Below are 114,265 nucleotides of genomic sequence, written 5' to 3' on the forward strand. Positions count from 1 at the left end.
GCTGCTGCGCGGGGACATCCCACTTGTTCCGGCCGGTGTGCCGGCGCAGTGCTGGGACGAGCGCGCGTCGGCGGCGATGCTGCACTGGGCACTGAACGGATGCCGAGTGGTGCCGTTGACGGAGTCGGGTGCGAAGGCTGCGGCCGTGCTCTGTCAGAGGAACAAGACGTCCGACATCATCGACGCCAGTGTCGTCCTTGTCTCCGCCGCCTACGACGACGCCCCCGTTCTCACCGACGACCTGGGGGACATCCGCGCTCTGGCCGCCTGCGCCGGACGGGAGGGCATCGTCGTGAAGCGGCCGTGAGGGTGTGACGCAGGTCGCTTTTCCGAGTGGTCGGCTTCGGGCTGGGCATGAGCCCTCCTGCACGGGTGCCCGGGAATCTCACGATGCGGTATCGACGAGGCGTTTTTCGGGTGCCCGATAGAATGAGCCGACCACGGTGTGCACACATGTGCGCAAAACGTGGGACAACGACGGAATGAGCGAGGAGCGCACGTGGGCCTTGTCGTGCAGAAGTACGGAGGCTCCTCCGTAGCCGATGCCGAAGGCATCAAGCGCGTCGCCAAGAGGGTCGTGGAAGCCAAGCAGAACGGCCACCAGGTGGTCGTCGTGGTTTCCGCGATGGGCGACACGACGGACGAGTTGATCGATCTCGCCGAGCAGGTTTCCCCGATGCCTGCCGGGCGCGAGCTCGACATGCTGCTGACCGCGGGAGAGCGGATCTCCATGGCCCTGCTGGCCATGGCGATCAAAAACCTGGGCCACAACGCCCAGAGCTTCACCGGCAGCCAGGCAGGCGTCATCACCGACTCGGTCCACAACAAAGCCCGCATCATCGACGTCACACCCGGCCGGATCCGTGCCTCGGTGGACGAGGGCAACATCGCCATCGTCGCCGGTTTCCAGGGCGTCAGCCAGCAGGGCAAGAACATCACCACGCTCGGCCGCGGTGGCTCCGACACCACCGCGGTGGCCCTGGCGGCCGCCCTCGACGCCGAGGTGTGCGAGATCTACACCGACGTCGACGGCGTGTTCACCGCCGACCCGCGCGTGGTGCCGAAGGCCCGGAAGATCGACTGGATCTCGACCGGCGACATGCTCGAACTGTCGGCCTCCGGGTCGAAGGTGCTGCTCCACCGCTGTGTGGAGTACGCCCGCCGGTACAACATCCCGATCCACGTCCGCTCGTCCTTCAGTGGACTGCCGGGCACGTGGGTCAGCAGCGAGCCGATTCAGCGAGGGGACAAGAAGGTGGAGCAGGCGCTCATCTCCGGTGTCGCGCACGACACCTCCGAGGCCAAGGTCACGGTCGTCGGTGTGCCGGACAAGCCGGGCGAGGCGGCCTCGATCTTCCGTACGATCGCCGACGCCGAGATCAACATCGACATGGTCGTGCAGAACGTGTCGGCGGCCTCCACGGGCCTGACGGACATCTCGTTCACGCTGCCGAAGACCGAGGGCCGCAAGGCCATCGACGCCCTGGAGAAGAACAAGGGCGCCATCGGCTTCGAGTCCCTGCGCTACGACGACCAGATCGGCAAGATCTCACTGGTCGGCGCCGGTATGAAGACCAACCCCGGGGTCACCGCCGACTTCTTCACCGCCCTGTCCGACGCGGGCGTGAACATCGAGCTGATCTCGACCTCCGAGATCCGCATCTCGGTCGTCACCCGCAAGGACGACGTGGACGGTGCCGTCCGCGCCGTGCACACCGCCTTCGGGCTGGACTCCGACAGCGACGAGGCCGTCGTCTACGGGGGCACCGGCCGCTGATGAGTGGGTCCGGACGGCCGGCGCTCGCCGTCGTGGGAGCGACCGGGGCCGTCGGCACGGTCATGCTCCAGATCCTGTCCCAGCGGGCCGACATCTGGGGCGAGATCCGACTGGTCGCCTCCCCGCGCTCGGCCGGCCGCAAGCTGGCCGTGCGCGGTGAGCAGGTCGAGGTCGTGGCGCTCACCGAGGAGGCCTTCGACGGGATCGACGTCGCGCTGTTCGACGTCCCCGACGAGGTCGCCGAGCGGTGGGCGCCCGTCGCCGTCGCACGGGGTGCGGTGGTGGTCGACAACTCCGGCGCCTTCCGGATGGACCCGGAGGTGCCGCTCGTCGTCCCCGAGGTCAACTCGCACGCCGCGCGGATGCGCCCGCGCGGGATCGTCGCCAACCCGAACTGCACCACCCTGTCGATGATCGTCGCGGTGGGCGCGCTGCACGCCGAGTTCGGGCTGCGCGAGCTGGTCGTCTCCTCCTACCAGGCGGTCAGCGGCGCCGGACACGAGGGCGTGCGCACCCTGCGGGAGCAGCTGTCCCTGGTCGCGGGTACGGAGCTGGGGACCGGCCCCGGTGACGTACGGCGGGCGGTGGGGGACAACACGGGCCCCTTCGCGGAGCCGGTCGCGCTGAACGTCGTGCCGTGGGCCGGGACGCTGCGCGAGGACGGCTGGTCCTCGGAGGAGATGAAGGTCCGCGACGAGTCCCGCAAGATCCTCGGCCTGGCGCGGCTCCCGGTCGCCGTGACCTGTGTGCGGGTGCCGGTGATCACCACGCACTCGCTCACCGTGCACGCCCGCTTCGAGGACGAGGTCACCGTCGACACGGCCCGCGAGATCCTCGCCACGGCACCCGGCGTCGTGCTGTACGACAACCCCGCCGCGGGCGAGTTCCCCACACCCGCCGACGTCGTCGGCACCGATCCGACGTGGGTGGGACGGGTACGGCGGGCGCTGGACGACCCGACGGCGCTCGAACTCTTCGTCTGCGGTGACAACTTGCGCAAGGGCGCCGCGCTCAACAGCGCGCAGATCGCCGAACTGGTGGTGGCCGAGGCGTAAATAATCCTTGGTCACGGGGATGAGTTTGTAGGATCTTCGTGGGCCATGCGATCCGGCCAGGATGGCTCAGATCTCTTGATCCTGTCCGGTCGGCAGTCGAGGATTTACTTTCCCGCCCCACGCAACCGAGCGTGGGGCGAGAAGCGTCTTTGCGGGCACCCCTGTTGTTGGGCACGTGGGGACGCGGTGGTCTTTTCGGGCGTGGGGACGTCTGAAATCGGACGTGGGGACGTCCGTTCATATGAGACATAGGGGAAGAGCGGACACATGAGGGCATTCGGTGTGCTGTCGAGAGTGCTGCCCGGCACGGACGACGGTCGGCCGGCGCCGGGCGCGGCAAACGTGACGCGCGGCACGTACAACCCTCATGGGGGGAAGCGTGTCCAACTGGCGTGGCTGAGGTACTCGACTTCGCAACGCCGCGCGGCACGGCTCTACGCCCGCCCCGCCAGGCTCTCCGACCCCGCAAGGCCGGTGCGTCCGGTGGCATGCCGGTGATCGCGCCGATGCCAGCAGCGCGGCCCGCCCGCATACCGAGTCAGCGTGACGGCGGTGCCGACGACATCGTGGCAGCCGGCACGACCGTCGACCATCTCACCGAGACCTACCGGGCGCACTACCGCTCGCTGCTGGGTCTCGCGGCGCTGCTCCTCGACGACACCGCCTCCTGCGAGGACGTCGTCCAGGAGGCGTTCATCCGCGTCCACTCCGCCCGTAAACGGGTCCGGGACCCGGAGAAGACCCTGGCGTATCTGCGTCAGACGGTCGTCAACCTCTCCCGTTCCGCGCTGCGCCGCCGCATCCTCGGCCTGAAGCTGCTCTCCAAGCCCATGCCCGACATGGCGAGCGCGGAGGAAGGCGCCTACGACCTGCTGGAGCGCGACTCCCTCATCAAGGCGATGAAAGGGCTGCAGCGCCGTCAGCGCGAGGTGCTGGTGCTGCGGTACTTCGCGGACATGACCGAGGCGCAGGTGGCGGCGACGCTCGGCATCTCGCTGGGCTCGGTGAAGGCGTACGGCTCGCGCGGGATCGCGGCGCTGCGGGTGGCCATGGAGGCGCCGGTATGAGCGGCGACAGGGACACGCGCGGTGAGGAGCGCGGGCCGGAGGAGGATGGGCCCGAGAAGCGCGCGGCTGAGGAGCACGCGGCCGAGAAGAGCGCGGCCGAGGCTGAGGAACGTGAGCCCGACGAACGTGTGTCCGGGGCCGACGGCCCGGGGCCGTCCGACGGTGACGACCTGCGCGTACCGCGTGGGTCGGTGTCCCCGACCGGGCAGCAGTCGAAGCAATCGCACGCTGGGAACGGAACTGTGAACGACGGCCTGGACGACGAGGGACCCGACCAGGGCACGGAGCGGCTCGACTCCGATGAGCCGACCGGCTCGGACCGGCTGACGGACTCGGACGGACCGGCGGATTCGGTCGAGCTCGCCGAGTCGGACCAGTCGGACCAGTCGGCCGAGACTGCCAAGTCGGTCGGGCCGGTCGAGTCGGTCGAGCCCACCGAGCCGGTCGGGCCTGCTGAGTCGGTCGGGCCGGTCGAGCCCGTCAAGTCGGTCGGGCCGGTCGAGTTCGACCAGTCGGCCGAGCCCGTCAAGTCGGTCGGGTCGACCGAGCTGGACGAACTGGACGTGCGGAGCCTGCTGCACCGCTCGGTGGGCGAGATGGAGCCGCGCGAGGGCTCGCTGGAGTACCTGCAGCGCGCGGTCCCCGCCCGCCGGGCGCGCAAGCGGCAGCTCCTCGTCGGCGCGGCGGCCGCGGCCCTCTTCCTCGGCACGGCCGTCCCGGCCCTCGTGCACGTCTCGAACGTCACCGGTTCGGACGCCAACCCGTTCGCCATCGGCCACGCCTCGGAGACGGAGGGCAGCACCGACGAGGAAAAGAAGACCGGCGGCGGCGAGACCACCGCGGGCGGTGCCTCGGACCGGGTCGAGGGGACCGACAAGGACGGCAAGGGCAAGAAGGTCAAGGAGAAGGGCGTGGGGCCCGGCTCGAGCACGGGCGAGCCCGAGAAGGCGGGCCCCTCGTCGAGCGCGACGGCCGGGGTGACCGCCTGCACGGCCGCACAACTCGGACCGGCCGTCGCGAGCAGCGTCGCCCCCGACTCGACCGGCGCGGTCTACGGCTCCTTCCGGGTCGGCAACGTGTCCAAGGTGACCTGTACCGTCGGCGGGCCCGGAAACGTGAGCGTGACTCCGCTGGGTGCGGCCGACCCCGCCAAGGTGGGCTCGGCCCGGCATGTGGCGGGGGACGCGGCGGCCGGCCTGCCCGACCCGTCCCTGGAGTCCGCGCCGCTGGTGCTCAAGCCGGGTGAGGCGTACGACGTGAAGTTCGCCTGGGTGCCTTCCGAGACCTGTCCCACGGACGGCGGGACCGGTGGCGACACGGGGGGCGGCACCGAGGAGCCCACGCCCGACCCGAGCCCCTCGCAGGAAGAGCCCATGGCCAACAGCGGCACGTCCACGGGCGGCGACACCGGAACGGCGGCCCAGCTCCTCAAGGCGGACGGCCCGGCCGAGGGAAGTGTGACCGTGACGTACACCGCGGCGACGGGGGGCACGGCGACCGTCACGGTGGCCAACGCCTGCGCGGGCACCGTCTACTGGACGGGACTGCTGCCGACGCTGACGAGCTGACGCCGACGGGCCGATGCCGACGGGCCGACCGGGACGGAGGTCCCGGTCCCGGTCACACCCCTGACGGGCTGGACTGCCTCTCGTCCGGTTCCGGCTCGCGCTCCTGCCGCTCCTCCGGGACCAGGCCCAGTTCCGCGTCCCGGACGAGCTCCACCTCGCGACGCAGCAGGCGGAACCACATGAAGACGACGAAGCCGACGAAGGCGAACCACTCGGCGGTGTAGCCGAGGTTCTGGAACGCCTTGAGGTCCAGCCCGGTACCGCCCGGCGCGACCGCGGGCACCGCCCGCATCCCCGAGTCGCCCTCGTTGAGGGTGATCCACGCCTCGTACACGTCGTGGGGCACCAGGTTCACCAGCGACGCCGCGCTGATCGCGGCGGTCTGCCCCTCCGGCAGGCCGCTGCGGGCGCTGACGCCGTGGCTGCCGGGGGTCTCGGACGCCTGGAGCGCCCCGGTGACGGTGACCTCGCCGTCCGGCGGCGCGGGCGCCCCGGACGGGTCGGGCTCGCCGGGCAGCCAGCCGCGGACGACGGGCAGCACCTTGCCGTTGTCGGTGTGCAGCAGGGTCAGGACGTAGTGGCCGGGTTCGCCGTCGAGGTTCCGGTCGGGCACGAGGAGCTGTTCCTCGTAGCGGCCGCTCGTGGTGGCCTGCTTGCCGGAGGTCGCCTTGGTCACCGGCAGCAGTGTGTCCAGCGGCCGGGCCTTCTCCTGCTGGGAGGAGGCGGCCTGTTCCTCGGCGCCGCGGTGGTTGTCGACGCGGTCCTCGAAGCGGCTCAGCTGCCAGGAACCCATGAAGACGCAGAAGGGGATGGCGAGCAGCACGAAGACGTTGATCCCCCACCATCGGGGCGTCAGCAGAAACCGGTACACGCTCCCACGGTACGGGGCCGAGTGGAAAGACCGGTTCGCGGGGCGGCCCGCGCGGCCCCCGTGGCCCCGTGGTTGCTGGGACGGGGGAGGCAGGGGTGACCCGTGGCGGTAGCGGTGGTGTCGGCCCCGGTGGGAGATCCGGTGCGGGTTGTCCACAGGCTGGGGACCTCGGCGGCGCGACACCCCCCAAGGCAGGCAGTATGGGGCCATGACTGAGAGCAACGAGTCCGGCGCACCGGCGCGGCGGACGGACCGGACCGAGCGAGTACAACAGGGCGAGCGGATGCCCGACTGGGAGAAGCGCTTCCGGGCGCCCCGGGTCTCCCTGCCCGACTGGGCGGAGGACGCCCCCGACCGTTCCCTGTTCGTGTCGAACGCGACGGGGACGTACGAGCTGTATGCCTGGGACCGGTCGACGGGCGAGCAGCGCCAGGTGACGGACCGGCCCAACGGCACCACGGACGGCGTGCTCTCGCCGGACGGCGAGTGGATCTGGTGGTTCGACGACAAGGACGGCGACGAGTTCGGCGTCTGGCGCCGGCAGCGGTTCGCGGGCGGCGCCGACGAACTCGCCGCCGAGGGCCTGAACGCCTCGTACCCGGCCGGTCTCGCCCTCGCCCGGGACGGGCGCACGGCGGTCGTGGGCCGTTCCACGGACGAGGACGGTACGACGATCCACCTCGTGCGCACCGGCGAGGAGCCCGTGGAGATCTACCGGCACCGCGAGTCGGCGGGCGTCGGAGACCTCTCCCACGACGGCTCGCTCATCGCCGTCGAGCACACGGAGCACGGCGACGCGATGCACTCCGCGCTGCGTGTGCTGCGCCCCGACGGCACGCCGGTCGCCGAGCTGGACGACACCAGGGGCGGCACCGAGGAGCTGGGCCTGGAGGTGCTGGGCTTCGCCCCGCTCGACGGTGACACGCGTCTGCTCATCGGTCACCAGCGGCGCGGTCGCTGGGAGCCCATGGTGTGGGACGTGGCGACGGGCGAGGAGACGGACCTCGCCCTGGAGCTGCCGGGTGACGTGAGCGCCGAGTGGTTCCCGGACGGCACGGGCCTGCTGATCGCGCACAGCTTCGAGGCCCGCAGCGAACTGTTCCGCTACGACCTGGCGGGCCCCGAACTGCTGGAGATCGACACCCCGCCCGGCACGGTCTCGGGCGCGACGGCCCGTCCGGACGGCAGCGTGGAGTACCTGTGGTCGTCGTCGGCGGAGCCGTCGGCGGTCCGCTCCACGGCCGGCGGGGTCGTCCTGGACCCGCCGGGCATGAAGTCGCCCGGTTCGGTGCCGGTGGAGGACGTGTGGGTGGAGGGCCCCGGCGGCCGGATCCACGCCCTGGTCCAGAAGCCCGCGGGCGCGAGCGGCCCGCTGCCCACGGTCTTCGACATCCACGGCGGCCCCACCTGGCACGACAGCGACTCCTTCGCCGCGGGCCCGGCCGCCTGGGTCGACCACGGCTACGCGGTGGTCCGCGTCAACTACCGCGGTTCCACGGGTTACGGCCGCGCCTGGACCGACGCGCTGAAGCACCGGGTCGGTCTGATCGAGCTGGAGGACATCGCCGCGGTCCGCGAGTGGGCGATCACCTCGGGCCTCGCGGACCCGGACCGTCTCATCCTCACCGGCGGTTCCTGGGGCGGCTACCTCACCCTCCTGGGCCTGGGCACCCAGCCCGACGCGTGGACCCTGGGCATCGCGGTGGTCCCGGTCGCCGACTACGTCACGGCGTACCACGACGAGATGGAGGCGCTGAAGGCCATGGACCGTACGCTCCTCGGCGGCACCCCCGAGGAGGTTCCCGAGCGGTTCGAGGCGTCCTCCCCGATCACCTACGTCGACCGGGTGAAGGCACCGGTCTACATCTCGGCCGGGGTGAACGACCCGCGCTGCCCGATCCGCCAGATCGAGAACTACGTCCACCGCCTCCAGTCCCGCGACGCCCCCCACGAGGTCTACCGCTACGACGCGGGCCACGGCTCCCTGGTGGTCGACGAGCGGATCAAGCAGGTACGCCTGGAGCTGGACTTCGCGGAACGGTACCTGGGGAAGCAGGTCTGAGCAGGTAGGGAGAGGGCTGGGGAGGGCCGGGGCGGCCGAGGGGGGAGAGGCGCTTCCCGGGCCGCGGCCCGGGAAGCACCGGCCCCCCCGTTCACGTCACGCCCCGGTCCGCTCCCTCCCCCTGCGCCGGAGCAGTTCCGCCAGCCCCCGCCGGGTGGCGCCCAGCACCACCCGGTCCTCGCTGCGCAGGACGTACGTGTCGGGCAGGTCCCAGATCAGCCCCGACGGTCCCGCCTCCGCCGGACCGACGCCGCCGTTCGCGCCCCTGCCCCTGTTTCCGGGGGGCCCGGGGGCCCCCGGAATTCCGAATCCGTTTCCGTCGCGGTTCCCGTCCCCGCCCGTGCCCGGCGGGCGTACCGCCGTGGCCGCCGTGTCCAGGGCCAGCACCCGCCACGCCCCGGCCCGGAACGCCTCACCGACCGTCCTGCCCTCCAACTGCGGATGCCCGCCCACGGTCAGTGCCGCGAACACCAGCACCCGCCGCTCGACCGGGATCGCCCCCAGGATCTGCCGGCCCATCATCGCCCCCGCGAACGCGGGCGCGGCCAGGTGGGAGACGCTGCGGCTCCTGGTCAGCGCATCGGGGTGCGCGGCCCGCAGGGTGCGGTACACGGCCGTCGCGAACTCGTCGTGGTACAGCCGCAGGACGACCCGCAGATCGGACCGCACGGACCGCGCGTACAGCACGGCCTCCAGATTCGTGGTGTCGGCGCTGGTCAGCGCGAGCAGCGCGTCGGCGCGCTGGATCTTCGCGGCCTCCAGCACGCCCTCCTGCGTGACGTCCCCGAGCACCACCGGCACGCCCAGCCGTCGCGCCGTGGCCATGCCCCGCGCCTCCGGGTCGGCCTCGACGCACACCACGGGGATGTGCAGCTCGTGCAGCCGGGTCAGCACCCGGGTACCGATCTTGCCGAGCCCCAGCAGCACCAGATGCCCGCTCAGCCCGCGTGGCGGCTTCCGCAGCGTCGAGGCGGTACGGAACGTCCCCAGCGCCTCCAGCACCGCCGCCACCATCACCGGCAGCAGCAGCAACCCGACTATTCCGGACAGCAGTTGAAGTATCTGCTGGCTCCTGGACGCGTTGTGCGCGGGATCGTTGATCGAGAAGAGGTCGAGCAGGGTGACGTAGGTGGCGTGCAGCGGACTGTCCTTCGTGACCAGGGTCAGGGTCACCGCCAGCGCCACCACGGCCGCCGCCAGCCCCGCCAGCGACCACCGCAGCCGCTGCGAGAACAGGGAGGCGAGGGGCGGCACCTGGGCCCGCACCACCGGCAACGGCGGCCCGGAGTACGACACCTGCTCCAGCACCATCGTGCCGCGTCCGGTCGCCGCCGCGACGGCGTCCGCGTCGGGCAGCATCTGCGGCCCCTGGTCACCGCTGTCCTCCGAACCCTCCGACCCGCCCGGGTCGTGGCTCGTCGCGGACAGCAACGCCAGGGTGCACAGCCCGGGATCGGCCACCTCGCCGGGGCGCGGCGGACGCCGTTCCACCGCGCGCAGCATCAGCCCGTCGGTGTTGACGATCTTGCTGGTGCCGACGAGCGCGGTGGCGACCAGGGCGGGCGCGGCCGTGTCGGCGTCGGACAGCACGGTGGTGGACGTGTCGACGACGGGGTCCCCGCGCCCGTGCGGGTCGCTTCCGGCCAACCCGGCTGCCTGGTCGAGGAGTTCCTCTATGTGCCGGCCCAGGCGGCGGTTGTAGAGGCGCAGCACGAGGCGCAGCCGGGGGTTGATCCGGCGGGCGGTGAGGGCGGCGCGGATGTTGGTCTCGTCGTCGTCGTACACCAGGGCCAGTGCGGCGGCCCGCGCCACGCCCACCTCGGCGAGTACGGCGTCGGTCGGCTCGGCGGCCTCCACCAGCCGCTGGTCGGACGCGCCGTCGGAACCGCCGTTGCCGTTGCCGTTGCCGCGGTTGACGGTGGCGTTCACGAACCGGTCGAGCAGGGCGGCGGAGGCCGCGCGGGCCCGCCCGACCACGGGTTCCCGCACCCGGAGTCCGGACGGCGGCACGACGAGGGTGACCTGTTCGCCGTACACGCCCCGCAGTTCGGCGGCGAGCCGATGCGCGAGCCCGTCGTCCCCGCACACCACCATGTGTGCGGGGGGATCGTCCGGCGGGGTCTGATTCGGAAGGCTCACCACGAGAGGAAAGACTGCCTTATACACGCAGGCGGTTCCAGGAGTACCCGGCGAACGGCGTTGAACGGGGCCGTACTTCGCTTCGTACCAAGGAGGCAGGAAGGCGGGGCGGGGCGGGAGCGGCCCCGCCCCGCCCTCGCGTGCGATGTGGGAGGTACCCGGTCCGTGGCCGTCACCAAGTTGCCCGCCGCCGGGGAGTCCGGGCCGCCGGGGGAGTCCGGGCCGTCAGGGGAGTCCAGGCCCTCGGGGGAGGCCAGCCATGTCAACTCCCCTCTCCTCCTCGTCCTGTTCCTGCTTCTCGCCGTGATGTTCCAGGACTCCGTCCGTCGCGCCCTGGCCGCACCCGTGATGCAGAGCTGGATGACGGTGTTCGTCGCGGTGCTGATCCAGGCCCTGCCCTTCCTGGTGCTCGGTGTCCTGCTCTCCGCGGCGATCGCCGTGTTCGTCCCGCCGTCCTTCTTCGCCCGCGCCCTGCCGAAACGCACGTCCCTGGCGGTCCCGGTCGCGGGCGCGGCGGGCGCGGTGCTCCCCGGCTGCGAGTGCGCGTCCGTGCCGGTGGCGGGGGCGCTGGTGCGCAGGGGAGTGGCACCGGCGGCGGCGCTGGCGTTCCTGCTGTCCGCTCCCGCGATCAACCCGATCGTGCTGACGGCGACGGCGGTCGCCTTTCCGAACGACCCCATGATGGTCCTCGCCCGTTTCACGGCGAGCCTGCTGGTGGCGTGTGCGACGGGCTGGCTGTGGCAGCGCCACGGCCGCGCGGACTGGCTGCGCCCGCCGTCCCGTTCGTCCTACGAGGGGCAGAGCCGGGGCGCCGCGTTCTGGGGGTCGGTCCGGCACGACGTGATGCACGCCGGTGGCTTCCTGGTGGTCGGCGCGATGGCCGCGGCGACGCTGAAGGCGGTGGTCCCGGCCGGCTGGCTGCGGTCGGCGGCCGACCACCCCGTGCTGTCGGTGCTGGTGCTGGCGGCGCTGGCCGTCCTCCTGTCGATCTGCTCGGAGGCGGACGCGTTCGTGGCGGCCTCCCTGACCCAGTTCTCGCTGACGGCCCGGCTCGCCTTCCTCGTGGTGGGTCCCGTGATCGACCTCAAGCTCTTCGCCATGCAGGCGGGCACGTTCGGCCGCGGCTTCGCCCTGCGCTTCGCCCCCGCGACCCTCGTCCTGGCGGTGGCGGCCTCGGCCCTGACCGGAGCGGTCCTGCTGTGAACCCGAACCCGAACCCGAAATTGAACCCGAACCCGAACCCGAAACCGAACCTGAACCGCCAGGCCCAGGCGGCTCTCCTCTTCCTCCTGGGCGCGACCGTGCTGCACGCGGGCCTGACCGACCTCCATCTGCGCTACGTCAAGGCGGGCCTGCGCCCGCTGCTCCTGCTGTCCGGCGCGGTACTCGTCGTGACGGCGGCGGCGACGGTCTGGTACGAGTGGCGCGGCACCCACCGAAGGCACGACCGGGACCGGGAGCGGGACCGGGAGCAGGACCGGAATCAGGGCCAGGGCCCGGTCCGGGACCAGGACCGGGAAGACGGTCACGGCCACGGTCACGGCCATCGGGAGCCCCGTGTCGCCTGGCTCCTGGCCCTCCCCGTCCTCGCCCTGATCCTGGTGGCACCGCCGGCCCTCGGCTCGTACAGCGCCACCCACACGGGCACGGCGCTGCAGAAACCGTTCGGGTTCCCGGACCTTCCCGCCGGGGACACGCTTCGCCTCGGGGTCGGCGAGTACGCGGCACGCGCGGTCCACGACGACGGCCGTCACCTCCGCGACCGCACCATCAGGATCACCGGTTTCGTCGCACTGGACCGGGCCGGTACTCCCCAGCTGGTCCGGATGTCCCTCAGCTGCTGCGCCGCGGACGCCCAGCCGGTCAAGATCGCCCTGACCGGCGAGGTCCCCCCGGTCCTGCGACCGGACGCCTGGCTGGAGGTCAGCGGCACCTACACCCCGCGCCGGACGAAGGACCCGGTCAACGACGGTCCCGTCCCCTACTTCGAGGTCACGGCCGCGAAGCCGGTCCCGGCCCCGCGCGACCCGTACGACGAGGTCTGGAACGGCTGAGGGGGCTCAGGGGCGGTGCTGCCGGGTGTGGCCGTCGGCGGCAGTGTCCCGGGTGACGGTCTCACCCTGGATGACGCGAGGGGCGTCCGGCTGCCGGCCCTGCTCCCGCGCCTGCTCCTCCCGCTCGTCCTCCTTGGCCGCACGGGCCTCGGCCTTGAGGATGCGGGCGGACTTGCCCGCCGAGCGGGCCAGCTCGGGCAGCTTCTTCGCACCGAGAACGGCGATGACGACGATGAGGATGATCGCGAGTTCGCTCAACCCGAACATGGGGGTCCGTCCTTCTCGTGAGCCGTTGCCGGATGCCGCCCGTAGAATCTACAGCAATGTAGAGAATTTGACGGCGTGCACGTGTCTATACGATGACCGCCCGGGAACGGGATGGCGGCGGAAGGGAGACGGGCCGTGGTCGAGGGCGATCAGGGGCGCGGTCAGCGCCACCGGCGGCGGGGACAGGGCGAGTTGGAGGCACTCGTGCTGTCGGCGCTCCGGGAGGCGGACGGCCCGGCGACGGCCGGCTGGGTGCAGGAGCGTCTGGGCCAGGACCTCGCCTACACGACGGTCGTCACGATCCTGACCAGGCTGCTGGCCAAGGGCGCGGTCACCCGTGAACGCGCGGGCCGCTCCTTCGCCTGGACGCCCGCCTCCGACCACGCCGGCCTCGCGGCGCACCGGATGCGCAGGGTGCTGGACGCCGAGAGCGACCGGGAGGCGGTCCTGGCCAGCTTCGTCACCGGTCTCGGCCCGGACGACGAACGGCTGCTGCGGGAACTGCTGGGTCAGCCCCGGGGCGATGGGGAAGACTGAAACCTCATGGGGGTGTTCGTCTTCCTTCCGCTCGTTCTGCCGCTGACGGCATGGCCGATCGCCCGGCTCGCCGAACAGCATCTGCACCCGCGGACCGCGACCCGGATGCTGACCTGGGTCGCGGCGGTGATGGCGGTGTGCAGCACGGTGTGCCTGTGCCTGGTGATGGTGGTCGGCACCGCCACCCTGCCCGGCAATCCGCTGCCCGACGGCTGGTCGGACCCGGAGGTGCGGGCGGCGGTCCCCTACGACGAGGTCGTGGGCAAGGCGGCCATCCCGGCCCTGTGCGCGGTCCTGCTGGTCTGTGCGCGCACGCTGTGGCGGCACGGCCGCGCCCGCCGACGAGCCCACCGCGCCCTGGCCGGCCTGCCGGACACGGAGGTGGCGGTCCTGCCCGACGGCACCCCGTACGCGTACGCGCTCCCGGGCGGCGGTCCGAGCCGGGACCGGGTCGTGGTCACCACCGCTCTCCTCGACCGTCTGGACCCCGGCGAACGCCGTGCCCTGTTCGCCCATGAGCGCGCCCACCTGACCGCGCGCCATCACCGCTTCCTGCTGGCCGTCCGGCTGGCCGCGCACGCCAACCCGTTCCTGCGCCCGCTGCGTACGGCGGTGTCGTACGCGGCGGAACGCTGGGCGGACGAGGAGGCGGCCCGTACGGTCGGTGACCGCCGTACCGTCGCCACCGCCATCGGCAAGGCGGCGCTCGCCTCCCGGTCCGGCCCGCCCCCGCCGGCGTTCGTGGCGTCCGGAGCGCCGTTCGCGGCGCCGGGACCGGTTCCCCGCCGGGTGGCCGCGCTGCTCGCCCCGGCTCCGGCGACGGGGCCCTGGCCGACGGTGTTCACCTCGGTGGGCCTGGCCGTCTGGGGAGCGGCCGCCGGTACGGCCGTGTCGGCGATGTCCTCGGCCAACGCGGCCGTGACCCTGTTCTGGATCCTCCGCACGGCGACACCGCTGTGAGTGCGGCGGCCCTGGCCTTCGCGTTCTCCGGCTCCCTCACGGCTGCTGGTGCTGCTGGGGCGGCTGCCCGTACGGCTGCCCGCCGCCGGGACCGCCCGCGTCCTGCGCCTGCAACTGCTCGGCCTGCTCCTGGGAGAGCTTCGACTCCGCGCCGCAGAAGGTGCACTGGGTCGAGTACTTCGTCGAGACCGGGAACAGCGGCACGAAGAACAGGGTGAACTTCGTGACCCGCTTCCTGAGCGCGTGCGCGGAGGGATTCCCGCACTGGGTACACACCAGGGTCAGTATCGCGAGCTGGTACAGATACCCCTTGGTACCGAAGATGATCATGTGGTGCCCTTCCGTGAACGATGTTCGCCGCTGCCGCCGTCGCTGCCTCTGCTGCCACCATGTCACCGGCTGCCCCGGTGAGCTATCGGCAATGTGTCCTGAGCGAATCCGGCGGGTGCGGCGCGGAGCGTCGCCGGAGCGTTTCGCGGCGAAGCCGATCCCGCCGGGACGTCTCACCCCCGAGAAGGTCCGCCTCGCCCGGGGCAGTGACGGCGAGCTGGTCCCCGGAACCTGGCACGTCGCCGAGCTCGACGACGCCGACACCCTGGCCCACCTCGCCGCCTCTCCCACCGGCCTGCCCCGGATCCTCCGCCACCTGGTCCCGGCTCAGCCCTGGCCGGGAGCACGGCCGAACCCGTCGATTCAGCCGATTCAGCCGATTCAGGTGCGACAGGCGCAACAGGCGCGCTGGACCGTGCCGGAAGCCTGTAAGCCAGTTGGTGCCGGCCCTCCTCCTGGCCGGCGTGACGCCGTGGCGGGCGGCTTCCGGCGGAGCAGCCATGCCGGACCATCCGGTCAGGGGCCGGATTCGGCCCGCTGACCAGCAGTCGGGAGCGGAGGGTGTCGTACGCCCATCGCTCCCACTCGTCCGTCGGCCACGCGCGGTCGCGGGTCAGGACGAGGAAGAGCTCCGGACTGAGCAGGGCGTAGGGGGCGTCCGCCGTTTCTGCCGTCTTCATCCCGGACCGCCACCTCCTCGCCGTGGGCCCGGTGCGCCACAACCTGCGCGAGGTCGAGCCGGGGACCGCCGCTCGCATCCGCTCCGAAACGCGCGACGCCCTTGTGGAGTTCGAAACCACCGAAGGGGTCCGCACCCCCGGGCACGTGTGGATCGTCACCGCGTCCGCCGCAGGTCAGTGATGGGCGTGGACGACGGCGTGGCCCTTGCCGCGGCCGATCATCCACTTGTTGACCGGCGTGGTGATCACGAACGCCACGGCGAAGCCGCCGAGCAGCGCGTACCAGAACAGCCCGTCCGACAGTTGCGCCTCCATCGCTCCCGGCGTCAGCGCGACGATGGCGTTGTCGACCAGTTCCATGATGGCGATGGAGACGGTGTCGGCGGCCAGCGCCACCTTGACCGCGGCCTTCAGGGACAGCCCGGCGCGCATCACCGCGAAGAGGGTGAGGGAGTAGCCGAAGACGAAGGCCAGGGCGATGGCGAGGATCATGGTCGGTACGTTGCCCCACAGCAGGGCGGTGCCGATGACCATGCCGAGGATCTCGCCGATGGCGCACCCGGTGAGGCAGTGCAGCGTCGCCCTCACCGCCATCGCCCAGGACGCGGCGCTCGCGTGGCCGCCGTGGCCCATGAACTTCACCCCCTTCGCGTCCCACGAGGACCCTGGTGGCTCCAACGGTCCACCGTGTACCCCTCAGGGGTACCGGCAGTCGGCCGCCCGACCGCCCGCTCGACGGCTCGCCCGACGGGCTAGTCGCCCCCGCCGCCTCCACCGTCGCCGCCGCCCCCACCACCGCCGTCCCCGCCGTCCCCGCCGTCGGAACCCCAGCCGTCACCGCCGCCGCCACCGGGCTCGTTGTCGTCGCCGCCCCTGCCGAGATTGGTGAACCAGGGGCGGTCCCATCCCTCGTCGGCGGCGATCGGCTCACCCCCGTCCGCCGGGCGCCGCTCCGACCGGAACCGCGCCGACCCCGTCGTGTCCCCGAGCCCGAAGGCGACGGCGAAGGCGTGTGCCATGACGGCATCCAGCGGGTCGGGGCTCTCGTACCGCACGGGGCTCAGCGGCAGCAGGACCGTGTCCGGCGCGGGTGCCTGCCGGCGCGGGGGACGCGTCAGCAGGGCGACGCGGCGTTCGTCGCGCAGGAGCCACGAACTCGCCGAGTCCTCCCTCCGCAGCACCCAGTGCTGTCCGGGCAGCCGTGCCTCCACACAACTCTTGGACTTGCGCAGCCTCTTCCGGAGGCCGAGCTCCGCCGTCACCTCGCCGACCGTCAGGCGCAGTCCCTTGGACGGCTCGGGGGCGTCGCGGTCGAAGCCGTACGGCGCCCGGATCCGTACCGCGGGCGCGTGTGGCCCCCACACGTCCACGCGTATCAGACGCCGGTCCACAGCGACCGCGACCGGTCCGGCGGGCCCCGGCGCGAAGCGCCGCGCGATCCACAGCGGTACGCCCTCGGACCTGGCCCGGTCCGCGAGGGCGGCCACCGGGCCGGGCCCACCGCACTGCCGGACCGCGAGTTCCCCCAGCCGGTGGGCGAATTCGGCGGCCTGGCGCACTTTCACCGGCGTGGCGGTGCCGGTGACGCGGATCACCGGGACGACTCCGGGTCCCTGCGCAAGCCGCGCCAGCGAGCGCTCCGCCCCGCCGCCCCCGAGCCAGCACCCGCGCCGGAACGCCTCAGCCATGGCGCCGAGGTTCAGCTCGCTCAACGGAGTGACGCTCCCGCCCCTCCGCAGCCGGTCCTCGGTCAACCGCACGGTCCGCGCCAGCGGATTCCGCGACCGTTCGTCATAGAGCAGCGGCTGGCTCACACCATCTCCCCCTACCGAATGCCTGAATATCTGAACGCCTGCATGCCCCTGCTGCCTGCGGTGAGACCTCAGGACACCCCGATGGACGGACGGGCCACTCCGCCCGGGGTCGCCGGGCCGTCTTTCCCCGTGAGCACGAACATGTGTGGGCCGTCCTCCGTCAAAAGGGAATACAACCACGCAGAGTGTGCCCGACCCCCGGACGGTTCCCTGCGGACGGCCCGGTACGGGGTGAGCATCGCAGTGCCGGGGCCGTCGACCTTCTCGTGGCCGCAGCCGCGGAAGAAGCAGGACTCACGCTGCTGGGCGAACATCAGGCGGCGTTCCGGTGAGGCCGGCAGCCGGAAGTTCAGCTTCGACGTGTCTCCGGGCGACGTTCCCGGTGACTTGGGCCGGACCCGGCCTCCGCGCCGGACGGGGTTCCTGTGCGATGACCGCGCCGGTGGTGATGCCCGGCACCACGGCGACCGTCAGCACGTCGCCACCGGCCCCGGTCACCGGCGACCCCTCGCCTGCCGCCAGGGCCGCACCCACCAGTACCGGGGCGTTCCGGCTTCCTGTGCCGTTGCCCGGGATGCGAGGTGGTCACCTGCTGTTGGATGGTGGAGTCATGAACCATCACCAGCCCCTGCACTCGATCGACATCGACACCCGGCTCGTCACGACCGGTGCCGTGCTCACCGCGGCCGGTGCCGTGGTGGCGTGCACCGGCATGGGCATCATGGCCGTCGCCGTGTTCGCCGCAGGTCGGCGCATGGTCCGCGCCATGGACATGCCTCCGGCCCAGCAGGCGGCCATGAAATGGCGGCAGGCCAAGGAGGCGTCCCGAGCGGGCATGCAGGCCTGGCAGTCCGCTTCCGGCGACCAGAACGGTTCGCTCGCCCCCTAGCCCAGGCCCAGCCCCAGCCCATGGCTGTGTGAGGTGCGGAAGGAGAGCTACCGCAACCGCCGACGCCTGCGGAAGCACTCGGAGCGGAGCTGTCCAGCACAACCTGGGGTTCGCCATCGGCGAGCTCGAACGCCACGGGTGGCACCGTCGCCGTGTTCGTCAAGGGCTGTGGGGGCCTCGTATGCCGGGGCGTTGTCGGCGCTGAGCGCGTTCTCCCGCAGGCCCGGTTCGGTACGGAGCGTCCTGGTGAACCAGTCGCCGTAGCGGTTTCCCAGAAACGGGGCCGTGGCGCCGTGGAGGAGAACGCTCAGGCCCACGGTCACGGCGATGACGCCGTTCAGCAGCGTCATCCCGGGCAGGTGCTCCTCGAAGGCCAGCAGGCCGAAGACCAGGGAGGCGAGCCCGCGCGGACCGAACCACCCGATGTAGGCGACGGACGCGGCCCGCAGACCGGTGCCGGCCATGGCCAGAGCGACTGGCAGCATCCGGACCGCGGTCAGGCTGATCAGCGCGTAGACCACCATCCGCCACGTCAGGTGCTGAAGGGCCGGCCCCAGGATGGCCGCGCCGAAGACCAGGAAGCTCACCGAGGCGAGCAGGAGCCCGAGCCGCTCGCTGAACTTCGCGCTCTGCGCGGGACCAGGGCCTTCGGCGCGAGCGACATGTCCTGACGGCGCGCCACGCAGCCGGCTTCCGAAGGCCAGACCGGCGACCCAGGCACCGATGAAGCCGCTGCCTTCGGCCGCGGCGCACAACGCGTAGGTGATCACGGGAACGGCGAACGTCAGGAACTGCCGCCACGCAGGAGTGCTCCAGTCCCGAGCGACCGACCGACGCAACACGTCCGCCCCGGCCCAACCGGCAACGAGTCCGATCGCACCGCTCAGCAGCAGCGCACGCAGGAACGTCACGACGACGCCCGGATGCCCCTCCCCCTCGCCCGCCGCCGCCAGCGCCAGCACGAAGAACGGGAGCACCAGACCGTCGTTCAGACCCGATTCGACGCCCAGGCCGCCTCGGACCAGCGCCGGGACCCGCTCGTTGGAGAAAGCCTGCTGCCCGAGCGCGGCATCCGTCGGAGCCAGGATGACGCCGACCAACGCCAGCTCCCACACCCCCAGACCGGGCAGGAGGGGCCAGGCCACCAACCACCCCAGCGCCATCGTGACGGGCAGCCCGACCACGAGCAGCCGCAACGGCAGGAACCCCTCCCTGCGCAGGTCCTCGATCCTGATCGCCGCCGCGTCCGTGAACAGCACAAGGACGAGCGCGCTCTCCAACAGCGTCCGGATGACCTCCGGATCCCGGTCCGCGTTCAGCAGGTCCAGGCCCACAGGCCCGATCACCAGCCCGCACAAGACGAACACCAGGGGTCCGGACAGCACCGTCGTCGACAGCCGCCGCGAGAGCGCCCCGTAGCCGACGACCAGGCCACCGGCCACCACCACACCCCACTGGCTCATCCGCACTCCTCACCCGGGACCAGGGTGACCACCCGGGCAGCCGTGCCGGGGCGACGCGCCCCGTGCCCGACCACGCCACCCACCACGGTCACCCAGTGGCACGACCACTCACTCTACGTGTCGATCCGGTCGGGCTGGGGACTCTCGGTCCTGGCACGCAGAGCCGGAAAGGGGAACTTCAGTCACCGACTGCAACCTTTTTCCGACCACCAGACCGTGTTTGGCGTCGGCCTGTTCCGCACCGACCTGGACGGCGGGACCGGTGAATGGTGCGAGCGCTGTCCGAAGCCGGCCCTGGCCGCAGTTCCGTGAACGCGGCGGTCACGTTCTGGGCGGTGTCATGCTGGGTGCACCGGAGCAGAGGGAGGGGCAGATGGCGGGGAGCAGTGGTGGTGGGGCGGGGCTTGATGCACGGCCCTGGTATGCCGCGAATGAAGCCCTGGCGTTTCTGTTGGAGCTTGCCGCGTTGGGCTGCCTGGGCTGGTGGGGATTCCACACGGGCCCCGAGGGCGTCTTCCGAATCCTGCTCGGCGTGGGAACACCTCTGCTGGCCGTCGTGGTCTGGGCGCTGTTCGCCGCACCCCGGGCGCGGTGGCGGCCGCGGCTTCCGCTCGTCCTGGTGGTGAAGGCCCTGGTGCTCGGCGGTGGCGCCGCTGCTCTGTACGGAGTGGGACACCCCGTCGCGGCAGGCGCCATGGCGGTCGTGACGATCGCCAACACCACGGTGGCCGAGACCTCCCGCGCCCTCCCCGTCGACCGTGGCGCCGAACCGGGTGCGGCAGGGTGACGGGAGCCCTTCGGGTGCCGGGATGTGAAGCCGGCTCCCGAACGGCTCCCAAAACGTCCCCCGGTACCACTCAGGGGCCCGACCCGCGCTGCGGGTCGGGCCCCTGAGTGGTACTTCACTGTCGGGGTGGCGGGATTTGAACCCACGACCTCTTCGTCCCGAACGCGATTCGGGCCCGGGAGCCAGATCACCCAATCGCAGCCTGACCTGCGCCCGGCAGCGCGAGATCTCCATTAGCGTCCGGGACCGTCCACTGCCGGTCGCCCGGGTTGGCCCCACGTTTGGCCCCCATGCTTCCCCTCCGAGCCAGGGTGGGCTCGGTGCTGGCCGCTAGCCCGTGAACGGACGGGCGCGTCAGCGACGCGCCACGACCCGCGACCTCAGACCGGTCATCCGATTAGCCCGTTGTGGGAGGGCCGTATGGGGTGATTGATCAAGATGTCCGAACGGATCAGTGAAGGGAGCATCGTGGGTGGTGTCGGCCCCGTGCGTTTGGCAGTGGTGCTGTTTCTGATCGCCGTAGGCGTTGTGCTCGCGGCCTACGGGTGGCGCATGGCAAAGAAGGGTCCAGAAGGAACGACCGCACGCGTAGAAGTTCTTTCCGGTATCGGCGGCGGTCTGATTACGGGCTTCGCGGTCGGTCTGAGCGTGCTGTTCTTGGAGAAGGGGTTCGTCGCCGCGCAGGAGCGAGCAGTCTGGCGCGCCAATGTGGAGATCGCCGAGAGTATCCCTGGGTTCACCCCCGGGAAGCGGTCACTGGACGGTATGCACTTCACCGGCAAGAAGCTGAAGGGCGCCGACTTCAGCGACCTCGACCTGCAGGGTGTGATCTTCCGTGACGCTGAGCTTCTGGGTGCAGACTTTGACGGCGCTGATCTGCGCCGCGCTGACTTCACCGGCGCCAATCTGGAGACCGCTACCTTCCGAAGGGCCGACCTCTCCGAGGCTCTGCTACTCAGTGCCAATCTCGGCCGTGCGGACATGAGAGGGGTCAAGTCCGTGCGTGCAGCGCAGGTGAACGCGAAAACATGCTGGCCGACCGAGCGCTTCCAGGGATTCAAAGACCTCAGAGCAGATGCCAGACCGATGAATTGGTACAACGACGAGGGTAAAAACATTAAAGGCAGTGGAACCATTGGGCCATGCCCCGGTTGGACACCTTAGTGACCCGCCACGCCCCCCCCGACGCCGTCCGCCAGTCCCGGGCTGAGGAGGCCTCTTTCTGGTTCGTTTGCGTCATGACTTCTCCCTCGTGCGTGTTTGGGAAGAACCCTTGAGGCGGTGCCCAGGCGGCGCGAGCCGGAGCAGCCGACTGGGCTAGGTACAGGACGGTCCGGGCTTTACTTCTAGACCGCTTGCTCCCGAACGCGACCAGGGCCCGTGTGACCTGGATTCGGAGCGCTGACCTGTGTGCTCGTCGTCTGCCACTGTCCATGTCAGTCCGAGGTGGTCTTGGTTCGGCTGCTTCGTTTGGCCCCGCCCGTCCGCACCCGGCAACAGCGGCGCTATCCGCTTCCACGCCGCACCCGTCAACTCCCCGTGACCCACCACAAGATCAATTATTGGGCGGGGAGTCAATGCCGCGGATAGGTGGTGTAGATGGTGGCCGGCTCGGATGGCAACGGCCGATCCGGGGACAACCGCGGCAGATCGTAGGCAGGTATCAGGAAACTGCTGTAACTGGCCGGGGCAGAGCTCTCCGCCCAGAACACCCCGCCAGCAATCACGTGGCCGTTGCTGCCGGGGCCGGCCTCCAGAATGAATGCGCGCCAGTCGCGCCAAGGGCGAGGATCCGCAGCCCTTAGCTGTTCCTCTTCCGGTCCAGAAGGCAGGCGTACGGTCAGCGACTGGTAGTGGTCGCGGATCGAGAGTGCGCCGACATCTGTGAACAGAACCTCCAACGTAGTCGGCAGCCCAGCGTCGGTGTCCCGCTCACCGCGAAACAGCACCTGGCTGTGCCCGACGATGTACGTGAAGAGGCGCAAGGGCCGCTCGAAGGAAACAGGCAGGTCCACCAACTCGGTCCGTTGCCCCGACACAAGAGCCCTCCACCTCTGCACCCAATGACGCCTCGCCCTCTGGGTTTCTGTCACAGGGCGCCGAAGCGGCGCCACTCTACCCACTGGTCGGTCGGGCAGTCGCTGCCCAGTTCGGCATCCGCGTCGCGATCTCGTCGAAGTAGCCCACCTGCTCGATCCCGTGCGACGCGAGATACCGGGTGGTCCCCTCAGGGCGCCATCGGCAAGAACCGCTCGGTGGCGAACAAGCACCTGATCCCATTCATCGGCAAAGCCAAACTGAAAGACCTCAAAGCGGACGACGTCGACGACTGGCTGGACGGGAGAACCGAATTTCTGGCAACGCACAGTCTCCGCGACCTGCTTGCCATCCTGCGTCGATCCATCGAGCACGCGCAGCGCAGGGACAAGGCCGCGCGGAACGTCGCCCTGCTCGTCACGGTTCCGGAAGGGCGGCTGGGGCGTCTCAGCAAAGCCTTGAACCTGAAGCAGGCGGAAGCGGTGCTCGCCGCGGCTCGCCCGTCACGGCTGTACGCCTACCTCGTGCTCTCACTTCTCAGTGGCGTACGCATGGAGGAGGCGCGGCCCCTCACCCGGGATCGCGTCTTCCTGGAGACGGAGGACAACACCCCGCCTCACGTCGCCGTGTGGCGATCGGTGCGCAAGCACGGCGAGACCAAGACCTGGAAGAGCCGACGGACCATCGCTCTGCCGAAGCAGGTGGTCGACGTCCTCGAAGAACACAAGCGGTGGCAGAAGCAGGAGAGGGCGTCCCGAGGGATGGAGCGGAGTCCGGCCGGCCGCGTCTTCACGACGCGGTCCGGTGAGCCGCTCGACGCTGCCAACGTGCGGCGGGACTTCAAGGCCATCGTGAAGAAGGTGAGGCTGGCGGGCTGAGTGGACGCCGCGCGAGCTGCGGCACAGCTTCGTCTCGCTGCTCTCGGACCGTGGCATCCCGTTGGAGCGCATCGCGCAGCTTGTCGGGCACACCGGCCAGGCGACGACGGAGGCCGTCTACCGCAAGCAGCTCCGGCCGGTCATCACGGAGGGCGCGGAGGTCATGGACGTGATCTTCGCCCAACGACGCGCGGCGACCGCCCGCGAGGCTTGATCAGAAACCTTTGGCCCCCTGTTCGGCCCCCCGAGCACGACAGAGGCCCATTCACGATCACGTGAATGGGCCTCTGACCTGTGTCGGGGTGGCGGGATTTGAACCCACGACCTCTTCGTCCCGAACGAAGCGCGCTGCCAAGCTGCGCCACACCCCGATTGTCGCTGCTCTCGCGGCGACGACGTTTACTTTAGCCCACTGGTGGCTGGAGGCGAAATCCGGTTTAGGTGCCGCGGCTGGACACGCGGGGGGCCGACGGCGCCGGTCGGTGCCGTCGGCCCCCCGCGGGACGCACGTGCTCCGCTACTTCCGGCTCACCAGGGTCATCAGCGTCGCCTCCGGGGGGCAGGCGAAGCGGACCGGGGTGTAGCGGTTGGTGCCGCAGCCCGCGGAGACGTGGAGGTAGGACGTGCGGCCCTCGGACGTGTGGGTGGACAGGCCCTTCACCCGGTCGGTGTCCAGGTCGCAGTTGGTGACCAGGGCGCCGTAGAAGGGGATGCAGAGCTGGCCGCCGTGGGTGTGACCGGCCAGGACCAGGGGGTAGCCGTCGGACGTGAAGGAGTCCAGGACGCGCAGGTAGGGGGCGTGGACGACGCCCATCGAGAAGTCCGCCGCGTTCGACGGGCCGCCCGCCACCTCCGTGTAGCGGTCCCGCTTGATGTGCGGGTCGTCCAGGCCGGTCAGCTCGACCGTGACGCCCTCGACCTTCAGGGTGCCCCTGGTGTTCGTGAGGTTCAGCCAGCCCGCGCCGTCGAAGCCGTCCCGCAGGTCCTCCCACGGGTTGTGGATCACGCCGACGGCCGGGGCGTTGCCGTTCAGGCCGTGCCGGCCCGTGGCCTTCTCGATCAGGTAGCGGGCGGGGTTGCGCAGCTTGGGGCCGTAGTAGTCGTTGGAGCCGAAGACGTACGCGCCCGGGAACTCCATCAGCGGGCCCAGTGCGTCCAGGACCTCCGGTACGCCCTCGGGGTCGGACAGGTTGTCGCCCGTGTTGATCACGAAGTCGGGACGCAGTCCCGCCAGCGAGCGCAGCCAGCGCTGCTTCTTGCGCTGGCCGCTCACCAGGTGGATGTCGGAGACCTGCAGCACACGCAGGGGGCGCATCCCGGCGGGCAGGACGGGGATCGTCACCCGTCGCAGCCGGAAGGAGCGGGCCTCGAAGCCCGCCGCGTACACCAGCCCGGCGGCGCCGGCCGCCGTGATTCCCAGGGGGATTCCGTATCGCGCGCGCATGCGCCCATCGTGTCAGACCCGGGGCGGGGTGTGTCCCGCGGTCCCTTCTTCCCGGTGATGCGGCGGGGCTTGAGGGTTCGTCCGAACGTCCCCTGGAACGGCGGGCGTTAAATGTACGGGCGTCTTTCCGCCTGTTCCTGCGACAATCAAGGCATGACCACGCTCAAGTCGAAGCTGCAGGACGACCTCAACGCTGCGATCAGGGAGCGCGACGAGCTCAGCTCCTCGACGCTCCGGCTGACGCTCACCGCGATCACCAAGGAGGAGGTCGCGGGGAAGGAGAAGCGTCAGCTCTCCGACGACGAGGTGCTCAAGGTGATCACCCGTGAGGCGAAGAAGCGCCGTGAGGCGGCGGACGCCTTCGCGCAGGGTGGGCGTCCCGAGCAGGCCGAGCGGGAGAAGGCGGAGGGCGAGTTCCTGGCGCGGTATCTGCCCCAGCAGATGTCCGAGGAGGAGTTGAACGCGATCGTCGCCCAGGCCGTCGAGGAGGCGAAGGCGGCAGGCGCCGAGGGCCCGCGGGCCATGGGGGCGGTCATGAAGATCGTCAACCCCAAGGTGGCCGGGCAGGCCGAGGGCGGCCGGGTGGCCGCCGCGGTGAAGAAGCTGCTCGCCGGCTGATCTGCCGGTCCGGTCAGTCAGCCGGTCAGCCGCCCGGCCCGTCGGATACGGCGGATGACAGCGGAGGGCCCCTCGTTCCCGTGATGGGAAGGAGGGGCCCTCCGCTGTCGTCGGACCAGGGGCGCAGGCCGTCAGCGCCGTCCTCCGGGACCGTTGCCCGGGCCCTGGAAGAAGCCCTCCGGGAGGGAGAAGGTCGGGTCCGGTTCGGCGCCGCCGCCGTTCTGGCCACCGCCGCCGGTCTGGCCACCGTTGCCGCCGGTCAGGCCGCCGATGAAACCGTCGTTGCCGCCGTTGCCGCCGCCACGGCCGTCGTTGCCGCGGTTGCCGTCGCCGCGGTCGTCGCCGTCCTCGTCGTCACGATCACGGTCCTTGTCGCGCTTTTCGGGGTCCGGGATGTGGATGAGGTTGAACTCGGGGGCGTCCTTGCCGTTCAGCGCGCCGCTCATCATGTCGCGCCAGATCGGGCCGGGCACCTGACCACCGAACACCTTGGCGTGCCAGGTTCCGCCGATCGAGATGTCGACCATCTTCCGCTTGTGCGCGGGGTCGCCGACCCACACCGCACCGGCCATGTTCGGCGTGTGGCCCACGAACCAGGCGGCGTAGCGGAAGTCCGTCGTACCGGTCTTGCCCGCGCTCGGGCGGCTGCCGAGACCGGCCTCCGTACCCGTACCGTCCTCGACCACGCCCCTGAGGAGCGTGTTGATGGTGTCGGCGGTCTTCTCCGACATCGCACGCGAGCACGTCGACTTCGGGACCGGGAGCGACTTCGACTTGTCGCCGACGCGCTGGCTGATGGACTCGATGGCGATCGGCGTGCAGTACATGCCGCGTGAGGCGAAGGCGGCGTAGCCGTTCGCCATGGTCAGCGGGGACACCTCCTGGGTGCCGAGCGCGATGGACGGCGCCTGGGCCAGCTTTCCGCCGTCGGCCCGCTCGACGCCCATCTTCTTGGACATCTCCGTCACCGGGCAGATGCCGATCTCGCTGATCATCTCGATGTAGTAGGTGTTGACCGACTTCGCGGTCGCCTCCTTCATGGCGTAGGGGCCGACCTCCGCCTCGTTCTCGTTCTCGACCGGAACGCCCTTCTCGTTCCACGTCTTGCCGTCGCAGGCCGCGACCGGACTCGGGTAGTCCATCTGGTACGGCGAGGCGTACGACTTGGTCGGGGGCATCCCGCCCTCGAGAGCCGCCGCCGCGACGATCGGCTTGAACGTCGAACCGGGCTGGAAGCCGGCGCCGCCGCCCATGCCCAGGTCCACGGAGAGGTTGATCTGCGTCTCGTTCTTGCCGAAGCCGTACGGCCGGGACTGGCCCATCGCGAGGATCTTGCCGGTGCCCGGCTCCACGATGGTGGCGGCGGTCGCGACCTCGTCGGTCTTGTTGACGTGCTGCTTGACCGAGCTCTGGGTGGCTTCCTGCGCCTGCGGGTCCAGGGTCGTACGGATCGTCAGGCCGCCCCGGTTCCAGATCTTGGCCCGCGACTCCTTGGTCTTGCCGAAGACCGGGTCGCTCAGGAACACCTCACGCACGTAGTCGCAGAAGAAGCCCGCGCCCTTGACCGCCGTGATGCAGCCGTTGTTCGGCTTGCTGACCTTCAGTCCCAGCGGCGCCTTCGACGCCTTGGCGGCCTCCTCCTGGGAGATGTCGCCGACCTGGGCCATCCGCGCCAGGACGACATTGCGCCGCTTGGTGGCCTCCGTCTCGTCGTTGACCGGGTCGTACCGGCTCGGCGACTGGACGAGGCCCGCGAGGAGGGCGGACTCCTGGAGGTTGAGGTCCTTGGCGGACTTGGAGAAGTAGCGCTGGGCGGCGGCCTCGACACCGTAGGCCTGCTGACCGAAGAACGTGATGTTCAGGTAGTTCTCGAGGATCTTCTTCTTGCCCAGCTCCTCCTCGACCTGGATCGCGAACTTCAGCTCGCGGATCTTGCGGCCGATCGTCTGCTGGGTGGCCTGCGCGACCTTCGTCGGGTCGTCGCCGGCCTCCTCCACGAAGACGTTCTTCACGTACTGCTGCGTCAGGGTGGACGCGCCCTCGGAGACGCCGCCGCTCTGCGCGTTGCGGTTCATTGCGCGCAGTACGCCCTTCAGGTCGACCGCGCCGTGCTCGTAGAAGCGCGAGTCCTCGATCGCGACGATCGCCTTCTGGAGGTGCGGCGAGATGTCCTTGAGGTCGACCACCGTGCGGTCGCGCGAGTAGACGGTGGCGATCTGACCGCCCTTCGCGTCCAGGATGGTGGTGCGCTGGCTCAGCGGGGGCGTTTTGAGGTTGGCGGGGAGCTCGTCGAAACTCTCCACCGAACCCTTGGCGGCCAGGCCCAGCGCACCCACGGCGGGCAGTGCGATACCGGCCAGGACGGCACCCGCGAGGACACTGACACCGAGGAACTTGGTGGCCTGCTGCGTTGGCGACAGACCACCGCCCGAGCGCTTCTTTGGCATGGGAGCAGCCTACGTTCTCATTTGCCGGACAGGCGTACAGGCCTTGGCCTAAGCTGCTCACAACTGTCACAGCAGCGAGGTCACGTATCAATACGTCCGGCAACCCCGAATCGTTCCGGATCTTCTCGACTTTCTTTGTCGGGGTGTGGTGGGTGCGTGTCCGAATCCGCCTCGTGTGTCACTTGGTGTCCGTTGTGGCGTAATGGAATTGACCCGAAACGCCGGGGTTGTCGCGCATGTCGTCAGGTCACTCCCCCGGGTGATCTGCCGCTTACCCATAGTCCGTTCGGGCCATTCAAGATTGGGCCCGCTGGGGGTGTTGCGCTGTGCCCACCTTCCGTAACGTCCTCAACTGGCGGCGGTGAATATGCCGCTGCCGCCGTGGGGGAGCCTCGATTCGGGAGAGGACGGCGCCGGTATGGGCTGGGTTACCGACTGGAGTGCGCAGGCTGCCTGCCGCACTACTGATCCGGATGAACTGTTCGTTCAAGGAGCAGCGCAGAACAGGGCCAAGGCGGTGTGCACCGGATGCCCGGTGCGTACGGAGTGCCTGGCCGACGCGCTCGACAACCGCGTCGAGTTCGGCGTGTGGGGAGGCATGACGGAACGTGAGCGCCGCGCACTGCTGCGCCGGCGGCCCACCGTGACGTCCTGGCGCCGGCTGCTGGAGACCGCGCGCACGGAGTACGAGCGGGGGACGGACGTCGTGCCCCTCGACGACGACGAGGCGTACGCGAACTACGCGGCGGTGAGCTGAGGGCTCTCGGGGGGTCCTCGGCGGGGCGTCTCGGGCTGTGTCGGGGCGCCTTGGGCCGTCTCGGCGTGGGGTGGTTCGGCGTGCGTCAGGCGGTCGCCTCGGGTGAGGGGGGCGCCTCGGGTGTCTCGGGCAGCTCCGGCCTGTTGGTCGCGAGCCGGTCGCCGATCTCCCGCAGGCCCGTGAGGTCGTGCACGTCGCCGGGCAGCGCGGCCACTTCCGTCACCGCCACCTCGGGATGGAGCGCGGTGAAGCGGTCACGTGTGCGCTGCTCGCGTGAGAGCAGCCGCATCCGCTCGGCGTGCAGTCTCAGCAGGCCCGCGGTGAGCTGGCCGACGGACCGCTCCGCGTCCACCCCGTCGGTGTCTGTGTCGGTGGTGCCGGTGCTGCTGCCGGTGTGTGTGTCCGTGTCGTCCGCGGTGGCGGGGGAGCCTCCGTCGAGGACGTCTGAACTGGCTTGTGTGTCGGGGGAGTTACGAACTCCAGCTTTCCCGTCCTCCTGATCCACAATGCGGGAGTCCTCAAGATTTTCCGCGGCGGCGAGTGCCCGCTCGGCCGACAGCCGGTCGGCGCCGCTGCCATGGACCCGGTTGAGCACCAGACCGGCCAGCGGCATGTCCTCCGCGGCCAGCCGTTCCACGAAGTACGCGGCCTCGCGCAGCGCGTCCCGCTCCGGGGCCGCGACCACCAGGAACGCCGTCCCGGGCGCCTGGAGCAGTTTGAACGTGGCGTCCGCGCGCGTACGGAACCCGCCGAACATGGAGTCCATCGCCGCCACGAACGTCTGTACGTCCCGCAGCAGTTGCCCCCCGAGCACCTTCCCCAGGACGCCGGTCATCATGGACATCCCGACGTTCAGGAACTTCATCCCCGCACGGCCGCCGACCTTCGCCGGGGTCAGCAGGACGCGGATGAGCTTGCCGTCGAGGAAGGACCCGAGCCGCTTGGGCGCGTCCAGGAAGTCCAGCGCGGAGCGGGAGGGCGGTGTGTCGACGACGATGAGGTCCCACTCGTCGCGGGCCCGCAGCTGCCCCAGCTTCTCCATCGCCATGTACTCCTGCGTGCCCGCGAAGCCCGCCGAGAGGGACTGGTAGAAGGGGTTGCCGAGGATCGCGGAGGCGCGCTCCGGGTCCGCGTGCGCCTCGACGATCTCGTCGAAGGTGCGCTTCATGTCGAGCATCATGGCGTGCAGTTCGCCGCCGGCGGAGTCGTCGATGCCCTTCACCCGGCGGGGGATGTTGTCGAGCGAGTCGATGCCCATGGACTGGGCGAGCCTGCGGGCGGGGTCGATGGTGAGGACGACCACCTTGCGTCCCCGTTCGGCCGCGCGCAGTCCCAGGGCCGCGGCGGTGGTCGTCTTGCCGACCCCGCCCGAGCCGCAGCACACCACGATCCGGGTGGTCCGGTCCTCGATCAGCGGGTCGATGTCGAGCGTGCGCACGGGGGAGAGGTGGTGGCGGGCCGGGTGGGCCGGATCGTGCGCGCGCGGGTGCGCCGGTTCCGGATGACGACTCATGACATCCCCTGCTTCCGATACTTCCGACTCGTGACGGGCATGGCGGGCATGACGGGCGTGACGGACCTGACGGGGGCGGCGGGCGTGACGGGCGTGACGGGAACGCCGGGGGCGGTGGGCCCGGCGGGAGGGTTCCCGCCGGGTACGGACGCGGGCAGGTTTCCGCCGGTCATGACACACCCTGTGCGCGGAGTTCCTCGGCCAGTTCGTACAGGCCCGCCAGGTCCATGCCCTCCGCGAGCAGCGGCAGCTCGTGCAGGGGCAGGTCCACCTCGGCCAGCGCGGCGCGCTGTTCGGCCTCCAGTGTGTACCGCTCGGCGTACTCCTCCGCCTGCGCGAGCAACGGGTCCACCAGCCGCTCGGCGTGCCCACCGCGCCGCGCGCCGCCGAGACCGGCGGACGACAAAGCCCGCGCGACAGAGGAACGCTCGACCGTCCCCACGAGTTCCAGGTCGGTCGCCTCCAGCACCTCGGGCCGCACCATGTTCACGATGATCCGCCCCACCGGCAGCCGGGCCCCCCGCAGCTCGGCGATGCCGTCCACGGTCTCCTGGACCGGCATCTCCTCCAGCAGGGTGACCAGGTGCACCGCCGTCTCCGGCGATTTCAGCACCCGCATCACGGCCTGGGCCTGATTGTGTATCGGGCCGATCTTCGCGAGCCCGGCGACCTCGTCGTTGACGTTGAGGAAACGGGTGATGCGCCCGGTCGGCGGGGCGTCCATCACGACGTAGTCGTAGACGAACCGCCCGCTCCTGTCCTTGCGCCGCACCGCCTCGCACGCCTTGCCGGTCAGCAGGACGTCCCGCACGCCGGGCGCGATGGTGGTCGCGAAGTCGATCGCGCCGAGCTTCTTCAACGCCCGCCCGGCGCTGCCCAGCTTGTAGAACATCTGGAGGTAGTCCAGAAGGGCCCGCTCGGCGTCTATGGCGAGGGCGTGCACCTCCCCGCCCCCGGGAGCGACGGCGATCTTCCGCTCCTCGTACGGCAGCGCCTCCGTCTCGAAGACCTGCGCGATGCCCTGGCGGCCCTCGACCTCGACGAGAAGCGTCCGCTTCCCCTCCGTGGCCAGGGCCAGCGCGAGGGCCGCGGCCACCGTGGTCTTGCCGGTTCCGCCCTTGCCACTGACCACCTGAAGCCTGCTCACGCCTTTGAGCCTAATTCCTCCCCGTGCGCCCCGGCGGCTCCGGGGGCGAGTTGCCGGGCTTCCCGCACTCCTGGGCTTCCCGGGCTTCCCGTGCGGGCGACGACAGCGGTTAGAGTCGCCGCATGACGAAATGGGAGTACTCCACGGTTCCGCTGCTGGTCCACGCCACGAAGCAGATTCTGGACACCTGGGGCGAGGACGGCTGGGAGCTCGTGCAGGTCGTGCCGGGCCCGAACAACCCCGAGCAGCTGGTCGCCTACCTGAAGCGGGAGAAGCAGGCGTGAGCGCGGTCGAGGCCAAACTGGCCGAACTCGGACTGAGCCTGCCGGAGGTCGTCCCGCCGCTGGCCGCGTACCGTCCGGCCGTGCTGTCGGGGCGGTACGTCTACACCTCCGGCCAGCTTCCCATGGTGGACGGCGAGCTTCCGCTGACCGGGAAGGTCGGTGCCGAGGTCACGGCCGAGGAGGCGAAGGAGCTGGCGCGCACCTGTGCGCTGAACGCCCTCGCCGCCGTGAAGTCCGTCGCCGGTGATCTGGACCGCGTCGCGCGCGTGGTGAAGGTCGTCGGGTTCGTGGCCTCGGCCACGGACTTCACGGGTCAGCCGGGCGTCCTCAACGGTGCGAGCGAGCTGCTGGTCGAGGTCCTCGGCGACAAGGGCGTCCACGCCCGCAGCGCGGTGGGCGTCGCGGTACTGCCCCTCGACGCACCGGTGGAGGTCGAGATCCTGGTGGAGCTGGCGGACGCCGGCTGACGGACGCGCGCTGACGGAGGCGGGCAGGCAGAGGCGGCCGGCGTCCGACGGAGGTGGAGGCGGGCCGGTGCTCGGCGGAGGGCCGCGTGGCCCGTGCGGGCCGCCGGGTCCGCCACCTCTCCTCGCCGCGTCCCCCTGCCGCCTCCCGGTGCCGCCTCCCGGTGCCGCGCGTCCCCTCATCCCCTTCTTCTCCCGCCGGCCACTCGAACATCCGCCCGTCCCGGGATAGCCTCCGGCCATGGTGAATGCGCAGGCTGGTGGGCAGTGGTACCCACCCGAGTGGCCGGTCCGCATCCGCGCGCTCGCGGAGGGAACCCTCACCCCGGTCCCGGCCAAGCGGGCGGCCACCGTGATGCTCCTGAGGGACGCCGGTGACGGCTGCGCCGTCCACATGCTGCGCCGAAGCGCCTCCATGGCCTTCGCCGGAGGCGCCTACGCCTACCCCGGCGGTGGCGTCGACCCGCGGGACGACGATCACCACGTCCGCTGGGCGGGCCCCACGCGCGCGTGGTGGGCGGACCGGCTCGGCGTCGACGAGACCGCCGCCCAGGCGATCGTCTGCGCCGCCGTACGCGAGACGTACGAGGAAGCCGGTGTGCTGCTCGCCGGTCCGACGCCCGACTCCGTGGTCGGTGACACGACGGGCGCGGACTGGGAGGCGGACCGCGCGGCACTCGTCGCGCGAAAGACGTCCTTCGCGGAGTTCCTCGACCGCCGAGGACTGGTCCTGCGCTCGGACCTGCTCGGCGCGTGGACCCGGTGGATCACCCCGGAGTTCGAGCCCCGCCGCTACGACACCTGGTTCTTCGTCGCCGCGCTCCCCGAGGGACAGCGCACCCGCAACGCCTCCACGGAGGCCGACCGCACGGTGTGGATCGCCCCGCGCGAGGCGGCCGCCGCGTACGACCGGGGTGAGCTGCTGATGATGCCGCCGACGATCGCGACCCTGCGCCAGCTGACGGCGTACCCGGCGGCGGCGCAGGCGCTCGACGCGGCATCCGCGCGGGACCTCACGCCGGTACTGGCCACCGCGCGCCTGGACGACGAGAAGATCGTGCTGTCCTGGCCGGGGTACGAGGAGTTCACCAAGCACATCCCGACCGGTGGAGCACCCGCATGACGGACGGAGCACCCGCATGACGGAAGCGGCAGCCCTTCCCGGCCGACCGCGCGGTGGGGTCCTCTCCGGACCCGCCACCGCGCGTGCGGTCAACGTCCTGGCCCCGAACGCCTCGGCCATGACCCTGGACGGCACCAACACCTGGATCCTCTCGGAACCCGACTCCGCGCGGGCGATCGTGGTCGACCCCGGCCCGCTGGACGAGGGGCATCTGCGGAATGTCGTCGACACGGCCGAGCGGGCCGGCAAGCGCGTCGCCCTCACCCTGCTGACGCACGGTCACCCCGACCACGCCGAGAGCGCCACCCGCTTCGCCGAGCTGACCGGCACGAAGGTACGGGCGCTGGACCCGGAGCTGCGGCTGGGGGACGAGGGCCTGTCCGGCGGGGACGTCATCGAGGTGGACGGTCTGGAACTGCGGGTCGTCCCCACCCCCGGCCACACCGCCGACTCCCTGTCCTTCCACCTGCCGGCCGACGGGGCCGTCCTCACCGGCGACACCGTCCTGGGACGCGGCACGACCGTCGTGTCCCACCCCGACGGCCGCCTCGGCGACTACCTGGACACCCTGCGACGCCTGCGCTCGCTCACGGTCGACGACGGCGTCCACACGGTCCTGCCCGGTCACGGCCCCGTACTGGAGGACGCCCAGGGCGCCGTCGAGTACTACCTGGCGCACCGGGCCCACCGCCTCGCCCAGGTGGAGACGGCCGTCGAGAACGGCCGTCTCACCCCGTCCGAAGTCGTCGCCCACGTCTACGCCGACGTGGACCGCTCCCTGTGGCCGGCCGCGGAACTGTCGGTCCGCGCGCAACTGGAATACCTGCGGGAGCACGGGCTCATCTAGCGGGGGCACGGACTTGGCCCGACAGGGGCACGGCCCCCCAGCGGGGTGCGGCTCCTCCGGCGGGGTGCGGCTCCTCCGGCGGGGGTACGGGATCACCCGAAAGCCCCGGGGCCCGGCAGGCGCTGAGGCCTGCGAGGCACCGGGGCTTTCGGTACGCGTGCCGGGAATCCCGTCAGCGGGAGCGCTTCGCGAGGCGCTCGACGTCCAGGAGGATCACCGCGCGGGCCTCCAGACGGAGCCAGCCGCGCTGCGCGAAGTCCGCCAGGGCCTTGTTGACCGTCTCGCGGGACGCGCCGACCAGCTGGGCCAGCTCTTCCTGCGTGAGGTCGTGGACGACGTGGATGCCCTCCTCGGACTGCACTCCGAAGCGGCGGGAGAGGTCCAGCAGGGCGCGGGCGACCCGGCCCGGGACGTCGGAGAAGACCAGGTCCGACATGGCGTCGTTGGTCTTGCGCAGCCGGCGCGCGACGGCCCGCAGCAGCGCCGTGGCCACCTCGGGGCGGGCGTTCAGCCAGGGCTGGAGGTCGCTGTGGCCCAGGGCGAGCAGCTTGACCTCGGTCAGCGCCGTGGCGGTCGCGGTGCGCGGGCCCGGGTCGAAGAGCGACAGCTCACCGATGAGCTCGCCGGGGCCGACGACGGCCAGCATGTTCTCGCGGCCGTCGGGGGAGGTCCGGTGGAGCTTGACCTTGCCCTCGGTGACCACGTAGAGCCGGTCTCCGGGGTCGCCCTCGTGGAACAGGGAGTCGCCCCGTGCGAGGGTCACCTCGCTCAGCGAGGCGCGAAGCTCCGCGGCCTGCTCGTCATCGAGCGCCGCGAAGAGCGGGTTCCGCCGCAGAACGTCGTCCACGTGTTCTCTCCTTGTCGACCTGCTCAGGGGATCTTGTTCCCCGCGTACCAGGGGACCGAGGTGCCCATTTTGCCGGACAGTCCAAACAGTGTGATCTGTCACAAGGATGCCGCACAGGCGTGCCCGGGTAAGCGGCAGGGGTCCAATTGGGCGCCGATCTTCAGGGGTCGGGGCGGATGTCGGTGCCGAGCCGTAGGCTGGTCGGGTGTCCAAATCGCCGGTGAGAGCACGCGCTCAGGGGGCTGCACGGGTGGCGGTACATCATGATTCCGCTGTGGGCGAACAGGGGTCCGGCGACGGCAGGGAAACGGCGAAACCGACAAAGAAGGCACCGGTGAAGAAGGATTCGACCGCGAGTGCGAGCGAAGCGGCGGCCGAGGTGAGGCCCGCGTCCGCGAAGGGCTCCGCGCCTGCGAAGAAGGCGGCGTCCGCGAAGGGCTCCGCGCCCGGGAAGGAGGCGGCGTCCGCGAAGAAGGCCGCCGCCGGGCAGTCCAAGGCCGAGTCGCGCACCGCGCTGGTCCGCCGGGCCCGGCGGATCAACCGGGAGCTCGCCGAGGTGTACCCGTACGCCCACCCCGAGCTGGACTTCAAGAACCCCTTCCAACTGGTGGTCGCCACGGTCCTGTCCGCCCAGACCACCGACCTGCGCGTCAACCAGACGACCCCCGCTCTCTTCGCGAAGTACCCCACCCCCGAGGACCTGGCCGCCGCCGACCCGGAGGAGGTGGAGGAGATCCTCCGCCCCACCGGGTTCTTCCGGGCCAAGACCAAGTCGGTGACAGGGCTTTCGAAGGTGCTGGCGGAGGAGTTCGGCGGCGAGGTGCCGGGTCGGCTGGAAGATCTCGTCAAGCTGCCCGGCGTGGGCCGCAAGACGGCCTTCGTCGTCCTCGGCAACGCCTTCGGCCGTCCCGGCATCACCGTGGACACGCACTTCCAGCGCCTGGTGCGCCGCTGGAAGTGGACGGAGGAGACCGACCCCGACAAGATCGAGGCGGCCGTCGGCGCGCTCTTCCCGAAGAGCGACTGGACCGACCTCTCGCACCATGTGATCTGGCACGGCCGCCGCATCTGTCACGCCCGCAAGCCCGCCTGCGGAGCCTGCCCCATCGCCCCGCTCTGCCCGGCGTACGGCGAGGGGGAGACGGACCCGGAGAAGGCGCGGAAGCTGCTGAAGTACGAGAAGGGCGGCTTCCCGGGCCAGCGTCTGAACCCCCCGCAGGCCTACCTCGACGCGGGCGGCCGGCCGGCCCCGCCGCTGGGCGCCGGATGACAGGGCATACCCGGCGGCCGCAGGTGGAACGATCTCTGGTGGAACGTTCCAGGAGCCGCCGGGCGTTGGACCTGTCGCCGGGAAGGGACGGGCAGGGGGCAGGACGACGGGGGTGGCGATGATGCGGGCGGGCGATATCCGGGGCGGCCGGGCGACGCTCAGTCAGGAGGGCCTGCCCACCTGGCTGGACCCGGTGGTGCGGGCCGTGGAGACGGTCGCGCCGGGACAGCTGAGCCGCTTCCTGCCGCCGGCGAACGGCTCGGGGCGCCAGTCCGCGGTCCTGATCCTGTTCGGCGAAGGCGCGTACGGCCCGGAACTGCTGCTCATGGAGCGGTCGACGGCGCTGCGCGCGCATGCCGGGCAGCCGGCCTTCCCCGGTGGCGCCCTCGACCCCGAGGACGGCGACCCGCTGGCCGACGGGCCGCTGTGGGCCGCGCTGCGCGAGGCCGAGGAGGAGACCGGGCTCGATCCGGCCGGTGTCCAGCTCTTCGGCGTCCTGCCCAAGCTCTACATCCCCGTCAGCGGCTTCGTCGTCACCCCGGTGCTGGGCTGGTGGCAGGTCCCCAGCCCGGTCGGCGTCGTGGACCCCGACGAGACCGCCCGGGTCTTCACGGTCCCGGTGGCGGATCTCACCGATCCGGACAACCGGGCGACCGCGGTCCATCCCAGCGGCCACCAGGGTCCGGCGTTCCTGGTCGAATCGACTCTTGTCTGGGGTTTCACGGCCGGGATCATCGACCGGCTGCTCCACTACGCGGGGTGGGAGCGCCCCTGGGACCGGGACAAGCGGGTCCCGCTGGACCAGAGGTCATGACAGGGTGGGCGCCGTGCCGTGCGGTACGGGGGGCCGGTGACGACGGTGGTTCGTGCCGTACGCCCCCGGACTCCGGCCGAGTGGGAGCGACCGGAATGACGAGGCGAGGCTGGAAGCAGTGAACGTGCTGGACATCCTGTTGCTGGTCGCCGCCGTCTGGTTCGCGATCGTCGGCTACCGCCAGGGGTTCGTCGTCGGCGTCCTGTCGGTGGTCGGGTTCCTGGGCGGCGGTCTCGTCGCCGTCTACGCGCTCCCCGTCATCTGGGACGTCCTGACGGACAACGCCGAGGTCGGCACGGGCGCGGCCGTCGTCGCGGTCGTCGTCGTCATAGTCTGCGCCTCCGTCGGCCAGGCGCTGACCACCCACCTCGGCAACAAGCTGCGCCGCTACATCACCTGGTCCCCGGCCCGAGCGCTCGACGCGACCGGCGGTGTCCTGGTCAACGTCGTCGCCATGCTCCTGGTCGCCTGGCTGATCGGCTCCGCCCTCGCCGGTACGACGCTGCCGACGCTCGGCAAGGAGGTCCGCGGTTCCAAGGTCCTGCTCGGTGTCTCCCGCGCGCTGCCCGACCAGGCCGACACCTGGTTCGCCGACTTCTCCTCCGTCCTCGCGCAGAACGGCTTCCCACAGGTCTTCAGCCCGTTCGCGAACGAGCCGATCACCGATGTCCAGCCCCCCGACCCCGCCCTGGTCGGCAGCCCCGTGGCCGCCCGGGCCCAGCGGTCCATCGTCAAGGTCATGGGCACCGCACCGCAGTGCGGCAAGGTTCTGGAGGGCACCGGCTTCGTGTTCTCCGAACGCCGCGTCATGACCAACGCGCATGTCGTGGGCGGCGTCGACGAACCGACCGTGCAGATAGGCGGCGAGGGCAGGAAGTACGACGCGACGGTCGTCCTCTACGACTGGAAGCGCGACATCGCGGTCCTCGACGTCCCGGACCTGAAGGCGCCGGCGCTGCGGTTCACGACCGAGGACGCGGGCAGCGGCGACAGCGCGATCGTCGCCGGCTTCCCGGAGAACGGCGCGTACGACGTCAGGTCCGCGCGGGTCCGCGGGCGGATCACGGCCAACGGCCCGGACATCTATCACCGGGGCACGGTCCGCCGTGACGTCTACTCCCTGTACGCGACGGTCCGTCAGGGCAATTCCGGCGGCCCGCTGCTCACACCCGAGGGCCTGGTCTACGGCGTGGTGTTCGCCAAGTCCCTCGACGACGCCGAGACGGGGTACGCGCTCACCGTGGACGAGATCCAGGACGACATCACCAAGGGCCGTGCCGCGAACCAGCAGGTGGACAGCGACAGCTGCGCGCTCTGAGCGGCGCTGGGTCCACGGTGGCGGCGAGAGCCGCCTACGACGTGACGCGCGGCGCGTGAACTCGGCGTGGGGAAGCGGCGCGCGGGGTGTGGCCGGCGCGCCGCTGTCCGGTCACCCGCGTGGGTGAAGCAGCCGTACCGAGACCCAGCGGGCCCGGCGGCGGAGGATGTGTGGAATCCCCATCCTGAGGTCCGTACCCGCCATGTGCGGTGCACCGCCTCGCTGGTGGGGTCCCCTGCCGCCCGCCGAGTGGCGGTCGCGGCCTGCGTCACTGTAGTCGTGCGTCCAGCCCATATCCCGACCGTGCCCCCACCCCATGGTCGATAATCGCCTCAGGCGCAGCCAATTGGCCTATGCGCGAGGCAAATGGCCGTTCTTGGAACAGGTGTTCACTTCCGCTGTGCGGGCGTCTCCGCTCAGCGGTCGGGCTCCGGGTCCTTCAGCCAGTTGATCAGCTCGGTGGAGAACGTGACCGGGTCCTCCTCGTGCGGGAAGTGCCCTAGCCCGTCGAACAGTCGCCAGCGGTACGGCGCTTCGACGTACTGTCCGGACCCGGCGGCGCTCCGGGTGCGCACCACGGGGTCCAGCGATCCGTGCAGATGCAGCGTCGGTACCCGCACCGGCCGCTTCATCCGGCGGTTGAACTGGATGCCGTCGGGCCGGGCCATGGAGCGCACCATCCAGCGGTACGGCTCGATCGAGCAGTGCGCCGTGGACGGGATGCACATGGCGCGCCGGTAGTTCTCCAGCGCCTTCTCCTCGGGCGGGCGCGGCCCGGACCAGGCCTGGATGAGTTCGGCCACCAGCGCCCCGTCGTCGGCGGTGAGCTGCCGCTCCGGGACCCAGGGCCGCTGGAACCCCCAGATGTGGGACATGGCGGACGACTGCCTGACGTCCGCGAGCATGGCCGACCGCCAGCGTCGCGGATGCGGCATGGATGCGACCGCGAGCCGTCGTACGAGCTTGGGACGCATCGCCGCCGCCGTCCAGGCCAGGTAGCCGCCCAGGTCGTGCCCCACCAGCGCGGCGTCCGGCTCGCCGAGGGAACGGATCACTCCGGTGATGTCCAGCGCGAGGTTGGCCGGGTCGTAACCGCGCGGTGTGCGGTCGCTGCCCCCGACACCCCGCAGGTCCATGGCGACGGCGCGGAACCCGGCGTCGGCGAGTGCCGTCAGCTGGTGCCGCCAGGTCCACCAGAACTGCGGAAAGCCGTGCAGCAGCAGCACCAGCGGTCCGTCGCCGAGCTCCGCGATGTGGAAGCGCGCGCCGTTGGCGGCCACGTCCCGGTGGGTCACCTCGGCGCCGCCCGGGATGTCGAGGCGTACGGCCGAGAGGGGGTGCGCCGAGGGAGGTTGTCCCGAGGGGATGGAGGAGCCCGTCATGAGGACGAGCGTCCCACAGCTTCGATCGCCGCGGGGGCCCGGTCCCTGGGCAGGTCGAGTTCGGGACGCGGGTGCGGCTTGGCCCTCTGCAGCACGCCCGCGGTCTCCTTCATGGAGGCGGCGACCTTCTGCGGGCCCCGGCTCTTCTTCGCCTTCTTCGCGAAGACGACGCCGATCAGCAGGAGGACGAGCGCGATCAGCACGTTCGCCGCGAAGGACAGCAGGAAGCAGAGGGCGAGGTTCCAGTCGCTCCAGGTGTGGATGCCGTAGGCCAGGGCGAAGTTCAGCATCGGCAGGGAGAACAGGAGCAGCACACCGGCCGCGGTGAACGCCCCGCCGCTCGTCGCGCCCCGCTTCACGTCCTGCTTGAGCTGCGCCTTCGCCAGCGCGATCTCGTCGTGCACCAGCGCCGACATGTTCTCCGTCGCCGAGGCGAACAGCTCGCCGATGCTGCGTTCGGCGCCGACCGGGCTGCCGTCGGGTGCGCTCATCGCGGTCTCCCTCTTCTGCGTACGTATCGCGTGCCGCTGTGTGCCGCTGCGTACGGTTCAGTCTGCCGTCTGACGGTCCCTGCCCGGTCGGCCGCCACGTCCGGCCGCGTGTGTCCGACCACGTGGGTCGGGTGTGGCGCGGCCGGACGTGTGTGTCCGCGGGCCTCCGTGTGTGTCCGCGTGCGTCCGACTGTCCTGACTTTTGTACCGTCTCGTCAGATCATGCCGGACCGTCGTGGTCCTCGCCTGCCCCGCCCGGTACTTCGGCAAGCCCGCGCCGCTGCTCGGCCTTCTCCCGGGCGAGCCGTCGGTGCTCGGCGGCCTTGCGGTCGTGGATCTCCGCCATGCGCAGGTGGTGGGCCGGGTCGTCCTCCTCGTACACGTCGGGGATGCCGCTGAGGTCGTCGTCGCGCTCCTCCTCCTGGGTCAGCCTGCGGTACTTGGCGTTCCGTATCTTCAGCAGCACGGCCGCCGCGACGGTCGCGATCAGCGAACCGGTCAGCACGGCGGCCTTGACGCTGTCCGTCATCGCCGCGTCGCCCTCGAAGGCGAGTTCACCGATGAGCAGGGAGACGGTGAACCCGATCCCGGCCAGCGTCGACACCGCGAACACGTCCGCCCAGGCGAGGTCCTCGCTGAGCGAGGCCCTGGTGAAGCGTGTGGTCAGCCACGTACCGCCGAAGATGCCGACCGTCTTGCCGACGACGAGGCCGAGGACGACGCCGAGCGTCTCGGGCGTGGTGAACACGTCCGCGAGCGCGCCGCCGGAGATTGCCACACCCGCGCTGAACAGGGCGAACAGCGGGACGGCGAGGCCCGAGGAGAGAGGCCGGACGAGATGCTCGACGCGCTCACCGGGGGACTGCTCCTCACCCTCGTGGCGGTGGCAGCGCACCATCAGGCCCATGGCGACACCGGCGATGGTGGCGTGGATGCCGCTGTTGTACATCAGGCCCCAGACGACGAGGGCGAGCGGCACATACACGTACCAGCCGCGCACGCCCTTGCGGAGCAGCAGCCAGAAGACGGCCAGGCCCACCACGGCACCGCCGAGCGCGACGAAGTTCAGGTCGGCGGTGAAGAAGACCGCGATGATCAGAATCGCGAAGAGGTCGTCGACGACGGCGAGGGTGAGCAGGAAGGCGCGCAGCGCGCTCGGCAGGGAGGTGCCGATGACGGCGAGCACGGCGAGCGCGAAGGCGATGTCGGTGGCGGTCGGCACGGCCCAGCCGGCCAGTGAGCCGCCGCCGATGCCGCTGGTGAGCGTGTAGACGAGCGCCGGTACGGCCATGCCGCACAGGGCGGCGGCGACGGGGAGCGCGGCGGCCCGGGGGTCGCGCAGATCACCGGCGACGAGTTCGCGCTTGAGTTCCGTTCCGGCGACGAAGAAGAAGACCGCGAGCAGTCCGTCGGCGGCCCAGTGCGCGACGGACAGGTTCAGGCCGAGCGACTCGGGGCCGAAGCGGAAGTGGCTGACGCTCTCGTAGCTGTCGTGCAGGGCGGGCACGTTCGCCCAGATCAGCGCGGTGATCGCGGCGACGAGCAGCAGCATGCCGCCGACGGTCTCGGTGCGCAGCGCGTCCGCGACGAAGTTCCGCTCGGGCAGGGAGAGGCGGCCGAGGGCCTTGCGGGGGCTGGGGGTGCGGGGCGCGGTCACGGGGTGGTCCTCTGGTCGTCGGGCAGCACGAATCGTGTGCCGACCAGACTTCCCGGCGCTCCATGAGACAGCTTGTGTGCGGGTGGCCTGCTGCGGCCACCTTCATGCCACTCTAACCAACGTGCTTCCGGGCCGCATCGAGGGCTTTCGGTGACGGATGTCACGGGGCGCCCGGCGCGTGTGCGGCGCCGGGCGCCCCCGTGTTCCCGCGGCCGGCCGTCCCCCCGTGTTCCAGTGGCCGGCCGTCCCGTGCTCAGCCCTCGCCGGGCGCCTGGGGCAGCTTCGCCTGGATCAGGTCCATCACGGTGGAGTCGGTCAGCGTGGTCACGTCACCGAGCTGGCGGTTCTCCGCGACGTCCCGCAGCAGCCGGCGCATGATCTTGCCGGAGCGGGTCTTCGGCAGCTCGTTGACCGGCAGGATCCGCTTGGGCTTGGCGATCGGGCCGAGTGTGGCGCCCACGTGGTCGCGCAGCTCGGCGACCAGCTGCTCGGTCTCCGCCGCCGTACCGCGCAAAATCACGAAGGCGACGATGGCCTGCCCGGTCGTCTCGTCCGCCGCGCCGACCACGGCCGCCTCGGCGACCGACGGGTGGGAGACGAGCGCCGACTCCACCTCGGTGGTGGAGATGTTGTGCCCGGAGACCAGCATCACGTCGTCGACCCGGCCGAGCAGCCAGATGTCGCCGTCATCGTCCTTCTTGGCGCCGTCGCCGGCGAAGTACTTGCCCTCGAACCGTGACCAGTAGGTGTCGATGTACCGCTGGTCGTCGCCCCAGATGGTGCGCAGCATCGACGGCCACGGCTCGGTGAGGACCAGGTAGCCACCACCGCCGTTGGGCACCTCGCGCGCCTCGTCGTCGACGACGGTCGCGGCGATGCCGGGCAGCGGGGTCTGGGCGGAGCCCGGCTTGGCGCCGGTCACGCCGGGCAGCGGCGAGACCATGATGCCGCCGGTCTCGGTCTGCCACCAGGTGTCCACCACGGGGGTGCGGTCCGCGCCGATGTTCTTGCGGTACCAGATCCACGCCTCGGGGTTGATCGGCTCCCCGACGGAGCCGAGGACCCGCAGCGAGGACAGGTCGAACTTCGCGGGGATGTCGTCGCCCCACTTCATGAACGTCCGGATCGCGGTGGGCGCCGTGTAGAGGATCGTCACGCCGTACTTCTGCACGATCTCCCAGAAGCGGCCCTGGTGCGGGGTGTCGGGCGTGCCCTCGTACATGACCTGGGTCGCGCCGTTGGCGAGCGGCCCGTAGACGATGTACGAGTGTCCGGTGACCCAGCCGACGTCGGCCGTGCACCAGAACACGTCCGTCTCCGGCTTGAGGTCGAAGACCGCCCAGTGCGTGTAGGCGGTCTGGGTGAGGAAGCCACCGGAGGTGTGCAGGATGCCCTTCGGCTTACCCGTGGTGCCGGAGGTGTAGAGGATGAACAGCGGCTGCTCGGCCTCGAACGCCTCCGGCGTGTGCTCGGTGCTCTGGCGTCCCACCACCTCGTGCCACCACAGGTCGCGGCCCTCGGCCCAGGCGACGTCCTGGCCGGTGCGGCGGACGACGAGGACGTGCCGCACATTGTCGACGCGGTCGACCGCCTCGTCCACGGCGGGCTTGAGCGCGGACGGCTTGCCGCGCCGGTAGCCGCCGTCGGCGGTGATGACGACCTTGGCGTCGGCATCCTGGATACGGGTCGCGAGCGCGTCCGCCGAGAAACCGCCGAAGACGACGGAGTGCGCGGCGCCGATACGGGCGCAGGCCAGCATGGCGACCGCCGTCTCGGGGATCATCGGCATGTAGATCGCCACCCGGTCGCCCTTTCGGACGCCCAGTTCGAGCAGGGCGTTGGCGGCCTGGGAGACCTCGTCCTTGAGCTGGGCGTAGGTGATCGTGCGGCTGTCGCCGGGCTCGCCCTCGAAGTGGATGGCGACCCGGTCGCCGTGCCCGGCCTCCACATGCCGGTCCACGCAGTTGTAGGCGACGTTGAGCTCGCCGTCCTTGAACCACTTGGCGAACGGCGGGTTCGACCAGTCGAGCGTTTCGGTGGGCTCCTTGGCCCAGGTCAGTCGGCGGGCCTGCTCGGCCCAGAAGCCGAGCCTGTCAGCCTTGGCCTGTTCGTACGCCTCCGCGGTGACGTTGGCGTTGGCGGCCAGGTCGGCGGGGGGTGCGAACCTGCGTTCTTCCTTGAGCAGGTTGGCCAGGCTTTCGTTGCTCACGGCATCTGCCTTTCCCGGAGTGTCCGTTGTGTCCCGGGCCACAGCTCATCAGACCCGGGGGCGGGCTGACAAGGGCCGACGGCAAAGTGGTTTAGACCTTTTGGGGTCAACTCTCTGAGGTCAACCGATCGCTTCCGTGGCCCGGGGTCACCCGTACCCACGGACGCCGAGGGCACGCGGTTCAGCCCTTGTCACACCACTCATACCCGCGACGGTCCCTCACCGCGCCAGGTCCGCCGCCCTCACCCGGTCGAACCTGCCCTCTCCCGCGGTCTCGGTGAGGAGATACGCCTGCGCCTCACCCACATGGAAGTACATGCCGTGGAGCGTCAGGTTCCCGTCCTTCAGAGCACGGGCCACCGACTCGTGGGCGCGCAGATGGTCGAGCTGCTGGACGACGTTGGCCAGGCAGAGCCGCTCGGCCGGGTCGGCCGACGCCCGTCCGCCGAGGCGTGCCCGGGGCCCGTGCCCGTCGCGGAACCGCTCCAGGCTCGGCAGCCCGTGCCGCAGCCACCGTCTCAGCGGAGTGCCGGCACCGTCCGGCTTCGGGTCGAGCAGGGCCTGCACGGCACCGCATCCCGAGTGCCCGCAGACCGTGATGGACCGCACCGCGAGCACCTCCACGGCGTACTCGAGGGCGGCCGCCACCGAGTCGTCACCGCTTTCCTCGCCGGGCGGCGGCACGAGGTTGCCGACATTGCGGACCACGAGGAGGTCTCCCGGACCGCTGGAGGTGATCATCGATGTGACCAGCCGTGAGTCGGCACAGGTGAGGAACAGCTGGGTCGGCCGCTGCCCCTCGGGCGCCGGCCGCGTCGGCTCACCGTGCACCAGGGGAGCGGCGCTCCGCTGGAACGTGCTGAGACCACGTACCGGTTCCTGGCCGACCCCGGCGCGGGACGACTCCGGCCCGCCCGCACCGGACGCGCCGGCCGCACGGGACGCGTCGCCCTCACCGGGCGGGCCTCCTGTGCCGGAGCGGATCGCCCGTCCGTCCAGGCCGCTGTGGATCCCCGGGCTGCCGGGAGCCCCGGGAGCCCCGGGAACCTCAGAGACGTCGTGGACGCTGCGGTCGTCGTTCGGTACGGAGTCGCCTGCGGGTACGGATCGTGGGGGCTCGCACTGGTGGTTGCGCCAGGCGGTCCAGGGCCGGCAACGACACCCGGCACCGGTGGCCGGGTCCGCCGCGCCGGTGCCGTTCGAAGCGGGTGCGGCGGCGAGGACCTGGGGCTCGGCGGTCCGGACTCCGGCTCCGGGCCGGCGGCCGGTGATCTCGACCGCACCGCCCCGGGCGGTGTGCGTGTTCTGCCAGTCCTGCAAGGCCTCGTACGCCGCGTGGTCCATGAACGACCCGTCCAGCGCCACGACGGTGGTGGCCCCCTGGGGCACGAGATGCAGGGACCGGCTGAGCCGGGGTACGGCGAGGAACGTCAACTGCCCTCGGACATGTACGTGATGGACTCCTTTCTTCTCCTCATGCGTGATCCGGGTGCGGGTGAGGCGGTGCAGGGCCACGCCGACGGCCGCGGCGATGCCGAGGGCGACGCCCTCCAGGACGCCCACGGACACCACGCCGAGGGTGGTCACGGCGTAGACGAGGACTTCACGGTGTCGGGTCACCGTGCGGATGTGGTGCAGGGACACCATCTGGATGCCGACGGCCATCACCAGGGCGGCGAGTGAGGCGAGCGGGATGAACTCCAGGATCGGGACCAGCAGCAACGCGGCGACCACCACGAGAGCGCCGTGCAGCATCGTGGAGTTCCGGCTCACGGCACCCGCGTTCACATTCGCGGAACTGCGCACCGCCACCCCGGCCACGGGCAGTCCGCCGAGGCAGCCGGAGGCGATGTTCGCGGTGCCCTGACCGAGCAGTTCGCGGTCCAGGTCGGAGCGTGGGCCGTGGCCCGGACCGGGGCGGCGGGAGGCCAGTTTGTCCACGGCGACCGCGCCCAGCAGCGACTGCACGCTGCACACCAGCGTGGTGGTGAGCACAGCGGCGACGAGACCGAGTACGGGCCCCTCGGGCAGTCCGGCCAGCGCGTGGCTGCGCCAGGACGGCAGGTCGACCTCGGCCAGGACGAGACCGGCCGCGGCCGCGACCGCGGTGGCCCCGGTGACGGCGACGAGCGCGGCCGGGACCCTGCGCAGAAGGCGCCCCGCTCCACCGGGGATCCGGGGCCACAGCAGGAGCAGGGTCAGGGTGAGCACGCTCACCGCGACGGCGGCGGGGTCCAGGTTCGCCAACTGGGCGGGAAGCGCCCGGAGGTTGTCGGGAACGGAGCTCTGCGGGGTGCCGCCGAGGACGATGTGCACCTGGGCGACGGCGATGGTGACGCCGATACCGGCGAGCATCCCGTGCACGATGGCGGGGCTGACGGCGAGTGCGCCGCGCGCCACCCGCAGGCAGCCCAGGCCGAGTTGGGAGAGTCCGGCGAGAACGGTGATGGCGCAGGTCGTCCGCCAGCCGTACTGCTGGATGATGTCGGCGGTGACGACGGTGAGTCCGGCGGCCGGACCGCTGACCTGGAGCGGGGAGCCGCCGACCCGGCCGGCGACGAGGCCGCCCACGGCGGCGGCGACCAGGCCGGCCTGAAGCGGCGCGCCGGTGGCGAGAGCGATGCCGAGGGACAGGGGCAGAGCGATCAGGAAGACCGCGACGGCGGCCGACAGATCGGCGCCCGCGATGCGGAGCCGGCGGGGCCCGGCCGACGGCGGGCTGTGGGGTGGGTGGGCACGCCCGGTCCGGTTCGGGTCGCTGGCGTGGGTGGTGGGAACACAGGTTGGCATGCTTCCCGTCTCCTCCGGGGCTGCGCGGTCGCGGAAGTGGGGGGCGACTCGCTCGACGGCGGGGCGGTCGCGGCCGTGGGTCACGGCGTCAGAACGGCGGGATCGGCCAACGGCGGCGAGGAGCCTCGGCGGCAAGAACCTCAACCATCAGTAAACGAATCGTAATTCAGAGTAAAGGGCGAGTCTTTACTTTTCGGGCAAACGGTCTAATCAATACTTCTCGCGAGTGAAGTAAGCGTTTTATCGGCTTGTCGTATTAATTCCTTCTCAGTCCCATGCGACTTTGGCGGCGCTGTCGGCGCGGACCGGCAGGCACCCGACATCGCCGCCCACAGGGCCGGCCCGAGAGAAGGAAGAAGGTGGGCGGGCATGGCCGCCACCCGAAGGATCGCCGTGGGCACCGTGATCGCCGCGGTCTGTGTCCTCCCGCTCGCCGGCTGCGGGGCCGGCACCGACGGTTTCGGCAAGGGATCTCAGGATCCGAAGAAGGCGGCGCCGGCACCGAAGAACGTGGTCCGGCTGATCGGCGACGGCTCCACCGCGTACACCGGGGCCCAGCCGTACCTGCCCGAGCCCGAGCGGCTGGAGCCGGGCGAGAAGCCCCCGCAGTTCGTCGTCTTCTCGTGGGACGGCGCGGGTGAGGACAGCCAGAAGCTCTTCTCCCACTTCCGCAAGGTCGCCAAGGAGAACGACGCGACCATGACGTACTTCCTGAGCGGCGTGTACATGCTCCCGGAGGAGAAGCGTGACCTGTACCGTCCGCCGCAGCACTCGCCGGGCCGGTCCGACATCGGCTTCAACGACGCCGAGGGCATCGCCGCCACCGTGAGGCAGCTGCGCCTGGCGTGGCTCGAGGGCAACGAGATCGGCACCCACTTCAACGGTCACTTCTGCGGCCCCGACGGCGGGGTCGGCGAATGGTCGGTGGCGGAGTGGAAGGACGAGATCGCCCAGGCCAAATCGTTCGTGAAGGCATGGAAGACCCACACCGGGATGAGGAACGAGGCCCCCCTCCCCTTCGACTACGACAAGGAGCTCATCGGTGCCCGCACCCCCTGTCTGGAGGGTCGGGAGAACTTCACGAAGGCGGCGAGAGAGCTGGGCTTCCGCTACGACACCAGTGGTGTCAACAACCAGGTGTGGCCGGAGAGGAAGCAGGGGCTGTGGGACCTGTCGCTGCAGCTCGTCCCGTTCCCCGGGCACTCCTTCGAGCAGCTCGCCATGGACTACAACTTCATGGTCAACCAGTCCGGCACCGAAACCCAGGGCGACCCCGCCAAGCACGAACAGTGGGGTGACGAGATGCGGGACGGCCTGCTCGCGGGCTTCGAGCGGGCCTATGACGGCAACCGGGCACCTCTGATCATCGGCAACCACTTCGAGTCCTGGAACGGAGGCACCTACATGCGGGCCGTCGAGGAGGTCGTCAAGGAGGTGTGCACCAAGTCCGACGTGCGCTGTGTCTCCTTCCGGCAGCTCGTGGACTGGCTGGACGTCCAGGATTCGAAGACCTTGGCGAAACTGCGCACCCTGACCGTGGGCGAGGCCCCGAGGCAGGGCTGGAAGTCCTTCCTGTCCGGCACCCCCGCCCCGGCTCCCAAGGGTGTGCCCGGGGCGCCCGCGGCGAAGGGGTGAGCGGCGGCCTTCGCCGCGGCTCCGGCGGGCGGTCCGGCGTGAGGAAGGCCACTCCTGCACAGGGCGGGCGCCCAGGGTGCGTAATGTCGTACTCATGAGTACGACAGGCGCGACTGCCGATCCTCCCCCGGGCTCTCGGAAGAGTTCGAGCAGCGGGGACCCCCTCGCGGCCCTGGGCTCGCTGCCCGGTGTGTCCGAGTCCGTGGAATCCGTCCGCAAGGCCGTGGACCGGGTCTACAAGCACCGGGTCATGCGGCGGCGCAGCAACGAGATCACCTCTGAGGCGGCCCTGCGCGGCGCCCGTGGCTCGGCGGCGCTGTCCGGGGCGGACTGGGCCCTGGAGGAGGTGCGCCGGCGCAGCGACTTCGGCAGCGGCGACGAGGCGCGCACGATGGGTGCGGCCCTGCGGCTGTCCGCCGAGGCGGGGCAACTGCTGTCCATCTGGCGCCAGTCGCCGCTGAGGGTGCTCGCCCGGCTGCATCTGGTCGCGGCGGCCGACCAGGCCGACCAGGTCGACCAGGTCGGGCGGCCGCGGAAGGAGGGCGAGCCGGTCGACGAGCCCTTGATCGGGCTTCCGCTGCCCGCCGCGGCGGAGGCACACGGCCGGCTGGAGGGCCTGGCGGAACTGATCATCGCGGGCAGTTCCGCCCCGGCGCTGGTGACGGCCGCCGTCGTGCACGGTGAACTGCTCGCACTGCGCCCCTTCACCTCCCACAACGGCCTTCTCGCGCGTACGGCCGAACGCATCGTGCTGGTCGGCAGCGGGCTGGACCCGAAGTCGGTCTGCCCGGCCGAGGTCGGCCATGCCGAACTGGGTCAGGAGGCCTATCTGGCCGCTCTGGAGGGCTATGTATCGGGCACCCCCGAGGGCGTGGCCTCCTGGATCGCCCACTGCGGACGCGCGGTCGAACTGGGGGCGCGTGAGTCCACGGCGGTGTGCGAGGCGCTGCAGCGCGGGGCGGCGTAGCCGCGGTCGCGCAGATATGCGGCGGTACGAGAACTCGTACCGCCGCTGGCATGCCCACCTGGTTACCAAGCGTCCTCGATATATGCCCATCAGGTCGGGAACATTTGCCCGTCCCTGGTGCAGCTGGCCCGTAATCGACGGGTCGACGTCGCGTGGGTGTCCTGTGGCCATGCTCGGTCCGTGGGGCCAAATGCGTTCTAAAGGGGATCCTCTCGGATGTCCTTGGTCTCGCGGGCCGTTGAGTCCTTTGTACTCCAGGTTCGAAGCAAGCGGAAGTGCTGGACCCGCTTCTTTACTTTTAGGTTCAAATATGTGTCAATCGGGCAATCGTTCGGCGGGGAGGAACCGGCCTGTCGACGCGCCGTGCGCGGTGGCCGGTCAGGCCACCGTCGCCCGGCGTCGGCTCGTGTACCAGACCAGACCCGCGGTGGCCGCGGCGGCGCCTATGGCGGCAGCCGCCATGAGGGCCGGGCGAGGAGGTACGGAGAGTGCGGGCAGGCGCTGCTTGAGCCGTACGGGCCGGTGGAAGTCCAGGACCGGCCACTCGCGCGCGACCGCCTCGCGGCGCAGTGTCCGGTCCGGGTTCACGGCGTGCGGATGGCCCACGGACTCCAGCATCGGCAGATCGGTCGCCGAGTCGCTGTAGGCGTAGCAACGGGCGAGGTCGTAGCCCTCGGATTCGGCCAGCTCCCTGATCGCCTCGGCCTTGGTCGGGCCGTACGCGTAGTACTCCACCTCCCCGGTGAAGCATCCGTCGTCGCCCACGACCATGCGGGTGGCCACGACCCGGTCCGCGCCGAGCAGCTCGCCGATCGGTTCGACCACCTCGGCGCCCGAGGTGGACACGATCACCACGTCGCGGCCGGCGGTGTGGTGCTGCTCGATGAGGGTGGCGGCCTCGTCGTAGATGATCGGGTCGATCAGGTCGTGCAGGGTCTCTGCGACGATCTCCTTGACCTGTTGGACGTTCCAGCCGCGGCACAGCGCGGACAGGTACTTGCGCATCCGTTCCATCTGGTCGTGGTCCGCGCCGCCGGCCAGGAAGACGAACTGGGTATATGCGGTGCGCAAGGCTGCCCTGCGGTTGATCAGGCCGCCTTGGTAGAACGACTTGCTGAACGTGAGCGTGCTCGACTTCGCGATGACCGTCTTGTCCAGATCGAAGAAGGCTGCTGTGCGGGGCAGTGAGTGGTTTTCCACGCCTTGAGCATAGGCGCAGCCCATTCGGCGTAAGGTGTGGCGCGTGGGTTTGCCTGAGAGGCCTCTCGGGTACACCATGGAAGTCACGGATCGTTCGCGACCGTGCTAACCCGGTCCGGCTCCTCCCCCCCCGAGTCGGCCGTGGGGACGACCCCCGCTCTCCCCCCCGGCGGGGGTCGTCGCATGTCCGGGTGGGTTTTCCCCTTTTTTTCCATGACCAAGGCGTGATCGGGCGACCGGGACCGATCGAGATTTGGCATGGGCATGACTCTCAACTCTGTGTAGTCGCGGGATTGCTCTGCGGAGGCCGCGCGGGGGTGTGCCGGGTTCGCCGGTATGGGTGACGGCGATATTCACAACCGCTGGCCCGTCCACAGTTTTTGACCAAGATCCACATGATTTCCCGGATCGCTGCACCGTGATTCCAGCGCGTCCCGCTCGCGGCGAGTTCATCGCCGGTTCCGTTTTGCCGAGTCGCGTATGGCCGGTTTCTGGCGGCCGTTCATATGGAGACCGCTTGCCGGTTCTTCACACGTTTGGGAATCGCGGGGCCGCAGGAGCGCCGCGAGATGCAGCGAAGGGGGACGAAAATGGCAGGAACTGTCACACACGATCCGCCGCCCGCCGCCGGAGGAGGCAGGCAGGGCGGACCGCTGATCGTCACCGAAGACCCCGGACTTCTCGACGATCTGCTGCGTCTGTGCGCCGCGGCCGGCGCCACCCCGGAGGTCCACCACGGAGTTCCGGAGCCGAGAGGCAGCTGGGAGGCCGCGCCGCTCGTCCTCGTCGGCGACGACGCCGCTCGGCGCGTACGCGGTGCCGCGCGTCGGCGAGGCGTGGTGCTGGTCGGCCGCGACCAGGACGACTCCGGGGTCTGGCGCAGGGCCGTGGAGATCGGCGCCGACCATGTGCTGATGCTGCCCGACGGCGAGCAGTGGCTGGTCGACCGTATCGCCGACGTGGCCGAGGGCGTCGGACGGCCGGCCCTGACCGTCGGCGTCCTCGGCGGCCGGGGCGGGGCGGGAGCCTCCACCCTGGCATGCGCGCTCGCCGTCACCTCGGCGCGGGAGGGGCTGCGCACCCTCCTGGTGGACGCGGATCCGCTGGGCGGCGGACTCGACGTGGTGCTCGGGGGCGAAACGGCGGAAGGGCTGCGCTGGCCCGCGTTCGCCGCCTCCCGGGGGCGGGTCGGCGGGGGAGCCCTGGAGGAATCGCTGCCCGAACTGCACTCGCTGCGGGTGCTCAGCTGGGACCGGGGCGACTGCGTCGCCGTACCGCCCCAGGCGGTACGGGCGGTGCTCGCCGCGGCCCGGCGCGGGGGCGGCACGGTCGTGGTCGACCTGCCCCGCCGCGTCGACAGCGGGGTGGCCGAGGCTCTTGCGCAACTCGACCTCGGGCTCCTGGTCGTCCCCGCCGAGCTGCGCGCCGTCGCGGCAGCCGGACGGGTCGCCTCCGCCGTCGGCATGGTCCTGCGCGACCTGCGAGTGGCGGTGCGCGGCCCGTACATGCCCGGCCTCGACGACCGGGAGGTCGCCCGGCTGCTCGGACTGCCCCTCGCCGGCGACGTACCCGTCGAGCCCGCCCTGCAGCGTCCGTCCGGGGCGGGACAACCACCCGCGGCATCCGGCCGGGGCCCGCTGGCCCGCTTCTGCAAGGAGTTCTGGGAGCGGGCGCTGGTGGAGGCGAGGGCGGCATGAGCATCAGGAGCAGCATCAGGAGGGCGGAAAGGCCGGGTCGCACGCCGGTGGGCGGCCCGGAGAGCGCGGCGCTCGACAGGACACACGGTGTGCCGCCGACGGGCCTGCGGGGCGCGGCCTCGGTCGGGGCACCGATGAGGGGAGAGACGTCCGGCACACCGGTGGGCGGGCCGGGGACGCCTCCAGGCCTGCTCGACGGGGTACGGCGGTGGCTCGCGGAGAGCGGGTCCGAGCCGACGCCCGCGCGGGTGGCGCAGGCACTGCGGGAGCAGGGGCGAGTCCTGGGCGACGCCGAAGTGCTGAGGGCCGCCGAACACCTGCGGTCCGAGCTGATCGGCAGCGGCCCGCTGGATCCGCTCCTCGCCGACCGGTCGGTGACCGATGTGCTCGTGTCGGCACCGGACCGGGTCTGGGTGGACCGCGGCGGCGGACTGGAGCTCACCCGCGTCTCCTTCCCGGACGCGGTCGCCGTACGGCGGCTCGCCCAGCGGCTCGCCGCCGTGGCCGGCCGGCGCCTGGACGACGCCCGGCCGTGGGTGGACGCGCGGCTGCCCGACGGGACACGGCTCCACGCGGTGCTCCCCCCGGTGGCCGTCGGCTGCACCTGCCTGTCGCTGCGGGTCGTACGGCCCCGCGCCTTCACCCTGGACGAACTCACGGCGGCGGGAACGGTGCCACCGGGCGGCGACCGGATCCTGCGCGCACTGCTCGACGCGCGACTGTCCTTCCTGGTCAGCGGCGGCACCGGGACCGGGAAAACCAGCCTGCTCAGCGCTCTGCTGGGGCTGGTCGGACCGGACGAGCGGATCGTCCTCGCCGAGGACTCGGCCGAACTGCGGCCCGACCATCCACACGTCGTACGCCTGGAAAGCAGGCCCGCGAACCAGGAGGGCGCCGGACTCGTCACGCTCGAGGACCTGGTGCGCCAGGCACTGCGGATGCGGCCGGACCGGCTGGTCGTGGGGGAGGTGCGCGGCCCCGAGGTGGTCCACCTCCTGGCCGCCCTCAACACGGGACACGAAGGCTCGGGGACCGTCCACGCCAATGCCGCCGCGGACGTGCCCGCCCGGCTGGAGGCGCTCGGCACGGCGGCCGGGCTCGAGCGGTTCGCGCTGCACAGTCAACTGGCGGCCGCCCTGTCCGTGGTGCTGCACCTCGTACGTGACCGGGGCGGCCGGAGGCGGATCGCGGAGGTGCACGTGCTGGAACGGGACCCGTCGGGGCTGGTGCGGACGGTGCCCGCGCTGCGGTGGGCTCCGGACGCCTTCGCCCACGAGCCGGGGTGGGAGCGGCTGCGGGAGCTGCTCCGGAACGGGAGTGGGGGCGGCGGACGGTGAGCGGGTCGAGGTGGTGGCAGGTGAGCGGGTGGGAGCGGTCGAGGGCGAGAGGGGAGCGAGGGTGAGCGGGACTGCCGGGATGTCGATCGGGGCGGCCACGGCGTGCCTCGGGGGCGCCGCGTGGCTGCTGGGCGGCAGACGGGCCGGAGTCAGGCGGGTGCGACTGCTGCTGACCGACGGGGGAGCCGTCGGGAACGGGCCGCCGGGGTGGCCCCGGGTGGTTCGCGAGTGGGGGCGGATCCGTGGACGGCTGCGGGCCGAATGGTGGGCGCCGGCTGCCGGAGCGGTGCTGGCGCTGCTGGGTTCGTCGGTGTTGCCGGTCGTCGCGGGGGTGGCCGGGGTGCCGTTGCTGCGGCGGGTGCGGCTGGCCGCTCGGGAGCGCCGGATCCGAGAGAACCGGGCCGACGCGGTGATCGCGCTGTGCGGGGCGCTCGCCGGTGAGGTGCGTGCCGGGCGGCAGCCGGGTGAGGCGCTGCCGCCGGCCGCGCGTGATTCCGGCGGGCTCGGCGAAGCGCAGGCGGCGGTGCTGGCGGCGGCGCGGTTCGGCGGGGACGTCCCGGACGGGCTCGCGGCGGCGGCACGGCAGCCGGGCGCCGAGGGGCTTCGAGGACTCGCCGCGTGCTGGCGGGTCGCCGTCGACCAGGGGGCAGGGCTCGCGGCCGGACTCGACCGGCTGGAAGCGGCGTTGCGTGCCGAACGGGACCAGCGCGGTGATCTGCGCGCCCAGCTGGCCGGTGCCCGTGCCACCGCGGTGATGCTCGCCGGGCTCCCGGCTCTGGGGCTCGGGCTCGGCGCGGCCCTCGGGGCCGACCCGCTGCACATCCTGCTGCACACCGCGTCGGGGTTCGGCTGCCTCGTGGCCGGCGGGGTTCTGGAGGGCCTGGGGCTGTGGTGGGTGCTGCGGATCATGCGGGGAGCCGAGGAGACATCGCCATGAGCGGCGAGGTCGTCCACAGGCTGGGGGTGTTCGTGGGGGCGGCGCTGGTGATCGGCTGTTCGGCCTGGTGGCTGCGCCGGACGCGGTGCGAGCGCCGGGTGCGGCGACGGCTGGCCGGGATGTCGGCCGTGGAGCCGCCGGCCTCCCGGCCGCGCCTCGCCGTGCCGGGAACCGCGCGGCGTTGGCTGCCCCCGGTGGGTGTGGCGTGCGCGGGATGGGCGCTGGTGGGCGGCCTCACCGGAGTGCTGGTGGGGCTGGCCTGCGCCGTCGGACTGTGGCGGTGGCGACTGCGGCAGACGGCTGCCGAAGCGCACGTGCGGGAGCGCGAGGCGGCCGGTGCGGCACGGCAGCTGCCCCTCGCCGCCGATCTGCTGGCCGCCTGTATCGCGGCGGGCGCCGGTCCGGTACCGGCCGCGCAGGCTGTCGGTGAGGCCCTGGGCGGGCCGGTCGGGGATGCGCTGGCGCGGGGCGCGGCAGAGGTCCGGCTCGGCGGTGAACCGGGTGCGGCCTGGCGGCGGCTGGCCTCCGTGCCGGGAGCCGCTGCCCTGGCCCGGCTGCTGGAACGGGCCGACGTGTCCGGGCTTCCCATGGCCGCGCCCGTCGCGCGGCTCGCCGCGGAGTCCCGTGCGCAGCGGGCACGCGCGGCGACGGCACGGGCGCGGCGGGCGGCCGTCATGGTCACCGCACCCGTGGGGCTGTGCTTTCTGCCCGCCTTCATCGCGGTCGGCGTGCTGCCCGTGGTGATCGGGCTCGCCGGCGGGGTGCTGGGAGGGGGTGAGCCGCTGGGGCGGTGAGCAGGACGAACAGCCGAGTGGTTTCGACAGAGCTTTTCTGTAGGGGATTTTTAGGGGAGTTGAGATGTATCAGGTGGTACGGGCGCGGCTGCGTGCCCTGGTGTGCAGGATGCGGGCGGCGCGGAGGGACACCGGAATGGTCACTTCCGAGTACGCGATGGGCATCGTGGCGGCGGTGGCGTTCGCCGTGGTGCTCTACAAGGTGGTGACGAGCGGCCCGGTCGACGCGGCGCTGACGAGGATCGTGGAGCAGGCGCTCGATGGCCGGATGTGAGCGTCGGGCGGACGAGGGGCCCTGTGCGTGGCGTGCGCGTCGTGCGGACCGGGGGTTCGTGACGGCGGAGGCGGCGATGGTGCTGCCTGTGCTGGTGATGTTCGCGATGGCGCTGGTGTGGGGGCTGCTGGTGGTGGCGGTGCGGATCCAGTGCGTGGACGCGGCCCGCACGGGTGCCCGTGCGGCGGCCCGGCAGGATCCCCCCGGCGCGGTCGTCGAGGTGGCCCGCCGGGCGGCGCCGTCCGGGGCGGAGGTCACCGTGAGCCGGGAGGCGGCGCGGGTCCGTGTGGTCGTCGTGGCCAAGCCCCCGGTGCTGCGCGGGCTGCCCTTCGACGTACGGGAGGAGGCGGTGGCCGCCGTGGAGGAGACGGTGGGGGCGGGCACATGAAGAGTGAAGGGTTCCGTAACCGGCGCCGGTGGCTGAACGGCCGGCTCCCCGGCGGGGGCCGCGGACGTGACCGCGGGTCCGCGGCCGTCTGGAGTGTCGGGATGATCGCTGTGCTGTGCGTCGTCTTCGGTGTCGTCCTGGCTCTCGGCCAGGCCGCCGTGGTCCGGCATCGGGCGGCCGGGGGTGCGGACCTCGCCGCGCTGGCGGCGGCGGACCGGTGGATGGACGGCGAGGCGGCGGCCTGCGCACGGGCCGACCGGGTGGCGCGGGCGCAGCACACCCGCCTCGTGCGGTGCGCGGTCGACGGCGAGGTCTCGGACGTGTCGGTGGCCTCGGGACGAGAGCCGTTCGCGGCGGAGGTCAGGGCACGGGCGGGGCCTGCCGGCCCTCCGCCGCCGACGGTTCCTCCGTCGGCACCGGGGCCCCCTCCAGCAACACCGTGAGCAGCCGTACCGCACCCCGCTTGTGCAGAGGGTCGTTGCCGTTGCCGCACTTGGGGGACTGGATGCAGGAGGGGCACCCGGCCTCGCACTCGCAGGACGCGATGGCCCGCCGGGTGGCGGTGAGCCAGTCGCCGGCGGTGCGGAAGGCACGCTCCGCGAAACCCGCCCCGCCCGGATGCCCGTCGTAGACGAAGACGGTGGGCAGCAGGGTGTCGGGGTGCAGGGGGACGGAGACGCCGCCGATGTCCCAGCGGTCGCAGGTCGCGAAGAGGGGCAGCATGCCGATCGACGCGTGCTCGGCGGCGTGCAGGGCACCGCCGAGGATCTCGGGGTTGATCCTGGCCCGGTCCAGTTGGTCCTCGGTGACCGTCCACCACACCGCGCGGGTGCGCAGCGTACGAGGAGGCAGGTCGAGTTTCGTCTCGCCCAGTACCTCGCCGGTGACGACCCGTCGACGCAGGAAGGAGACCACTTGGTTGGTGACCTCGACGGAGCCGAAGCACAGGCGGCCGTCGCCCCACGGGATCTCGGTGTCCGTCTCCAGCACGGAGATGGACGTCGTGTCACGGGCGACCGTCGTGTAGGACGGGGAGGCCTGCTCGACCAGGGCGACGGAATCGTCCAGGTCGAGGGAGCGGACGAGATACGTGCGGCCCTGGTGGAGGTGGACCGCGCCCTCGTGGACGGCCGTGTGCGCGGCGCTCGCGTCCACCGTGCCGAGCAGTTGTCCGGTGGCGGACTCGACGACCTGGACCGGTCGGCCGCCCTCCCCGCGGATGTCGGTCAGGTCGGCGGCCCGCTCCCGGCGGGTCCAGTGCCAGGCCTTCGTCCGGCGGCGGAGCAGCTTCGCGGCCTCCAGTTGCCGCAGGAGGTCCTCGGTGGCCGGACCGAACAGTTCCAGGTCCTCGTCCGTCAGGGGCAGTTCCTCGGCCGCCGCGCACAGGTGCGGGGCGAGTACGTAGGGGTTGTCGGGGTCGAGGACGGTGGATTCCACGGGCCGGTCGAACAGGGCTTCGGGGTGGTGGACGAGGAAGGTGTCCAGGGGGTCGTCGCGGGCGACCAGGACGGCGAGGGCACCCTGTCCGGAGCGTCCCGCACGGCCCGCCTGCTGCCACAGGGAAGCACGGGTGCCCGGGTAGCCGGCGATCACCACGGCGTCCAGGCCGGAGATGTCCACGCCGAGTTCCAGGGCGTTCGTCGCGGCGAGTCCGAGGAGTTCGCCGGAGTGCAGGGCGCGTTCGAGGGCACGGCGCTCCTCGGGGAGATAGCCGCCCCGGTAGGCCGCCACGCGCCGGGCCAGTGAGCGGTCGCCCGCGGCGCCGGCGGCTGATGTCACTTCGGCGAGGCGTTCCTGTGCGATCACCGAGATGAGCTCGGCGCCGCGCCGGGAGCGTACGAAGGTGACCGAGCGGACGCCCTGGACGGTGAGGTCGGTCAGCAGGTCGGCGGCCTCGGCGGTGGCCGTACGGCGGACGGGGGCGCCCTTCTCGCCGTGCAGCTCGGTCAGCGGGGGCTCCCAGAGGGCGAACACCAGTTCACCGCGCGGTGAGGCGTCGTCGGCGACCTCGACCACCGGCAGCCCGGTGAGCCGGCGGGCGGCGACCGCGGGCTCGGCGGCGGTCGCGGAGGCCAGCAGGAAGACGGGCGAGGAACCGTAGCGCGCACAGAGGCGGCGCAGCCGGCGCAGCACCTGGGCGACGTGCGAGCCGAAGACACCCCGGTAGGTGTGGCACTCGTCGATGACGACGTACTTCAGCGACTTCAGGAAGGAGGACCAGCGGGGGTGGGAGGGGAGCATGGCCCGGTGCAGCATGTCCGGGTTGGTCAGGACGTAGTTGGCGTACTGGCGGATCCACTCGCGTTCCTCGAACGGGGTGTCGCCGTCGTGGACCGCCGCGCGCACCGAATGGCCCAGAGGTTGTGAAAGTTCCTTCACGGCGCGGCACTGGTCGGCCGCGAGGGCCTTGGTGGGGGCGAGGTAGAGGGCGGTCGCGCCCCGGCCGTTCGGGGCCTCGGAGCCGTCCAGGAGCGCCGACAGGACGGGCGTGAGGTACGCCAGGGACTTGCCGGAGGCGGTACCGGTGGCGACCACGACCGACTCGCCGTCCAGGGCGTGCTCGGCGGCCCGTGCCTGGTGGGCCCAGGGACGGTCGATGCCCGTCGCCCGCACGGCGGCGAGCACCTCCGGGCGAATCCGGTCCGGCCAGAGGGCATGGCGACCCGCTCGCGGGGGCAAGTGCTCCGTATGTGTGATGCGCGAAGCCCGGCTCGGCCCGGCGGCGAGCCGGGACAGGAGCGCCCCCGGCGCGGGCTGGGAAGCGCTGTCCGTCAGGGGCCGATCGGGTCGGAGATTCTTGGCCATCGGCACCGAGTGTGTCACCGGCATGACGGACAATGGGACCAAGGCGTCGTGCACGCCTGCCGGTAAGTGATTGAATGCCATCGCGGCTGGCGAACCGTCCCGGGGGCTGAGCCGAGATGCCCCAAGGGCGACCGCTCGATAGCTAGGTGCTGGAGGATCCGTGGACCTGTCCCTGTCGACCGAGACCATGGGCGATCGCACGATCGTCAGGGTCGGTGGCGAAATCGACGTATATACCGCGCCCAAGCTGCGCGAGCAGCTGGTCGAGCTGGTGAATGACGGCAGTTTCCACCTTGTCGTCGACATGGAGGGTGTGGACTTCCTGGATTCAACCGGACTCGGCGTGCTGGTCGGCGGCCTGAAGCGGGTGCGTGCCCATGAGGGCTCGCTCCGCCTGGTCTGCAACCAGGAGCGCATTCTCAAGATCTTCCGTATCACCGGCCTCACCAAGGTGTTCCCGATTCACACCTCGGTCGAGGAAGCGGTGGCGGCCACCGACTGATCATCGGGTCCGGGCGTCCGCGTCCGGGCAGAGCAGTGAAGCACGAGGAGGACCGGGCTCTGCGACAGCCCGGCCTCTCCACCGCACGCCCGAAGTCTGCGAGGGGGATGCATGGCCACCGTTGAGCTCCGCTTCAGCGCGCTGCCCGAGCATGTCAGGACCGCCCGACTGGTGGCGGCGGCGGTGGCGCGCAGGGCCGGAGTGGACGAGACGGTCCTCGACGAGGTCCGGCTCGCCGTCGGTGAGGCGTGCAGCCGGGCCGTCGGACTCCACCAGAACGGTGGAATCCCGGCCCCCGTGAAGGTGCTGCTGACCGAGGAGGAGAAGCAGTTCTCCATCGAGGTCGGTGACGAGGCACCCCATCCGGCTCCCGGCGGGCGGACGCCCGGCGGCGGGCCGGGAGGAGCCGAGGCCGAGATCGAGGAGGACGAGATGGGCCTCGCGGTCATCAGCGGACTCGTCGACGACGTCGAGGTCAGTTCCGGGGAGCACGGCGGAACGATCCGTATGAGGTGGTCCACCATGCCGCCGGCCACCTTCCACGGCTGACCCGCCCGACCGCTTGCCCTGGCCGACCACCCGGCCACCCGACCCGAGTCACCCGAACAGCGACTTCTTTTCCGAAGGGCCCCACCCGTGGGGCCCTTCGGCATGTGCGGGTGTCACCACTCACGCTTACTGTGGTTTCTGTTCCGCCGTTCCCGTGCGGTTCACCGCGTGAATTCATTCACGATCCATCGGGCGATCGGTGAATGCTCCAGAGGCATTACAGGTGATCATGGCGTGAAGAGTATGTGCGGCGATTTACATTTAACGCGCTCTGTTTCGATCAGGTTCCGGGTACCTAGAATCCCGTCCACATCTTGAGCTCAGCCCAAGCGTCAAGGAGGACGAATGGCGGGGCTTTCCGTCTCACATCAGCCGGGCCAACCCATCTCTCTCGCAGCAGCCGTGCTGACCGACGACAACCGTGTGCTCGTGGTGGTCATCGGGGTCGTGGCACTGGCGGCACTGGTGGTCGCGGGCGTCCTGGTGCGCCAGGTACTCGCGGCCGGCGAGGGCACCGACAGCATGAAGGAGATCGCCGCAGCGGTCCAAGAGGGCGCGAACGCCTATCTGGCCCGCCAGCTGCGCACACTCGGCGTTTTCGCCGTCGTCGTGTTCTTCCTGCTCATGCTGCTGCCCGCGGACGACTGGAATCAGCGTGCCGGACGATCGGTGTTCTTCTTGATCGGAGCGGCGTTCTCGGCGGCCACCGGATATATCGGTATGTGGCTCGCCGTACGCACCAACGTGCGAGTCGCCGCGGCGGCCCGCGAGGCCACACCGGCTCAGGGCGAGCCGGAAAAGGATCTCACCGCCGTCTCGCACAAAGCGATGAAGATCGCTTTTCGTACGGGCGGCGTGGTCGGCATGTTCACCGTCGGGCTCGGCCTGCTGGGTGCCACCTGCGTGGTGCTCGTCTACGCGGCCGACGCGCCGAAGGTGCTCGAGGGCTTCGGGCTCGGGGCCGCGCTGATCGCGATGTTCATGCGTGTCGGCGGCGGCATCTTCACCAAGGCCGCCGACGTCGGTGCCGACCTGGTCGGCAAGGTCGAGAAGGGCATTCCGGAGGACGATCCGCGCAATGCCGCGACCATCGCCGACAACGTGGGCGACAACGTCGGCGACTGCGCGGGCATGGCGGCCGACCTGTTCGAGTCGTACGCCGTGACGCTGGTGGCCGCGCTGATCCTGGGCTCGGCCGCCTTCGGCGACGCCGGACTGGCCTTCCCGCTGCTGGTGCCCGCGATCGGCGTCCTCACCGCGATGGTCGGCATCTTCGCGGTGGCTCCGAGACGCTCCGACCGCAGCGGCATGAGCGCGATCAACCGCGGGTTCTTCATCTCCGCGACGATCTCCCTCGTCCTTGTCGCGATCGCCGTGTTCACCTATCTGCCGTCGTCGTACGCCGACCTCGACGGCGTCACCGACGAGGCGATCCAGGGAATGGACGGCGACCCGCGGATCCTCGCACTCGTCGCGGTGGCCATCGGCATCGTGCTCGCCGCCCTGATCCAGCAACTCACCGGTTACTTCACCGAGACCACCCGGCGTCCCGTCAAGGACATCGGCAAGACCTCGCTCACCGGCCCGGCCACCGTCATCCTCGCCGGTATCTCCCTCGGGCTCGAATCGGCCGTCTACACCGCCCTGTTGATCGGCCTCGGCGTGTACGGGGCCTTCCTGCTCGGCGGCACGTCGATCATGCTGGCGCTGTTCGCGGTGGCGCTGGCCGGCACCGGCCTGCTCACCACGGTCGGTGTGATCGTCGCGATGGACACCTTCGGACCGGTCTCCGACAACGCGCAGGGCATCGCCGAGATGTCCGGCGACGTCGAGGGCGCGGGCGCCCAGGTGCTCACCGACCTGGACGCCGTCGGCAACACCACCAAGGCCATCACCAAGGGCATCGCCATCGCCACGGCCGTGCTCGCGGCGGCGGCGCTGTTCGGCTCGTACCGTGACGCCATCACCACCGGCGCGAGAGACGTGGGCGAACGGCTCAGCGGCGAGGGCGCGCCGATGAGCCTGATGATGGACATCTCGCAGCCCAACAACCTCGTCGGGCTCATCGCGGGCGCGGCGGTCGTCTTCCTCTTCTCGGGGTTGGCGATCAACGCGGTCTCGCGGTCGGCGGGTTCGGTGGTCTTCGAGGTGCGGCGGCAGTTCCGCGAGAAGCCCGGGATCATGGATTACAGCGAGAAACCGGAGTACGGCAAGGTCGTCGACATCTGCACCAGGGACGCCCTGCGCGAACTCGCCACACCCGGTCTGCTGGCCGTGATGGCACCCATCTTCATCGGGTTCACGCTCGGCGTCGGGGCGCTCGGCGCCTTCCTCGCGGGCGCGATCGGCGCGGGCACGCTGATGGCGGTGTTCCTCGCCAACTCCGGTGGCGCGTGGGACAACGCGAAGAAGCTCGTCGAGGACGGCCACCACGGCGGCAAGGGCAGCGAGGCCCACGAGGCCACCGTCATCGGTGACACCGTCGGCGACCCCTTCAAGGACACCGCGGGGCCGGCCATCAACCCCCTGCTGAAGGTGATGAACCTGGTGGCGCTGCTCATCGCGCCCGCGGTCATCCAGTTCTCCTACGGCGCGGACAGGAGCGTCGCCGTACGGGTACTGATCGCGGTCCTGGCGCTGGCCGTGATCGCCGGTTCGGTGTACGTGTCCAAACGACGCGGTATCGCCATGGGTGACGAAGGCAACTCCGAACCTGATCACAAGTCGGTCGACCCGGCGGTGGTTTCGTAGGTCAAGTCACCGAAGGCATGCTCAAGGAGCGGGCGGGCGGCGCGAGTTGACGCGTCGCCCGCCCCGCGCCGTGCGGTGCGCGCCCCCCTGCCGTGAGCCTTCTCTCGCTTGGTGCAAATGGCTTCAAAAATTGCCTTGGCGGACGTTCGGCGGGGGGATGTCGCCCATCTGGCGTGTATGTTCCGGGGCCGGGAGCCAAGGAAGGGGCCAATCCGGTGAACAAGAAGCTCGCGGCCGCACTGTCCGGCGGTGCGGTACTGGTACTGGCGCTGACGGGATGCGGCGGCGACGACGGCAACGAGAAGCTGGATTCCTGGGCGAACCAGGTCTGTGACGCGGTGCAGCCGCAGGCGAAGAAGATCGCGGCCGCCAACGCCGCGATCCAGAAGGAGACCTCGGACAACAGCACGCCGGAGGATGTCCAGAAGACCGACTCGAAGGCCTTCCAGGACATGTCCGACGCCTACAAGGCGATCGGCGCGGCCGTGAACAAGGCGGGGGCGCCGGACGTCGAGAACGGCGAGAAGAAGCAGACGGACGCGGTCAAGGAACTCAACGGCATCTCCGCGTCGTACGCCTCCCTGAAGAAGCAGGTCGACGATCTCGACACGGACGACCAGGCGAAGTTCGCCGACGGCCTGAAGGACATCGCCACCGAGCTGGACAAGCTAAGCAAGAGCGGCAACAACGCCCTCAAGACACTGGAGGAGGGCGAGGTCGGCCAGGCGATGGCCCGCCAGCCCAGCTGCAAGGCGGCCACCGCTCCGGGGCAGGCCACGCAGAGCTGACGACTCGGCAGCCGAGGCCGTCACGGCGGTCGTGGGGGTGTGGCCGTCGTGGGGGCGTGGGGGTCACGGCACGCGTGGGGCGAGGGCGGCGGACACAATGGAGGGTGTGAGTAACACCGGCCTGCCGCCCTTGCCCCTGTCCCCCTCGGTCCCCTCGGCTCCTCCGGCTCCTTCGCCCGGCCGCTCCGACACCGCCGCCCGTCTCCGCGACGCGCTGCTCGGAGCCTCCTTCACCGCCGACGGACTGCTCGAACTGCTCGGCGCTCCCGCGTACGCGGCGCTGGCCCGCAGCGAGACCGTGCCCGCGTTCCGGGCGACGCGCGGGGACACACCGCTGGAGACACTCGTACGACTGTTCCTGTTGCAGCAACCCGTGCCCCACGCGCGCGTGGCGGACGTTCTGCCGGTCGACGCCTGCCTGGCGGACGGGTGGCTGGCGCGCGTCGGCGCGGACGAGCTCACCGCGACCGTGGACGTACGGCCGTACGGCGGGCCCGCGGGCGAGGACTGGTTCATCGTGTCCGACCTGGGGTGCGCGGTCGGCGGCGCCGGCGGCGTCGGCAGCCGGGAGGAGGGAGTCGTCCTCGGCGTCGGCGGGGCGTCCATGACCCTGGCCGGGATCACCGTCCGCACGCCCGCCGCCTCCGCGCTCGACCTCGGCACCGGCTCCGGCATCCAGGCGCTGCACGCCACCCGGCACGCCACGCGCGTGACGGCGACGGACGTCAACCCGCGCGCGCTGCACATCACCGCGCTCACCCTGGCCCTCTCCGGGGCCCCGGCCGCCGAGCTGCGCGAGGGGTCGCTGTTCGCACCGGTCGGAGAGGACGAGACGTACGACCTGATCGTGTCCAACCCGCCCTTCGTGATCTCGCCGGGCGCGCGGCTCACCTACCGCGACGGCGGGATGGGCGGGGACGATCTGTGCCGCACGCTCGTTCAGGAGGCGGGGGAACGGCTGCGTGAAGGCGGGTTCGCGCAGTTCCTCGCCAACTGGCAGCACGTCGAAGGGGAGGACTGGCAGGACAGGCTCAGGTCGTGGGTGCCTCGCGGGTGCGATGCCTGGATCGTGCAGCGCGAGGTGCAGGACGTGACTCAGTACGCCGAGCTGTGGCTGCGGGACGCCGGCGACCACCGCGGCGACGCGGCCGACTACCAGGCACGCTACGACGCCTGGCTGGACGAGTTCGAGGCGCGCGACGTGAAGGCCGTCGGCTTCGGCTGGATCACCCTGCGCAAGTCGGGCGCCGCCCTGCCGTCGGTCACGGTGGAGGAGTGGCCGCATCCGGTCGAGCAGCCGCTCGGGGACACGGTGCGGGCCCACTTCGAGCGGCTCGACTACCTCCGTGCGCACGACGACGCGGCGCTGCTCGAGGCGAGCTTCCGGTTGGCCGACGAGGTCGTTCAGGAGCAGGTCGGGCTGCCCGGCGCGGAGGACCCGGAGCACGTGGTGCTGCGCCAGAACCGCGGAATGCGCCGGGCCACCAGGGTGGACACGATCGGCGCGGGCTTCGCGGGCGTGTGCGACGGCACGATGAGCGCGGGCCGCATCCTCGACGCCATCGCCCAGCTCCTCGGCGAGGACCCGGTGCTGCTGCGCGACCGTACGCCCGCCCAGATCCGGCTGCTGGTGGAACAGGGGTTCCTGGAACCGGTGGGGTGACGGGGCGCGGCCGCGAGGGCGGCGGGTGACCGGTGGCGCGGTAGCGAGGGCGGCGGGTGCCCGGTGGCGCGGCGCGCGCGGTGCGGGGAACGTGCCCGGTGGGTGCTCGGAAGAGTGTTCGGTTCGCCAACTTTCGAGTCGTTCCGGACACCCTCACCGGGAGCCGGGCCGCGCCCGGCCGCCGTCCCACCCGCCCCCGTCGTCCCTGCGTTCACCTTCGGTTCGCCTGCGCGCCGCTCGTGCGTGTCAGCCTCATCCCCGGGCCGGCGTCAGCGGCCGCGGGAAGGGGCTCAGGGAACGATGGAGAGCGGACCGGCGATCTTCGCGGGGCTGGTGTTCTGCCTGTTCGGGGGCGGGCTGCTGGCCTGGACCGTGACGTGCGTCCGCCGACGTCGCCCCGTGGCCCAGGGTGTGAGCCCCGTCGCATCGGCCGGCGTCGCGAGCCTCGTCTCGTTGATCTCTCTCGTCCTCGGCGCATGGTGTCTCACCCGCCTCTGAGGACCGTCGGCGAACTGGGGATTCGAGTAATCGAGAGGTCGCGCTCCGCAGGGGAGCGGGCCGGGTCTGGACAGTCCGGGCGGCAGGAACGGTGCAAGTCGGGTTACCGTTCGAGTGGCCGTTGCGGGCTTTTCCCGTTTGACACGGGGGCGGGAGGTACCGTCACACTCCGCAGCGTCACGAGCCGTGAATGCAGACCCGACCCCGGGAGGAAAGCCCGGGGAGGCCCCAGTGTCGACCGGAGAGAAGAGCGAAGTTGTCCCCGACCAGCGAGACCGCGAAGGGCGGCCGCCGACTCGTCATCGTCGAGTCGCCTGCCAAGGCGAAGACGATCAAGGGCTATCTCGGCCCTGGCTACATCGTCGAGGCGAGCGTCGGGCATATTCGCGACCTTCCCAACGGCGCCGCGGAGGTGCCCGAGAAGTACACCGGTGAGGTCCGCCGTCTCGGTGTGGACGTCGAACACGACTTCCAGCCGATCTATGTGGTCAACGCCGATAAAAGGGCCCAGGTCAAGAAGCTCAAGGACCTGTTGAAGGAGTCCGACGAGCTCTTCCTCGCCACCGATGAGGACCGCGAGGGCGAGGCCATCGCCTGGCATCTCCAGGAAGTCCTCAAACCGAAGATCCCGGTCAAGCGGATGGTCTTCCACGAGATCACCAAGGACGCGATCCGCGAGGCCGTGGCCAACCCGCGCCAGCTCAACCAGAAGCTGGTCGACGCCCAGGAGACCCGCCGCATCCTCGACCGTCTCTACGGCTACGAGGTCTCGCCGGTCCTGTGGAAGAAGGTCATGCCCCGGCTGTCCGCCGGCCGTGTCCAGTCCGTCGCCACCCGGCTCGTGGTCGAGCGGGAACGCGAGCGCATCGCGTTCCGTTCCGCCGAGTACTGGGACCTGACAGGCACCTTCTCCACCGGTCGCGCGGGGGATGTCTCCGACCCGTCGTCGGTGGTCGCCCGCCTCCAGAGCGTCGACGGCAGGCGTGTCGCGCAGGGCCGCGACTTCGATTCCCTGGGACAGCTCAAGAGCGCGAACACCCTCCACCTCGACGAGGCGAACGCCCGCGCCCTGGCCGCCGCCCTGGAGAACACGCGGTTCGCGGTCCGCTCCGTCGAGTCCAAGCCGTACCGCCGCTCGCCGTACGCCCCGTTCCGTACGACGACGCTGCAGCAGGAGGCGAGCCGCAAGCTCGGCTACGGCGCGAAGGCCACCATGCAGATCGCGCAGAAGCTGTACGAGAACGGCTACATCACCTACATGCGTACGGACTCGACGACGCTGAGCGAGACGGCGATCGCCGCCGCCCGCGCCCAGGTCACGCAGCTGTACGGCGCCGACTACCTGCCGCCGCAGCCGCGCACCTACGCCGGGAAGGTGAAGAACGCCCAGGAGGCGCACGAGGCGATCCGGCCTTCGGGCGACCGTTTCCGCACCCCTGCCGAGACCGGTCTGACCGGCGACCAGTTCCGGCTCTACGAGCTGATCTGGAAGCGGACCGTCGCCTCCCAGATGAAGGACGCCACCGGCAACTCCGTCACCGTGAAGATCGGTGGCACCGCGTCCGACGGCCGGGACGTCGAGTTCACCGCGTCCGGCAAGACCATCACCTTCCACGGCTTCCTGAAGGCGTACGTCGAGGGCGCGGACGATCCGAACGCCGAGCTCGACGACCGCGAGCGCCGGCTGCCGCAGGTCGCCGAGGGCGACGCCCTCACCGCCGAGGAGATCTCGGTCGACGGCCACGCCACCAAGCCGCCGGCCCGCTACACCGAGGCGTCGCTGGTCAAGGAGCTGGAAGAGCGGGAGATCGGCCGCCCGTCGACGTACGCGTCGATCATCGGCACGATCCTCGACCGCGGCTATGTGTTCAAGAAGGGCACGGCCCTCGTGCCGTCCTTCCTCTCCTTCGCCGTGGTCAACCTGCTGGAGAAGCACTTCGGCCGGCTCGTCGACTACGACTTCACCGCCAAGATGGAGGACGACCTCGACCGCATCGCGCGCGGTGAGGCGCAGTCCGTGCCGTGGCTGAAGCGGTTCTACTTCGGCGAAGGCACCGGCACCGGCAACGGCGGCGCGGCCGAGGCGGGCAACGGCGACGGGGACCACCTCGGCGGCCTCAAGGAGCTGGTGACCGACCTGGGCGCGATCGACGCGCGCGAGGTGTCGTCGTTCCCGGTGGGCGACGGCATCGTGCTGCGGGTCGGGCGCTACGGCCCGTACGTCGAGCGCGGTGAGAAGGACGCGGAGGGCCACCAGCGGGCCGACGTCCCCGAGGACCTGGCGCCCGACGAGCTGAGTGTGGAGTTCGCCGAGGAACTGCTCGCCAAGCCGAGCGGCGACTTCGAGCTGGGCACCGACCCGGCGACCGGTCGCCCGATCGTCGCCAAGGACGGCCGCTACGGCCCGTACGTCACGGAGATCCTTCCCGAGGGCACGCCGAAGACCGGCAAGAACGCGGTCAAGCCGCGCACGGCCTCCCTCTTCAAGTCGATGTCCCTGGACACGGTGACGCTCGACGACGCGCTGAAGCTGATGTCGCTGCCGCGCGTGGTCGGCGCCGACGCCGAGGGCGTGGAGATCACCGCACAGAACGGCCGCTACGGGCCGTATCTGAAGAAGGGCACCGACTCGCGGTCGCTGCAGTCCGAGGAACAGCTCTTCACGATCACGCTGGAGGAGGCGCTGGCGATCTACGCCCAGCCCAAGCAGCGTGGCCGGGCCGCGGCCAAGCCGCCGCTGAAGGAGCTGGGTGAGGACCCGGTCAGCGGGAAGCCGGTCGTGGTGAAGGACGGCCGCTTCGGTCCGTACGTCACCGACGGCGAGACCAACGCGACCCTGCGCTCCGGTGACAGCGTCGAGACGATCACCCAGGAGCGCGGGTTCGAGCTGCTGGCCGAGAAGCGCGCCAAGGGGCCCGCCAAGAAGACGGCCGCCAAGAAGGCCCCGGCCAAGAAGACGGCCGCCAAGAAGGCCCCGGCGAAGAAGACGGCGGCGGCCAAGAAGACCGCAGCGAAGACCACGACGGCGAAGAAGGCGACGGCGGCCAAGACCGCCGCGAAGAAGGCGGCGGCCGCGAACGGCGCCGAGGACTGAGGCACCTTCAGGACCCCGTGCGGCACGGCGGTCCGTCGTCCGCTCCCAGGTGTGGATCTTCGCCAAGGGTTCGGAATGCGAACGCCCCGGCAACACTTCGGTGCCGGGGCGTGCGCATGTCAGGGCGGAGCGCCGTGGTGTCGGCGCGGGCCGATAGGCTGAACGCATGATGCGAGCCGAACCGCCAGCGGCCCCTCAACCGGCCCCCGACGACGCACTGGTCGCGGACTCCCGCGAGCGCGCCGTCCGCGCCCTGCTGCGCCGTCCGCAGCTGAAGCGGCTGTGGAGCGCGCAGTTCGTGGGCGGCGTCGGTGACATCCTCGCCCTCCTCGTGCTGGTCCTCCTCGCCCTCCAGGCGGCGATCGCCGAAGGTTCGTTCGGCGGCGGCTACCTGGGCGTCGCATTCGCAGTGGCGACCGTTTTCGGGGTGCGGATTCTCGCGACGCTGCTGTTCGGCGCCGTGCTCCTCGGCCCGCTCACGTCGCTCACCTCGCCGGACGGACCGCTGGACCGCCGCTGGACCATGGTCGGCGCGGACGGGCTGCGGGCGGCCCTGCTCATCGTCGCCCCGCTGTGGATCGACTGGACGCCCGACAACACCCTGGCCGTCCTCCTCGTCACCGTCTTCGTGACATCGGTCGCCGAGCGGTTCTGGACGGTGTGCCGGGAGAGTGCGGCGCCCGCGCTGCTGCCCGCCCCGCCCCCGGAGGGCGCGACGGTGCGGCCGTTGCCGGACCACATGGAGGCGCTGCGCCGCCTGTCGCTGCGTACGTCCTTCGTGGTGGTGCCGGTCGCGGCCCTCGTGCTCGTCGTCGCCGGGCTGTTCAACAACCTGCTGGGTGCGGGCATCGCCTGGTTCGCCCAGCACCAGGCGGCCCTCGCCTCGTATGTCGCGGCCGGACTGTTCGCCGCGTCGCTGTCGATACTGACCTTCCTCGAGCTGCCCGCCGTGCGCACTCCGCGCCCGCGCTCGCCGCTGGAGGGGCTGCGCCGCCCGAAGAGCACCGCCGGCGCCGGCCCCGACAAGGGCCGCACCGGTGTGATGCCGCTGCTGGTGCTGGCGTCCGCCCTGGTGGCCGCCGCGGTGTCGGCCGCCGTCGCGGTGTTCGTGCTGCACGCCACGGACCTGGGCGGCGGGCCCGTGCTCTACGGCCTGCTGGTGGGCGCGCTGACCGGCGGTGTCGTCGTCGGCATACGGACGGCGCCCGCCCTGCTGCCGTCGCTGTCGCGCCGCCGCCTGCTCGCACTGGCGCTCGCCTTCACCGGCGTCGCGCTGCTGGCCGCCGGTCTGGTGCCGGACGTCACCAGCGTGCTGCTGATCGTCGCGCTGGCCGGCGTGGGCGCGGGCATCGCGGCCAACACCGGGCACACGCTGCTCGACCAGGAGACCGAGGACCAGCGGCGGGCCCGTACGACGGAGCACCTGCACGCGGTCGTCCGCGTCTTCGTGGCACTCGGCGCGGTGATCGCCCCGCTGGTGGCCGCGGCCATCGGGACGCACCGGCTGGAGAGCGGCCGGTTCGTCTTCGCGCACGGCGGTGCCGCGTTCACGCTGATGCTGGTGGGCGCGCTGCTGCTGCCGGTGGCCGCGCTCGTGCTGGCCAAGGTCGACGACCGTTCCGGGGTGCCGCTGCGGCAGGACCTGCGGGACGCGCTGCTCGGCGGCGACGACCCGGTGCCGGTCGCGGCGGGCGCCGGTTTCTTCATCGCCCTGGAGGGCGGCGACGGGGCCGGGAAGTCCACGCAGGCCGAGGCGCTCGCCGAGTGGATCCGGGCCAAGGGCCACGAGGTCGTCCTCACGCGCGAGCCGGGGGCGACCCCCGTCGGCAAGCGGCTGCGGTCGATCCTGCTGGACGTCTCCAGCGCCGGACTGTCCCACCGCGCGGAGACGCTGCTGTACGCGGCGGACCGGGCCGAGCACATCGACACGGTCGTACGGCCCGCACTGGAGCGCGGCGCCGTCGTCATCTCCGACCGCTACATCGACTCCTCGGTGGCCTACCAGGGCGCCGGACGCGACCTGTCCCCGACCGAGATCGCCCGTATCAACCGATGGGCGACCAACGGCCTCGTGCCGCACCTCACCGTGCTGCTGGACGTGGCGCCGGAGACCGCGCGCGAGAGGTTCACCGAGGCACCGGACCGGCTGGAGTCGGAACCCGCCGAGTTCCACGCGCGCGTGCGGGCCGGTTTCCTCACCCTGGCCGCGGCCGACCCCGGCCGGTACCTGGTGGTCGACGCCGGTCAGGAGCCGGACGCGGTCGGCACCGTGATCCGGCACCGGCTCGACCAGGTGCTGCCGCTCTCCGAGGCCGAGATCCAGGCTCGTGAGGAGGCCCGGCGCAAGGCCGAGGAGGAGGCCCGCCGCAAGGCGGAGGAGGAAGCGGCGCGCAAGGCCGAGGAGGAGCGCCTGGAGCGCGAGCGCCAGGAGCTGATGGCGCGGCTGCGTGCCGAGGAGGAGGAGCGCAAGCGGCGCGAGCTGGAGGAGGCGCAGCGGCGCGAGGCCGAACGGCAGGCGGAGGAGGCCCGGCAGCGCGCCGAGGAGGCCGCCCGCCGAGCCGAGGAGGAGCGCCGGCGGCTCCTCGCCGAGGAGAAGGCGCGGGCGGAGGAGGAGGTCCGGCGCAGGGCGGAGGAGGAACGCCGCCGCAAGCAGGCCGAGGAGGAGGAGCGGCTGCGCGCCGAGGCCGAGGCGCTGCGCCTGGAGAAGCAGCGCAAGGCCGAGGACGCGCTGCGGCGGGCCGAGGAGGCCCGACGCAGCGCGGAACGGGCCGCGGCCGCGGCGGAGACGGGTCCCAAGGCGACGGACGGGGCCGGTTTCTCCGGGGCGGCGCCGGGCGCCACGGACGAGACGGCGGTGCTGCCGCGGGTGCCGGGCAAGGGTCGGCGTGACGCAGGGCCCGCCGGTTCCTCCGGGGCGACGGCGCCGTCGATGCCGCCGACGCCGTCAGCGTCGTCAGCCTCGTTCGGGCCTTCCGAGGCCGAGGTGACGACCGAGCTGCCGCAGGTGTCGGTTCCGCCCCGGGCGGCCGACGAGACCGAGGTGCTGCCCGCTGTGCCGCCGCGGGGTGACGTGGAGGAGACGGCGGTGCTGCCCGCGGTCACGCGGGATGACAATGAGGCGAGCACACGCGAGTTGCCCCAGGTCGACCTCGAGAACATGCCGGGCCGGAACAGGCAGCGTCCGGACTGGGCCGAAAAGACCCCGCTGGACGACCTGCCGACGCTGGCGGACGAGCTGCTGGGCCCGCGCGACGACGAACGCGGCGAGGGGCGCGGCGACGGGCACGGCGAGCGCGGCGACGAGGGCGGCCGGGGCCGCCGCCGCTGACATGAGTGGCGGTGCCTCGTACGCGGTGAACATGATGGAGGCGCGGCGGATGGAAGGACGGCGGATGGAAGGACGGCGTGACCCATGACCGTGTGGGACGACCTCATCGGGCAGCAGCGGGTGAGTGAACAGCTCACCGCCGCCGCCCGGGACGCCGACGCCCTCGTCACCGCCGCGGCGGCCGGCGCCCCCGCGCCGACGGCGTCGAAGATGACCCACGCCTGGCTGTTCACGGGCCCGCCCGGCGCCGGACGCCACCAGACGGCGCGTGCCTTCGCCGCCGCGTTGCAGTGCGTCAGCCCCGACCGCGCCCTCGGCGGAACCCCGGGCTGCGGATTCTGCGACGGCTGCCACACCGCCCTGATCGGCACCCACGCCGACGTGAGCACGATCACCGCCGTCGGCGCGATGATCCTGGTGCGCGACATGCGCGACACCGTCCGCAAGTCGTTCACCGCCCCGGCGAACGGCCGCTGGCAGGTGATCCTCGTCGAGGACGCCGAGCGGCTGAACGAGAGCTCCGCCAACGCCGTCCTCAAGGCCGTGGAGGAGCCCGCCCCCCGCACGGTCTGGCTGCTCTGCGCCCCGTCCGTCGAGGACGTCCTGCCGACGATCCGCTCCCGCTGCCGCCACCTCAACCTGAGCACGCCGTCCGTGGACGCCGTCGCCGACCTGCTCGTCCGGCGCGAGGGCGTCGAGCCGGACGTGGCGGCGGCCGTCGCCCGCGCCACCCAGGGCCACGTCGACCGGGCCCGCCGCCTGGCCACCGACCCGGCGGCCCGCGAGCGCCGCGCCGCCGTGCTGAAGCTGCCGCTGCGGGTCGACGACGTCGGGAGCGCGCTCAAGGCGGCCCAGGAACTCGTCGACGCCGCTGCCGAGGACGCCAGGCAACTGGCCGAGCAGATGGACACCAAGGAGACCGACGAGCTGAAGGCGGCGCTCGGCGCGGCCCAGGGCGGTCGGCTGCCGCGCGGTACGGCGGGCGTGGTCAAGGACCTGGAGGACATGCAGAAGCGCCGCCGAACGCGTACGCAGCGGGACAGCCTCGACGTGGCCCTGACCGACCTCACCAGCTTCTACCGCGACGTCCTCGCCCTCCAGCTCGGCTCCCGCGTCGCCCTCGCCAACACGGACACCGAGGACGCCCTGGAGCGCCTGGCGCGCGGAAGCTCCCCCGAGTCCACACTCCGCCGCATCGAGTCGATCGCCGCCTGCCGCGACGCCCTCGACCGCAACGTGGCCCCGCTCCTGGCCGTGGAGGCGATGACCATGGCGCTCAGAGCGGGCTGAACCCGCGCGTCCCGTAACTCGTACGGGGCACGGGGCGCACACAGAGCACTCGAACCGTCGCGCACAGTTACGCTCGCATCATGCACACAAGGCGCACCCTCCACCGCAGGACCCGCACCGCAGTCACGCTGCTCGCCGCCGCCGCGCTCCTGGTCTCCGGCTGCTCCTCCGGGAGCACGACGAGCACCACGAGTTCCGCGAAATCGGCGGCGAAGGCGGAGGTGCTGGCCGCACTGCCCCGTGCCACGCCCGCGGCACTCACTCCGTACTACGAGCAGAAGCCGAAGTGGCGCGACTGCGGGGTGCCCGGCTTCCAGTGCGCCACGCTGAAGGCCCCGCTCGACTACGCCGACCCGTCCGCCGGTGACGTCCGCCTCGCCGTGTCCCGGAAGAAGGCCACGGGCCCGGGGGAGCGGCTGGGCTCGCTGCTGGTCAACCCCGGTGGGCCGGGCGGCTCGGCGATCGGTTACCTCCAGGCGTACGCCGGTATCGGCTACCCGGCCGAGGTGCGGGCCCGCTACGACATGGTGGCCGTCGACCCGCGGGGCGTGGCCCGCAGCGAACCCGTCGAGTGCCTGGACGGCCCGGAGATGGACGCGTACACGCAGACGGACGTCACACCGGACGACGCGAAGGAGACCGACACGCTGGTCGCCGCGTACCGGAGGTTCGCCGAGGGCTGCGGGGCGGACGCGCCGAAGCTGCTGCGCCATGTGTCGACCGTCGAGGCGGCCCGGGACATGGACATCGTGCGGGCGGCGCTGGGCGACGAGAAGCTGAACTACGTGGGCGCCTCCTACGGCACCTTCCTCGGGGCGACGTACGCGGGGCTGTTCCCGGACCGGACGGGCCGGCTGGTGCTGGACGGCGCGCTGGACCCCTCGCTGTCGGCGCGGCAGCTCAACGTCGAGCAGACGGCGGGCTTCGACACGGCGTTCACGGCCTTCGCGAAGGACTGCGTACGGCAGAGCGACTGCCCCCTCGGCGGCCGGGGCACCGGTGTCGAACAGGTCGGCGAGAACCTGAAGGAGTTCTTCGCCGAACTCGACGCACGGCCGATCCCCACCGGAGACGCCGGGGGCCGCAGGCTCACCGAGTCGCTGGCCAACACCGGCGTGATCGCGGCCATGTACGACGAGGGCGCCTGGCCACGGTTGCGCGAGGCACTGACGGCGGCGATGAAGGAGAACGACGGCGCCGGACTCCTGGCCCTTTCCGACAGCTACTACGAACGCGACGCCAAGGGCGACTACGCCAACCTGATGTTCGCCAACGCCGCCGTGAACTGCCTGGACCTCCCGCCCGCCTTCAACTCCCCGGAGCAGGTGCGGGACGCCCTCCCCGACTTCGAGAAGGCTTCCCCGGTCTTCGGCGAGAGTTTCGCCTGGGCCGCCCTGAACTGTGAGTACTGGCCGGTCGCCGCCACGGGCAAGCCCCAGCGCATCGAGGCGAAGGGCGCGGCCCCGATCGTCGTCGTCGGCACCACCCGGGACCCCGCGACCCCCTACCGCTGGGCGGAGTCCCTCGCCGGCCAGCTCTCCTCGGCCCGCCTGCTCACCTACGAGGGCGACGGCCACACCGCCTACGGCCGGGGCAGTGACTGCATCGACTCCGCGATCAACACCTACCTCCTCCGCGGCACCCCTCCCACGGACGGAAAGCGCTGCTCTTAGCCGGTGCGCCCACCCCGGAGGCAGGCCCCGGGCCCGCCTCCGGGGCAGGTACGAAGCACCATCCGAAACTGTGTAGACTTACCGACGTCGCTGATCGCACCATGGTGCCGACAGCGCACGCCGCCTTAGCTCAGATGGCCAGAGCAACGCACTCGTAATGCGTAGGTCTCGGGTTCGAATCCCGAAGGCGGCTCCGTCAAACCCCAGGTCGGATAGTCGCTGACCTGGGGTTTTCTGTTGCCCGGGGCATGGCGGGGCGCACGGCCGGAGTGTCGTCCTCCGGTGGCTTCGCCGACCTCATCGTCACTCCCCGCGCCAGATCCGGTGCAGATCCACGAGTTCCACGTCGTGGCGCTCCGCTGCGACCTGGGTCAGGTTGAGGTCGAAGCCGGAGCGTCCGAAGAGGAGCAGCTTCGCGCTTGCCGCGCGTACCCCGCGCGCGATCAGCAGACCGCGGATGCGGTCGAGCCGGTCGAGGTCGGCGAGGGTCCGGGCGCGGTCGGAGGCCTTTGCTTCGCCGATGGCGCGGATGACCGGGCTGTGGGCCTGCCTGCGCTCGCCCTCGTCCAGTGCCACGACGTCGATCTCGTGCTGCTGTCTGCCGGCGGGGTCGTTCACGACGGTGCTGCCGACTTCGCCGATGGCGCCGCCGAGGGTGTGTTTCGAGGCGTGGCGGGATGTCCATTCGCGGGCGAGCTGCTCGAGGGCGGGACCGAAGATCTGGGCGCTGACGGTGTGCTCGGCGGCGCGCCAGGCAGGCTGTGCCTTGCGTTCCTCGAAGGCGGCGAGCCGGGGTGTGGTGACGAGCTGGTGCAGGCGTACGACGGGGTCGGCGAGCCGTAGGACGGGACGGCGTTGCAGCAGTAGATCCTCGTCCTTGATGAGGAATCCGGAGGTGGTGAGGACGCTGAGTGGGTGGTGGAGGCTGCGCTGGTCGCGTCCGATGGCCGCCGCGACCTTGGCGGGCGAGGTCGCGCCTGCCGCGACTGCGCCCAGTACGGAGAGGTAGAGGGCCCGGTCCTGGATGCGAGGGTCCTCCCGCAGAAGGTATCCGGCTTCGCCGAAGAGGGCGTGGCTGGGGTTGAAGACGGTCGTGAGCAGCAGTTCTTCCAGCTCGGACGCGCTCTGTGGCGAGGCCCCGCCCACCAGGTCCCGGTATCCGGGGGTGCCGCCGAAGAAGGCGTACATTTTGAAGGCCGTCTCCAGGTCGCGGATTCCGTAGTACGCGGATGCCGTGCGGTAGTCAAAGGGCCGTAGCAGCAGGTCCAGCTCGGCCCGGCCCCGGAGTGCCTTCGCACCGGACAGCAGATCCGACATCACGGCCAGCGCCGAGCCGCAGAGGATCACCCGGCCGCGTGGGCCCTCTCCGCCGGTGTCCCGGCTCTCGTCGACCAGCGCCTGCAGGGCGGATGGGAGCTGGGCCCCGAGCGAGTGGGCCAGTAGGTAGGGGAGTTCGTCCAGCACCACCAGGGTCGGCCGGCCGTCAGCCGACGGCACCGGCCGCAGGGCCGTGCGCAGTGCCTCGTCCCAGTCCTGGAAGCGCAACTGCCCGGGACCGAGCCCACGGCCTACGGCGACCGCGTCGGCGAAGCGCTGCAATGCGGGGAGCGGCTCCTCCTCCTGCACCATGTGGTACAGACCGCCGTACGCCCGGCAGAGGCGGCGCAGCAGGAAGCTCTTTCCGGTACGCCGTCGGCCGTAGAGGATTCCGATGCGCAGGCCGGGGGCGTCCGAGGAGACGAAACGATCGAGGTCGCCCCACTCCGCCTCACGATCGAAGAGGTCTGGTGGTCGTGCCATCGTCCGATGGCACCAGTGTCAACTAATCTAAGTCAAGTTAGTCTAACTGGACCGAGTGAATGTCGGCCGCAAGGGCTCGGTGTGGTGCGGCTACCTCGGCGCCTCGACCGGATCCGCTGGGGCCGTGACCTCCCGGGTGCGGCGGATCTTGCGGTAGGCGAGAACCAGACCTGAGAGGTCGCGCGGGTAGGCGCGGGGGTGCCTCTGTTGTGTCTTTCGTCAAGCAGGTCCTGGGGTTCTGGGTTCGTAGAAGGTTCCGTCGCGTTGCCGTGCGGACGCTGGATGCGACAGACGGCGCCTCGCTCCTCGCGGTTCGGCGGTAGCGTGGCGTGGCGTGGCGTGACAAAAGGTACTGCGGGCAAGTCGGGGCGGGCGGGTTCATGCGGATGCGGTTCGAGGCCGAGGCCGAGGAAGAGTTCGAGGCGGCGTGCGCGTTGCTGGTCGACCGGCTGGTCCGGTGGGCCGGGGAGCAGGGGCTGCCGGTGGACGGCTTCCTGGCCGAGGCGATGCTGGAGTACCGGCACCGGGCGACTGTCGACGGCCGACTCGGGTGGTGGGAGCCGCGGCACGTGGAGGAACTGCTCCTCTCCTGGCTTCCCCAGCAGGTCACCGAACTCCCCGGGGAGGAACGCGGCGACGCCCCCGGCACATTGCGCACGCTGCTGCGCTACCTGCACGCCGCGCAGTTGGCGGACCCGCGCGGCCCCGCACTCGAGGACTCCCTCGCCGCGGTCGACGCGGCCGCGGAACGGTACCCGGCGGTGATGGCGGACCGTACCCGCTGGGGCCTGGCGAAGTACTGGATGACGACAGCCGCCGAGCAGGGCGTGGACATCTGGGACGGGGCGGCGTTGCAGCGCTTCGCGGACCGGGCGCAGAGCGGGGAGGTCGCCTACGACCAGCAGACCCTCGACGCGATCATGGAGCAACGGCTGACCGGCCGCGCGCTGTCCGGTTCGGCCCGGGCCGAACCGCAGCTGCCCGTGACGCTTCCCGCGGACGACGAGTTGCGACGACGGGCCGAGGCGTCGGCGATCGTGTCGCAGTTGCGGGGCCTTGCCGAGTGGGCGGGGCGCGACGGTCGGGCGGTGACGGGAACAGGACGGCTGCGGATGGCGGACGCCCGTGAGCTGGTGGACGTACTGAACACCGGCGACAGAACCGAGGGTGTGCGCTCGTCGGCCGACCTGCCGCGGCTGGGGCTGCTGGTGGAGTGGGCGAAGAAGGCACGGCTGGTCCGGGTGGTCAAGGGCCGCTTGTACGCGGTGGCCAGGGCCCGGCCGGTGCTGGCCGACCCGCTTCAGCTGTGGTTGCGCGCCTTCGACGCGTGCTTCGAGCTGCGGCAGGCCCTGATCGGGACGCGCAGCGGCTGGCACGTCGAGTCGATGCTGTTCGATGCGTACGAGGACGTGCTGGAAGATGTGCTGAACACGCTCTACAGCCTGCCGTACCCGATGCCCTGGCCGCGGCTGCGCGACTCCGTGCACCTGGCCTACCGGGCTTGCTTCCAGCTGGACGACGGGTCGGACCTCCGGCACCGGATGTGGTTCGAGCACGCCGACCGGGACCTGCGCACGGTGCTCGACGTGCTGGACGACCTGGGGGCGATCGAGCGTGACCAGGGGATGGCCGATCCGGTGTTCCTGGAAGTCGATCCCTCCGATGCCGGACCCGAACTGCCCGCGGACGTGCCACCGGAGCTTGCGGAGCTGCTGGGTGTCGTGGGGGCGGCAGCGGATCCGGCGGCGCAGGAGCGTGCCGAGGCCCGGCGTGAAGAGCTGACGGCGGGGCCGGTGGAGCTCATCCGTCTCACCGAACCGGGCACCCGGGCCGTACGGCAGCGGCTGCTGGCGGCCGGCCGGGACGCACCGCTGGTCGGTGAGCTGGCGCAGGCGCCTGCGGCCGGTCTGCTGGGGGCGCTGGCCGAGGACTACGACCCGGATACCGCCCGTGTGGAGCTGGCCGGCTGGCTTTCGGCCCGCGGGGAGCGGGAGGCCGCTCTGCGGCAACTGACGGGCGCTGTAGGGAACATGGCCTTCCGCACACGTGCGCAGGCGATGCTCGACGCACTACAGGTGGCGTTGCCGGACGGTGAGGGTGAGCGACTGCTGCACCGACTGCGTGGTGACAGCCGGTTGGCGCCGCTGGCGCTGAACGCGCTGGCGCAGCGTGAACTGCTGTCCCCCGAGGACATGACCGATGCCGAGCATCTGCTGGTGCTCGCCGAGAACCTGCTCCAGCTCGTGGAGTTGGCGGGCGGCCGGGAGGGAGCCGAGGAGGCGCTGCGCGCCCAGGGCCCCGAGGCCAGGGAGGCGGTTGCCGCCGCACTGGACTCCGCGCACCCGGACCGAGCCGGACTCGACGAGCTCAGGCAGTTGGCGGCCCGGGCGCTGCGCGCTCCCGCCGCCCGTATCCGCCGCTCCCGCAAGCCCCGGCGCCCCACCGGCAAGAGCGGCCGCAAGCGGCGCCGCTGACCGGAACAAAGCGGGGCCACCGGCGCTCCGGCGGCGCGCTGTGTCAGACCTTGGCGATGCGGACGCCGGGGCCGCACAGCATGTGGAGATCCTCGGGGTCCGAGGTCAGGACGGTCACCGGGGCGGGCGAGGCCAGGGCGGTGGCGGCGGCGATGGCGTCGAGGGCGTACTTGTGGCCGTGAAGCCCGGCCGCTGCGAGGAGTTTGCTGGCGTGGCGGGCGATGGCTTCGGTGGGTGGGACGATGTTCAGGCGGGAGACAGCGTGGTCGAAGCGGGCCTGGTTGGTCTTGGGGTCGCGGGCTTCGACGAGGGTGACGGAGCTGGTGATGACACGGATGTCTTCCGCCTCGGCTGCGGCCAGCCACTCGGTGAGTTCAGGTGTGCGTCGTACGAGTTTGGACAGGCCCTCGCAGTCGAGGACAAGCGTGCCGCTCACGCGGCGTTCGCTGAGTCGGTCGTGTTACCGCGCAGGATCGCTCGCTTGGCCTCGACCGCTGCCTGGTCGACCGGTCCGTGTTCGGTTTCCGCGTCTTCGATGAGTTCACGCAGCCGGTCGCGTTCCAGTTGGCGCTGGATGAGGGCTTCGACGTAGGCGGACATGCCGCGCTTGCCGGTGCGTGCCTTGAGAGCCGCGATGGTGCCTTCGTGCAGGGAGACGGAGACCGGGCGGACTGGGCCTTCGCCGGGAACGGGGTCGGAGGAGGTGACCATGGAACCATTTTAACAAAACTCTTGTTATTGAGTGGGGGGATTCATGTCCCCAGTGATGCGATATCGCCCAGTGGAGCGTGGGACGACGACGTCCTCGTCCCGCACGCCAGCGATCCGCAGCGTCACCCGTTTCTCGTCACCGGGGACGGGTTCCGTCGGGGTCGGCGGGAATCATCCGGGCTTGGTCGAGGAACCGCGTACGGGAAGACGTACTCGACAAGTCCTTTCCGTGAACGGCTAGCATCGCGCGTCAGTCGGACAGTCGGTCAGTCGTCGGCCGTGGGCGCTTGGGAGGTGGGGGGCATCGAGGCTCTGAGGATCGCTGTCGCCGTGGTGATCATGGGGAACCGGCCCGCGGAGGTGGACGCGCTGCTGGAGTCGGTGGCGAAGCAGGACGTGGCGCCCGCGCGGATCGTGATCGTGGGCAACGGGTGCCCGCTGCCCGAGTTCGCCCGGCGGTTGTCGCTGCCGGGTGAGGTGACGACCGTCGAGCTGGAGGAGAACCTCGGCTGCCCGGGTGGGCGGAACGCCGCGATCGCGCGGCTGCGGGAGTTCGGGGACGTGGACGTCGTCGTGGAGCTGGACGACGACGGACTGCTCGTCGACGCCGATGTGCTGCGCCGCGTGAGGGAGTTGTACGCCGGGGACGAACGGCTCGGAATCGTCGGGTTCCGGATCGCCGACGAGTCGGGGGAGACCCAGCAGCGGCATGTGCCCCGGGTCGGGCGGTCGGATCCCATGAGGGGCGGGTACGTCACCGGGTTCCTCGGGGGCGGGCACGGGCTGCGAATGGCGATGCTCGACGAGATCGGTGACTGGCCCGCCGCGTTCTTCTTCGCGCACGAGGAGACCGACCTGGCCTGGCGCGCGGCCGACGCGGGCTGGCGGATTCTGTACGTGCCGGAGCTGTTGCTCCAGCACCCGAAGACCTCACCCGCCCGGCACGCCATCTACTACCGGGTGAACGCCCGGAACCGGGTGTGGCTCGCCCGCCGGCGGCTGCCCCTCCCGCTCATTCCCGTCCATCTCGGGGTGTGGGTGCTGCTCACCCTGCTCAGGAACCGGTCGGTCGCAGGGCTGCGGGCGTGGTTCGGCGGGTTCGCCGAGGGCCTGCGGGAGCCGGCCGGTGAGCGGCGCGCCATGCGCTGGCGGACGGTGTGGCGGCTGACGCGACTGGGAAGGCCACCGGTCATCTGACCAGTCGGGCGAAGCCCGCCGTGCACCCGGGCCCCCACCTTGTGCACCCGGGCCCCCCTCACCTTTCTCGAGGGCTCACTTGGCGTCCGCGTAGCACTCCACCACCGCCGTCGTGAACGGGAACCGAACCGGGGTCTGCCCGAACGTCAGTCGGCCCGCCAGGGCCGCGGCGTCCCGGATCGCCGCCGTCACCGTCTGCGCCTCCTGCTCGGGGCAGTGCACGATCACCTCGTCGTGCTGGAAGAAGACCAGCTCGGCGGCCATGTCCGTCAAGGTCTGCCGCAGTGCGGCGAGCAGCAGCAGGGTCCAGTCGGCGGCGCTGCCCTGGACGACGAAGTTGCGGGTGAAGCGGCCCCGCGCGCGGGCGTCGGTGGAGGCGTAGCCCGGTACCCACTGCCGGGCGGCGTCGGGTTCCTCCTCCGCGACCGGGGTGCCCGCAGCGACCGGGATGCCCGCCTCCCCCACCGCGTCGTCCGTCGCACGGGCCGCGGGCGGGCAGGTGCGGCCCAGCCAGGTCCGTACGAGCCTGCCCTCCTCGCCCGCGCGGGCGGCCTCGTCGACGTAGGCGACCGCCTTGGGGAAGCGGCGTCGGAGGGCGGCGAGGTTCTTCAGGCCGTCGCCGGAGGTCTGGCCGTAGACCGCGCCGAGGACGGCGAGCTTCGCCTGCGCGCGGTCGCCGGAGAAGACGCGGTCGGACACCGACTGGTAGAGGTCGGTCTCCCGGCCGGCCACCTCCATCAGCCCCGGGTCGCGGGAGATCGCCGCCAGGACCCGTGGCTCCATCTGGGCGGCGTCGGCGACGACCAGCCGCCAGCCCGGGTCGGCGACCACCGCGCGGCGGATCACCTTGGGGATCTGCAGCGCGCCCCCGCCGTTGGTCACCCAACGGCCCGTCACCGTCCCGCCTGCCAGGAACTCGGGCCGGAAGCGGCCGTCGCGCACCCAGTCCTGGAGCCAGGACCAGCCGTGGGCGACCCGGATGCGGTACAGCTTCTTGTACTCGATCAGCGGCTCGACCGCCGGATGGTCGATGGACTCGAGCTCCCACCGGCGGGTCGAGGAGACCCTGATCCCGGCCTGCGCGAACGCCTTGACGACGTCGGCGGGCAGGTCGGGCCGCACCCGGCGGCCGAAGGCGGCGGACACCTCGTCGGCGAGTTCGGCGAGTCTGCGCGGTTCGCCGCCGCCCGCGTACCGCTCGCCGAGGAGGTCGTGCAGGACCGCGCGGTGCACGTCCGCCCGCCAGGGCATCCCCGCGCGGTTCATCTCGGCGGCGACGAGCATTCCGGCCGACTCGGCGGCCACGAGCAGCCGCATCCTGTCCGGGTGCGCGGTCGCCCCGATCCGGCGCTGCTGCTCGGCGTAGACCGCGACGAGGTCCTCCAGCGGTATGTGCGCGTCCCGAGGTTCGAAGAGGGACGGCTGCGCGCCCGGCTCGGCCGGGCGCTGCGGCGGATCGGGCGGTACGGGACCGCCGTGCAGCCGGGCCAGGGCGGCCGCGGCCGAACGGGGCTCCCCGTACCGCCCCTCGTGGCCGAGCAGGAGTGTCTCGGCGGCCTCGACGTCGTAGCACCGCGCCACTCGCACCCCCGAGGCGAGCAGGTGCGGATGGACCTCGGCGGTGGACCGCCACACCCACCGCGTGACGCCGGGACGGCTCCGCACGGCCTCGGCGGGATCCGCCTCCCGCCGCACCGGAGCGGCGGGCAGCCCGTCCGGGCCGAGGGGGGCGACATCCACGCTCCCGTCCTCGGCCGGAGCGAGTGCCCACCGGTCGGCCATGCTGCGAGTGTGGCAGGGGGGTCTGACAACGCTCTGACAACGGTCCGACGACGCCCCTGTGCCCGTATGCCCTCCGGATGCCCGGGTCAGCCCTGCCCGGGCTCGGGCTTCGCGGGCTGTCCGTCCGCCGCCTCCGGTTCCCGGGTCTCCAGGAACTGCGCCAGCATCTCGGTGACGTACCGCTCGGTGGTGGTCTTGTCGATGCCGAGGCCGCTGAGGACGCCCTCGCCGTTCTCGTGCTCCAGCAGGGCGAGCAGGAGGTGTTCGGTGCCGACGTAGTTGTGGCCGAGGCGGAGGGCCTCGCGGAAGGTGAGTTCCAGGACCTTCTTGGCCGCCGAGCCGTACGGCACCAGCTCGGGGGCCTCTTCGACGGGCGGCGGGAGCAGCGCGGTCGCGGCCTCGCGGACCGCTTCCGGGGTGACGCCCTGCTCGGTGATCGCCTTCGCGGCCAGGCTGCCCGGCTCGGCCAGCAGGCCGAGGACCAGGTGCTCGGGCAGGCCCTCGGCGTTCCGCGCGGCCTTGGCCTCGTTGTGTGAGGCCATCACCACGTTGCGGGCGCGGGGCGTGTAGCGGTGGAAGCCCTCGTTCGGGTCGAGCGGGGCCGAGTCCTTCGTCACGAAACGCTTCTGGGCCGCCTGCCGGGTGACGCCCATGCTCTTGCCGATGTCCGTCCAGGAGGCGCCGGAGCGCCGGGCCTGGTCCACGAAGTGGCCGATCAGGTGGTCCGCCACGTCGCCGAGGTGCTCTCCCGCGAGCACCGCGTCCTGAAGCTGCTGGAGGGGCTCCTCGTGGACCTTCTTGATGGCCGCGATGAGGTCGTCGAGACGTACGGATGACTTGATGCCGGGGTTCGTCGTCATGTGTCAACCGTAGGTTGACAGCAGGGGGGTGTCAACCACGGGTTGACAGGTGAGTGCATCGGGTCGAGGGTTCGGTGGGGAGAGGGGGCATGGCACGATCGGCCCGTGAGCACGTCCAGCACCGTCGACCGCGCCTTCCGGGCCGCCCTGTACGCCACCATCGACGACGCCCTCGACACCGGCGCGTCCCTGCTCGCCTCCGATCCGGCGGCGGACGCCGAACTCGCGGGGCGGGGCGAGGAGTTCGTGGCGACGGCCTGGCGGCGCGGCTGGCAGCCCGCCGATGTCGTACGGATCGTCCGGCGCGAACTGGGCGACGTGCACGTACGGCTGGTCTCGGCGCTGATCCGCGCGCAGGCACCGCACGACCGGCCCCGCGGCCCTCGCTGGCACGCCCAGCTCGGCGACCTCGGCGGTCGTCCCGGTGACCGCGACGACCGCGACGACCGCGAGGCCGCTTCCGCGCGGCGCACCGACCGCTTCTCACACGCCACCGCCGTACTGGAGCTGTACCGGCTGCTGCTGCGCCTGCCCGCCCTCGAACCCCTCGACGAGCCCGACGGGGGCGCGGCGGGGAGTGAGGGAGCCGGGGGTACGGGCTCACCCGCGCGGGAACGGCACCCGGAGTCCCGCATGCTGGGCCGCATCCGCGCGCTGCTGGCCAAGGCGGAGGCGACCGGGTTCCCGGAGGAGGCGGAGGCCCTCACCGCCAAGGCGCAGGAGCTGATGGCACGGCACAGTGTCGACGAGGCGCTGCTCGCGGCGCGGGCCCCCTCGGCGACGGCTCCGGGCGCGTGCCGGATCGGGGTGGAGCCGCCGTACGAGCAGACCAAGGCCGTGCTGCTGGACGCGATCGCCACCGCGAACCACTGCCGGGCCGTGTGGAACGAGGCCCTCGGCTTCTCCACCGTGGTCGGCTTCGCCTCCGACCTGGAGGCGGTCGAACTCCTCCACACCTCACTGCTCGTGCAGGCCGGTACGGCCATGACGAAGGCGGAAGCGGCTCAGCGGGCCGGGGGACGCAAGCGGACCAAGACCTTCCGGCAGTCCTTCCTCGCGGCGTACGTCCACCGCGTGGGCGCGCGTCTCGCGGCTGCCGCCGAGAGCCAGCTGACGGACGACTCGCTCCCGGTGCTCGCCTCCCGCGACGTCGCGGTCACCGAACGGCTGGACCGACTGTTCCCGGAGACGACGACCACCCGGCTGCGCGGGGTGAGCGACGCGGCAGGGTGGGAGGAGGGGGCGCGGGCGGCGGACGACGCCCAGGTCGAAGCGCGCGGGCGGCTTCCCGGGCGGCGTCCCTGAACCGGCGCCCGCTCAGCCACCGCCCGCTCAGCCACCGCCCGCTCAGTCCCCGCCCGCTCAGTCTCCCGACCGCTGGAAGGCGCTCACGGTCGCGTCGGCCGCGCCCGTCCCCGTTCCGGTGGTTCCCGTGCCCGTGCCCTCGCCCTGGTTCGCCACCGGGCCGTACGACCAGCGGAATTCGCGGGTGGCGGAGTCGCCGGGGAGGCCGATCTCCAGGGTCTTCGCGTCCAGGCTCCGGCCGGCGCCCTCCGGTCCGCGCACATAGGTGACCGTGAAGGAGGCGGACCCGCCCTCGGCCAGGGTCAGCTTCTGGGCCGTGGCGCCGTCCGTCGGCGCCAGTGCGACGGGCTCGCCCCCTGCCGCCACCAGGCTCGCCTCGGGGAAGCCGTCCAGGACGCAGGCGGGACCCTGGTTGACGAGGTCCACGGGGACCTCGCCGGTGTCACCGGCGGCCGGGGCCTCGCTCGCGGGGCCGACCTCCAGGCTCACCGTCGCGATCGAGCAGGCCCCGCTCTCCTGCTTCGCGTCGTCCTTCGCCCCGTCACCACCGTTCTCGCCGCCGCAGGCGGTCAGCAGGAGGAGGGCGGTGACGGCGGTGACGGTGGTCGGCATGGCGCGCATGATGATTCCCCTGAGGTCGTGGAACAGCCCCCAGATCATCACACCTCGGGGAGCCCTCCCGGCGCACCCGGAGGGCAGAGTCCGCACGGCGGGACCTACGACCCCGGCCCCGCGGCCGGCAGCCCCGGAGGCAGCCGGCCGCCCTCGGCCTTGGTGAACGTCTCGGTGCCGAGGGGGCTCTCCCAGGTGACCTTCAGGGTGGACCCGCTCACGGAGTCGATCGTGCCGCTCGCCCGGTCGGCCTTGCCGTCCGCGCACTTCAGGCTGATCGTCGAGACCCCGGCGTCCTCCCGCGCGGTGCCACTGCACACGGTGCCGCCCGTGGCGAAAAGGGCCGCCTGGTCGCCGGTGAACATCAGGGCCACGGCCTTGCCCCCGGCCGTGGTGAGCCAGCTGCCCTCCAGCTTGCCCGCGGGGGCGCCGGTCGCGTCCGAACCGCCGGACCCGGACCCGGTGCCGCCGGAATCGGGGGTGTTCGTGATGGACGGCGTGGACGGCGTGACGCTGGGCGCGGAGTCGCCGCGGGAGTCGCCGTCACCGCCGCACCCGGTGAGCACCAGCGCGCCGGCCAGCCCCAGGGCCGCGTACGCGATCCGCATGCGTCGGCCCGACACGGTGCACGCCCCCGCGATCCCCTGATCCACCGATGTCACCGCAAGCCCCCTAGCTGTGGTCGGCCCCGTCGGCCGGAACGGCCGGAGCCAGCTAACAGGACGTACCCGGCACCCCACCAGCCCCGGTGACACCGCGCACCGAAAAAAGAGACCGCTTGCAGGACTGAGCAAGGCACCGAAGGACACACGAAGCCACACGAGGGAACAGGAGAGCCCTCGTGTGCGTCTCATCTTCCAGGCGGGGGACCGGCAGACCCGGCGGCAACGCTGTAACCGCAGGAGCACCCCGCGTGCACGTGCATCTGCCCATGCATTTGCACATGAACAAGCTATGATCCGGATCAGTTGACCACTGCATCAATGGCCACACCAGCCAGTGCACACCGGGGAGCGACCTGTGGACCACGACGTGTACGACGGCGACGTGTACGACGGCGCCGGCGCGTCCCGCGTGTACAACGGCATGGCGGCCACCGGGCTGGACGGCGTGGCCTGGCAGAAGAGCCGGCACAGCAACTCGCAGGGATCCTGCGTGGAGTTCGCCCGGCTGCCCGGGGGAGAGGTGGCGGTGCGCAACTCCCGTTTTCCCGAGGGGCCCGCGCTCGTCTACACCCGCGCGGAGATCGAGGCGATGCTGCTCGGCGTCAAGGACGGCGAGTTCGACCACCTCGTCGCCGGCTGACCCGGTGGCCTCAGGCCCCCCGGTCCCGGGGCGGTGACGCGCGTAGGGTGAACACGGTGCCCACGCGTGCGGCGCCGTGCCGCGTCACGTCACACGTCCCGTCATGTGACATGTCACGTCATACGGCGGGGCCGCGGAGCCGGAACAGGGCCCAGACCACCTTGCCGCCGAGTGCCCCCCGCATCGGCTGCCAGCCCCAGCTGTCGCTGAACGATTCGACCAGCAGCAGTCCGCGGCCCGACTCGGCGGAGAAGTCGCCCGCCTCACCGGTGACGGGACTGTCGTGGCTGGGGTCGCGCACCGCGCACACCAGTCGCCCGGTCCATCGCATCAGGTGCAGCCGCACCGGCGGTTCCTGCCCCGTCAGCCGCGGCGCTTCGGCCGGCAGGCCGTGCCGCAGGGCGTTGGTCACCAGCTCGGAGACGACCAGGCACACATCGTCGAAACGGTCGCCCACGTCCCACTGGTCACAGGTTTTCCGGGTGAACCGGCGTGCCTCGCGCACCGCTTCGTACCGGACCGGGAGGGAGCAGGAGGCGGCGTCGGACACGGCCGCGGGGTCCAGCGGCGGAAGGCCCTGCCGTAACGGCTCGAGCATGGTCGATCCATTCGTCCCCATGCGAGGCACTCCCGGAATTCGCGGTCGTAGCGATACGGCGGTGGTGCGAAGGCCATGGTTTCCGATGCGCAGGGCAGATGCAAGGGCAGATGCACGTGCAGCTGACCGAAATCGTCCCTCCCGTACCGCTTGTTGGTCAATTTTTCCGTCATCTTTTCGTCCCCTCAGCCTCTCCTGTTGTCTGAACCGTGTTCCTTCCCGAACGAAACCCCTGGCTCGATTCCATTTCCGTAACCGGTCGAGTACTGCTCGGAGTGTTTTAGTGGCAGACTTCGGGCCCTGGCAGACGTTGGGGAGGCTGGCGAACGTGAGCGCGGGAGAGCCGGGATCGGTGGTGCGGCGCATGCTGCTCGGATCACAACTCAGGCGACTGCGTGAGGCTCGGGGGATCACGCGAGAGGCCGCGGGTTATTCGATCCGCGCCTCCGAATCGAAGATCAGCCGGATGGAGTTGGGCCGGGTGAGCTTCAAGACCAGGGACGTGGAGGACCTGCTGACGCTGTACGGCATCGCGGACGAGCAGGAGCGCGCCTCGCTCCTCTCCCTGGCCCGGGAGGCCAATGTCGCGGGCTGGTGGCACAGTTACTCGGACGTGCTGCCCAGCTGGTTCCCCACCTACGTGGGTCTCGAGGGCGCCGCCGCGCTGATCAGGGCGTACGAAGTGCAGTTCGTGCACGGCCTGTTGCAGACCGAGGAATACGCACGCGCGGTGGTCCGGCGCGGCATGCAGGGCGCGAGCGAGGCCGACGTCGAACGGCGGGTGGCGCTGCGCCTGGAGCGGCAGAAGTACCTGGTCTCCGAGAACGCCCCCGAGTTCCACGTCATCCTCGACGAGGCCGCGTTGCGCCGCCCTTACGGGGACCGTGAGGTGATGCGGGGCCAGCTCCAGCATCTGATCGAGGTCTCCGAACGGCCCAATGTCCGGCTGCAGGTCGTGCCGTTCGGTCTCGGCGGCCACTCCGGCGAGTCCGGCGCGTTCACCATCCTCAGCTTCCCCGAGTCCGATCTGTCGGACGTCGTCTACCTGGAGCAGCTGACGAGCGCGCTGTACCTCGACAAGGCCGAGGACGTCGCCCAGTACGAGAAGGCGCTCAAGGAGCTCCAGCAGGACAGTCCGGGGCCGTCGGAGAGCCGGGACCTTCTCCGAGGACTCCTCCAACTCTCCTGAAACATAAGTACGATGACGACCGATCAGAACCGTGGAGCCGATCGGGGCGGGCCCGATCCGGCAGCGAGGGATCGAGGGGTTGAGGGATCACATGTCGTCGTACTTCACCGACCTGGCTCAGCAGTACATCGACGGTGAGTGGCGCCCGGGGACCGGTTCCTGGGACATCATCGACTTCAATCCGTACGACGACGAGAAGCTGGCATCGATCACGATAGCCACCGTCGACGAGGTCGACGAGGCGTACCGCGCGGCGGCCCGCGCGCAGAAGCAGTGGGCGGCGACCAACCCCTACGCCCGCCGTGCGGTGTTCGAGAAGGCGCTCAAGCTGGTCGAGGAGCGTGAGGAGGAGATCTCCGACGCGATCGTCGCCGAACTCGGCGGTACGCGCCTGAAGGCCGCCTTCGAGCTCCACCTCGCCAAGGAGTTCCTGCGTGAGGCGGTGCACCTGGCGCTGCGCCCGGAGGGCCGGATCATCCCCTCGCCGGTGGACGGCAAGGAGAACCGTGTCTACCGCGTGCCCGTCGGCGTCGTGGGCGTGATCAGCCCCTTCAACTTCCCGTTCCTGCTGTCGCTGAAGTCGGTCGCCCCGGCGCTGGCGCTCGGCAACGGCGTGGTGCTCAAGCCGCACCAGAACACCCCGGTCGTCGGCGGCTCGCTGATCGCCAGGATCTTCGAGGACGCCGGCCTGCCGGGCGGCCTGCTGAACGTCGTGATCACGGACATCGCGGAGATCGGCGACGCCTTCCTGGAGCACCCGGTCCCGAAGGTCATCTCCTTCACCGGCTCCGACAAGGTCGGCCGCCATGTCGCCACCGTCTGCGCCTCCCTGTTCAAGCGCTCGGTCCTCGAACTCGGCGGCAACAGCGCGCTGGTGGTCCTCGACGACGCGGACGTCGACTACGCCGTCGACGCGGCCGTCTTCAGCCGGTACGTCCACCAGGGGCAGGTCTGCATGGCCGCCAACCGGGTGCTGGTGGACCGCTCGGTGGCCGACGAGTTCACCGAGAAGTTCGTCGCCAAGGTCAAGTCCCTCAAGGTCGGCGACCCGCGCGACCCCGAGACCGTCATCGGCCCGGTGATCAACTCGCGGCAGGCGGACGCCCTGGCCGGCATCGTCGAGCAGGCGCTCGCCGAGGGCGCGACCGCGCCGGCGCACGGCACGCGCACCGACAACCTGCTCGAGCCGTCCGTGCTCACCGGTGTCCCCGCCGACTCGGCCCTGCTCCAGCAGGAGGTGTTCGGCCCGGTCGTCTTCCTGATCCCCTTCGACGGGGAGGAGGAGGCCGTCCGCCTCGTCAACGACACCCCGTACGGCCTGAGCGGGGCCGTGCACACCGGTGACATCGAGCGCGGGGTGAACTTCGCCAAGCAGATCGACACCGGCATGTTCCACGTGAACGACGGCACCGTGCACGACGAGCCGATCGTCCCCTTCGGGGGCGAGAAGCACTCGGGCATCGGCCGGCTGAACGGCGACACGATGCTGGACGCCTTCACCACGACGAAGTGGATCTCGGTGCAGCACGGCCGCAGCAAGTTCCCGTTCTGACTCCCTTCTCCCTCCCGCCCGGGCCGATGAGGACAGTTTCTGTCCTCATCGGCCCGTAGCGTCGTCGGTGTCAGCCGGCAGGGGCCACCTGCGGCGGAACGACGGAACGACGAAAGGCAGGCGGTCATGGTCACTCACGTGGGTCCCGAGGAGCGGGGCGACGAGCGCGGAGCGCTCCTGGCCTTCATCGCCGAGCAGCGCGGCGGCATCCGGCGAGCGCTGCTCGGTCTCACGGAGGAGCAGGCGTCCTCCCGCCCCAGTGCCAGTGAGCTGTCCCTGGCCGGACTGCTCAAGCACGTCGCCGAGGTCGAGCAGGGCTGGATCGCCCGTGCCAAGGGTGAGCCGCCGGCCGTACACCGGGACGAGTCGAACTGGCACGAGTGCTTCGTGCTGGTCGGCGACGAGACCGTGGAGTCCACTCTCGCGTCCTACGAGAAGGTGGCCGCCGAGACGGAGTCGTTCATCCGCTCGGTGCCCAGCCTCGACGACACCTTCCTGCTGGCGAAGACGTCCTGGAACCCGAAGGACGAGTGGCTCTCGATGCGCTGGCTGTGTCTGCACCTGATCCGCGAGACCGCGCGGCACGCCGGCCACGCCGACATCATCCGCGAATCCCTGGACGGGGCCACGGCCTTCGAACTGGTCGCCAAGGAGCGGGGCAGCGCCTGGGGGTGAGCCGTGGCGCCCTACGCTGGACCGCATGTCAGCGATCCGTCTCCTCGTGCTCGGCGCGGTGCGCCAGCACGGGCGGGCCCACGGCTACCAGGTGCGCAACGACCTGGAGTACTGGGGCGCGCACGAGTGGTCCAACGCCAAGCCCGGCTCGATCTACCACGCCCTGAAGCAGATGGCGAAGCAAGGGCTGCTGCACGCGCACGAGATCGCGCCCTCGACGGCCGGCGGTCCTCCGCGCACCGAGTACGAGATCACCCCGGCGGGCGACGAGGAGTACTTCACGCTGCTGCGGGAGGCGCTCGTCGCCTACGACCAGAAGATGGACGTGAAGTCGGCGGCCATCGGCTTCGTCGTCGATCTGCCGCGGCAGGAGGCGGTGGCGCTGCTCGAGGAGCGGACCCGGCGCATCGAGGAGTGGCGGGCCGCGGTCACCGAGCACTACGTGCCCGAGGGCGGCCCCGAGCCGCTGGGGCACATCGGCGAGATCATGAACCTGTGGGTGCACACGGCCGACGCCGAGGCCGAGTGGACCAGGGGGCTGATCGGGCGGATCGCGGCCGGGGCCTACACCTTCGCCGGGGAGGGCGAGCCGTTCGTCGGCGTCCTGGCCGAGGACCAGGAGAACCCGTACGCGACGGGGGAGCGGCACCCGGGGGACGAGCGCTGATCCGGGGTCGCCCGCCCGTTAATCAAGTTTGACTAATGAGTTGGGTGCCGCTTACCTTCGAAGGCATGTAGTCAAGTTTGACTAGTGAGGGGGTCGCAGTGGCCGACGCGGCGATCATCGTCGAGGAAGCACGCAAGACGTACGGCGGGAAGAGCGCGAAGAACCCGAAGGGTCCGAAGGATCCGGAAAAAACACAGAACGGCAGACCCGCGCTGGACGGGCTCGACCTCACGGTCGCGCGCGGCACGGTGCACGGCGTGCTCGGCCCGAACGGCGCGGGCAAGACCACCCTGGTCCGGATCCTGGCCACCCTGCTGCGGCCCGACGCGGGCCGGATCGAGGTGGCGGGCCACGACGTGGTGCGCGAGGCGTACGCGGTCCGACGGCGCATCGGCCTGCTCGGCCAGCACGCGGCACTCGACGAGGAACTGGGCGGCCGGCAGAACCTCGAACTGTTCGGCCGCCTGCACCACCTAGGCGCGCGGCGCGCCCGCGCGCGTGCAGACGAACTCCTGGCGCGCTTCGACCTCGCCGACACCGGCCGCAAGGCGGTACGGCGGTACAGCGGGGGCATGCGGCGCCGCCTGGACCTCGCCGCCTCCCTGATCACCGAACCGGAGGTGCTCTTCCTGGACGAACCGACCACGGGCCTCGATCCGCGCGGCCGCGCGGAGGTGTGGGACTCGGTCCGTTCCCTGGTCGACGGCGGTACGACCGTCCTGCTCACCACCCAGTACCTGGAGGAGGCCGACCAGCTCGCCGACCGCATCTCGGTCGTGGACACCGGCCGGGTCATCGCCGACGGCACCACGGACGAGCTCAAGGCGGCCACCGGCGGCGACCGCGTCGACGTCGTCCTGCGCGACGCCGGGCAGTTGGGCGCGGCCGTCGCCCTGCTGCCCGTACCGAAGGACCGGATCACCGTGGACACCGACCGCCGGCTGCTGAGCGCCCCGGTCACCGACCGCATGGCGGCCCTGGCGGGCGTCGTCCGGGCGCTGGAGGAGGCAGGCATCGAGGCCGAGGACATCGCACTCCGGCGCCCCACGCTCGACGAGGTGTTCCTGCGGCTCACCGGCCGCGACGACCGAGCGGACGACCGAGTGAAGGAGACCGCGTGACCACCCACGCACTGACCGACTCCTGGACCATGACCCGCCGCGAACTCGCCCGTTGGGGACGGCAGCCGGTGGCGGTGGTGGTGAACCTGGTCTTCCCCGTGATGCTGCTGCTGATGTTCGGCTACCTGATCGGCGGCGGCCGGGGCGTGAGCGGCGACTACCTCGGCTACCTGGTCCCCGGCATGCTCGCGCTCACCATGGCCTTCGGTCTGGAGGGCACGATGGTCGCCGTCGCCCAGGACCTGAACAAGGGCGTCGTCGACCGCTTCCGTTCGATGCCCATGGCCGACGGCGCGGTCCTGGTGGGCCGTTCCGCCGCCGACATGCTGCAGTCGGCGATCGGCCTGGCGGTGCTCATGGCCGTCGCCGCCGCGCTCGGCTGGCGCACCGCCGGTGGCCCGGCCGGATTCCTGGGCGCCGTGGGACTGCTCCTGCTGTTCCGGTTCGCGATGCTCTGGATCGGCATCCACCTGGCACTGGTGGCGGGGAAGCCCGAACTGGTGCAGGCGGTGCAGATCCTGGTCTGGCCGGTCGGTTTCCTGTCCAACGCCATCGCCACGCCCGAGTCCATGCCCGACTGGCTCGGCACGGTCGTCCAGTGGAACCCGATGTCCCACACCGCCACGGCCGTCCGCGACCTGTTCGGCGGCTCCGGCGGGGAGCCGGGGCACGTGTGGGCCGCCGTCGCCTGGCCCCTGGCTCTGCTCACCGTGTTCTTCCCGCTGGCGGTACGGAGGTTCGCCCGGCTCAGCCGCTAGCGGCTAGTGGTGGAAGCCGGTGGCCGCGCTCCTGTCACGGGTGAGGGGGTGCGGCTGCCGGCGCAGCTCCGGGAGGAGGCGGGTCAGGTCCTGGACGAACATGTCGGCGAGGTCCTCGGAGAAGCCGTTGCGGCACACCACCCGCAGCACCGACAGGTCCTCGCGGTGCGCCGGGAAGGTGTACGCGGGCACCAGCCAGCCGTTCTCCCGCATCCGCCGGGACACGTCGAAGACGTCGAACGCCGTCACCTCCGGCGCGGTCGTGAACGCGAACACCGGCAGCTCGTCGCCCCGGGTCAGCAGCCGGAAGTCGCCGAGCGCCCCGATCCGCTCGGCGAGACCCGTGGCCACGTCCCGCGCGGCCTGCTGCACGGCCCGGTAGCCGTCGCGGCCCAGCCGCAGGAAGGTGTAGTACTGCGCGACGACCTGGGCGCCCGGCCGGGAGAAGTTCAGCGCGAACGTCGGCATGTCGCCGCCCAGGTAGTTCACCCGGAAGACCAGTTCCTCGGGCAGGGCGTCCGCGTCCCGCCAGAGCGCCCAGCCGACGCCCGGGTAGACCAGCCCGTACTTGTGCCCCGAGGTGTTGATCGACGCCACGCGCGGGAGGCGGAAGTCCCACACCAGGTCCTCGTCGAGGAAGGGCGCGACCATCGCGCCGGACGCCCCGTCGACGTGCACCGGGACGTCGAGGCCGGTGCGCTCCTGGAGCTCGTCCAGTGCCGCGCACAGATCCGCGATCGGCTCGTAGGACCCGTCGAAGGTGGAGCCCAGGACGCCGACGACGCCGATGGTGTTCTCGTCGCACAGGTCGGCGGCGGCCCGCGGGTCGAGGTGGAACCGGTCGCCCTCCATGGGCACCTGACGGGCCTCCACCTCCCAGAAGGCGCAGAACTTCTCCCAGCAGACCTGGACGTTGACGCCCATGACGAGGTTCGGCCGGGCGTCCTTCGACGGGTACCGGTCGGCGTTGTCCCGCGCCCAGCGGCGCTTGAGCGCCATCCCGGCGAGCATGCACGCCTCGCTCGAACCGGTCGTCGAACAGCCCACGGCGGCCGACGGGTCGGGCGCGTGCCACAGGTCCGCGAGCATCGACACGCACCGCCGCTCCAGCTCGGCGGTGCGCGGGTACTCGTCCTTGTCGATCATGTTCTTGTCCCGGCACTCCGCCATCAGGGCGCCGGCCTCCGGCTCCATCCAGGTGGTGACGAAGGTGGCCAGGTTCAGCCGTGCGTTGCCGTCCAGCATCAGCTCGTCGTGCACCAGCTGATACGCCGTCGAGGGCGCCATCGGCGCGTCGGGCATCCGGTGCTTGGGCGGCGCCTCGGTCATGTCCCCGACGGGGTTCGCCGCTCCCAGGAAGGGGTTGACGGACAAGGGGCGCTCGTCGCGCCGGGGTTCGGTGTGCAGCGGCATGGGTGCCTCCGGGAGTTCGTGCGGTGGGGGTGAGAAGAGCGAGAGGGGAGGACGGGGGTCATCGGACGGAGGCTCCGTCCGGTCGCAGCTGCATCCGCGGGCGGCCCGTCACCAGCAGCCAGGCCGGGAGCGAGGCGATGCACAGGAGGGCGAGGACGCCCGGCGAGGCGACCAGGAGGGCGGCGACGAACAGGCTCACCCAGCCCTGGCGGGTGATGGCCAGCAGGACCCCCAGCACCCCCGCCGACACGCCGACCGCCGGATGCACACCGGGCACCAGGGCGTGTGCGCACAGCCCGAGCGCGGTGCCGACGAAAACGGCCGGGAAGATCCGCCCGCCCCGGAACCCGCAGGACGCGGCGACGAGCAGGGCGGCCAGCTTCACCACCGTCATGGTGGCGAACTGGCCGGCCGACCAGCCCCCGGGGTCGGCCGCCAGCACTGCGAGCTCGTCGAGCCCCTTGAACAGCGTCAGATGCCCGCCCAGGGCCGCCAGCGCGCCCAGCACCACCCCACCGGCCGGAAGCATCAGCATGGGGTGCCGCAGCCGCCGGAACGCCCCGTGGACGTACGGGAAGGCGTAGACGGCGCACATGCCGAGCAGCGCGCCCACCGAGGCGACGGTGAGCGACGACAACAGGTCCGCCCAGCCGGGCCGGCCGAACGGCGGCAGGTGCAGGTCGAAGCTCGGCCGCGACACGAGGGAGACGGTGAGCGCACCGGCCCCCGCGGCGATCAGCGGCGCGAAGAGACTGTCCCAGAGCTGTCCCTTGATCCGCTGACCCGCCAGCGCCTCGGAGAGGACGAGCGCCGCGGCCACCGGCGTACCGAAGAGCGCGCCGATCGTCGCCGCCTCCGCCAACGCCACCCAGCCCCGCTCCGGAGCCTGGGGAAACGCCCTGGTGCCCAGCAGGACCGCCAGCGAGACGTTCACGGCGATGATCGGGTTCTCGGGCCCGAGGCTCGGCCCGCCGGCCAGCATCAGGGCGGTGGCCAGCAGCAGTCCCGGCAGCACCGCGGGCGGCAGCACGGAGGCCTCGAGGCCGGTGGTCGCCGGATCGGGGCCGGCGTGGCCCGGCACCTTCCACACCACCAGACCGACCGCGATCCCGGTGGCGACGAGCACCACGAACATCCACAGCACGGAGTACCCGCCGACCCCGAGCGCGTCCGGCAGGTTCTGCCACAGCACGCCCTGGAGCTCCTCGGCCGCCCGGCTCACGCCCACCAGCAGCAGGCTCGCCGCCACCCCCACGACCAGCGCGGGGACGACGGTCGGCAGCAGGTCGCGTGCCCGGGTAGCCGGGGCGGCGGGGGGTTCCTGCTGCGCGCTGTCCTGGGCCACGCGCACACGATAAACGGATCAAGAGGGTAAATGCGGGTAAATCGGATGGAGTGATTGTGGTGTCAAGGCCGGGAAACCGACTTGCACCTCACGTGGCGTGAGGTCCCAGGGTGGAGTGCGTACCGAGAAGGGAGCGGAAGTGAGCTACTCCGTGGGACAGGTCGCCGGTTTCGCCGGGGTCACGGTGCGTGCCCTGCACCACTACGACGGCATCGGCCTGCTCATCCCGAGCGAGCGCAACCACGCGGGGCACCGGCGCTACAGCGACGCCGACCTCGACCGGCTGCAGCAGATCCTGTTCTACCGGGAGCTGGGCTTCCCGCTCGAGGAGGTCGCCGCCCTGCTCGACGATCAGGCCACCGGAAAGGCAGACCCGCGCGCGCACCTGCGCCGGCAGCACGACCTGCTGACCGCCCGGATCGAAAGGCTGCGGAAGATGGCGGCGGCCGTGGAGCACGCCATGGAGGCACACGACATGGGCATCGATCTCACGCCCGAGGAGAAGTTCGAGGCGTTCGGGGACTTCGACCCGGACCAGTACGAGGACGAGGTGCGGGAGCGCTGGGGCGACACCGACGCCTACCGGCAGTCCCGGCAGCGGACCGCGTCCTACACCAAGGACGACTGGAAACGCGTCACCGAGGAGTTCGACGCCCTCCATCTGCGCATGGCCGACCTGATGTCGGCCGGGGTGCCGGCCGACTCCGAGGAGGCGATGGACACGGCGGAGGAGCACCGACGGTTCATCACGCGCGCGTACTACGACTGCGGGCACGAGATGCACACCTGCCTGGGCGAGATGTACGTCGCCGACCCGCGCTTCACCCGGACGTACGAGAACATCCGGCCCGGTCTGGCGGTCTACCTGCGCGACGCGATCGTCGCGAACGCGGCCCGGCACGGCGGCTGAGCCCGTACGGGTGCGGAGCACCGCCCGCCCCCTGCCGGGGTGGGGGCGGTGTACCGCGCGGTCACTCGCGGACGAGCACCACCGCGGTGCCGTACGCGCACACCTCGGTGCCCACGTCCGCCGCGTCCGTGACGTCGAAACGGAACGCCAGCACGCCGTTGGCGCCCCGCGCGCGGGCCTGCTCGATCAGGCGCTCCATGGCCTGATTGCGGGTCTGTACGAGCGTCTTGGTCAGCCCCTTGAGCTCGCCGCCGACCATCGACTTCAGACCGGCGCCGATCTGGCTGCCGATGTGCCGGGACCTGACGGTCAGGCCGAAGACCTCCCCGATGACCTCCTGCACCCGGTGCCCCGGGACGTCGTTCGTGGTGACCACCAGGACGTCGGGCCCGGGGCCCTGTCCACCGCCGTACTCTTCGATGCCCATGGCCCCAGCTTCGCCGTGGAGAGGGCACGGTGCAATCCTGGATACGCCCCGTGGAACCCGGGCCGGGACGGCTGCGTTGATAGGTTTTGGCAGCCAGCCTCGCCCGTCCCCCTCAAGCAGCAGGAGCCACAATCCCGTGACCACCCTTGCGCTCGGCCCCGAGTGGCTGAGCCCGGACTATCTGATCGAGACCTTCAGCCTTCCCGGCATCCTGCTGATCGTCTTCGCCGAGTCCGGATTCTTCGCGTTCCTGCCCGGTGACTCCCTGCTGTTCACGGCGGGCCTCTTCGTGGCGGAGGGCAGCTACATCAGCCAGCCGCTGTGGCTGGTGTGCACGCTGATAGTGATCGCCGCCGTCCTGGGCGACCAGGTCGGCTACATGATCGGCAAGTTCTTCGGGCCCAAGCTCTTCAGCCGCCCCAACTCCAAGCTCTTCAAACAGGAGAACCTGGAGAAGGCCCACGAGTTCATGGAGAAGTACGGCCCCAAGGCGATCGTCCTGGCCCGCTTCGTGCCGATCGTGCGCACCTTCGCCCCCATCACGGCCGGCGCCGGCCGTATGAAGTACCGCACGTTCCTCACGTACAACGTCATCGGCGGCGTCGCCTGGGGCGTGGGCATCACGGTCGCCGGCTACTGGCTGGGCCAGATCTCCTTCATCAAGAACAACGTCGAGTCGATCCTCATCCTGATCGTCTTCCTCTCGGTGGTCCCGATCATCGTCGAGTACCTGCGGGAACGCGGCAAGAAGAAGCGCGCCGCCGCCGAGGACCCGGCCGCCCCGCAGCACGACCAGTACGACCAGTACGACCAGCACGATCGGTACGACCGGCAGACCCCGTACGCCCAGCCGCCGGTCATGGACGACGCCACGACCCAGCTGCGCCGCATCACCCCGGCCGGTCAGCCGCCGCAGCGGGCCCAGCAGCCCCAGCAGCCCTACGGTAACCAGGGCTACCCGCAGCAGCAGAGCCCGCAGCCCCAGCGCCCGCAGCCCCAGCCGCCGTACGGCAACGGCCAGGGCGGCTACGACCCGTACTTCGACCAGCAGCACCCCCAGGGTCAGGGACAGGGACAGGGGCACCCCCAGGGCCACGGCCCGGACCACAACCGGCAGCAGCCCTACGACCGGGGCTACTGAGCCGCCCCGCCGAGCCGCGCTGCCGAGTTTCCGATGCCCGGGTCCCGAGGACCCGGGCATCGGGCGTCAGAAGCCGCGTGTCCGCTTCGCCGCCCTGCGCTTCTCGGCGGAGCCGATCCGCAGGAACAGCCGGGAGATCTCCGAACCGAGGTTCACCCCGATCGCGATGGCCAGGGCGAGCGCCACGGCCTTCGAGAGGGACACCAGTCCCGCGTCCACCTTGTTCTGAGCGATCGCCAACAGGCCGAAGTACGTGGCGGAACCGGGCAACAGGGGCCCGATGGCCGCCGTGGTGTAGGGCAGCGCCGAAACGAACTGGTACCGGGCCAGCAACTGCCCGAACAGACCCACGAGACCCGCCGCCACGGCCGTGGAGGCCACCGGTGAGATGCCGCCCACGTTGTTCATCGCGCCGTACACCACCCAGGCGACCCCGCCGTTGAGGGTGACCATCAGCACCGTGGACCGCTCCTGCTGGAGCAGCACCGCGAAGGCCAGCGACAGCCCGAGCGACGCGGCGATCTGCCACAGCGGCCGCTCGGAGAGGACGAGTGCCGCGTCGGGGCTCAGCTGGGCGCCGAACTGAACCCCGAAGTAGAGCACCACCAGCACGCCGGTCACGATGCCCACGAAGAAGTACAGGACCTCCAGGAGTCGCGCGGAGGCGGTGATGTAGAAGCCGGTCAGGCCGTCCTGCACCCCCGCGACGAGGGCCCGTCCGGGCAGCAGGGCGAACAGCCCGCCTGTGATCACCGCCGAGGCCTTCACGTCCGCGTGGGCCAGCGTCAGCGCGACCCCGATCGCGGCCGGCGGCATCGCGGCCGCCGTGAACTGGTAGAACTCCGGCAGCCCGCGCCCGGCGAACAACCAGGCCAGCCGGTCGCCGAGCATCGCGCCGCCCGCGGCGGCGATGAACACCAGGAACCCACCGCCCACCAGCATCGAGGCCGAACCCGCCAGCAGCCCGCTCGCCGCGTTCAACACCCAGCCGGGGTAGGGGTGCCGGTTGCGGCGTATCTCCGCGAGACGCCGGTAGGCCTCCTCCAGGGAGACGTGCGTCTCGTCGTCGCTGAGGTCGTCCACCAGCTGGTACACGGCCGCGAGGCGGGTGTAGTCGGTGCCGCGACGGCGTACCGTGCGCGACGCGGTCACCGGGTCGTCCACCAGGGACGGCTGATGGGAGATCGACAGCAGGGTGAAGGTGACGGTCGGTTCGCAGCGGTCCAGGCCGTAGGAGCGGCAGACGGCGAACATCGCCGCCTCCACGTCCTCCGCGCCCTCGCCGCCCGCCAGCAGCAACTCCCCGATACGCAGCGTCAGGTCGAGTACGCGCGGCACCGCCGGCCCCGCCTCGTCGGGCCGGTGCACCTGCTCCGGCGCCGGCCGCTCGGTCACCGGCATGCGCAGCATCGTGCGCATCCGGTCCTGCCAGGGCACGTCCCGGTGCAGGGCGACGGACGGTGTCCCGCTGGGCGGGACGAACGCCACCGGCCCCTGCTGGGCGCTGTACGTGCTCGGCGGGTTGAACGCCGACCCCTCCACCTCGGTCGGCTGCGGGGCGGTGTCCAGCCCTTCCGGGAGGACGAACTCGGAGGTCGTCTCGGACTCCGTGCCGACCGGCGAGAAGTCCAGTCCCTCCGGAACGGCGAACTCCGATGTCGTCGCCGACTCCGGGTCGGCCGGAGCCGTCAGCCCGGCGGGAGCGCTGAAGGCACTCCTCGCCTCGTCCGACTGCGGCTTGCGCTCCTCCGTGTCCCTCACCTGCGTTGCGCTCCCTGTACGACGCCGTCCGTGGCCCTTGCCTCCCCCGTCGGGGTCCGGTGCACGGACCCCCAGGGGCCAGTATGCGCACGGAGACGCGCGACGGGGCGCACGCGTCCGCGTGCGCCCCGTCGCGCGTCTCGTGGGGAACGGGCTCAGTGGCCGCCCTGCTCCTTGAAGCGCTTGTAGGACCGCTCGATCTCGATCTCGGCGTCGGTCCGGCCGACCCAGTTGGCGCCCTCCACCGACTTGCCCGGCTCCAGGTCCTTGTAGACCTCGAAGAAGTGCTGGATCTCCAGACGGTCGAACTCCGACACGTGGTGGATGTCGCGCAGGTGCTCCACGCGCGGGTCCGTCGACGGGACGCACAGCAGCTTGTCGTCGCCGCCGGCCTCGTCCGTCATCCGGAACATACCGATCGCGCGGCAGCGGATCAGGCAGCCGGGGAACGTCGGTTCGTCGAGAATGACCAGCGCGTCCAGCGGGTCGCCGTCCTCGCCGAGGGTGTTCTCGACGAAGCCGTAGTCGGTCGGGTAGGCGGTCGAGGTGAAGAGTCGACGGTCCAAGCGGATCCGACCCGTCTCGTGGTCCACCTCGTACTTGTTCCGCGAACCCTTCGGGATCTCGATCGTGACGTCGAACTCCACCGGTGGCTCCTCCATGATCAACACATAGTTCTGGTGATTAAGTGTCCCTCACGCAGGTGTGTGATCGCGAAAGGGGCTGGTGGTCGTGCCAGAGCTGAGGCCGTGGCGGGCCGCGAGACCGCATGTCGTGCGGGTCGCGGACGCCGTACGACCGCGTCTCGCACGGGCCGCGGCGACCGCACGGCCGCGTCTGGCGCGTGTCGCCACGGCCGTCGGGCCACGGATCGCGCGGCCGGTGACCTGGCCGGGCACCTGGTCGAAGACCTGGCAGTTCACCGTGGTCGCGGCCGCCACCGGGATGGCACTGGCCGCCGGTGCGGTGACCGCCGCGGGTCCCTGGGACTCCACGGGTCAGCGTACGGCCGAGCGGGACCGGGCCGTGACCCTGGCGGCCGCGCGTGGCACAGATCACGGCGGCACCCGCGGCAACGCCGGCACGCCGCCTCGCGGCCCCCGGGCGGCTCCCAGCGCCCCCTCCGTGCTCGCCGGTCTCGACGGCGGTGCCACCACCGTGCGGTCGGCGCCCGGCGGCAAGGCCCTCGCCGGCACCCTCACCCCACTGCTGAAGGCCCCGGAGCTCGGCCGCCACTCCGCCGCCGTGGTCGACGTGTCCACCGGCAGGAAGCTGTACGCCCACGGCTCCGGCGACGCGCTCACCCCCGCCTCCACCACGAAGATCGTCACCGCCGCCGCGGTACTCACCGCGCTGGGCCCCGACCACCGCCTGACCACCCGAACCACCTTCGAACCCGACACGAAAGAGGTCATCCTCGTCGGCGGCGGCGACCCCACCCTCACCGCCCGGGAGAAGAACGACACGGGCTCGGCGAGCCTGCGCGACCTCGCCGAGCGGACCGCCGCCGCCCTGGCCGAACGCGGCGTACGCGAGGTGACCCTGTCCTACGACACCACCCTCTACGCGGGCGGCGACAGGCACCCGATCGGGGTCAACCCCAACCTCGCCGCCGTCACCCCCCTGATGGCCGACGAGGCCCGTGCCGACGACTCCGCAAGCGGCCCCGCACACCGTGTCGCCGACCCCGCGGCCGACGCCGCGCGGAAGTTCGGCGAGTTCCTGAAGGACCGCGGCATCAAGGCCACACCGCCCGGCCCGTCGAAGTCCACGACCCGCGCCGGCACCCTCGCCACGGTGTCCTCGCCCCCGCTCGCCACCCTGGTCGAACGGATGCTCACCAACAGCGACAACGACCTCGCCGAGGCCCTCGCCCGCCAGACCGCGATCGCGACCGGCGAACGCGCCGACTTCGCGGGCGCCGCAGCCGCCCTCCGCGCCCGGCTCGCCGAGCTCCGGGTCCCCCTGAAAGGGGTCGTGCTCAGAGACGGCAGCGGACTCAACCGCGACAACCGGCTCACCGCCGACCTCCTCACCGCGCTGCTGGTGAAGTCCGGCGACCCCGCCCGCCCCGAGCTGCGGTCCGTCCTCACCGGCCTGCCCGTCGCGGGCTTCACCGGCACCCTCACCGGCCGCTACGCCGACGGGGCGGCCGGCCTCGTCCGCGCCAAGACGGGCACCCTCACCGGCGTCAACGCCCTGGCGGGCACCGTCGTCGACAAGGAGGGCCGACTGCTCGCCTTCGCCTTCCTGGCGACCGGCACCAGCGACCCCACGGCGGCCCAGACGGCCCTGGACAAGGCGGCCACGGCCCTGGCGGCGTGCGGCTGCCGGTGACCCGCGGGGCGGCCGGGGCGGCCGCCTCTTCGCCCTGCCCCGTACCGCCGTACTCACGTACCGTTGCAACATGACGAGTTTCGGTGGTGCTGCCTCTTCCGGGATGGTCGACTGGGATCTCGCGGTCGCGACCGCGACCCGGCTCATGCGGCCGGGCCCCGATGTGAGCCGCGACGACGCCAGGGCCGTCGTCGCGGAACTGCGTCGGCACGCGAAGTCGTCCGAGGAACACGTCCGGGGCTTCACCCGGCTGGGCACCGAGGAGATCCACGACACCCCGGTACTCGTCGTCGACCGCCCGGGCTGGGTGCGGGCCAACGTCGCCGGTTTCCGCGAACTCCTCAAACCGCTGCTCGACAAGATGCAGGAGCGGCGCGGCAGTTCCCCAGGAGGGGTGCTCCTCGGCACCGTCGGCGGCAAGGTCACCGGCGTCGAACTGGGCATGCTGCTGTCCTTCCTGGCCTCACGCGTCCTCGGCCAGTACGAGACCTTCGCCCCCGCCACCCGCGACCTGCCGGCCGGTGGCCCCGCCGACGCCCCGAACGGCGGCGGCCGGCTGCTGCTCGTCGCCCCCAACATCGTCCATGTCGAACGCGAGCTCGACGTGCACCCGCACGACTTCCGGCTGTGGGTGTGCCTGCACGAGGAGACGCACCGCACCCAGTTCTCCGCCGTGCCCTGGCTGCGCGACCACCTGGAGGGCGAGATCCAGTCGTTCCTGGCGGAGACCGACGTCGACCCGATGACCGTGCTGGAGCGCGTCCGCCAGGCCGTCCAGTCCTTCGCCGGAGGCCGGCCCGAGGGCGAGGAGGGCGAGGGGGCCGACGAGGGCCGCTCCCTGGTCGAACTCGTGCAGACCCCCGCCCAGCGGGAGATCCTCGGCCGCCTCACGGCGGTGATGTCCCTGCTGGAGGGGCACGCCGACTTCGTGATGGACGGCGTCGGACCCGAGGTCGTGCCGAGCGTCGCCGAGATCCGCGAGAAGTTCCAGCAGCGCCGCGCGAAGGGCGCCTCCCGCCTGGACCTGGCGCTGCGCAAACTGCTCGGCCTGGACGCCAAACTCCGCCAGTACCGCGACGGCGAACGCTTCGTCCGCGCGGTCGTCGACGAGGTCGGCATGGACGGCTTCAACCGGGTGTGGACCTCGCCCAACACCCTCCCCACCAAGGCGGAGATCGCCAAACCGGCGGAATGGATCACGCGCGTGCACCGCAAACCCGAGTCGTGAACCCGGCGCGCGTCCGGCGTGGACCCGGCGCGCGTCCGGCGTGGACCCGGCGCGCGTCCGGCGGGAGGCAGGCGCGCAACCACCATGAAGCCGATCCGGCCGACGGCAGGCGGATGACCCGGTAATCACCCGTCCGAGGGACCGTGAGCGAAGAGTAGGCGTGCAATGCTCGGGTAACGGCCCGGCTCTGTCACCATCTACACACTCTGAGTGACCGACTCGAGCCCACGCCCTCTGACAACTTCATGAAGGGAACCGGACATGGGTCCCCATCCTGCGGTCGCGGCGATACGCCTGGCGGTCCGCCGCGTACTCCACGACATCCTCGACGAACACAACCGAACCCCCGACGACACCGGCCGCACCCCGGGCCGGCCCCCGCACGACCGCGAGCCGTCCCCCCTCGTGCTCGTGGCCTGCTCCGGCGGCGCCGACTCCATGGCCCTCGCCTCCGCCCTCGCCTTCGAGGCCCCACGGCTGGGCCTGCGGGCCGGCGGTGTCACCGTCGACCACGGCCTCCAGGCCGGCTCCGATCTGCGCGCCGCCGAAGTGATCCTGCGCCTGCGCGAACTGGGCCTCGCGCCCGTCGAGTCCGTCGCCGTCACCGTCGGCCGCGAAGGCGGACCGGAGGCGGCCGCCCGCGACGCCCGCTACGCCGCCCTCGACGCTGCGGCCGAACGGCACGGGGCCGCCGCCGTCCTGCTCGGGCACACCCGCGACGACCAGGCGGAAACCGTCCTGCTGGGCCTCGCCCGCGGCTCCGGCATCCGTTCCCTGTCCGGAATGGCCGCGGTCTCGGGGGCCGCCGGCCGTTACCGCAGGCCGTTCCTCCGGCTCGACCGGCAGACGGCCCGCAAGGCCTGCCTGGTCCAGTCCCTCCCCGTCTGGGACGACCCGCACAACACCGACCCCACCTACACCCGTTCCCGGCTGCGTCACGAGGGCCTGCCCGCCCTGGAGAAGGCGCTCGGCAAGGGCGTCGTCGAGGCGCTCGCCCGGACGGCCCAGCTCTCCCGCGACGACGCCGACGCCCTCGACGCCTGGGCCGGCCGGGCCGAGGCCGGCGTCCGTGACGCGGACGGCCGCCTGGAATGCGCCGGGCTCCACGCCCTTCCACCCGCCGTGCGCCGCCGGGTGCTGCGCCGCGCCGCCATCGACGCGGGAGCCCCGGCCGGTTCGCTGTTCGCCCGGCACATCGAGGAGGTCGACCGGCTGATCACCGGCTGGCGCGGCCAGGGGGCCATCAATCTGCCCGGTCGGGTCGTCGCCCGTCGCCAGGGTGGCAGACTGGTGATTCGGCAAGGCTGAAAAACGTGCCCTCGGCAGCGCCGCGGACGGTACGGGACAGCCGCTGGGACGACCGAAAGTGATGCGGGTGGACGCGAAAGACATGGGTGCCGACCTCGAGAAGGTGCTCATCAACAAGGAAGAGATCGACGCCAAGCTGGCTGAGCTGGCCGCGAAGATCGACGCGGAGTACGCGGGCAAAGAACTGCTGATCGTCGGAGTCCTCAAGGGCGCCGTGATGGTCATGGCCGACCTCGCCCGAGCGTTGTCCACCCCCGTCACCATGGACTGGATGGCCGTATCCTCGTACGGGGCGGGCACCCAGTCCTCCGGTGTGGTGCGGATCCTCAAGGACCTCGACACCGACATCAAGGGCAAGCACGTCCTGATCGTCGAGGACATCATCGACTCCGGCCTGACCCTGTCGTGGCTGATCTCGAACCTCGGCTCGCGCGAGCCCGCCTCCCTCAAGGTGTGCACGCTGCTGCGCAAGCCCGAGGCCGCCAAGGTCAACATCGACGTGGAATGGGTCGGTTTCGACATTCCCAACGAGTTCGTCGTCGGATACGGCCTCGACTACGCCGAGAAGTACCGCAACCTCCCGTTCGTCGGTACGCTCGCGCCCCACGTCTACGGCGGCTGAGTCACCCGGCCCAGAGCGCCGTATGTGATCGGGAACCCCGGCGGGTTCCGCTCCGTTGGAGCATGCGTGGACGCGATTGCCAGCAGTCCCACGCAGCTTCGGCGGGCGATGCTGGGGTACCGTCCGAAGAACAGTCTTTATCAAACTCACTATGGCAGGAGGGACGGGGCGGCACCGCTCCGTATGGATGGACGTGAAGCGATACTTCCGTGGGCCGGTCATGTGGATCGTGCTGGCCGTCCTCGCCGTGGTCGTGTTGATGCAGGTCGTCGGCTCGTCCGGCGGCTACAAGACGGTGGACACCGGCCAGGTGGTCCAGGCGATCAACCAGAACAAAGTCGAGTCGGCCAAGCTGACCACCGGCGACGAGCAGATCATCAAGGTCGAGCTCAAGAACGGCGTCAAGGTCAAGGACAGCTCGAAGATCCAGGCGAGCTACATCGGTGACCAGGGCGTCACCATCGCCAACACGCTGCAGGACAAGTACCAGAACAAGCAGATCCCGAAGGGCTACACGGTCTCGCCGTCCAAGCAGAACCCCTTCGTCAGCATTCTGCTGTCGCTGCTGCCCTTCGTCCTCATCGTGGTCGTCTTCCTGTTCCTGATGAACCAGATGCAGGGCGGCGGCTCCCGCGTCATGCAGTTCGGGAAGTCCAAGGCGAAGCTCATCACCAAGGACACCCCGAAGACGACGTTCGCCGACGTCGCGGGCTCGGACGAGGCGGTCGAGGAACTCCACGAGATCAAGGAGTTCCTGCAGGAGCCGGCGAAGTTCCAGGCCGTCGGGGCGAAGATCCCCAAGGGCGTGCTGCTGTACGGTCCGCCCGGAACCGGCAAGACCCTGCTCGCGCGTGCCGTCGCGGGCGAGGCCGGAGTCCCCTTCTACTCGATCTCCGGTTCCGACTTCGTCGAGATGTTCGTCGGTGTCGGTGCCTCCCGGGTCCGTGACCTGTTCGAGCAGGCCAAGGCCAACGCCCCGGCGATCGTCTTCGTCGACGAGATCGACGCGGTCGGCCGCCACCGCGGCGCCGGCCTCGGCGGTGGTCACGACGAGCGCGAGCAGACCCTGAACCAGCTCCTCGTCGAGATGGACGGCTTCGACGTCAAGGGCGGCGTGATCCTCATCGCCGCCACGAACCGCCCGGACATCCTCGACCCGGCCCTCCTGCGTCCCGGCCGCTTCGACCGCCAGATCGCGGTCGACCGCCCGGACATGCAGGGCCGGCTGGAGATCCTCAAGGTCCACCAGAAGGGCAAGCCGGTCGCCCCGGACGTCGACCTGGCGGCCGTCGCCCGCCGCACCCCCGGCATGACCGGTGCCGACCTGGCCAACGTGCTGAACGAGGCCGCGCTGCTGACCGCGCGCAGCGATCAGAAGCTGGTCGACAACCACATGCTGGACGAGGCGATCGACCGTGTGGTCGCGGGCCCGCAGAAGCGGAGCCGGATCATGTCGGACAAGGAGAAGAAGATCACCGCGTACCACGAGGGCGGACACGCCCTGGTCGCGGCGGCCTCACCGAACGCCGACCCCGTCCACAAGATCACGATCCTGTCGCGAGGCCGTGCCCTCGGCTACACGATGGTGCTGCCGGACGAGGACAAGTACTCGACCACGCGCAACGAGATGCTGGACCAGCTGGCCTACATGCTGGGCGGCCGGGCGGCCGAGGAGCTCGTCTTCCACGACCCGACGACCGGTGCGGCCAACGACATCGAGAAGGCCACCGGCCTGGCCCGCGCGATGGTCACGCAGTACGGCATGACCGAGCGTCTCGGCGCGATCAAGTTCGGCGGTGACAACTCCGAACCGTTCCTCGGGCGTGAGATGGCTCACCAGCGCGACTACTCGGAAGAGATCGCCGCGCTGGTCGACGAAGAGGTCAAGAAGCTCATCGAGACCGCGCACAACGAGGCGTGGGAGATCCTGGTCGAGAACCGCGACGTGCTCGACAACCTGGTCCTCGCCCTGCTGGAGCGGGAGACGCTGGGCAAGGAGGAGATCGCCGAGATCTTCGCGCCGATCGTCAAGCGCCCGCCCAGGCCCGCCTGGACCGGCTCCTCCCGCCGTACGCCGTCCACCCGCCCGCCGGTGCTCTCCCCCAAGGAACTGGCACTGACGAACGGGGCGAACGGCGCGACGCCGGCCATCTCCACCGTGAAGAGCACCGCCGCGGAACCCGCGCCGGCGCCCGAGCGGACCCCGGAGGACCGCCCCGAGAGCTGACCGGCTCTCCCGGTGGCCCCGCCGGGCCCGGAATGAACGCCGCGCCCCCCAGGTTCTAGCCTGGGGGGCGCGGCTTTTGTGTATCCGCAGTCGAGACGCGCACCCCTGACGCGCGCAGGCACAGGAACGAGGCACCACATGACCGACCCCGTGACGCTGGACGGCGAGTTCACCTTCGGCGAGTTCGACGAGAAGCGAGCCGAGAACGCCGTACGCGAGCTGCTGATCGCGGTCGGTGAGGACCCCGACCGGGAGGGGTTGCAGGAGACACCGGCCCGGGTGGCACGGGCGTACAGGGAGATATTCGCCGGCCTGTGGCAGAAGCCCGAGGACGTGCTGACGACCACGTTCGACCTCGGGCACGACGAGATGGTGCTCGTGAAGGACATCGAGGTGTACTCGACGTGTGAGCACCATCTGGTGCCGTTCCGCGGCGTGGCCCACGTCGGCTACATCCCGGCCACCAGCGGCAAGATCACGGGGTTGTCGAAGCTGGCCCGGCTCGTGGACGTCTACGCCCGGCGACCGCAGGTGCAGGAACGGCTCACCACCCAGATCGCGGACTCCCTGATGGAGATTCTGGAGCCGCGCGGAGTGATCGTGGTCGTGGAGTGCGAGCACATGTGCATGTCGATGCGGGGCATCCGCAAGCCCGGCGCGAAGACCCTCACGTCGGCCGTGCGCGGCCAGCTGCGGGACGCGGCGACGCGCAACGAGGCGATGAGCCTGATCATGGCGCGCTGACCGGGGGCGGACCTGCCCGGGAACGGTCCCGGCCCTGGAACCGGTCCCTGGAGCCGGTCCCTGGAATGCGTCTCAGGCCGCCGGGGCCGTGCCCCTGCCGTTGTGGTCGTCGTCGTCCTCCGGGAGCTTGCAGACCCGCTCCAGGAAGATGGCGGCCGCTATCACGCCGATCCCCGCCAGGACCGAGGCGCCGGCGTAGATGGCCTGGTCGCGGCGGGCCGGGATGTCGAGGGACTCCAGGAGGAAGACGCCGGTGCCGCCGTACATCCCGGAGACCAGGGCGGCGACCAGGGCGCTGGCCTGGCCGAAGACGACCGCGCGGGCCGCCATCATGGGGTCGACGCCCTTGGCTTCGGGACGGCGCTCGCGCTGGGCCTTGAGACGGGTGCGGAGAGAGAGCGCCGTGGCCGTGAGGACCACGGCGATCAGGGCGAGGACGACGGGCGCGGCCACCGGGACGCTCGGCAGCGTGCCGAAGGAGTTCCAGAGGCGGGCGATGGCCCAGGACAGGATCCCGGCCACGACGAAGACGCCGGCCAGCACCCTGATGCGCAGCTCTCTCACGGTGTCCCTTCGGTTTCCCCGGTGCCCCGGAATGCGGTCGTGTCGACCTTAACGGCTATTCGGGCAGCCGGAGTTCCAGGTCGGTCCGGGGCATGACGCCTTCTCGGCCGATCGCGCCCAGCAGGGCGGCGACGGGGCCGCGTCCGGGGAGAACGGCCTCGGGATCGGCGTCGTGCCAGGGGGCCAGTACGAAGGCGCGCTCGTGGGCGCGGGGGTGGGGAAGGGTCAGCCGAGGGTCGTCGGACAGGAGGTCCGCGTAGGCGATGATGTCCACGTCCAGGGTGCGTGGCCCCCAGCGTTCGTCACGGACCCGGTGGAAGGCCTCCTCGACCGCGTGCGCCCGCTCCAGCAGGGAGGACGGGGGGAGGGTGGTCTTCAGGACCACGACCGCGTTGAAGTACGAGGGCTGGCTGCCGGGCTCGACGCCCCACGGCTCCGTCTCGTACACGGGGGACACCGCTTTGACGCGGATGCCCGGGGTGTCCTCCAGGGCGTCGACGGCCCCCTGGAGGGTCTCCAGCCGGTTGCCGAGGTTGGCGCCGAGGGCGACCACGGCCCGCTTCGGGTTCTGCAGGGTGCTGTCGGCGGCGTCGACCCGCTCCGTCACGGAGGCGGGGACCGGCTGAACGGTCGGGTCGGTGTGGCCCTGGGCGGAAGGCCTGGTCATGCGCGGCTCCGGGTGATGGTGACGGTCACGTCGTCGAAGGGCACGGTGATCGGCGCGTCCGGCTTGTGGACGCGGACCTCGACCTCCTGGACCATGTCGTGCTCGAGGCAGACCCGGGCGATGCGCTCGGCGAGCGTCTCGATGAGGTTCACCGGCTCGCCCTCGACGACCGCCACGACCTCCTCCGCCACGATTCCGTAGTGCACGGTCTTCGTCAGGTCGTCGTCGGTCGCGGCCGGCCGGGTGTCCAGGCCGAGGACGAGGTCGACGACGAAGGTCTGGCCCTCCTCGCGTTCCTTGGGAAACACACCGTGGTGCCCGCGGGCCTTCAGGCCGTGCAGCGCGACACGATCCACACGAATCCACTCCTGTAGTCGGTTGGTCGGTTGGTCGGCCGGTTCGTCGGTCCGGCCGGTCGGTGCCGTGCGGGCGGCACCCTCTGCCTCGGTCGAATCTACCCGCGGGCACCGACAGGACCGGCCCCGAGGGGGCGCCGCTCCGGACCGGTACGAAAGGATTCACCCTGCGTTTTCCCCGGGCGGGCCTCAGGCGGGGGAGCCGGTGTCGTCGGGGGTGTCGGTGTCGTCGGGGGGCTCGTCCTCGCCGTTCTCGGCGAGGACGGGGGAGGCGTGGTGGGACCAGAGCTTCCAGCCCGCGGGGGTACGTCGGTAGATGTTGGTGGCGACGACCAGCTGGCCGACCAGGGGGCCGAGCTCCTCGCCCGCCTTCGGCGCGGGACCGCCGCTGAGGATGTTCTCGGTGCAGGTCACCAGGGCGGTGTCGCCGGTGACGGAGACGTGCACGTCGGTGAGGAAGAACTGGATGTAGTCGGTGTTCGCCATGATCAGGGCGTACGACCGGAGTACCTCGCCGCGGCCGGTGAGCACCGGCCAGCCGGGGTGCACGCAGGAGACCACCCCGGTGTCCGCCGGGTCGTGGTAGGTCTCGTCGACGCCCAGGTCGGCCGGGGTGAGCCAGAGCGACGCCACCTCTTCGAAGTCACCCTGTTCGAGTGCCTCGTAGAAGGCGGTGTTGGTGGCCTCGACCTGCTCGACGTCGGTGTGAGGCGCGCTCACCGGGCTCCTTCCGCACCGTGCGGGGCGGGTCCGGGGCGCGTGCCGTCCGGGGTGCGCGCCTGTTCGACGGCGCGTACGACCCGTACGGCGTCCGCGGTGGCGCGCACCTCGTGCACGCGGACCGCCCAGGCGCCGCCCTGCGCGGCGAGGGCGGAGACGGCGGCGGTGGCCGCGTCACGCTCCCGGGCGGGCGGGGGCGTGCCGTCGGGTCCGGCCAGGACCTGGCCGAGGAACCGCTTGCGGGACGCGGCCACGAGCAGTGGGTGACCGAGTGCCCGCAGGCGGTCGAGCCGGGCGAGGAGGGCGAGGTCGTGGTCGGTGTCCTTGGAGAAGCCGAGTCCGGGGTCGACGATCACACGGTCGGCCGCGATGCCGCCCTCCAGCACCGCCGCCACGCGCGTGTGGAGCTCGTCGACGACCTCGGTGACGATGTCGTCGTACGCGCCCTTGACGTTGCCGCCCTCCAGCAGGCCGCGCCAGTGCATGACGACGAAGGGGGCGCCGGCGGCGGCGACGACGCGGAGCATGTCGGGGTCGGCGAGACCGCCGCTCACGTCGTTGACGAGCGTGGCGCCGGCCACGAGGGACTGTTCGGCGACGGAGGCGCGCATGGTGTCGACGGAGATCGTGACGCCCTCGGCGGCGAGGCCGCGGACCACCGGGATGACGCGCTTGAGTTCCTCGGCCTCGTCGACGCGGGTGGCGCCGGGACGGGTGGACTCGCCGCCGACGTCTATCAGGTCGGCGCCCTGGGCAACCAGGTCGAGGCCGCGTTTGACGGCGGTCGTCGTGTCGAACCAGCGGCCACCGTCGGAGAAGGAGTCGGGGGTCACGTTCACCACGCCCATGACCGCGCAGCGGTCCCAGTGGGGAAGGCCCGCGACGTGGAGATGTCCGCTGCTGCTGCTCATATGTTCAGCGTATGCCCCGGGTGCGGCCCGGGAGACCCGGACCCTGGGGACCTGGACTCTGGGGACCTGGACCCGAAAGATCCGGAAGACCCGGAAGACCCGGAGGGGAGTGGGGGCCGTACCCCCGTCCGATACTTCCTCAGTGGCTCTCGTCGGTCTTCCCGGAAAGCGGTAACCCACCCCTCGCCATGAAAATGATCTTGCATATTCGCGCGCCGGGTCTATTCACGCTTCGGCGGAGTTCCCTGACGTCCTGTGAAAGCCTCGGCGTGGCTTTGTTTTTACGGGGCGGGGCTCCATCATTCGCCTACGCGCGGTAAGTTTCTGGCCATGCCACGTGGACGTCACCGCCATTCCCCGCCCCTGCACAGGATGCTGCCCCCGTCGGCGATCGCAGGCGTCTCCTTCGTCTGTGCCCTGGGGCCCTGGGTGTTCACGCAACCGATGACGCTTCGCCTCCTGGCCGCCGCCGCGGCGGTCACGGCGATCATCGGTGCGGTGGTCATGCGGCACTGGGACGTCCTGGCCGGCAAGCAGGTCGCCGACCTCACGCGCGCGCGGGCCGGTGACGAGTGGCGGTTCGAGGAGCGGGTCGCCGAACTGGAGGCCGATCTCGAAGAGTCGCGCGAACTGCGCGTCAAGCTGGAGCAGCGGCTGCGCGCCAAACGCGCGGAGCTGGCCGGGCTGCGCAACGAGCACGCGGCACTGCTCCGGCGGTACGCCGCCGCGGAGACCGAGCGGGCGAGCGTTCTGGAGGAGCGCCGGGTGCTCGAGATAGAGGCGGCGGTCCCGGCCCGTGCGTTGCCGGCGGGTCCTTCGGCGCGGTCCGGGGACGAGACCGCCGGGACGGCGTCCGTGCCTGCTGCCAGGAGCGAGGACGGAATCGCGGGCGGGGCCGCGGTGGAGGAAACGACCGGGGCGGAAGCGGTCGAGGCCGAGCCGACGGTTCCTTCGGTCTTCTCACCCGAGGGCTCCAAGCTGTTCCTGCGGGCCGAGGCGGCGCTGGCCCGGCTCGGCGACGACGCGCGGGAGGAGCACCACGACACTCCCGGGGACGACGCCTCCGGGGACGACGTCTCCGAGGACGACTCCCCCGAGGACGACGGCCCCGAGCCCGCGAGGAAGCGGAAGCCGGAGCAGCCGCAGAAGGACGGGGCGGAGGGGCAGCCGGGAACGGTCGGCGAGCACGGGCGCGCGGCCTCCTCCGGCCCGGGCACCGACACCGGCACCGCGCCCGAGGAGCCGTCCCAGCCCGAGCAGTCGGCCCCGCCCGGCCGCTCGGTGCGGCCCTCCGGGCACTTCACCGTGCCGACCGCGGTCGCGGTCGTACCGCCGACGGAGCCCGTCCGGCGTCCGGTGACCGACGGCGGGTTCGACTTCTTCGGTACGCAGAAGGACGAGGAGCCAGGCCGGGAGAACGTCCAGAACGAGGACCTCGCCGATGTCGTCGGACAGGAGGCCCTGGCTCTGCGCAAGACCGAGGACGACGCCGAGTCCAAGCCGGCCGGCGAGGACGCACGGGCCGTCAGCCAGGTCATCGATCTGACGGCGCACGACGAGCCGGAAGAGGCCGGCCCGGACGGTGCGGTCGACCCGGACGGCACAGCCGCCGCGGCCGGCGCCAAGGGACTGCGCAGCGCGGTCTCCTGAAGCACCACACGCGTTTCCGGGGTTCGGGGGTTCCGGAGTCAGGCCATCCAGCGGTCCGGGCGGGCGTCCCTGCGGCCGGTCCGGGAACGCTCCGCCTGGGCCCGCAGCAGCTCCGCCGCCTCGTCGGCGTCCCGGAGCCGGGCCGTCACGGACTTGTCGGCCCCGGTGTCCACATGGACGTCCGCGACGCCCCGGGCGCGCTGCCAGGGCCCCTGGACCAGCCGCACGCTCTGCACCTTGGCGTGCGGCACCAGGGCGACGGTCCGGTTCAGCAGGCCGTGCCGCGCGGCGAACACGGTGTCGGTGACGGCGAGCCCGTAGCCGCGCCACCACACCGGCACGCACCACCGGGCGCGCCGCGGCGGCCGGGACAGTTCCGCGTGCGACGGCACATGGACGCCGGGGAGCACGCGCGCGACGACGGACTCGGCGATCTCGCGCGGAGCGACCGGCAGCAGCAGGGAGTTGGACGAGCCGGCCACGTCGAGTTCGACCCGCACC

103 protein-coding genes, 2 tRNA genes and 2 pseudogenes (2 of these 107 running past the window's edge) are annotated in these 114,265 nt (G+C 71.3%); 65 read left to right on the forward strand and 42 right to left on the reverse strand.

Features of this window, described 5'->3' with window-relative positions:
- The 5 genes from ACVW19_RS18335 to ACVW19_RS18355 form a co-directional block, all read left to right on the forward strand.
- Positions 1-307, forward strand: partial view of a twitching motility protein PilT gene (locus ACVW19_RS18335; RefSeq protein WP_457460431.1) — the 3' portion only. It extends 83 nt beyond the left edge of the window; the window shows 307 of its 390 coding nt (coding positions 84-390); the start codon falls outside the window, past its left edge; its stop codon occupies positions 305-307.
- Positions 308-499: 192 nt separating this feature from the next.
- Positions 500-1,777 (forward strand): aspartate kinase, encoded by a 1,278-nt coding sequence (locus ACVW19_RS18340; protein ID WP_457460432.1) that lies wholly within the window; start codon positions 500-502, stop codon positions 1,775-1,777.
- Positions 1,777-2,832: an aspartate-semialdehyde dehydrogenase gene (locus ACVW19_RS18345; protein ID WP_457460433.1), complete on the forward strand. Its 1,056-nt coding sequence runs from the start codon at positions 1,777-1,779 to the stop codon at positions 2,830-2,832. The genes ACVW19_RS18340 and ACVW19_RS18345 overlap by 1 nt, the downstream gene beginning before the upstream one ends.
- Before the next feature lie 392 nt (positions 2,833-3,224).
- The gene (locus ACVW19_RS18350) at positions 3,225-3,899 is read left to right on the forward strand and encodes a SigE family RNA polymerase sigma factor (protein ID WP_457460434.1); all 675 of its coding nucleotides are present in this window, start codon (positions 3,225-3,227) and stop codon (positions 3,897-3,899) included.
- Positions 3,896-5,467 (forward strand): hypothetical protein, encoded by a 1,572-nt coding sequence (locus ACVW19_RS18355; RefSeq protein WP_457460435.1) that lies wholly within the window; start codon positions 3,896-3,898, stop codon positions 5,465-5,467. The genes ACVW19_RS18350 and ACVW19_RS18355 overlap by 4 nt, the downstream gene beginning before the upstream one ends.
- 52 nt (positions 5,468-5,519) lie before the next feature.
- On the opposite strand, the gene ACVW19_RS18360 is transcribed toward ACVW19_RS18355, so the two are convergent.
- Positions 5,520-6,338: an SURF1 family protein gene (locus tag ACVW19_RS18360; protein WP_457460436.1), complete on the reverse strand. Its 819-nt coding sequence runs from the start codon at positions 6,336-6,338 to the stop codon at positions 5,520-5,522.
- A gap of 208 nt (positions 6,339-6,546) precedes the next feature.
- Between ACVW19_RS18360 and ACVW19_RS18365 the strand changes: the two genes are divergently transcribed.
- Complete coding sequence (locus tag ACVW19_RS18365) at positions 6,547-8,400, forward strand: prolyl oligopeptidase family serine peptidase (protein WP_457460437.1); 1,854 nt, start codon at positions 6,547-6,549, stop codon at positions 8,398-8,400.
- Between the two features lie 96 nt (positions 8,401-8,496).
- On the opposite strand, the gene ACVW19_RS18370 is transcribed toward ACVW19_RS18365, so the two are convergent.
- The gene (locus ACVW19_RS18370; RefSeq protein WP_457464659.1) at positions 8,497-10,494 is read right to left on the reverse strand and encodes a potassium channel family protein; all 1,998 of its coding nucleotides are present in this window, start codon (positions 10,492-10,494) and stop codon (positions 8,497-8,499) included.
- 210 nt (positions 10,495-10,704) lie between these two features.
- On the opposite strand from ACVW19_RS18370, the gene ACVW19_RS18375 reads away from it, so the two are divergent.
- Entirely contained in the window at positions 10,705-11,742 is a 1,038-nt protein-coding gene (locus tag ACVW19_RS18375) for a permease (RefSeq protein WP_457460438.1), read from the forward strand.
- A 50-nt stretch (positions 11,743-11,792) separates the two neighbouring features.
- Positions 11,793-12,593, forward strand: a complete 801-nt coding sequence (locus ACVW19_RS18380) for a TIGR03943 family putative permease subunit (protein ID WP_457464661.1) — start codon at positions 11,793-11,795, stop codon at positions 12,591-12,593.
- Positions 12,594-12,599: 6 nt separating this feature from the next.
- Here the strand turns inward: ACVW19_RS18380 and ACVW19_RS18385 are convergent, their stop codons facing one another.
- Positions 12,600-12,860, reverse strand: a complete 261-nt coding sequence (locus ACVW19_RS18385; RefSeq protein ID WP_457460439.1) for a twin-arginine translocase TatA/TatE family subunit — start codon at positions 12,858-12,860, stop codon at positions 12,600-12,602.
- 135 nt (positions 12,861-12,995) lie between these two features.
- Here ACVW19_RS18385 and ACVW19_RS18390 point away from each other — a divergent pair, with 135 nt between their 5' ends.
- On the forward strand, positions 12,996-13,397 hold the full coding sequence (locus ACVW19_RS18390; protein ID WP_457460440.1) for a BlaI/MecI/CopY family transcriptional regulator: 402 nt from the start codon (positions 12,996-12,998) through the stop codon (positions 13,395-13,397).
- 6 nt (positions 13,398-13,403) lie between these two features.
- Positions 13,404-14,357: a M56 family metallopeptidase gene (locus tag ACVW19_RS18395; RefSeq protein WP_457460441.1), complete on the forward strand. Its 954-nt coding sequence runs from the start codon at positions 13,404-13,406 to the stop codon at positions 14,355-14,357.
- Positions 14,358-14,393: 36 nt separating this feature from the next.
- Here the strand turns inward: ACVW19_RS18395 and ACVW19_RS18400 are convergent, their stop codons facing one another.
- Positions 14,394-14,687: a zinc-ribbon domain-containing protein gene (locus ACVW19_RS18400; RefSeq protein ID WP_457460442.1), complete on the reverse strand. Its 294-nt coding sequence runs from the start codon at positions 14,685-14,687 to the stop codon at positions 14,394-14,396.
- A gap of 711 nt (positions 14,688-15,398) precedes the next feature.
- Between ACVW19_RS18400 and ACVW19_RS18405 the strand changes: the two genes are divergently transcribed.
- Positions 15,399-15,548 (forward strand): hypothetical protein, encoded by a 150-nt coding sequence (locus ACVW19_RS18405; RefSeq protein WP_457460443.1) that lies wholly within the window; start codon positions 15,399-15,401, stop codon positions 15,546-15,548.
- On the opposite strand, the gene ACVW19_RS18410 is transcribed toward ACVW19_RS18405, so the two are convergent.
- Together ACVW19_RS18410 and ACVW19_RS18415 are read right to left on the reverse strand one after the other, a co-directional pair.
- Positions 15,542-16,000 carry a DUF4396 domain-containing protein gene (locus ACVW19_RS18410; protein WP_457464662.1) on the reverse strand — a complete coding sequence of 153 codons (459 nt, stop codon included), beginning with the start codon at positions 15,998-16,000 and terminating at the stop codon, positions 15,542-15,544. The two genes, ACVW19_RS18405 and ACVW19_RS18410, sit on opposite strands and share 7 nt — an antisense overlap.
- A gap of 119 nt (positions 16,001-16,119) precedes the next feature.
- Entirely contained in the window at positions 16,120-17,181 is a 1,062-nt protein-coding gene (locus ACVW19_RS18415) for a hypothetical protein (protein ID WP_457460444.1), read from the reverse strand.
- Between the two features lie 227 nt (positions 17,182-17,408).
- Here ACVW19_RS18415 and ACVW19_RS18420 point away from each other — a divergent pair.
- Positions 17,409-17,486: pseudogene (locus ACVW19_RS18420) on the forward strand (PIN domain nuclease); the annotation flags it as partial.
- Positions 17,487-17,791: 305 nt separating this feature from the next.
- Positions 17,792-18,070, forward strand: a complete 279-nt coding sequence (locus tag ACVW19_RS18425; RefSeq protein WP_457460445.1) for a hypothetical protein — start codon at positions 17,792-17,794, stop codon at positions 18,068-18,070.
- Between the two features lie 47 nt (positions 18,071-18,117).
- Here ACVW19_RS18425 and ACVW19_RS18430 read toward each other — a convergent pair whose 3' ends face one another.
- A complete protein-coding gene (locus ACVW19_RS18430; protein WP_457460446.1) occupies positions 18,118-19,533 on the reverse strand; it encodes a cation:proton antiporter in 1,416 nt (471 codons plus the stop codon).
- A gap of 373 nt (positions 19,534-19,906) precedes the next feature.
- Between ACVW19_RS18430 and ACVW19_RS18435 the strand changes: the two genes are divergently transcribed.
- The gene (locus tag ACVW19_RS18435) at positions 19,907-20,320 is read left to right on the forward strand and encodes a YrdB family protein (RefSeq protein WP_457460447.1); all 414 of its coding nucleotides are present in this window, start codon (positions 19,907-19,909) and stop codon (positions 20,318-20,320) included.
- Between the two features lie 438 nt (positions 20,321-20,758).
- The gene (locus tag ACVW19_RS18440) at positions 20,759-21,484 is read left to right on the forward strand and encodes a pentapeptide repeat-containing protein (protein WP_457460448.1); all 726 of its coding nucleotides are present in this window, start codon (positions 20,759-20,761) and stop codon (positions 21,482-21,484) included.
- A 410-nt stretch (positions 21,485-21,894) separates the two neighbouring features.
- Here the strand turns inward: ACVW19_RS18440 and ACVW19_RS18445 are convergent, their stop codons facing one another.
- Both ACVW19_RS18445 and ACVW19_RS18450 read right to left on the reverse strand, forming a co-directional pair.
- A complete protein-coding gene (locus ACVW19_RS18445; protein ID WP_457460449.1) occupies positions 21,895-22,335 on the reverse strand; it encodes a hypothetical protein in 441 nt (146 codons plus the stop codon).
- A 136-nt stretch (positions 22,336-22,471) separates the two neighbouring features.
- Positions 22,472-22,549 (reverse strand): annotated as a pseudogene (locus ACVW19_RS18450) (GntR family transcriptional regulator); the annotation flags it as partial.
- A 26-nt stretch (positions 22,550-22,575) separates the two neighbouring features.
- On the opposite strand from ACVW19_RS18450, the gene ACVW19_RS18455 reads away from it, so the two are divergent.
- Together ACVW19_RS18455 and ACVW19_RS18460 are read left to right on the forward strand one after the other, a co-directional pair.
- Positions 22,576-23,235 (forward strand): hypothetical protein, encoded by a 660-nt coding sequence (locus ACVW19_RS18455; RefSeq protein ID WP_457460450.1) that lies wholly within the window; start codon positions 22,576-22,578, stop codon positions 23,233-23,235.
- Positions 23,236-23,290: 55 nt separating this feature from the next.
- Entirely contained in the window at positions 23,291-23,449 is a 159-nt protein-coding gene (locus ACVW19_RS18460; RefSeq protein WP_457464664.1) for a hypothetical protein, read from the forward strand.
- An 83-nt stretch (positions 23,450-23,532) separates the two neighbouring features.
- On the opposite strand, the gene ACVW19_RS18465 is transcribed toward ACVW19_RS18460, so the two are convergent.
- Positions 23,533-23,606, reverse strand: a tRNA-Pro gene (locus tag ACVW19_RS18465).
- 146 nt (positions 23,607-23,752) lie between these two features.
- Positions 23,753-24,679 (reverse strand): metallophosphoesterase, encoded by a 927-nt coding sequence (locus ACVW19_RS18470; protein WP_457460451.1) that lies wholly within the window; start codon positions 24,677-24,679, stop codon positions 23,753-23,755.
- 153 nt (positions 24,680-24,832) lie between these two features.
- On the opposite strand from ACVW19_RS18470, the gene ACVW19_RS18475 reads away from it, so the two are divergent.
- Positions 24,833-25,297: a GatB/YqeY domain-containing protein gene (locus ACVW19_RS18475; protein WP_457460452.1), complete on the forward strand. Its 465-nt coding sequence runs from the start codon at positions 24,833-24,835 to the stop codon at positions 25,295-25,297.
- Between the two features lie 131 nt (positions 25,298-25,428).
- Here the strand turns inward: ACVW19_RS18475 and ACVW19_RS18480 are convergent, their stop codons facing one another.
- Positions 25,429-27,744: a transglycosylase domain-containing protein gene (locus ACVW19_RS18480; protein WP_457460453.1), complete on the reverse strand. Its 2,316-nt coding sequence runs from the start codon at positions 27,742-27,744 to the stop codon at positions 25,429-25,431.
- Positions 27,745-28,162: 418 nt separating this feature from the next.
- Between ACVW19_RS18480 and wblA the strand changes: the two genes are divergently transcribed.
- Positions 28,163-28,501 carry a transcriptional regulator WblA gene (gene wblA / locus ACVW19_RS18485; protein ID WP_457464666.1) on the forward strand — a complete coding sequence of 113 codons (339 nt, stop codon included), beginning with the start codon at positions 28,163-28,165 and terminating at the stop codon, positions 28,499-28,501.
- Between the two features lie 85 nt (positions 28,502-28,586).
- On the opposite strand, the gene ACVW19_RS18490 is transcribed toward wblA, so the two are convergent.
- Positions 28,587-30,014, reverse strand: a complete 1,428-nt coding sequence (locus ACVW19_RS18490; protein ID WP_457460454.1) for an ArsA family ATPase — start codon at positions 30,012-30,014, stop codon at positions 28,587-28,589.
- 169 nt (positions 30,015-30,183) lie between these two features.
- The gene (locus ACVW19_RS18495; protein ID WP_457460455.1) at positions 30,184-31,161 is read right to left on the reverse strand and encodes an ArsA family ATPase; all 978 of its coding nucleotides are present in this window, start codon (positions 31,159-31,161) and stop codon (positions 30,184-30,186) included.
- Positions 31,162-31,283: 122 nt separating this feature from the next.
- On the opposite strand from ACVW19_RS18495, the gene ACVW19_RS18500 reads away from it, so the two are divergent.
- The 4 genes from ACVW19_RS18500 (at position 31,284) to ACVW19_RS18515 (ending at position 33,879) form a co-directional block, all read left to right on the forward strand.
- Positions 31,284-31,445: a DUF4177 domain-containing protein gene (locus ACVW19_RS18500; RefSeq protein ID WP_019355547.1), complete on the forward strand. Its 162-nt coding sequence runs from the start codon at positions 31,284-31,286 to the stop codon at positions 31,443-31,445.
- On the forward strand, positions 31,442-31,912 hold the full coding sequence (locus ACVW19_RS18505; RefSeq protein WP_457460456.1) for a RidA family protein: 471 nt from the start codon (positions 31,442-31,444) through the stop codon (positions 31,910-31,912). Before ACVW19_RS18500 ends, ACVW19_RS18505 begins: the two co-directional genes overlap by 4 nt.
- A 238-nt stretch (positions 31,913-32,150) precedes the next feature.
- On the forward strand, positions 32,151-33,032 hold the full coding sequence (locus ACVW19_RS18510; RefSeq protein ID WP_457460457.1) for an NUDIX hydrolase: 882 nt from the start codon (positions 32,151-32,153) through the stop codon (positions 33,030-33,032).
- A gap of 16 nt (positions 33,033-33,048) precedes the next feature.
- A complete protein-coding gene (locus tag ACVW19_RS18515) occupies positions 33,049-33,879 on the forward strand; it encodes an MBL fold metallo-hydrolase (RefSeq protein ID WP_457460458.1) in 831 nt (276 codons plus the stop codon).
- Positions 33,880-34,051: 172 nt separating this feature from the next.
- Here the strand turns inward: ACVW19_RS18515 and ACVW19_RS18520 are convergent, their stop codons facing one another.
- Positions 34,052-34,726, reverse strand: coding sequence for a Crp/Fnr family transcriptional regulator (locus tag ACVW19_RS18520; RefSeq protein WP_109377225.1), 675 nt, complete (start codon positions 34,724-34,726; stop codon positions 34,052-34,054).
- A 334-nt stretch (positions 34,727-35,060) separates the two neighbouring features.
- Here ACVW19_RS18520 and nth point away from each other — a divergent pair, with 334 nt between their 5' ends.
- The 3 genes from nth to ACVW19_RS18535 all read left to right on the forward strand — a co-directional run bounded on the left by nth (position 35,061) and on the right by ACVW19_RS18535 (position 38,128).
- Entirely contained in the window at positions 35,061-35,996 is a 936-nt protein-coding gene (gene nth, locus ACVW19_RS18525) for an endonuclease III (RefSeq protein WP_457460459.1), read from the forward strand.
- Between the two features lie 118 nt (positions 35,997-36,114).
- Entirely contained in the window at positions 36,115-36,810 is a 696-nt protein-coding gene (locus tag ACVW19_RS18530; RefSeq protein ID WP_457464667.1) for an NUDIX hydrolase, read from the forward strand.
- 118 nt (positions 36,811-36,928) lie between these two features.
- Entirely contained in the window at positions 36,929-38,128 is a 1,200-nt protein-coding gene (locus tag ACVW19_RS18535; protein WP_457460460.1) for a MarP family serine protease, read from the forward strand.
- Positions 38,129-38,239: 111 nt separating this feature from the next.
- On the opposite strand, the gene ACVW19_RS18540 is transcribed toward ACVW19_RS18535, so the two are convergent.
- The 6 genes from ACVW19_RS18540 to ACVW19_RS18565 all read right to left on the reverse strand — a co-directional run bounded on the left by ACVW19_RS18540 (position 38,240) and on the right by ACVW19_RS18565 (position 46,657).
- A complete protein-coding gene (locus ACVW19_RS18540) occupies positions 38,240-38,422 on the reverse strand; it encodes a hypothetical protein (protein WP_457460461.1) in 183 nt (60 codons plus the stop codon).
- Positions 38,423-38,544: 122 nt separating this feature from the next.
- On the reverse strand, positions 38,545-39,510 hold the full coding sequence (locus tag ACVW19_RS18545) for an alpha/beta fold hydrolase (RefSeq protein ID WP_457460462.1): 966 nt from the start codon (positions 39,508-39,510) through the stop codon (positions 38,545-38,547).
- Entirely contained in the window at positions 39,507-40,001 is a 495-nt protein-coding gene (locus ACVW19_RS18550) for a phage holin family protein (RefSeq protein WP_457460463.1), read from the reverse strand. Before ACVW19_RS18550 ends, ACVW19_RS18545 begins: the two co-directional genes overlap by 4 nt.
- Before the next feature lie 220 nt (positions 40,002-40,221).
- Positions 40,222-41,658, reverse strand: a complete 1,437-nt coding sequence (gene nhaA / locus ACVW19_RS18555; protein ID WP_457460464.1) for a Na+/H+ antiporter NhaA — start codon at positions 41,656-41,658, stop codon at positions 40,222-40,224.
- Positions 41,659-41,911: 253 nt separating this feature from the next.
- Complete coding sequence (acs, locus tag ACVW19_RS18560) at positions 41,912-43,867, reverse strand: acetate--CoA ligase (protein ID WP_457460465.1); 1,956 nt, start codon at positions 43,865-43,867, stop codon at positions 41,912-41,914.
- A gap of 219 nt (positions 43,868-44,086) precedes the next feature.
- Complete coding sequence (locus ACVW19_RS18565) at positions 44,087-46,657, reverse strand: SulP family inorganic anion transporter (protein WP_457460466.1); 2,571 nt, start codon at positions 46,655-46,657, stop codon at positions 44,087-44,089.
- Between the two features lie 369 nt (positions 46,658-47,026).
- On the opposite strand from ACVW19_RS18565, the gene ACVW19_RS18570 reads away from it, so the two are divergent.
- Positions 47,027-48,292 (forward strand): hypothetical protein, encoded by a 1,266-nt coding sequence (locus tag ACVW19_RS18570; protein ID WP_457460467.1) that lies wholly within the window; start codon positions 47,027-47,029, stop codon positions 48,290-48,292.
- Between the two features lie 94 nt (positions 48,293-48,386).
- The gene (locus ACVW19_RS18575; protein ID WP_457460468.1) at positions 48,387-49,259 is read left to right on the forward strand and encodes an oxidoreductase; all 873 of its coding nucleotides are present in this window, start codon (positions 48,387-48,389) and stop codon (positions 49,257-49,259) included.
- A gap of 378 nt (positions 49,260-49,637) precedes the next feature.
- Here ACVW19_RS18575 and ACVW19_RS18580 read toward each other — a convergent pair whose 3' ends face one another.
- Entirely contained in the window at positions 49,638-50,483 is an 846-nt protein-coding gene (locus tag ACVW19_RS18580; RefSeq protein ID WP_457460469.1) for an HAD family hydrolase, read from the reverse strand.
- A 566-nt stretch (positions 50,484-51,049) separates the two neighbouring features.
- Between ACVW19_RS18580 and ssd the strand changes: the two genes are divergently transcribed.
- From ssd to ACVW19_RS18615, 7 genes are all read left to right on the forward strand, one after another.
- The gene (gene ssd / locus ACVW19_RS18585; RefSeq protein WP_457460470.1) at positions 51,050-52,156 is read left to right on the forward strand and encodes a septum site-determining protein Ssd; all 1,107 of its coding nucleotides are present in this window, start codon (positions 51,050-51,052) and stop codon (positions 52,154-52,156) included.
- A gap of 134 nt (positions 52,157-52,290) precedes the next feature.
- Positions 52,291-53,493, forward strand: coding sequence for a TadA family conjugal transfer-associated ATPase (locus ACVW19_RS18590; RefSeq protein WP_457464668.1), 1,203 nt, complete (start codon positions 52,291-52,293; stop codon positions 53,491-53,493).
- 79 nt (positions 53,494-53,572) lie between these two features.
- Positions 53,573-54,430, forward strand: coding sequence for a type II secretion system F family protein (locus tag ACVW19_RS18595; RefSeq protein ID WP_457464669.1), 858 nt, complete (start codon positions 53,573-53,575; stop codon positions 54,428-54,430).
- A complete protein-coding gene (locus ACVW19_RS18600; RefSeq protein WP_457460471.1) occupies positions 54,427-55,224 on the forward strand; it encodes a type II secretion system F family protein in 798 nt (265 codons plus the stop codon). Before ACVW19_RS18595 ends, ACVW19_RS18600 begins: the two co-directional genes overlap by 4 nt.
- Before the next feature lie 64 nt (positions 55,225-55,288).
- A complete protein-coding gene (locus ACVW19_RS18605) occupies positions 55,289-55,498 on the forward strand; it encodes a DUF4244 domain-containing protein (protein WP_109377237.1) in 210 nt (69 codons plus the stop codon).
- Positions 55,485-55,886, forward strand: coding sequence for a TadE family type IV pilus minor pilin (locus ACVW19_RS18610; RefSeq protein ID WP_457460472.1), 402 nt, complete (start codon positions 55,485-55,487; stop codon positions 55,884-55,886). The genes ACVW19_RS18605 and ACVW19_RS18610 overlap by 14 nt, the downstream gene beginning before the upstream one ends.
- 101 nt (positions 55,887-55,987) lie before the next feature.
- A complete protein-coding gene (locus ACVW19_RS18615) occupies positions 55,988-56,329 on the forward strand; it encodes an Rv3654c family TadE-like protein (protein ID WP_457460473.1) in 342 nt (113 codons plus the stop codon).
- On the opposite strand, the gene ACVW19_RS18620 is transcribed toward ACVW19_RS18615, so the two are convergent.
- On the reverse strand, positions 56,247-58,772 hold the full coding sequence (locus ACVW19_RS18620) for a DEAD/DEAH box helicase (protein ID WP_457460474.1): 2,526 nt from the start codon (positions 58,770-58,772) through the stop codon (positions 56,247-56,249). The two genes, ACVW19_RS18615 and ACVW19_RS18620, sit on opposite strands and share 83 nt — an antisense overlap.
- A 79-nt stretch (positions 58,773-58,851) precedes the next feature.
- Here ACVW19_RS18620 and bldG point away from each other — a divergent pair, with 79 nt between their 5' ends.
- The 11 genes from bldG to ACVW19_RS18675 all read left to right on the forward strand — a co-directional run bounded on the left by bldG (position 58,852) and on the right by ACVW19_RS18675 (position 75,020).
- Positions 58,852-59,193, forward strand: coding sequence for an anti-sigma factor antagonist BldG (gene bldG, locus ACVW19_RS18625; RefSeq protein WP_003991900.1), 342 nt, complete (start codon positions 58,852-58,854; stop codon positions 59,191-59,193).
- Positions 59,194-59,304: 111 nt separating this feature from the next.
- Positions 59,305-59,742, forward strand: a complete 438-nt coding sequence (locus ACVW19_RS18630) for an ATP-binding protein (RefSeq protein WP_457460475.1) — start codon at positions 59,305-59,307, stop codon at positions 59,740-59,742.
- A 345-nt stretch (positions 59,743-60,087) separates the two neighbouring features.
- A complete protein-coding gene (locus ACVW19_RS18635; protein WP_457460476.1) occupies positions 60,088-62,493 on the forward strand; it encodes a sodium-translocating pyrophosphatase in 2,406 nt (801 codons plus the stop codon).
- Between the two features lie 215 nt (positions 62,494-62,708).
- Positions 62,709-63,281 (forward strand): small secreted protein, encoded by a 573-nt coding sequence (locus tag ACVW19_RS18640; RefSeq protein WP_457460477.1) that lies wholly within the window; start codon positions 62,709-62,711, stop codon positions 63,279-63,281.
- Between the two features lie 97 nt (positions 63,282-63,378).
- Positions 63,379-64,944, forward strand: a complete 1,566-nt coding sequence (locus tag ACVW19_RS18645; RefSeq protein WP_457460478.1) for a DUF7059 domain-containing protein — start codon at positions 63,379-63,381, stop codon at positions 64,942-64,944.
- Positions 64,945-65,244: 300 nt separating this feature from the next.
- On the forward strand, positions 65,245-65,442 hold the full coding sequence (locus tag ACVW19_RS18650) for a hypothetical protein (RefSeq protein WP_457460479.1): 198 nt from the start codon (positions 65,245-65,247) through the stop codon (positions 65,440-65,442).
- A gap of 256 nt (positions 65,443-65,698) precedes the next feature.
- A complete protein-coding gene (gene topA, locus ACVW19_RS18655; protein WP_457460480.1) occupies positions 65,699-68,536 on the forward strand; it encodes a type I DNA topoisomerase in 2,838 nt (945 codons plus the stop codon).
- A gap of 166 nt (positions 68,537-68,702) precedes the next feature.
- A complete protein-coding gene (tmk, locus tag ACVW19_RS18660; protein WP_457460481.1) occupies positions 68,703-71,864 on the forward strand; it encodes a dTMP kinase in 3,162 nt (1,053 codons plus the stop codon).
- Positions 71,865-71,948: 84 nt separating this feature from the next.
- Entirely contained in the window at positions 71,949-73,154 is a 1,206-nt protein-coding gene (locus tag ACVW19_RS18665) for a DNA polymerase III subunit delta' (protein ID WP_457460482.1), read from the forward strand.
- 80 nt (positions 73,155-73,234) lie between these two features.
- A complete protein-coding gene (locus tag ACVW19_RS18670) occupies positions 73,235-74,827 on the forward strand; it encodes an alpha/beta hydrolase (RefSeq protein WP_457460483.1) in 1,593 nt (530 codons plus the stop codon).
- Positions 74,828-74,946: 119 nt separating this feature from the next.
- Positions 74,947-75,020, forward strand: a tRNA-Thr gene (locus ACVW19_RS18675).
- Positions 75,021-75,130: 110 nt separating this feature from the next.
- Here ACVW19_RS18675 and ACVW19_RS18680 read toward each other — a convergent pair.
- Positions 75,131-76,627 (reverse strand): ATP-binding protein, encoded by a 1,497-nt coding sequence (locus ACVW19_RS18680; protein WP_457460484.1) that lies wholly within the window; start codon positions 76,625-76,627, stop codon positions 75,131-75,133.
- 380 nt (positions 76,628-77,007) lie between these two features.
- Here ACVW19_RS18680 and ACVW19_RS18685 point away from each other — a divergent pair, with 380 nt between their 5' ends.
- Positions 77,008-79,101 carry a hypothetical protein gene (locus tag ACVW19_RS18685; RefSeq protein ID WP_457460485.1) on the forward strand — a complete coding sequence of 698 codons (2,094 nt, stop codon included), beginning with the start codon at positions 77,008-77,010 and terminating at the stop codon, positions 79,099-79,101.
- Positions 79,102-79,144: 43 nt separating this feature from the next.
- Here ACVW19_RS18685 and ACVW19_RS18690 read toward each other — a convergent pair whose 3' ends face one another.
- Together ACVW19_RS18690 and ACVW19_RS18695 are read right to left on the reverse strand one after the other, a co-directional pair.
- Entirely contained in the window at positions 79,145-79,537 is a 393-nt protein-coding gene (locus tag ACVW19_RS18690; RefSeq protein WP_457460486.1) for a type II toxin-antitoxin system VapC family toxin, read from the reverse strand.
- Positions 79,534-79,812, reverse strand: a complete 279-nt coding sequence (locus tag ACVW19_RS18695; RefSeq protein WP_457460487.1) for a hypothetical protein — start codon at positions 79,810-79,812, stop codon at positions 79,534-79,536. The genes ACVW19_RS18690 and ACVW19_RS18695 overlap by 4 nt, the downstream gene beginning before the upstream one ends.
- Positions 79,813-80,115: 303 nt before the next feature.
- Between ACVW19_RS18695 and ACVW19_RS18700 the strand changes: the two genes are divergently transcribed.
- The gene (locus ACVW19_RS18700) at positions 80,116-81,009 is read left to right on the forward strand and encodes a glycosyltransferase family 2 protein (RefSeq protein WP_457464670.1); all 894 of its coding nucleotides are present in this window, start codon (positions 80,116-80,118) and stop codon (positions 81,007-81,009) included.
- A gap of 75 nt (positions 81,010-81,084) precedes the next feature.
- Here the strand turns inward: ACVW19_RS18700 and ACVW19_RS18705 are convergent, their stop codons facing one another.
- Positions 81,085-82,791: a bifunctional 3'-5' exonuclease/DNA polymerase gene (locus ACVW19_RS18705; RefSeq protein WP_457460488.1), complete on the reverse strand. Its 1,707-nt coding sequence runs from the start codon at positions 82,789-82,791 to the stop codon at positions 81,085-81,087.
- Between the two features lie 86 nt (positions 82,792-82,877).
- Positions 82,878-83,651, reverse strand: a complete 774-nt coding sequence (locus tag ACVW19_RS18710; protein WP_457460489.1) for a Clp protease N-terminal domain-containing protein — start codon at positions 83,649-83,651, stop codon at positions 82,878-82,880.
- Positions 83,652-83,756: 105 nt separating this feature from the next.
- Between ACVW19_RS18710 and ACVW19_RS18715 the strand changes: the two genes are divergently transcribed.
- Positions 83,757-84,956, forward strand: coding sequence for a DUF2786 domain-containing protein (locus ACVW19_RS18715; protein WP_457460490.1), 1,200 nt, complete (start codon positions 83,757-83,759; stop codon positions 84,954-84,956).
- A 57-nt stretch (positions 84,957-85,013) separates the two neighbouring features.
- Here ACVW19_RS18715 and ACVW19_RS18720 read toward each other — a convergent pair whose 3' ends face one another.
- Together ACVW19_RS18720 and ACVW19_RS18725 are read right to left on the reverse strand one after the other, a co-directional pair.
- Positions 85,014-85,577, reverse strand: a complete 564-nt coding sequence (locus tag ACVW19_RS18720; protein WP_457460491.1) for a DUF4232 domain-containing protein — start codon at positions 85,575-85,577, stop codon at positions 85,014-85,016.
- Positions 85,578-85,672: 95 nt separating this feature from the next.
- Entirely contained in the window at positions 85,673-86,230 is a 558-nt protein-coding gene (locus ACVW19_RS18725; RefSeq protein WP_457460492.1) for a hypothetical protein, read from the reverse strand.
- A gap of 358 nt (positions 86,231-86,588) precedes the next feature.
- On the opposite strand from ACVW19_RS18725, the gene ACVW19_RS18730 reads away from it, so the two are divergent.
- Positions 86,589-86,873 carry a DUF397 domain-containing protein gene (locus tag ACVW19_RS18730; RefSeq protein WP_457460493.1) on the forward strand — a complete coding sequence of 95 codons (285 nt, stop codon included), beginning with the start codon at positions 86,589-86,591 and terminating at the stop codon, positions 86,871-86,873.
- A 118-nt stretch (positions 86,874-86,991) separates the two neighbouring features.
- Here ACVW19_RS18730 and ACVW19_RS18735 read toward each other — a convergent pair whose 3' ends face one another.
- On the reverse strand, positions 86,992-87,471 hold the full coding sequence (locus ACVW19_RS18735) for an ATP-binding protein (protein WP_457460494.1): 480 nt from the start codon (positions 87,469-87,471) through the stop codon (positions 86,992-86,994).
- Between the two features lie 364 nt (positions 87,472-87,835).
- Here ACVW19_RS18735 and ACVW19_RS18740 point away from each other — a divergent pair, with 364 nt between their 5' ends.
- From ACVW19_RS18740 to ACVW19_RS18765, 6 genes are all read left to right on the forward strand, one after another.
- A complete protein-coding gene (locus tag ACVW19_RS18740) occupies positions 87,836-88,660 on the forward strand; it encodes a helix-turn-helix domain-containing protein (protein WP_457464671.1) in 825 nt (274 codons plus the stop codon).
- A 91-nt stretch (positions 88,661-88,751) separates the two neighbouring features.
- Positions 88,752-90,212 carry an aldehyde dehydrogenase family protein gene (locus ACVW19_RS18745; protein WP_457460495.1) on the forward strand — a complete coding sequence of 487 codons (1,461 nt, stop codon included), beginning with the start codon at positions 88,752-88,754 and terminating at the stop codon, positions 90,210-90,212.
- A 126-nt stretch (positions 90,213-90,338) separates the two neighbouring features.
- On the forward strand, positions 90,339-90,887 hold the full coding sequence (locus ACVW19_RS18750; RefSeq protein WP_457460496.1) for a DinB family protein: 549 nt from the start codon (positions 90,339-90,341) through the stop codon (positions 90,885-90,887).
- Between the two features lie 25 nt (positions 90,888-90,912).
- Positions 90,913-91,554: a PadR family transcriptional regulator gene (locus ACVW19_RS18755; RefSeq protein WP_457460497.1), complete on the forward strand. Its 642-nt coding sequence runs from the start codon at positions 90,913-90,915 to the stop codon at positions 91,552-91,554.
- 98 nt (positions 91,555-91,652) lie between these two features.
- Positions 91,653-92,675 carry an ATP-binding cassette domain-containing protein gene (locus tag ACVW19_RS18760; protein WP_457460498.1) on the forward strand — a complete coding sequence of 341 codons (1,023 nt, stop codon included), beginning with the start codon at positions 91,653-91,655 and terminating at the stop codon, positions 92,673-92,675.
- Positions 92,672-93,433, forward strand: a complete 762-nt coding sequence (locus tag ACVW19_RS18765; protein ID WP_457460499.1) for an ABC transporter permease — start codon at positions 92,672-92,674, stop codon at positions 93,431-93,433. The genes ACVW19_RS18760 and ACVW19_RS18765 overlap by 4 nt, the downstream gene beginning before the upstream one ends.
- 3 nt (positions 93,434-93,436) lie before the next feature.
- Here the strand turns inward: ACVW19_RS18765 and ACVW19_RS18770 are convergent, their stop codons facing one another.
- Both ACVW19_RS18770 and ACVW19_RS18775 read right to left on the reverse strand, forming a co-directional pair.
- Positions 93,437-94,846: a glutamate decarboxylase gene (locus ACVW19_RS18770; RefSeq protein WP_457460500.1), complete on the reverse strand. Its 1,410-nt coding sequence runs from the start codon at positions 94,844-94,846 to the stop codon at positions 93,437-93,439.
- 58 nt (positions 94,847-94,904) lie between these two features.
- Positions 94,905-96,191, reverse strand: coding sequence for an ion channel protein (locus tag ACVW19_RS18775; protein WP_457460501.1), 1,287 nt, complete (start codon positions 96,189-96,191; stop codon positions 94,905-94,907).
- 139 nt (positions 96,192-96,330) lie between these two features.
- Here ACVW19_RS18775 and ACVW19_RS18780 point away from each other — a divergent pair, with 139 nt between their 5' ends.
- Entirely contained in the window at positions 96,331-97,101 is a 771-nt protein-coding gene (locus tag ACVW19_RS18780) for a MerR family transcriptional regulator (RefSeq protein WP_457460502.1), read from the forward strand.
- 61 nt (positions 97,102-97,162) lie between these two features.
- Here ACVW19_RS18780 and ACVW19_RS18785 read toward each other — a convergent pair whose 3' ends face one another.
- Complete coding sequence (locus ACVW19_RS18785; protein ID WP_457460503.1) at positions 97,163-97,528, reverse strand: YbjQ family protein; 366 nt, start codon at positions 97,526-97,528, stop codon at positions 97,163-97,165.
- A gap of 136 nt (positions 97,529-97,664) precedes the next feature.
- On the opposite strand from ACVW19_RS18785, the gene ACVW19_RS18790 reads away from it, so the two are divergent.
- Positions 97,665-98,669: a DedA family protein gene (locus ACVW19_RS18790; protein ID WP_457460504.1), complete on the forward strand. Its 1,005-nt coding sequence runs from the start codon at positions 97,665-97,667 to the stop codon at positions 98,667-98,669.
- 66 nt (positions 98,670-98,735) lie between these two features.
- Here ACVW19_RS18790 and ACVW19_RS18795 read toward each other — a convergent pair whose 3' ends face one another.
- Both ACVW19_RS18795 and ACVW19_RS18800 read right to left on the reverse strand, forming a co-directional pair.
- Positions 98,736-100,430, reverse strand: a complete 1,695-nt coding sequence (locus ACVW19_RS18795) for a threonine/serine ThrE exporter family protein (protein ID WP_457460505.1) — start codon at positions 100,428-100,430, stop codon at positions 98,736-98,738.
- Positions 100,431-100,585: 155 nt separating this feature from the next.
- Positions 100,586-101,077 (reverse strand): inorganic diphosphatase, encoded by a 492-nt coding sequence (locus ACVW19_RS18800; RefSeq protein ID WP_064731883.1) that lies wholly within the window; start codon positions 101,075-101,077, stop codon positions 100,586-100,588.
- Positions 101,078-101,156: 79 nt separating this feature from the next.
- Between ACVW19_RS18800 and dacB the strand changes: the two genes are divergently transcribed.
- The 6 genes from dacB (at position 101,157) to folE (ending at position 108,896) form a co-directional block, all read left to right on the forward strand.
- Entirely contained in the window at positions 101,157-102,767 is a 1,611-nt protein-coding gene (gene dacB / locus ACVW19_RS18805; RefSeq protein WP_457460506.1) for a D-alanyl-D-alanine carboxypeptidase/D-alanyl-D-alanine endopeptidase, read from the forward strand.
- 70 nt (positions 102,768-102,837) lie between these two features.
- On the forward strand, positions 102,838-103,995 hold the full coding sequence (locus ACVW19_RS18810; RefSeq protein WP_457460507.1) for a zinc-dependent metalloprotease: 1,158 nt from the start codon (positions 102,838-102,840) through the stop codon (positions 103,993-103,995).
- A gap of 261 nt (positions 103,996-104,256) precedes the next feature.
- Positions 104,257-105,303: a tRNA lysidine(34) synthetase TilS gene (tilS, locus tag ACVW19_RS18815; RefSeq protein ID WP_457460508.1), complete on the forward strand. Its 1,047-nt coding sequence runs from the start codon at positions 104,257-104,259 to the stop codon at positions 105,301-105,303.
- Between the two features lie 61 nt (positions 105,304-105,364).
- Positions 105,365-105,925, forward strand: a complete 561-nt coding sequence (hpt, locus tag ACVW19_RS18820) for a hypoxanthine phosphoribosyltransferase (protein ID WP_109377267.1) — start codon at positions 105,365-105,367, stop codon at positions 105,923-105,925.
- Between the two features lie 187 nt (positions 105,926-106,112).
- A complete protein-coding gene (gene ftsH / locus ACVW19_RS18825) occupies positions 106,113-108,152 on the forward strand; it encodes an ATP-dependent zinc metalloprotease FtsH (protein WP_457460509.1) in 2,040 nt (679 codons plus the stop codon).
- A 138-nt stretch (positions 108,153-108,290) separates the two neighbouring features.
- The gene (gene folE / locus ACVW19_RS18830; protein WP_457460510.1) at positions 108,291-108,896 is read left to right on the forward strand and encodes a GTP cyclohydrolase I FolE; all 606 of its coding nucleotides are present in this window, start codon (positions 108,291-108,293) and stop codon (positions 108,894-108,896) included.
- A 72-nt stretch (positions 108,897-108,968) separates the two neighbouring features.
- Here the strand turns inward: folE and ACVW19_RS18835 are convergent, their stop codons facing one another.
- The 5 genes from ACVW19_RS18835 to folP form a co-directional block, all read right to left on the reverse strand.
- Entirely contained in the window at positions 108,969-109,460 is a 492-nt protein-coding gene (locus tag ACVW19_RS18835; RefSeq protein ID WP_457460511.1) for a DUF3180 domain-containing protein, read from the reverse strand.
- 55 nt (positions 109,461-109,515) lie between these two features.
- Positions 109,516-110,127 carry a 2-amino-4-hydroxy-6-hydroxymethyldihydropteridine diphosphokinase gene (gene folK, locus ACVW19_RS18840; RefSeq protein ID WP_457460512.1) on the reverse strand — a complete coding sequence of 204 codons (612 nt, stop codon included), beginning with the start codon at positions 110,125-110,127 and terminating at the stop codon, positions 109,516-109,518.
- The gene (folB, locus tag ACVW19_RS18845) at positions 110,124-110,483 is read right to left on the reverse strand and encodes a dihydroneopterin aldolase (RefSeq protein ID WP_457460513.1); all 360 of its coding nucleotides are present in this window, start codon (positions 110,481-110,483) and stop codon (positions 110,124-110,126) included. Before folB ends, folK begins: the two co-directional genes overlap by 4 nt.
- A gap of 189 nt (positions 110,484-110,672) precedes the next feature.
- Positions 110,673-111,203, reverse strand: a complete 531-nt coding sequence (locus ACVW19_RS18850; RefSeq protein ID WP_457460514.1) for a nuclear transport factor 2 family protein — start codon at positions 111,201-111,203, stop codon at positions 110,673-110,675.
- On the reverse strand, positions 111,200-112,114 hold the full coding sequence (gene folP, locus ACVW19_RS18855) for a dihydropteroate synthase (protein WP_457460515.1): 915 nt from the start codon (positions 112,112-112,114) through the stop codon (positions 111,200-111,202). Before folP ends, ACVW19_RS18850 begins: the two co-directional genes overlap by 4 nt.
- Positions 112,115-112,444: 330 nt before the next feature.
- On the opposite strand from folP, the gene ACVW19_RS18860 reads away from it, so the two are divergent.
- On the forward strand, positions 112,445-113,764 hold the full coding sequence (locus tag ACVW19_RS18860; RefSeq protein WP_457460516.1) for a hypothetical protein: 1,320 nt from the start codon (positions 112,445-112,447) through the stop codon (positions 113,762-113,764).
- Between the two features lie 38 nt (positions 113,765-113,802).
- Here the strand turns inward: ACVW19_RS18860 and ACVW19_RS18865 are convergent, their stop codons facing one another.
- Positions 113,803-114,265, reverse strand: partial view of a PH domain-containing protein gene (locus ACVW19_RS18865; protein WP_457460517.1) — the end only. The gene runs 872 nt beyond the window's last position; only the last 463 of its 1,335 coding nucleotides appear in the window; its start codon lies off the right edge, out of view — the gene reads right to left on this strand; it ends in the stop codon at positions 113,803-113,805.

The sequence above is a fragment of the Streptomyces sp. TE5632 genome, from assembly GCF_054061295.1.

Bases quoted from the DNA above. Each gene is read 5' to 3' on its own strand.
- ACVW19_RS18345 (WP_457460433.1), top strand. From the start codon at position 1,777: ATGAGTGGGTCCGGACGGCCGGCGCTCGCCGTCGTGGGAGCGACCGGG.
- ACVW19_RS18355 (WP_457460435.1), top strand. From the start codon at position 3,896: ATGAGCGGCGACAGGGACACGCGCGGTGAGGAGCGCGGGCCGGAGGAG.
- ACVW19_RS18365 (WP_457460437.1), top strand. From the start codon at position 6,547: ATGACTGAGAGCAACGAGTCCGGCGCACCGGCGCGGCGGACGGACCGG.
- ACVW19_RS18370 (WP_457464659.1), bottom strand. From the start codon at position 10,494: ATGGTGGTGTGCGGGGACGACGGGCTCGCGCATCGGCTCGCCGCCGAA.
- ACVW19_RS18385 (WP_457460439.1), bottom strand. From the start codon at position 12,860: ATGTTCGGGTTGAGCGAACTCGCGATCATCCTCATCGTCGTCATCGCC.
- ACVW19_RS18395 (WP_457460441.1), top strand. From the start codon at position 13,404: ATGGGGGTGTTCGTCTTCCTTCCGCTCGTTCTGCCGCTGACGGCATGG.
- ACVW19_RS18400 (WP_457460442.1), bottom strand. From the start codon at position 14,687: ATGATCATCTTCGGTACCAAGGGGTATCTGTACCAGCTCGCGATACTG.
- ACVW19_RS18410 (WP_457464662.1), bottom strand. From the start codon at position 16,000: ATGGGCCACGGCGGCCACGCGAGCGCCGCGTCCTGGGCGATGGCGGTG.
- ACVW19_RS18425 (WP_457460445.1), top strand. From the start codon at position 17,792: ATGAACCATCACCAGCCCCTGCACTCGATCGACATCGACACCCGGCTC.
- ACVW19_RS18430 (WP_457460446.1), bottom strand. From the start codon at position 19,533: ATGAGCCAGTGGGGTGTGGTGGTGGCCGGTGGCCTGGTCGTCGGCTAC.
- ACVW19_RS18435 (WP_457460447.1), top strand. From the start codon at position 19,907: ATGGCGGGGAGCAGTGGTGGTGGGGCGGGGCTTGATGCACGGCCCTGG.
- ACVW19_RS18440 (WP_457460448.1), top strand. From the start codon at position 20,759: ATGTCCGAACGGATCAGTGAAGGGAGCATCGTGGGTGGTGTCGGCCCC.
- ACVW19_RS18470 (WP_457460451.1), bottom strand. From the start codon at position 24,679: ATGCGCGCGCGATACGGAATCCCCCTGGGAATCACGGCGGCCGGCGCC.
- ACVW19_RS18475 (WP_457460452.1), top strand. From the start codon at position 24,833: ATGACCACGCTCAAGTCGAAGCTGCAGGACGACCTCAACGCTGCGATC.
- ACVW19_RS18480 (WP_457460453.1), bottom strand. From the start codon at position 27,744: ATGCCAAAGAAGCGCTCGGGCGGTGGTCTGTCGCCAACGCAGCAGGCC.
- wblA (WP_457464666.1), top strand. From the start codon at position 28,163: ATGGGCTGGGTTACCGACTGGAGTGCGCAGGCTGCCTGCCGCACTACT.
- ACVW19_RS18490 (WP_457460454.1), bottom strand. From the start codon at position 30,014: ATGAGTCGTCATCCGGAACCGGCGCACCCGCGCGCGCACGATCCGGCC.
- ACVW19_RS18500 (WP_019355547.1), top strand. From the start codon at position 31,284: ATGACGAAATGGGAGTACTCCACGGTTCCGCTGCTGGTCCACGCCACG.
- ACVW19_RS18510 (WP_457460457.1), top strand. From the start codon at position 32,151: ATGGTGAATGCGCAGGCTGGTGGGCAGTGGTACCCACCCGAGTGGCCG.
- ACVW19_RS18515 (WP_457460458.1), top strand. From the start codon at position 33,049: ATGACGGAAGCGGCAGCCCTTCCCGGCCGACCGCGCGGTGGGGTCCTC.
- ACVW19_RS18530 (WP_457464667.1), top strand. From the start codon at position 36,115: ATGATGCGGGCGGGCGATATCCGGGGCGGCCGGGCGACGCTCAGTCAG.
- ACVW19_RS18540 (WP_457460461.1), bottom strand. From the start codon at position 38,422: ATGGGCTGGACGCACGACTACAGTGACGCAGGCCGCGACCGCCACTCG.
- ACVW19_RS18545 (WP_457460462.1), bottom strand. From the start codon at position 39,510: ATGACGGGCTCCTCCATCCCCTCGGGACAACCTCCCTCGGCGCACCCC.
- ACVW19_RS18550 (WP_457460463.1), bottom strand. From the start codon at position 40,001: ATGAGCGCACCCGACGGCAGCCCGGTCGGCGCCGAACGCAGCATCGGC.
- ACVW19_RS18565 (WP_457460466.1), bottom strand. From the start codon at position 46,657: ATGCCAACCTGTGTTCCCACCACCCACGCCAGCGACCCGAACCGGACC.
- ACVW19_RS18570 (WP_457460467.1), top strand. From the start codon at position 47,027: ATGGCCGCCACCCGAAGGATCGCCGTGGGCACCGTGATCGCCGCGGTC.
- ACVW19_RS18575 (WP_457460468.1), top strand. From the start codon at position 48,387: ATGAGTACGACAGGCGCGACTGCCGATCCTCCCCCGGGCTCTCGGAAG.
- ACVW19_RS18580 (WP_457460469.1), bottom strand. From the start codon at position 50,483: ATGGGCTGCGCCTATGCTCAAGGCGTGGAAAACCACTCACTGCCCCGC.
- ssd (WP_457460470.1), top strand. From the start codon at position 51,050: ATGGCAGGAACTGTCACACACGATCCGCCGCCCGCCGCCGGAGGAGGC.
- ACVW19_RS18590 (WP_457464668.1), top strand. From the start codon at position 52,291: ATGAGGGGAGAGACGTCCGGCACACCGGTGGGCGGGCCGGGGACGCCT.
- ACVW19_RS18595 (WP_457464669.1), top strand. From the start codon at position 53,573: ATGTCGATCGGGGCGGCCACGGCGTGCCTCGGGGGCGCCGCGTGGCTG.
- ACVW19_RS18600 (WP_457460471.1), top strand. From the start codon at position 54,427: ATGAGCGGCGAGGTCGTCCACAGGCTGGGGGTGTTCGTGGGGGCGGCG.
- ACVW19_RS18605 (WP_109377237.1), top strand. From the start codon at position 55,289: ATGTATCAGGTGGTACGGGCGCGGCTGCGTGCCCTGGTGTGCAGGATG.
- ACVW19_RS18610 (WP_457460472.1), top strand. From the start codon at position 55,485: ATGGCCGGATGTGAGCGTCGGGCGGACGAGGGGCCCTGTGCGTGGCGT.
- ACVW19_RS18615 (WP_457460473.1), top strand. From the start codon at position 55,988: ATGATCGCTGTGCTGTGCGTCGTCTTCGGTGTCGTCCTGGCTCTCGGC.
- ACVW19_RS18620 (WP_457460474.1), bottom strand. From the start codon at position 58,772: ATGGCATTCAATCACTTACCGGCAGGCGTGCACGACGCCTTGGTCCCA.
- ACVW19_RS18630 (WP_457460475.1), top strand. From the start codon at position 59,305: ATGGCCACCGTTGAGCTCCGCTTCAGCGCGCTGCCCGAGCATGTCAGG.
- ACVW19_RS18635 (WP_457460476.1), top strand. From the start codon at position 60,088: ATGGCGGGGCTTTCCGTCTCACATCAGCCGGGCCAACCCATCTCTCTC.
- ACVW19_RS18645 (WP_457460478.1), top strand. From the start codon at position 63,379: ATGGAGGGTGTGAGTAACACCGGCCTGCCGCCCTTGCCCCTGTCCCCC.
- ACVW19_RS18650 (WP_457460479.1), top strand. From the start codon at position 65,245: ATGGAGAGCGGACCGGCGATCTTCGCGGGGCTGGTGTTCTGCCTGTTC.
- tmk (WP_457460481.1), top strand. From the start codon at position 68,703: ATGATGCGAGCCGAACCGCCAGCGGCCCCTCAACCGGCCCCCGACGAC.
- ACVW19_RS18665 (WP_457460482.1), top strand. From the start codon at position 71,949: ATGACCGTGTGGGACGACCTCATCGGGCAGCAGCGGGTGAGTGAACAG.
- ACVW19_RS18670 (WP_457460483.1), top strand. From the start codon at position 73,235: ATGCACACAAGGCGCACCCTCCACCGCAGGACCCGCACCGCAGTCACG.
- ACVW19_RS18680 (WP_457460484.1), bottom strand. From the start codon at position 76,627: ATGGCACGACCACCAGACCTCTTCGATCGTGAGGCGGAGTGGGGCGAC.
- ACVW19_RS18685 (WP_457460485.1), top strand. From the start codon at position 77,008: ATGCGGATGCGGTTCGAGGCCGAGGCCGAGGAAGAGTTCGAGGCGGCG.
- ACVW19_RS18695 (WP_457460487.1), bottom strand. From the start codon at position 79,812: ATGGTCACCTCCTCCGACCCCGTTCCCGGCGAAGGCCCAGTCCGCCCG.
- ACVW19_RS18705 (WP_457460488.1), bottom strand. From the start codon at position 82,791: ATGGCCGACCGGTGGGCACTCGCTCCGGCCGAGGACGGGAGCGTGGAT.
- ACVW19_RS18710 (WP_457460489.1), bottom strand. From the start codon at position 83,651: ATGACGACGAACCCCGGCATCAAGTCATCCGTACGTCTCGACGACCTC.
- ACVW19_RS18720 (WP_457460491.1), bottom strand. From the start codon at position 85,577: ATGCGCGCCATGCCGACCACCGTCACCGCCGTCACCGCCCTCCTCCTG.
- ACVW19_RS18735 (WP_457460494.1), bottom strand. From the start codon at position 87,471: ATGCTCGAGCCGTTACGGCAGGGCCTTCCGCCGCTGGACCCCGCGGCC.
- ACVW19_RS18740 (WP_457464671.1), top strand. From the start codon at position 87,836: ATGCTGCTCGGATCACAACTCAGGCGACTGCGTGAGGCTCGGGGGATC.
- ACVW19_RS18745 (WP_457460495.1), top strand. From the start codon at position 88,752: ATGTCGTCGTACTTCACCGACCTGGCTCAGCAGTACATCGACGGTGAG.
- ACVW19_RS18750 (WP_457460496.1), top strand. From the start codon at position 90,339: ATGGTCACTCACGTGGGTCCCGAGGAGCGGGGCGACGAGCGCGGAGCG.
- ACVW19_RS18755 (WP_457460497.1), top strand. From the start codon at position 90,913: ATGTCAGCGATCCGTCTCCTCGTGCTCGGCGCGGTGCGCCAGCACGGG.
- ACVW19_RS18770 (WP_457460500.1), bottom strand. From the start codon at position 94,846: ATGCCGCTGCACACCGAACCCCGGCGCGACGAGCGCCCCTTGTCCGTC.
- ACVW19_RS18785 (WP_457460503.1), bottom strand. From the start codon at position 97,528: ATGGGCATCGAAGAGTACGGCGGTGGACAGGGCCCCGGGCCCGACGTC.
- ACVW19_RS18810 (WP_457460507.1), top strand. From the start codon at position 102,838: ATGACGAGTTTCGGTGGTGCTGCCTCTTCCGGGATGGTCGACTGGGAT.
- tilS (WP_457460508.1), top strand. From the start codon at position 104,257: ATGGGTCCCCATCCTGCGGTCGCGGCGATACGCCTGGCGGTCCGCCGC.
- hpt (WP_109377267.1), top strand. From the start codon at position 105,365: ATGCGGGTGGACGCGAAAGACATGGGTGCCGACCTCGAGAAGGTGCTC.
- ftsH (WP_457460509.1), top strand. From the start codon at position 106,113: ATGGACGTGAAGCGATACTTCCGTGGGCCGGTCATGTGGATCGTGCTG.
- folE (WP_457460510.1), top strand. From the start codon at position 108,291: ATGACCGACCCCGTGACGCTGGACGGCGAGTTCACCTTCGGCGAGTTC.
- folK (WP_457460512.1), bottom strand. From the start codon at position 110,127: ATGACCAGGCCTTCCGCCCAGGGCCACACCGACCCGACCGTTCAGCCG.
- folP (WP_457460515.1), bottom strand. From the start codon at position 112,114: ATGAGCAGCAGCAGCGGACATCTCCACGTCGCGGGCCTTCCCCACTGG.
- ACVW19_RS18860 (WP_457460516.1), top strand. From the start codon at position 112,445: ATGCCACGTGGACGTCACCGCCATTCCCCGCCCCTGCACAGGATGCTG.